Origin of the sequence: uncultured Methanospirillum sp. (genome assembly GCF_963668415.2) — an archaeon.
Lineage (GTDB): Archaea > Halobacteriota > Methanomicrobia > Methanomicrobiales > Methanospirillaceae > Methanospirillum.
Genome location: NZ_CAXXDL010000001.1, coordinates 1,324,912 through 1,440,254, shown reverse-complemented (window position 1 = coordinate 1,440,254; position 115,343 = coordinate 1,324,912). Strand labels below are relative to the sequence as shown.

Annotated in this window: 94 protein-coding genes, 1 tRNA gene and 1 pseudogene (2 of these 96 only partly in view); 53 read left to right on the top strand and 43 right to left on the bottom strand. The window is 48.7% G+C overall.

The window, feature by feature from the left end; all coding sequences use genetic code 11:
* Together rd and ACHZA2_RS06590 are read left to right on the top strand one after the other, a co-directional pair.
* Positions 1–70, top strand: partial view of a rubredoxin gene (rd, locus tag ACHZA2_RS06595; RefSeq protein ID WP_319579053.1) — the final stretch only. Its footprint begins 92 nt before the window's first position; only the last 70 of its 162 coding nucleotides appear in the window; its start codon lies off the left edge, out of view; its stop codon occupies positions 68–70.
* Between the two features lie 204 nt (positions 71–274).
* The gene (locus ACHZA2_RS06590; RefSeq protein ID WP_319579052.1) at positions 275–1,357 is read left to right on the top strand and encodes a response regulator; all 1,083 of its coding nucleotides are present in this window, start codon (positions 275–277) and stop codon (positions 1,355–1,357) included.
* On the opposite strand, the gene ACHZA2_RS06585 is transcribed toward ACHZA2_RS06590, so the two are convergent.
* The gene (locus tag ACHZA2_RS06585) at positions 1,352–2,494 is read right to left on the bottom strand and encodes a thioredoxin family protein (protein ID WP_319579051.1); all 1,143 of its coding nucleotides are present in this window, start codon (positions 2,492–2,494) and stop codon (positions 1,352–1,354) included. The two genes, ACHZA2_RS06590 and ACHZA2_RS06585, sit on opposite strands and share 6 nt — an antisense overlap.
* Positions 2,495–2,731: 237 nt before the next feature.
* Between ACHZA2_RS06585 and ACHZA2_RS06580 the strand changes: the two genes are divergently transcribed.
* Positions 2,732–3,553: an NAD(P)H-dependent oxidoreductase gene (locus ACHZA2_RS06580; protein WP_319579050.1), complete on the top strand. Its 822-nt coding sequence runs from the start codon at positions 2,732–2,734 to the stop codon at positions 3,551–3,553.
* A gap of 292 nt (positions 3,554–3,845) precedes the next feature.
* Here ACHZA2_RS06580 and ACHZA2_RS06575 read toward each other — a convergent pair whose 3' ends face one another.
* Positions 3,846–4,592, bottom strand: coding sequence for a hypothetical protein (locus ACHZA2_RS06575; protein WP_319579049.1), 747 nt, complete (start codon positions 4,590–4,592; stop codon positions 3,846–3,848).
* A 131-nt stretch (positions 4,593–4,723) separates the two neighbouring features.
* On the opposite strand from ACHZA2_RS06575, the gene ACHZA2_RS06570 reads away from it, so the two are divergent.
* The 5 genes from ACHZA2_RS06570 (at position 4,724) to ACHZA2_RS06550 (ending at position 9,809) form a co-directional block, all read left to right on the top strand.
* Positions 4,724–5,941: an S-layer protein gene (locus ACHZA2_RS06570; protein ID WP_319579048.1), complete on the top strand. Its 1,218-nt coding sequence runs from the start codon at positions 4,724–4,726 to the stop codon at positions 5,939–5,941.
* A 3-nt stretch (positions 5,942–5,944) separates the two neighbouring features.
* A complete protein-coding gene (locus ACHZA2_RS06565) occupies positions 5,945–7,156 on the top strand; it encodes an FtsX-like permease family protein (protein WP_319579047.1) in 1,212 nt (403 codons plus the stop codon).
* Complete coding sequence (locus tag ACHZA2_RS06560) at positions 7,153–7,866, top strand: ABC transporter ATP-binding protein (RefSeq protein ID WP_319579046.1); 714 nt, start codon at positions 7,153–7,155, stop codon at positions 7,864–7,866. The genes ACHZA2_RS06565 and ACHZA2_RS06560 overlap by 4 nt, the downstream gene beginning before the upstream one ends.
* Positions 7,867–7,898: 32 nt before the next feature.
* Positions 7,899–8,375, top strand: coding sequence for a pyridoxamine 5'-phosphate oxidase family protein (locus ACHZA2_RS06555; protein ID WP_319579045.1), 477 nt, complete (start codon positions 7,899–7,901; stop codon positions 8,373–8,375).
* Between the two features lie 588 nt (positions 8,376–8,963).
* The gene (locus tag ACHZA2_RS06550; RefSeq protein ID WP_319579044.1) at positions 8,964–9,809 is read left to right on the top strand and encodes a hypothetical protein; all 846 of its coding nucleotides are present in this window, start codon (positions 8,964–8,966) and stop codon (positions 9,807–9,809) included.
* Between the two features lie 187 nt (positions 9,810–9,996).
* Here the strand turns inward: ACHZA2_RS06550 and ACHZA2_RS06545 are convergent, their stop codons facing one another.
* A complete protein-coding gene (locus ACHZA2_RS06545; protein ID WP_319579043.1) occupies positions 9,997–10,614 on the bottom strand; it encodes a flavodoxin family protein in 618 nt (205 codons plus the stop codon).
* Positions 10,615–10,727: 113 nt separating this feature from the next.
* Here ACHZA2_RS06545 and ACHZA2_RS06540 point away from each other — a divergent pair, with 113 nt between their 5' ends.
* Genes ACHZA2_RS06540 through ACHZA2_RS06525 form a run of 4 tightly spaced genes read left to right on the top strand, consistent with a single transcriptional unit; the run spans position 10,728 to position 13,964 of the window.
* Positions 10,728–11,813 (top strand): radical SAM/SPASM domain-containing protein, encoded by a 1,086-nt coding sequence (locus ACHZA2_RS06540; RefSeq protein ID WP_319579042.1) that lies wholly within the window; start codon positions 10,728–10,730, stop codon positions 11,811–11,813.
* Entirely contained in the window at positions 11,810–12,307 is a 498-nt protein-coding gene (locus ACHZA2_RS06535; protein ID WP_319579041.1) for an Lrp/AsnC family transcriptional regulator, read from the top strand. The genes ACHZA2_RS06540 and ACHZA2_RS06535 overlap by 4 nt, the downstream gene beginning before the upstream one ends.
* Complete coding sequence (locus ACHZA2_RS06530; RefSeq protein ID WP_319579040.1) at positions 12,307–12,792, top strand: Lrp/AsnC family transcriptional regulator; 486 nt, start codon at positions 12,307–12,309, stop codon at positions 12,790–12,792. The genes ACHZA2_RS06535 and ACHZA2_RS06530 overlap by 1 nt, the downstream gene beginning before the upstream one ends.
* Positions 12,789–13,964: a radical SAM/SPASM domain-containing protein gene (locus tag ACHZA2_RS06525; RefSeq protein WP_319579039.1), complete on the top strand. Its 1,176-nt coding sequence runs from the start codon at positions 12,789–12,791 to the stop codon at positions 13,962–13,964. Before ACHZA2_RS06530 ends, ACHZA2_RS06525 begins: the two co-directional genes overlap by 4 nt.
* Before the next feature lie 62 nt (positions 13,965–14,026).
* Here the strand turns inward: ACHZA2_RS06525 and katG are convergent, their stop codons facing one another.
* A complete protein-coding gene (gene katG, locus ACHZA2_RS06520; protein ID WP_319579038.1) occupies positions 14,027–16,228 on the bottom strand; it encodes a catalase/peroxidase HPI in 2,202 nt (733 codons plus the stop codon).
* A gap of 244 nt (positions 16,229–16,472) precedes the next feature.
* Between katG and ACHZA2_RS06515 the strand changes: the two genes are divergently transcribed.
* Positions 16,473–17,753 carry a hypothetical protein gene (locus ACHZA2_RS06515; protein WP_319579037.1) on the top strand — a complete coding sequence of 427 codons (1,281 nt, stop codon included), beginning with the start codon at positions 16,473–16,475 and terminating at the stop codon, positions 17,751–17,753.
* A 23-nt stretch (positions 17,754–17,776) separates the two neighbouring features.
* Here ACHZA2_RS06515 and ACHZA2_RS06510 read toward each other — a convergent pair whose 3' ends face one another.
* Entirely contained in the window at positions 17,777–18,307 is a 531-nt protein-coding gene (locus tag ACHZA2_RS06510; protein WP_319579036.1) for a hypothetical protein, read from the bottom strand.
* A gap of 1 nt (position 18,308) precedes the next feature.
* Between ACHZA2_RS06510 and ACHZA2_RS06505 the strand changes: the two genes are divergently transcribed.
* The 4 genes from ACHZA2_RS06505 to ACHZA2_RS06490 all read left to right on the top strand — a co-directional run bounded on the left by ACHZA2_RS06505 (position 18,309) and on the right by ACHZA2_RS06490 (position 24,294).
* A complete protein-coding gene (locus ACHZA2_RS06505; protein ID WP_319579035.1) occupies positions 18,309–18,476 on the top strand; it encodes a hypothetical protein in 168 nt (55 codons plus the stop codon).
* Between the two features lie 51 nt (positions 18,477–18,527).
* Positions 18,528–19,853 (top strand): MFS transporter, encoded by a 1,326-nt coding sequence (locus ACHZA2_RS06500; RefSeq protein WP_319579034.1) that lies wholly within the window; start codon positions 18,528–18,530, stop codon positions 19,851–19,853.
* 197 nt (positions 19,854–20,050) lie between these two features.
* Positions 20,051–21,022, top strand: coding sequence for a hypothetical protein (locus tag ACHZA2_RS06495; protein WP_319579033.1), 972 nt, complete (start codon positions 20,051–20,053; stop codon positions 21,020–21,022).
* Positions 21,023–21,522: 500 nt separating this feature from the next.
* Positions 21,523–24,294: a NosD domain-containing protein gene (locus tag ACHZA2_RS06490; protein ID WP_319579032.1), complete on the top strand. Its 2,772-nt coding sequence runs from the start codon at positions 21,523–21,525 to the stop codon at positions 24,292–24,294.
* 150 nt (positions 24,295–24,444) lie between these two features.
* Here ACHZA2_RS06490 and ACHZA2_RS06485 read toward each other — a convergent pair whose 3' ends face one another.
* The gene (locus tag ACHZA2_RS06485) at positions 24,445–24,639 is read right to left on the bottom strand and encodes an META domain-containing protein (RefSeq protein ID WP_394698510.1); all 195 of its coding nucleotides are present in this window, start codon (positions 24,637–24,639) and stop codon (positions 24,445–24,447) included.
* A gap of 286 nt (positions 24,640–24,925) precedes the next feature.
* Here ACHZA2_RS06485 and ACHZA2_RS06480 point away from each other — a divergent pair, with 286 nt between their 5' ends.
* Together ACHZA2_RS06480 and ACHZA2_RS06475 are read left to right on the top strand one after the other, a co-directional pair.
* Positions 24,926–25,888, top strand: coding sequence for a hypothetical protein (locus tag ACHZA2_RS06480; RefSeq protein WP_394698509.1), 963 nt, complete (start codon positions 24,926–24,928; stop codon positions 25,886–25,888).
* Positions 25,889–25,890: 2 nt separating this feature from the next.
* Positions 25,891–26,781 carry a mechanosensitive ion channel domain-containing protein gene (locus ACHZA2_RS06475; protein WP_319579029.1) on the top strand — a complete coding sequence of 297 codons (891 nt, stop codon included), beginning with the start codon at positions 25,891–25,893 and terminating at the stop codon, positions 26,779–26,781.
* Between the two features lie 253 nt (positions 26,782–27,034).
* Here ACHZA2_RS06475 and ACHZA2_RS06470 read toward each other — a convergent pair whose 3' ends face one another.
* From ACHZA2_RS06470 to ACHZA2_RS06445, 6 genes and pseudogenes are all read right to left on the bottom strand, one after another.
* The gene (locus tag ACHZA2_RS06470) at positions 27,035–27,553 is read right to left on the bottom strand and encodes a YqhA family protein (RefSeq protein WP_319579028.1); all 519 of its coding nucleotides are present in this window, start codon (positions 27,551–27,553) and stop codon (positions 27,035–27,037) included.
* 116 nt (positions 27,554–27,669) lie between these two features.
* Positions 27,670–27,984 carry a hypothetical protein gene (locus tag ACHZA2_RS06465; protein WP_319579027.1) on the bottom strand — a complete coding sequence of 105 codons (315 nt, stop codon included), beginning with the start codon at positions 27,982–27,984 and terminating at the stop codon, positions 27,670–27,672.
* A gap of 77 nt (positions 27,985–28,061) precedes the next feature.
* Positions 28,062–28,328: a hypothetical protein gene (locus ACHZA2_RS06460; RefSeq protein ID WP_319579026.1), complete on the bottom strand. Its 267-nt coding sequence runs from the start codon at positions 28,326–28,328 to the stop codon at positions 28,062–28,064.
* 58 nt (positions 28,329–28,386) lie between these two features.
* Positions 28,387–30,501: a PAS domain S-box protein gene (locus ACHZA2_RS06455; protein ID WP_319579025.1), complete on the bottom strand. Its 2,115-nt coding sequence runs from the start codon at positions 30,499–30,501 to the stop codon at positions 28,387–28,389.
* Positions 30,502–31,038, bottom strand: a complete 537-nt coding sequence (locus tag ACHZA2_RS06450; protein ID WP_319579024.1) for a PAS domain-containing protein — start codon at positions 31,036–31,038, stop codon at positions 30,502–30,504.
* Positions 31,039–31,050: 12 nt separating this feature from the next.
* A pseudogene (locus ACHZA2_RS06445) lies at positions 31,051–31,749 on the bottom strand (histidine kinase N-terminal 7TM domain-containing protein); the annotation flags it as partial.
* Positions 31,750–32,169: 420 nt separating this feature from the next.
* Here ACHZA2_RS06445 and ACHZA2_RS06440 point away from each other — a divergent pair.
* Positions 32,170–34,875 (top strand): right-handed parallel beta-helix repeat-containing protein, encoded by a 2,706-nt coding sequence (locus ACHZA2_RS06440; RefSeq protein WP_319579023.1) that lies wholly within the window; start codon positions 32,170–32,172, stop codon positions 34,873–34,875.
* Positions 34,876–35,019: 144 nt separating this feature from the next.
* Here the strand turns inward: ACHZA2_RS06440 and ACHZA2_RS06435 are convergent, their stop codons facing one another.
* The gene (locus ACHZA2_RS06435) at positions 35,020–35,814 is read right to left on the bottom strand and encodes a 4'-phosphopantetheinyl transferase family protein (RefSeq protein WP_394698508.1); all 795 of its coding nucleotides are present in this window, start codon (positions 35,812–35,814) and stop codon (positions 35,020–35,022) included.
* A gap of 212 nt (positions 35,815–36,026) precedes the next feature.
* Complete coding sequence (locus ACHZA2_RS06430) at positions 36,027–36,179, bottom strand: hypothetical protein (RefSeq protein WP_319579021.1); 153 nt, start codon at positions 36,177–36,179, stop codon at positions 36,027–36,029.
* 571 nt (positions 36,180–36,750) lie between these two features.
* Between ACHZA2_RS06430 and ACHZA2_RS06425 the strand changes: the two genes are divergently transcribed.
* Complete coding sequence (locus ACHZA2_RS06425; protein ID WP_319579020.1) at positions 36,751–38,418, top strand: sulfate permease; 1,668 nt, start codon at positions 36,751–36,753, stop codon at positions 38,416–38,418.
* Between the two features lie 4 nt (positions 38,419–38,422).
* Here ACHZA2_RS06425 and ACHZA2_RS06420 read toward each other — a convergent pair whose 3' ends face one another.
* Positions 38,423–38,578 carry a hypothetical protein gene (locus ACHZA2_RS06420; protein WP_319579019.1) on the bottom strand — a complete coding sequence of 52 codons (156 nt, stop codon included), beginning with the start codon at positions 38,576–38,578 and terminating at the stop codon, positions 38,423–38,425.
* A 150-nt stretch (positions 38,579–38,728) separates the two neighbouring features.
* Between ACHZA2_RS06420 and ACHZA2_RS06415 the strand changes: the two genes are divergently transcribed.
* From ACHZA2_RS06415 to ACHZA2_RS06390, 6 genes are all read left to right on the top strand, one after another.
* A complete protein-coding gene (locus tag ACHZA2_RS06415) occupies positions 38,729–39,265 on the top strand; it encodes a hypothetical protein (protein WP_319579018.1) in 537 nt (178 codons plus the stop codon).
* A gap of 29 nt (positions 39,266–39,294) precedes the next feature.
* Positions 39,295–39,615 (top strand): hypothetical protein, encoded by a 321-nt coding sequence (locus tag ACHZA2_RS06410; RefSeq protein WP_319579017.1) that lies wholly within the window; start codon positions 39,295–39,297, stop codon positions 39,613–39,615.
* 563 nt (positions 39,616–40,178) lie between these two features.
* Positions 40,179–41,171, top strand: a complete 993-nt coding sequence (locus tag ACHZA2_RS06405; RefSeq protein WP_319579016.1) for a hypothetical protein — start codon at positions 40,179–40,181, stop codon at positions 41,169–41,171.
* A gap of 431 nt (positions 41,172–41,602) precedes the next feature.
* Entirely contained in the window at positions 41,603–43,651 is a 2,049-nt protein-coding gene (locus ACHZA2_RS06400; RefSeq protein ID WP_324292166.1) for a S8 family serine peptidase, read from the top strand.
* Between the two features lie 570 nt (positions 43,652–44,221).
* Entirely contained in the window at positions 44,222–44,782 is a 561-nt protein-coding gene (locus ACHZA2_RS06395; RefSeq protein WP_319579014.1) for a hypothetical protein, read from the top strand.
* Between the two features lie 821 nt (positions 44,783–45,603).
* On the top strand, positions 45,604–49,863 hold the full coding sequence (locus tag ACHZA2_RS06390) for a PKD domain-containing protein (RefSeq protein WP_324292165.1): 4,260 nt from the start codon (positions 45,604–45,606) through the stop codon (positions 49,861–49,863).
* Positions 49,864–50,509: 646 nt separating this feature from the next.
* Here the strand turns inward: ACHZA2_RS06390 and ACHZA2_RS06385 are convergent.
* From ACHZA2_RS06385 to ACHZA2_RS06370, 4 genes are all read right to left on the bottom strand, one after another.
* Positions 50,510–50,743 carry a DUF2164 domain-containing protein gene (locus ACHZA2_RS06385; RefSeq protein WP_319579012.1) on the bottom strand — a complete coding sequence of 78 codons (234 nt, stop codon included), beginning with the start codon at positions 50,741–50,743 and terminating at the stop codon, positions 50,510–50,512.
* A gap of 170 nt (positions 50,744–50,913) precedes the next feature.
* The gene (locus ACHZA2_RS06380) at positions 50,914–51,252 is read right to left on the bottom strand and encodes a hypothetical protein (protein WP_319579011.1); all 339 of its coding nucleotides are present in this window, start codon (positions 51,250–51,252) and stop codon (positions 50,914–50,916) included.
* Positions 51,249–54,251 carry a hypothetical protein gene (locus ACHZA2_RS06375; RefSeq protein WP_319579010.1) on the bottom strand — a complete coding sequence of 1,001 codons (3,003 nt, stop codon included), beginning with the start codon at positions 54,249–54,251 and terminating at the stop codon, positions 51,249–51,251. The genes ACHZA2_RS06380 and ACHZA2_RS06375 overlap by 4 nt, the downstream gene beginning before the upstream one ends.
* A gap of 99 nt (positions 54,252–54,350) precedes the next feature.
* On the bottom strand, positions 54,351–54,692 hold the full coding sequence (locus ACHZA2_RS06370; protein WP_319579009.1) for a hypothetical protein: 342 nt from the start codon (positions 54,690–54,692) through the stop codon (positions 54,351–54,353).
* Between the two features lie 538 nt (positions 54,693–55,230).
* Here ACHZA2_RS06370 and ACHZA2_RS06365 point away from each other — a divergent pair.
* The 3 genes from ACHZA2_RS06365 to ACHZA2_RS06355 are packed head-to-tail and all read left to right on the top strand — an operon-like array spanning position 55,231 to position 56,560.
* Positions 55,231–55,740: a hypothetical protein gene (locus ACHZA2_RS06365; protein ID WP_319579008.1), complete on the top strand. Its 510-nt coding sequence runs from the start codon at positions 55,231–55,233 to the stop codon at positions 55,738–55,740.
* Positions 55,741–55,769: 29 nt separating this feature from the next.
* On the top strand, positions 55,770–56,315 hold the full coding sequence (locus tag ACHZA2_RS06360; RefSeq protein ID WP_319579007.1) for a hypothetical protein: 546 nt from the start codon (positions 55,770–55,772) through the stop codon (positions 56,313–56,315).
* Positions 56,312–56,560, top strand: a complete 249-nt coding sequence (locus ACHZA2_RS06355) for a hypothetical protein (RefSeq protein WP_319579006.1) — start codon at positions 56,312–56,314, stop codon at positions 56,558–56,560. The genes ACHZA2_RS06360 and ACHZA2_RS06355 overlap by 4 nt, the downstream gene beginning before the upstream one ends.
* A gap of 238 nt (positions 56,561–56,798) precedes the next feature.
* Here ACHZA2_RS06355 and ACHZA2_RS06350 read toward each other — a convergent pair whose 3' ends face one another.
* The 5 genes from ACHZA2_RS06350 to ACHZA2_RS06330 are packed head-to-tail and all read right to left on the bottom strand — an operon-like array spanning position 56,799 to position 65,335.
* A complete protein-coding gene (locus tag ACHZA2_RS06350; RefSeq protein ID WP_319579005.1) occupies positions 56,799–57,005 on the bottom strand; it encodes a hypothetical protein in 207 nt (68 codons plus the stop codon).
* 18 nt (positions 57,006–57,023) lie between these two features.
* Positions 57,024–59,681 carry a PKD domain-containing protein gene (locus tag ACHZA2_RS06345; RefSeq protein ID WP_319579004.1) on the bottom strand — a complete coding sequence of 886 codons (2,658 nt, stop codon included), beginning with the start codon at positions 59,679–59,681 and terminating at the stop codon, positions 57,024–57,026.
* The gene (locus ACHZA2_RS06340; protein WP_319579003.1) at positions 59,678–61,672 is read right to left on the bottom strand and encodes a type IV pilin N-terminal domain-containing protein; all 1,995 of its coding nucleotides are present in this window, start codon (positions 61,670–61,672) and stop codon (positions 59,678–59,680) included. The genes ACHZA2_RS06345 and ACHZA2_RS06340 overlap by 4 nt, the downstream gene beginning before the upstream one ends.
* A 1-nt stretch (position 61,673) precedes the next feature.
* Positions 61,674–63,644, bottom strand: a complete 1,971-nt coding sequence (locus ACHZA2_RS06335) for a PA14 domain-containing protein (protein WP_319579002.1) — start codon at positions 63,642–63,644, stop codon at positions 61,674–61,676.
* Positions 63,644–65,335 carry a hypothetical protein gene (locus ACHZA2_RS06330; protein ID WP_319579001.1) on the bottom strand — a complete coding sequence of 564 codons (1,692 nt, stop codon included), beginning with the start codon at positions 65,333–65,335 and terminating at the stop codon, positions 63,644–63,646. The genes ACHZA2_RS06335 and ACHZA2_RS06330 overlap by 1 nt, the downstream gene beginning before the upstream one ends.
* 570 nt (positions 65,336–65,905) lie before the next feature.
* Between ACHZA2_RS06330 and ACHZA2_RS06325 the strand changes: the two genes are divergently transcribed.
* The 4 genes from ACHZA2_RS06325 to ACHZA2_RS06310 all read left to right on the top strand — a co-directional run bounded on the left by ACHZA2_RS06325 (position 65,906) and on the right by ACHZA2_RS06310 (position 68,147).
* The gene (locus ACHZA2_RS06325; RefSeq protein WP_319579000.1) at positions 65,906–66,637 is read left to right on the top strand and encodes a hypothetical protein; all 732 of its coding nucleotides are present in this window, start codon (positions 65,906–65,908) and stop codon (positions 66,635–66,637) included.
* A 104-nt stretch (positions 66,638–66,741) separates the two neighbouring features.
* Positions 66,742–66,990: a HEPN domain-containing protein gene (locus ACHZA2_RS06320; RefSeq protein WP_319578999.1), complete on the top strand. Its 249-nt coding sequence runs from the start codon at positions 66,742–66,744 to the stop codon at positions 66,988–66,990.
* Positions 66,991–67,164: 174 nt separating this feature from the next.
* The gene (locus ACHZA2_RS06315; protein ID WP_319578998.1) at positions 67,165–67,488 is read left to right on the top strand and encodes a nucleotidyltransferase domain-containing protein; all 324 of its coding nucleotides are present in this window, start codon (positions 67,165–67,167) and stop codon (positions 67,486–67,488) included.
* Positions 67,489–67,538: 50 nt separating this feature from the next.
* A complete protein-coding gene (locus tag ACHZA2_RS06310; protein WP_319578997.1) occupies positions 67,539–68,147 on the top strand; it encodes a tetratricopeptide repeat protein in 609 nt (202 codons plus the stop codon).
* Positions 68,148–68,223: 76 nt separating this feature from the next.
* On the opposite strand, the gene ACHZA2_RS06305 is transcribed toward ACHZA2_RS06310, so the two are convergent.
* On the bottom strand, positions 68,224–68,568 hold the full coding sequence (locus ACHZA2_RS06305; RefSeq protein ID WP_319578996.1) for a DUF86 domain-containing protein: 345 nt from the start codon (positions 68,566–68,568) through the stop codon (positions 68,224–68,226).
* Complete coding sequence (locus ACHZA2_RS06300) at positions 68,565–68,855, bottom strand: nucleotidyltransferase family protein (RefSeq protein WP_319578995.1); 291 nt, start codon at positions 68,853–68,855, stop codon at positions 68,565–68,567. Before ACHZA2_RS06300 ends, ACHZA2_RS06305 begins: the two co-directional genes overlap by 4 nt.
* Before the next feature lie 437 nt (positions 68,856–69,292).
* Between ACHZA2_RS06300 and ACHZA2_RS06295 the strand changes: the two genes are divergently transcribed.
* The 6 genes from ACHZA2_RS06295 (at position 69,293) to ACHZA2_RS06270 (ending at position 75,764) form a co-directional block, all read left to right on the top strand.
* Positions 69,293–69,751: a nucleotidyltransferase family protein gene (locus ACHZA2_RS06295; RefSeq protein WP_394698507.1), complete on the top strand. Its 459-nt coding sequence runs from the start codon at positions 69,293–69,295 to the stop codon at positions 69,749–69,751.
* Positions 69,752–69,987: 236 nt separating this feature from the next.
* On the top strand, positions 69,988–70,488 hold the full coding sequence (locus ACHZA2_RS06290; RefSeq protein ID WP_319578993.1) for an acylphosphatase: 501 nt from the start codon (positions 69,988–69,990) through the stop codon (positions 70,486–70,488).
* A 171-nt stretch (positions 70,489–70,659) separates the two neighbouring features.
* A complete protein-coding gene (locus tag ACHZA2_RS06285) occupies positions 70,660–72,228 on the top strand; it encodes a PKD domain-containing protein (protein WP_319578992.1) in 1,569 nt (522 codons plus the stop codon).
* A 95-nt stretch (positions 72,229–72,323) separates the two neighbouring features.
* Entirely contained in the window at positions 72,324–73,841 is a 1,518-nt protein-coding gene (locus ACHZA2_RS06280; RefSeq protein WP_319578991.1) for a PKD domain-containing protein, read from the top strand.
* A 100-nt stretch (positions 73,842–73,941) separates the two neighbouring features.
* A complete protein-coding gene (locus ACHZA2_RS06275; RefSeq protein ID WP_319578990.1) occupies positions 73,942–74,916 on the top strand; it encodes a hypothetical protein in 975 nt (324 codons plus the stop codon).
* Complete coding sequence (locus tag ACHZA2_RS06270) at positions 74,913–75,764, top strand: methanogenesis marker 8 protein (RefSeq protein ID WP_319578989.1); 852 nt, start codon at positions 74,913–74,915, stop codon at positions 75,762–75,764. The genes ACHZA2_RS06275 and ACHZA2_RS06270 overlap by 4 nt, the downstream gene beginning before the upstream one ends.
* 22 nt (positions 75,765–75,786) lie before the next feature.
* On the opposite strand, the gene ACHZA2_RS06265 is transcribed toward ACHZA2_RS06270, so the two are convergent.
* Together ACHZA2_RS06265 and ACHZA2_RS06260 are read right to left on the bottom strand one after the other, a co-directional pair.
* Positions 75,787–76,464, bottom strand: a complete 678-nt coding sequence (locus ACHZA2_RS06265; RefSeq protein WP_319578988.1) for a V-type ATP synthase subunit D — start codon at positions 76,462–76,464, stop codon at positions 75,787–75,789.
* 8 nt (positions 76,465–76,472) lie between these two features.
* Positions 76,473–77,588: a V-type ATP synthase subunit C gene (locus ACHZA2_RS06260; RefSeq protein WP_319580947.1), complete on the bottom strand. Its 1,116-nt coding sequence runs from the start codon at positions 77,586–77,588 to the stop codon at positions 76,473–76,475.
* Positions 77,589–77,629: 41 nt separating this feature from the next.
* On the opposite strand from ACHZA2_RS06260, the gene ACHZA2_RS06255 reads away from it, so the two are divergent.
* Together ACHZA2_RS06255 and ACHZA2_RS06250 are read left to right on the top strand one after the other, a co-directional pair.
* Positions 77,630–78,481, top strand: a complete 852-nt coding sequence (locus tag ACHZA2_RS06255) for a protein phosphatase 2C domain-containing protein (RefSeq protein WP_319578987.1) — start codon at positions 77,630–77,632, stop codon at positions 78,479–78,481.
* An 87-nt stretch (positions 78,482–78,568) separates the two neighbouring features.
* Positions 78,569–79,033 (top strand): OsmC family protein, encoded by a 465-nt coding sequence (locus tag ACHZA2_RS06250; RefSeq protein WP_319578986.1) that lies wholly within the window; start codon positions 78,569–78,571, stop codon positions 79,031–79,033.
* On the opposite strand, the gene ACHZA2_RS06245 is transcribed toward ACHZA2_RS06250, so the two are convergent.
* The 5 genes from ACHZA2_RS06245 to ACHZA2_RS06225 form a co-directional block, all read right to left on the bottom strand.
* Complete coding sequence (locus tag ACHZA2_RS06245; protein ID WP_319578985.1) at positions 78,999–80,405, bottom strand: SpoIIE family protein phosphatase; 1,407 nt, start codon at positions 80,403–80,405, stop codon at positions 78,999–79,001. The two genes, ACHZA2_RS06250 and ACHZA2_RS06245, sit on opposite strands and share 35 nt — an antisense overlap.
* 17 nt (positions 80,406–80,422) lie before the next feature.
* On the bottom strand, positions 80,423–82,666 hold the full coding sequence (locus ACHZA2_RS06240; RefSeq protein ID WP_319578984.1) for a PAS domain S-box protein: 2,244 nt from the start codon (positions 82,664–82,666) through the stop codon (positions 80,423–80,425).
* Between the two features lie 93 nt (positions 82,667–82,759).
* Positions 82,760–86,161, bottom strand: a complete 3,402-nt coding sequence (locus ACHZA2_RS06235; RefSeq protein WP_319578983.1) for a UvrD-helicase domain-containing protein — start codon at positions 86,159–86,161, stop codon at positions 82,760–82,762.
* Entirely contained in the window at positions 86,158–89,328 is a 3,171-nt protein-coding gene (locus ACHZA2_RS06230; RefSeq protein WP_319578982.1) for a PD-(D/E)XK nuclease family protein, read from the bottom strand. Before ACHZA2_RS06230 ends, ACHZA2_RS06235 begins: the two co-directional genes overlap by 4 nt.
* A gap of 96 nt (positions 89,329–89,424) precedes the next feature.
* Positions 89,425–89,509 (bottom strand) — tRNA-Leu (locus ACHZA2_RS06225).
* 211 nt (positions 89,510–89,720) lie between these two features.
* On the opposite strand from ACHZA2_RS06225, the gene ACHZA2_RS06220 reads away from it, so the two are divergent.
* On the top strand, positions 89,721–90,218 hold the full coding sequence (locus ACHZA2_RS06220; protein WP_319539645.1) for a regulator of amino acid metabolism, contains ACT domain protein: 498 nt from the start codon (positions 89,721–89,723) through the stop codon (positions 90,216–90,218).
* A gap of 21 nt (positions 90,219–90,239) precedes the next feature.
* Here the strand turns inward: ACHZA2_RS06220 and ACHZA2_RS06215 are convergent, their stop codons facing one another.
* From ACHZA2_RS06215 to ACHZA2_RS06195, 5 genes are read right to left on the bottom strand one after another with little or no spacing between them, the layout of a single operon-like run.
* Positions 90,240–90,764 (bottom strand): HDIG domain-containing metalloprotein, encoded by a 525-nt coding sequence (locus ACHZA2_RS06215; RefSeq protein WP_319578981.1) that lies wholly within the window; start codon positions 90,762–90,764, stop codon positions 90,240–90,242.
* Positions 90,757–91,278: a transcription factor gene (locus ACHZA2_RS06210; protein ID WP_319578980.1), complete on the bottom strand. Its 522-nt coding sequence runs from the start codon at positions 91,276–91,278 to the stop codon at positions 90,757–90,759. Before ACHZA2_RS06210 ends, ACHZA2_RS06215 begins: the two co-directional genes overlap by 8 nt.
* Entirely contained in the window at positions 91,278–92,366 is a 1,089-nt protein-coding gene (locus ACHZA2_RS06205) for an ATP-grasp domain-containing protein (RefSeq protein WP_319578979.1), read from the bottom strand. Before ACHZA2_RS06205 ends, ACHZA2_RS06210 begins: the two co-directional genes overlap by 1 nt.
* On the bottom strand, positions 92,363–92,899 hold the full coding sequence (locus ACHZA2_RS06200) for a tRNA (cytidine(56)-2'-O)-methyltransferase (RefSeq protein WP_319578978.1): 537 nt from the start codon (positions 92,897–92,899) through the stop codon (positions 92,363–92,365). Before ACHZA2_RS06200 ends, ACHZA2_RS06205 begins: the two co-directional genes overlap by 4 nt.
* The gene (locus ACHZA2_RS06195) at positions 92,896–93,213 is read right to left on the bottom strand and encodes a helix-turn-helix domain-containing protein (RefSeq protein ID WP_319578977.1); all 318 of its coding nucleotides are present in this window, start codon (positions 93,211–93,213) and stop codon (positions 92,896–92,898) included. The genes ACHZA2_RS06200 and ACHZA2_RS06195 overlap by 4 nt, the downstream gene beginning before the upstream one ends.
* Before the next feature lie 131 nt (positions 93,214–93,344).
* On the opposite strand from ACHZA2_RS06195, the gene ACHZA2_RS06190 reads away from it, so the two are divergent.
* The 6 genes from ACHZA2_RS06190 (at position 93,345) to ACHZA2_RS06165 (ending at position 102,372) form a co-directional block, all read left to right on the top strand.
* On the top strand, positions 93,345–94,115 hold the full coding sequence (locus ACHZA2_RS06190) for an SIMPL domain-containing protein (RefSeq protein ID WP_319578976.1): 771 nt from the start codon (positions 93,345–93,347) through the stop codon (positions 94,113–94,115).
* A 153-nt stretch (positions 94,116–94,268) separates the two neighbouring features.
* A complete protein-coding gene (locus ACHZA2_RS06185; RefSeq protein ID WP_319578975.1) occupies positions 94,269–94,703 on the top strand; it encodes a hypothetical protein in 435 nt (144 codons plus the stop codon).
* A 54-nt stretch (positions 94,704–94,757) separates the two neighbouring features.
* Positions 94,758–98,291: an ATP-binding protein gene (locus tag ACHZA2_RS06180; protein WP_319578974.1), complete on the top strand. Its 3,534-nt coding sequence runs from the start codon at positions 94,758–94,760 to the stop codon at positions 98,289–98,291.
* Positions 98,254–99,864: an ATP-binding protein gene (locus ACHZA2_RS06175; protein WP_319578973.1), complete on the top strand. Its 1,611-nt coding sequence runs from the start codon at positions 98,254–98,256 to the stop codon at positions 99,862–99,864. Before ACHZA2_RS06180 ends, ACHZA2_RS06175 begins: the two co-directional genes overlap by 38 nt.
* 111 nt (positions 99,865–99,975) lie before the next feature.
* Complete coding sequence (locus ACHZA2_RS06170) at positions 99,976–101,886, top strand: response regulator (protein WP_319578972.1); 1,911 nt, start codon at positions 99,976–99,978, stop codon at positions 101,884–101,886.
* 75 nt (positions 101,887–101,961) lie between these two features.
* The gene (locus tag ACHZA2_RS06165; protein WP_319578971.1) at positions 101,962–102,372 is read left to right on the top strand and encodes a hypothetical protein; all 411 of its coding nucleotides are present in this window, start codon (positions 101,962–101,964) and stop codon (positions 102,370–102,372) included.
* A gap of 22 nt (positions 102,373–102,394) precedes the next feature.
* Here ACHZA2_RS06165 and ACHZA2_RS06160 read toward each other — a convergent pair whose 3' ends face one another.
* Both ACHZA2_RS06160 and ACHZA2_RS06155 read right to left on the bottom strand, forming a co-directional pair.
* On the bottom strand, positions 102,395–104,908 hold the full coding sequence (locus ACHZA2_RS06160; RefSeq protein WP_319578970.1) for a methyl-accepting chemotaxis protein: 2,514 nt from the start codon (positions 104,906–104,908) through the stop codon (positions 102,395–102,397).
* Between the two features lie 91 nt (positions 104,909–104,999).
* On the bottom strand, positions 105,000–107,012 hold the full coding sequence (locus ACHZA2_RS06155) for a cation:proton antiporter (protein WP_319578969.1): 2,013 nt from the start codon (positions 107,010–107,012) through the stop codon (positions 105,000–105,002).
* Between the two features lie 106 nt (positions 107,013–107,118).
* On the opposite strand from ACHZA2_RS06155, the gene ACHZA2_RS06150 reads away from it, so the two are divergent.
* Entirely contained in the window at positions 107,119–108,039 is a 921-nt protein-coding gene (locus ACHZA2_RS06150; protein ID WP_319578968.1) for an ROK family protein, read from the top strand.
* 3 nt (positions 108,040–108,042) lie between these two features.
* On the top strand, positions 108,043–109,317 hold the full coding sequence (locus ACHZA2_RS06145) for a clostripain-related cysteine peptidase (RefSeq protein ID WP_319578967.1): 1,275 nt from the start codon (positions 108,043–108,045) through the stop codon (positions 109,315–109,317).
* A gap of 25 nt (positions 109,318–109,342) precedes the next feature.
* Here the strand turns inward: ACHZA2_RS06145 and ACHZA2_RS06140 are convergent, their stop codons facing one another.
* The 3 genes from ACHZA2_RS06140 to thpR are packed head-to-tail and all read right to left on the bottom strand — an operon-like array spanning position 109,343 to position 113,149.
* Positions 109,343–111,100 (bottom strand): tetratricopeptide repeat protein, encoded by a 1,758-nt coding sequence (locus tag ACHZA2_RS06140; protein ID WP_319578966.1) that lies wholly within the window; start codon positions 111,098–111,100, stop codon positions 109,343–109,345.
* 40 nt (positions 111,101–111,140) lie between these two features.
* The gene (gene cca / locus ACHZA2_RS06135) at positions 111,141–112,541 is read right to left on the bottom strand and encodes a CCA tRNA nucleotidyltransferase (RefSeq protein WP_319578965.1); all 1,401 of its coding nucleotides are present in this window, start codon (positions 112,539–112,541) and stop codon (positions 111,141–111,143) included.
* Positions 112,538–113,149 (bottom strand): RNA 2',3'-cyclic phosphodiesterase, encoded by a 612-nt coding sequence (gene thpR / locus ACHZA2_RS06130; protein ID WP_319578964.1) that lies wholly within the window; start codon positions 113,147–113,149, stop codon positions 112,538–112,540. Before thpR ends, cca begins: the two co-directional genes overlap by 4 nt.
* Positions 113,150–113,209: 60 nt before the next feature.
* On the opposite strand from thpR, the gene ACHZA2_RS06125 reads away from it, so the two are divergent.
* Together ACHZA2_RS06125 and nrdD are read left to right on the top strand one after the other, a co-directional pair.
* On the top strand, positions 113,210–113,473 hold the full coding sequence (locus ACHZA2_RS06125) for a glutaredoxin family protein (RefSeq protein ID WP_319578963.1): 264 nt from the start codon (positions 113,210–113,212) through the stop codon (positions 113,471–113,473).
* Positions 113,474–113,482: 9 nt separating this feature from the next.
* Positions 113,483–115,343: the 5' portion of an anaerobic ribonucleoside-triphosphate reductase gene (gene nrdD / locus ACHZA2_RS06120; protein ID WP_319578962.1), read on the top strand. 335 nt of this gene lie beyond the right edge of the window; only the first 1,861 of its 2,196 coding nucleotides appear in the window; its start codon is at positions 113,483–113,485; its stop codon lies off the right edge, out of view.

The window sequence follows — 115,343 nt, the reverse complement described above, 5'->3', positions numbered from 1 at the left end:
AGACCTGCCTGATGACTGGGTCTGCCCGGTCTGCGGAGTCGGCAAGGATCAGTTTGAACCGGTGGCATGAGGCGTCCAGAGATTTTAGAACCTCAAAATTTTTCCCGGTTGAGTGATTCATGGATTAAACCCCGCTTACAATCGCGAATCACATCCCTCCCTTCACCTATTTTTGCATGGCAAATCTTCATGGTTGTACATGATGATTACCAGGTACTTGTCCAGGGTATTGTTCCCATCTTGCAGATGATTTTATTCTGAGCATCAGGTCAGGGTGGTTTATCTGATTGCATCTGGTCGTCTCTCCGGCGGGGAGCATACAGGCTCCAGGCAGGCATCCATATACATTGTAGAAGACAATCCGGCCGTCTGCGATGTGATCACCCTGACTCTGCAGGATCTCGGATTCCATGTACCTGGCTGCAGTGCATCAGGTGAGGATGCGATTGAGAAGATAGGCTGTATCATGCCTGATCTCGTGCTGATGGATATCAGTCTCGCAGGGGAGATGGACGGTATCGAGGCAGCAACACGGGTCCGTGACGAGTTCTCTATTCCGGTTGTCTTTCTCACAAGCAATGATGATGAGACATTAAACCAGCGAATCACCAGGTCAGGCTCGTACGGGTATCTCACAAAACCATACAACGGGCGTGAACTCAAGCTTACGATCGATATCGCGATCCGCACACACCAGTTGGATCAGCGTCTCCGGAGGAGTGAAGAGTTCTACCGGACCCTTGCTGATGCATTTGATGACGGAATCATGCTCTTCTCTCCAGATGCAGAGATCAGGTATCTGAACCCCGGGGCCTGCCTTCTCCTTCAGACTCTTGATCCAGGCGGCTCCCCTCCCCTTCCCGGGACTTCTCTTCTGCGGTTTAACCCTGCCATCTTCAGGGACGAGATCCTGCGAAGCATGGACATGCTTCTCTCAACCGGAAAGACGGTCAGACGGGTGGTTCTCATCCCGCCACGTGATCATGATACCTGGCTTGATCTCCATCTCCTGCCAATCTCTGAAAATGGATCGAGCCCTTCAGGAATGCTTCTGATCTACCGGGATGTGACACTCCGGGTTGAGTTTGAGAACGAGGTGAAGAAGACAGGTCTTGCCAGGATCGAGGAGAACATGGAGGTGTTTCAGATCCTCAACGATCAGATCCGCAATCCGCTGCAGGTCATAGCAGGGCTGGTCGATCTTGAGGAGAGCCCGTTCAGGCCACGGTATGTCGAGCAGATCAAAGCGATCGATCAGGTCATCCAGGATTTTGATACTGCATGGGTTCAGTCAGAAAAGGTGAGGCGGTTTCTCCTCACCCATTACGGGCATGGAATCTACAAAAATAAATTATAACATCGGTATGAGGATGATGATCCCCATGAGAATCATCACAACACCGATCATGAGCCTGAGCATACTCTTCTGGTCATCACGCCATGCACTGACCTTTTCTGGTGGTATTCCAAAGAATACCAGGAGCAGGATGACAACCAGCGGGATCACAACGAGGATGTTATACAGGACCAGGTAGACGATCCCGACTGCAGGCTCTTTGTACAGCATCCCGAGGATACTGATGTATATTCCAGCTGTGCAGGCCATCCCGTAGATACCCACAAGGGCCCCGACAACGAGACCGGCAGGGACACTGGCCTTCTTCATATATGATGAGATCAGGCTCTTTTTTGAGTCAGGTATCGAGAGGAGCGGATGCTGTTTCTTTGAGAGCCCATCTTTGACCTGAATAATACCGGCAATGATCGCAACTGCCGCCGCTATCAGGGTGAAGGTCTGTGAGAGGCCGGGGAGCTGGATAACAGAGAATATGGCAAACCCTGAAAGGAGCCTCACTGCGAAGAAGGCGACGATGTATGCAAGCCCTATGGCAAGGACCGTCCTTCGTGACTGTGAAGCCATGAGCGAGACGAGGAGCAGAGCAAGAACGAGCAGTCCGCATGGGTTGAGTCCCTCTCCTATTCCTGCAACGATGAGGAATCCGGGATTGATGGATGAGGCTGATGTGTCACTGCTTCCTGATGTGAGATTTGAGAGGAGTCCACGCTTGTAGTCCCCCTTCTTCACCTCTGCAACAGTTGTATCAAGATTCTCTGAGATCGCCTCCTCTCCCATCAGGTTTGTGGTACCGAGGAAGAGGATCGGAACATGGGCATGGGAGATATTATACGCCTTCTGGTAGGCGTTGAAGAGATCGATATTTGTCTGGTTTCCTGCAAGGCTGTAGAACTCAACCTTTACATCAGAATGGTTTGCCGCGTAGGCCTCTATCACCGGGTGGATCTTCTCACATGCCCCGCATCCGGGGTTGAAGAAGAAGTGTATGATCACCGGTTCAGAAGAACCAAACCCGCCGATGAAGGGTATTGAGCCAAGGGGATTTGATGCTGCGTCGTTTCCCTGTGCTGCTGCCGGAGAGCAGATGATCGCAATGCTACAGAGCATCACGAGCATGCCTGCCAGATAGCGGTGCATATAGTGAAGATTCATACGTATCAACTGTATCCAGATCCTTTGTTGCGGTACTGGTTTAAGCGTTCCCCGACGATCAGCTACATATCGTGGTTGGTTCGAGTCAGGAGTTCCAGTAGATTTGCGATCATCTGTGTACAATCAAGAGTATTTGTGTCATTCCAGATATTCATGGAAGCAACCTCATCTGCATGAATTACAAAATATAATGCATTCGTATCCATCTTCAGGAAAAAAAACATGGCAAGTTCACTTTCCAATCAGACAACGACAGATGAAAAGATACCATGGCTATGCACGGTGTGCGGATTTCAGATAAGCGGAGTAAAACCTCCAAAAGGATGTCCCAACTGTCATAGTCCGTCAGGAGAGTTTATCCCTGCCCATAAGGAGGTCTTCTCATATAACGAAGAACCGTTTGATCTTCTTCTTATCAATGGAAGTTCCCACCGTGCCGGGAATACCGGGATGATGTCAGATATTGCTGAAGAGGTCCTCTCTGAAAAGAATGTCTCGTATAAACGATTCAACCTGAACGAGTTTTCCATCGAACATTGCTGGTGCTGTTATGCCGTGAGAGCACAGTCCTGTGATTTTCCCTGTCGGAATAAGTCAGATGATATGCATACTTTTCACCAGTTGCTCCGCATGGCAAAGGCTGTCATCGTTGTTTCACCCATAAACTGGAACAGCATGTCAGCACGGCTCAAGATCTTTTTGGACCGGACCACCTGCATGCAGAATCTCTATCACCTGAACAAACCAGGTCTGACCGATGGAAAAATACTTGGAATCCTGGTCAATGGTCATGAAGATGGGGGAATCAAGACTGCAATGGATATTTTTCTAAATTTTCAGCAGATGGGATTCATTCTTGCCCCCTTTGGCATCTCATACCGGACCCATGGTGCTGAATATTCCAGTAACGAAGACAGGGAATTCTTCAGTACCGATCAACTGCTGCGTGACCATACCCGGGGGGTCGTATCAAATGTTGTCGAGATGATGAAACTGGATCTACAGCGGCACCTGGAGGGTAAAATCACTCCGGTGTCAGAATAACAAGGATTCTTATCAGGAGAACGATTCAATCTGCATGAAAAAGAGATCTTCATCGGTCCTTCCTGTGGCCCCCACCAGGGCCCCGTTGGGGTTCTTAAAAATAAAACTCCGGGTCTGTCAACCCTGGACTCTGGTATCCATTCAATCAGAATCAATGGCTTTCTGATGACATCTGGATGAATATCGATCTTCTCACATGAAGGGGAGAACAGAAAATTCACTTGAAAAAATGGGTGTCCCGGAGATCGATACTACAATTCGTGGTTCGGTACCGATATCTCTGATACCAGTCTCATTCCCGGACTACCGCATCTTCCTTCTCTGTAAATGGGTTGGTACGTGCGGCAAGAGAGAATAAATACGGATAATTTATCTTCAGATATTCAAGATACGAGATCCAGACAGGGATCATATGTGAATACCCTCTTGTGATATCCCCGGAGAGATGGCGTATATCACTGTCTGGAAGATCACTACAATCTCCCCGATGCTTTAATTCTTCAGTCAGATGAAAAACAGCTTGTAATACATCTGTAAATGCCTCATGCTCAAGCAGAGTCGGATTCTCCAGAATTCGGACAAGAAAGTCTTCTTTCTCAATGAGAATTGCTCTGAGCTCGATCAGATCTGCACAGGAGATCTGAACCTGATACGCCGATTTTTTGGCTTCTCTCAGTTTTGATGCATAGAGGGCATGATTCCAGGTGTTGATTGAAGAATAAAAGTGCTTTTTCTCCTGATATTGCGGATCGTGGGATGAGAAGAATCTCATAAGTGGAGTCCCGAGTTCAGAGAAGAAGACTCCGATAACCATGTTGAGCTTGTTCAGTTTATTTTTGGTTGCCTGTCTTTCCAGCATCTGATGCAGGATTAGGGTCACCAGGAGCACTTCAATCGGAAGAAATGCGATATCATGCAGGGTGTATACGAGAATGTGGTGGGCATCATGAAATATCCCATAATGAAGAAGGAACAGAAGCATCGATGAACAAAGCAGGCTGACAGCAAATAGAATCAGCCAGTTTCTGTTTGAGACCATGTATGTACATATGGTCTTTGAACTATGTTGATTTCGATGTGGTTTCACTCAGAGAGTGAATATTTAAATCGACTGGCAATAGTCATATACGGGAGTAGCAGGATACTGTAATTCAGGTCGTTTTGAGGATTATGAATACAAGGTCTTTCCCCATCCTGGTAATCGCATTGCTATTTTTAATCCCTGCAATCATAGCTGATAACCCGACCGTCATGGTCACCGGGTATCAGATCAGCCCTGATGTCGTGTTGCCATCAGAAGCAGTGTCGATCACAGTTACCCTGACCAATACGGCAGACCAGGCCTCAAGAACCGCATCCTCGACCACCGGTGGTTCAGGTGGTTCGATATCTGAATCAAGTACCACACCGGTGAATGCCTATATCGAATCGGCAACACTGAAGACCAGGGACTTTCAGGTTCTGAACGGCTGGTATGAAGACATCGGAGAGATCGGTCCCAGGCAGTCAGTCAATCTTACCTTCTTCCTCACTGCCCCCGAGGCAGCCGGGGTGTATTTCCCAGAGGCATGGATCAGGATCCGTGACTCAGGAAGTGTGAAGTATCCGGTTCCGGTTAATGTGAACTCTCCGTATGCCTTGTCAAAAAAACCATCGTTCAGAATAGACCGCACCGTTCCGGAACAGATCATTCCAGGTACATCGTTTAATCTCACTGTTGATCTGACGAATGAAGGCCGGTCAAAAGCCCATGACATCACAGTACTCGTCGAGACACCTGAGCACTCGATAACCTCACTCTCCCCTGAACAGTATTATATCAAGGAGATCGGTCAGGATGAGACATATCATCTGAACCTCTCATTTGCGACAGACAAGGATATCCCGATCGGGATTCTCCAGTTCCCCCTGTCGATCACATACCTGACAACTGATAATACCAGATCTGAACAGAGATCACAGATCGGGATCAGGATACAGGGAAAAGGAGAGATCGGGATCTCAAAATACCAGATCTCACCCCAGCAGATACAAACCGGTGACACATTCTCATTGATCCTCAGGTTGGAAAACACCGGCACAGATGATGCAAAGTCAGTGCGGGCAAGCCTTGACATTCCGTTTGAAGGAATAAAAGAGGCATTTGTCGGAACCATTGAGCCTGGCAATGACGCCCCTGCAGTCTTCAACCTGAAAGCGACACGGTCTGGAGATATCTTCTACACCCTGAATGTATCCTACCTGGATGATTATGGAGTGCACTCGATATCAGAGCCTCTTTCACTTTCTGTTGAGGAAAAAGGAGGAATAACTCTGCTGATTTTCTTCCTGGCTATCCTGGGTGCTGGTGTTGTCGTCTATCTCTACAAACGCCGGATCTCTCCCTGAATTATGACCGGGCAGAAACTCCCTATCGCATTTTTTCTCGCCATCCGTTCGATACAGAACGGGAACCGCTTCACATTGTTTCTTACGATCACCATCATGGCACTGGTATTTGTAAATCTCGTCTTTCTTCCCTCGATCATTTCAGGGGTGATCGTGAATTACGACGCCCAGTCTATCGATTATTCGTTTGGTAACCTGGTGATCGAGCCGAAGGAGCAGGAGATTTACATAACGAACGTCTCATCACTGCAGCATAAGGTTGATCAGATCCCTGATGTCCTTGCAACGTCTCCACGGATCCAGACCGGAGCCACCTACAATTACCGGGGAAAGACACTCTCCGGTGTGCTGGTCGCTCTGACACCAACCGACGAGGAGCAGGTCACAAAGATTCATACGAAACTTAAGGATGGAGAGTTCCTTTCTGACGGTGATACAGACTCAATAGTGCTCGGCACAACCCTTGCCGGTAACGCAGACACAAGTAAGGACAAGTCTGAATCACTCGGAGGTCCACAGGTTGGAGATCAGGTTCTTGTTACGTTTAATAACGGAATGACCAGGAGTCTCCGGGTAAAAGGAGTTCTCTCTTCCGGCGTCTACGGTATTGATCAGTACGGATTCATCACCAGGAAGGAGATGGAAGAGGTACTGGGGATTTCAGACAAGGCTACATCTGTACTGATTAAACTGACACAGAATGGGCAGGAAGAGAGGGAAAAACTGCTTTTGATGGAGTATGGAGTTCGTGAACAGGTAAAAACGTATAACGAGAAGGCGAGCAGTGCGGTGAAGGATGCCGTCACAGCCTTTGGTATCATCAACGGGATCTCTACCGGTGTAAGCCTTGTGATCGCTATGGTGGTCACGTTCATTGTGGTGTATATTAATACAATCAATAAACGGAGGCAGATTGGGATCCTCAAAGCCATCGGGATTCACAAGGACACGATTGTCCTCTCGTACCTGTTCCAGGTTATTTTTATGGCAACCTGGGGGTGCATTCTGGGCCTGCTCCTTGCGTTCCTTCTGATAGCGTACCTGAATATTCACCCGCTTGTCTTTCCCGGAGGAGCAGTCTATCCGATGGTCGAGGCGGTTCCATTCATCAGGAGCATTATTCTGCTCTACATGGTCTCTCTCGTCTCGGGCTGTATCCCTTCATATCAGATCAGTAAAGAGCCGATCCTCGATGCAATCAGGGGATCCGCATGATTCAGGCTGATCATATCTCCCGGGTGTATACCATGGGGATGGTGGAGGTCCATGCCCTCCGGGACGTATCGTTTACCATTACTCCCGGGGAGTTTGTCGGGATAACCGGAGCGAGCGGAAGCGGGAAATCAACGCTGCTCCATATCATCGGGCTGCTTGATACCCCGACAACCGGGAGCCTGGTCATCAACGGAACAGACATCAGTACGCTGAATGAGGATGAGAAGACCGAATTCAGGCTCCAGAATCTCGGGTATATCTTTCAGGATTATGCACTGGTTCCTGAACTCTCTGTCCAGGAGAATGTGTACCTGCCTGCCAAGGCGAGGGGGATGAAGAAGGATGAGTATCTCAGAAAAAGTGAAGAGATTCTGAGAAGGGTAGGCCTTGGTCACCGGATATCGTATAAGCAGTATGAACTCTCCGGTGGTGAGCAGCAACGGGTTGCCATTGCACGTGCTCTCATCAATACACCGATGATACTGTTTGCAGATGAGCCATGTGCCAACCTTGACTCGAAGACATCACGTATGATTCTGGATCTTCTCAGACAACTCAACGAAGAGTACGGTCAGACGATCATCATGGTCACCCATGAAGAGTGGCATGAAGAGTATATGTGCCGGATGATCGTCCTCTCCGACGGTGAGGTCTCTGATCAGCGGGAATGTCACCGGGCGGTACCCAAAATCCCTGAGAGAAAAGGATAAACGTGTGATATTCTCTATGATAGCATACGAGCATGGATCCCTTAAAAATCCCGAAACAATCGAAAGAAGAGTATGATGATCTGATAAAGCGACAGTATCTCTCAAGAATCGCTTTCATTGGCCCGGACAATCCATACATTGCACCGTTCATGTATGTTTTTGACGGAAGGTTTCTCTATTTTCTCTCTACCCGATATGGCAGGAAGGTGGAGTACATGAAATCAAATCCACGGGTATCCGTTGAGATCGAAGAGTACTCCACCGATCTATCGGTATTTCGTTTCGTGAGTCTGCAGGGGTTTCTTGAGGAAGTTGTCAACCTGGAGAAAACAATCCTGATTAAAGGTATGTTCGTGGATATGGTGCGAAAGAACAATCTTTCATCCCATATTCTCATTGCATTCGGTCACTCAGCAGATGATGATGCCAATGTTATCACGAACGATGATCGATGTGCTGTCTGGATGCTGAAAGGAGTTACAGATATCGTTGCTCTCAGGAATGGGTAATGTGGTATCTCACCCGGACTCAATATTTCACGGTACGAAAACAGCGTTTTTGCATCCAACGAACAAGGTCCTTCTTCATCTGAACCGGGCATGAATTTTCTCACTGCCCATGACGAAGACCGAATAAGTTCAATATAACCCATTAATTCCTGAGAAGAGTACTGACAGAGCGTCAAAGGCACACTGTAATTGTGTTCAGGATTTTTTCCCGGTCATCCATCTCTGGCCGGGAAACTGCTGATGTATCGGCTATTAGGAGTGTTATTCAGGCTTTTCGACCCGGATTAGGAATCTACTCTGCCAATAGGTACGTGCACGTATGAGGTCTAAAGGCTTCTTCTCTCTTCATCTCACACGAACGGGTTGCTAGAAGATTAACCGGGTTTACACTGATACGACAATTATCTGATAATTAAAATATGTGATCTCATCCGGCCACACGGATCGTTTAAGAACTTTCCTCTGTGGTCTCTAATTTTAATTATGAATTCTTTACATCGGTTTTATGAGAGAAGAAACCATTTATGCATTTTTTCCAAACGTGTACCTGTTGATGGTAGTAGTACCAGTATGATTGTAGGAGAAAAAATGAGATTTTCCATTGTACCGATAGTTGCATTTGTTGCCCTTGTGGCTATGACCGGTTTAGCAGCAGCAGACCGTCTTCCCAACCAGACACCTGAGAACCAGGTCTTCTCTATTGACACCGTCATCGATGCCACTGGAGCAGTAGACGACAAGACCACCATGTCCTGGGTAATCGCAGGTCCTGGTTCAATTCCAACCGGAATTCTCGGAGCTGGTCAGACTGTCGCTGATGTAACCTACAGGGATTCCATCCTTACCAATGGTGGAAAACTTGCTGAGAACAAGAACTTCGATTTCAGTTCAAAGAACCAGGCAAGTGGCCTGTACAACATTGAGCAGCAGAAAGTCCTGACCTATGCAAGCACCGAAGGTGCACACCTGGTAGGAGAGGAAGAGTACACCCTCTCAGTTGCAGGTAACTACGCAAACGGCGATGACAACATCCGCTGTGTCTTCTCACAGTCAGACAGTGATATTCTGCCAGCATTCTGTAACATTGTCTCTGCCAAGAGCAGTCTTGTCAATGTGAACAGCGCTCAGATCTCGACGAAAGGTCAGATCCGTGCAGTTGCAGAGACCGCTGATGTTCCGGCTGGCCTGAACTACCAGATCGCAGTGACTCCTGATGCAAACTCAGGTAGTGGCTTTGCAGAGGGAACTGTCAAGACCGTCTTTGCAGGCAGTATCATGGAAGCCCGTGATGGTGGCGATGATAACTACAACTCAAACAGTGCAACCTGGAACAAGACCTCAGCAACGAACTCATGGAAAGACACTACTGAAGTGACCGGTGGTATCAAGACCTTACAAAAGGCCTTTGCATACGAGTCCGGATTCAGAGTATAACTCTGAATTACCCTTTCCAACTCTTTTTTTGAGATCCCTGATAGTTTATTCACTCCATGATCATCGGTTGATATGGAGAGCCTGGGAAAATCCCGACGGTTTCCTGTAGGGATCAGGTAGGAAAGATGAAAATGACTATTTCATGCAATAAGAATGAGTACCGTATCAGAAGAGGCTAATCCCTGCCTTAACACTTCTCCTGGTCGTGATATGCCCCGGTGAGGAGACCTCCGAGCCGGTACCCTTTCTGATACGCTGATTCCATCAGGTCAGGGAAGAGATCCAGATCTTTTTTGGTATCCATATCACGGATCAGGAGTTCATCATCATACCGGCAGTCGATGACATCACAGAATGATCTGGTTGAGAGAACAACTCCGTCAAAGTTTTCAGGAAGGTTCATCCCTGATATCGAGAGCAGAAGTGTCCGGCGTATCTTTCGTTTCTCCTTCTCCACAAGCCGATCCTTGCGAACATATTTTGCACAGAAGAAGACCTGAAACCGATCCATAAATGACTTCAGGTGACCGGGTATGCCCATCGTCATGACCGGGGTTGCGATGATAAGACTGTCCATATCTCTCAAAACGGGATATAGAGGAGTGACATCATCCTCCATCAGGCACGTTGTATTATTTTTACAGAAGTAATGCTCCCTGCAGGCAGACAACTCAAGTTCGGTGACATGAATCATCTGAACATCGCATCCTGCAGCCTCGGCTCCAGCCACGGATCTCTTCAGCAACTTTGCAGTATTTCCGTCTGCAAGCGGACTACCCAGGAGTGCAACGATACGGGGATTCATCGTTTGATATTATCATATTCAGGTACAAGAACATTTCGGCATGGGATCCATACACGATTCCCGTTGTCTTGAATACCCTCAAATAACTCTGCAGATAAACTGGGTTACTATCGATGGACAAAAGATCTGCTCCTCTCAGGATACTATCCTGGAATCTCACACTCCGCTGTCCCCTCAGCTGCCCCCACTGCTATGCCAATGCGAAGCAGACCGAGATAGCAGATCCGCTCTCAACAGAGGAAGCATTTGAGATCCTTGATCAGATCAAAGAGGTCGGGAGCCCTGTGGTCATTCTGAGCGGGGGTGAACCGATGATGAGATCCGATCTCTATGAGATTGCCACGTATGGCACCGGCCTTGGACTCAGGATGGCACTTGGAACCAGCGGGTACCTGTTCGAACGTGACACTCCCAAAAAACTCAAAGAGGCTGGCATCAGGAGTGTTGCTATTAGTATCGATTCAGCAGAGCCTGACCTTCATGATCGGATCAGAGGGAGTCCGGGTTCATGGAAGAGGGCAGTTCAGTCAATAAAAGACTGCATCAGGGAAGAGATCCAGGTTCAGATCAACATCACCATCTTCTCACCTGACAATGATGAACTTGACCGGGTGGTAGCACTTGGAAAAGAATGTGGTGTCTCACAGTTCCAGGTTTTCGTACCGGTTCCAACCGGCAGATCTGTTCATGAAAACTATGAGCGGTATGGAACGTATGAAGGGCTGCTCAGGCATATAATCACGACCTATGGTCGCAGTCCCCGGGATAACACCGGAATTTCCCTTCGCCCGACCTGCATTCCTCAGTTCAGGCGTATAGCCGATGAGATGGGAATATCAAACCCTTCCTGGGGGAAGGGATGTGTTGCCGGCATATCGTACTGCAGGATATATGCGGATGGGAAGGTCACGCCCTGCCCGTATCTGCCGGTGATTGCAGGAGATCTGAGAAGCGATTCGTTCAGCAGGATATGGTCAGAATCGGATGTGTTTGCGGCACTCCGGAATAATGAGAGGCTTTCAGGCAAATGTGGCCTCTGTGAGTACAAAGAAGTCTGTGGGGGATGCAGGGCACGGGCATTCTCTAAATCTGAAAACGTTCCACAATCCTGCGGAAGTCTGGTGAAACCACGTGATATTGATGGAGAGATCTGTGCTGAAGATCCCCTCTGCCCGTATCAGCCGGGAGGATCGAAATGACCGGACAGGTAGATATCAACCAGAACGACCTCATCATTCTCAATGCCCTTCAAAGCGACTTTCCCCTTGAGCACAACCCATGGGAAGCGATAGGAAGATCTATCGGGCTTTCAGGTGAAGAGGTGCTGAGAAGGGCCCGGCAGATGAAAAGCTTCGGAATAATCCGGAGTATTTCACCAACGCTGGAGTCTGCAAAACGAAGAAGCAGATTATCAACGTTGATAGCCCTTCAGGTTCCTGATGACCGTCTCGAAGATGCTGCAGCAGTAGTCAACGAATACATTGAGGTCTCCCACAATTTCAGGCGTGAGGATCTGTTCAACCTCTGGTTTACTCTTGCTGCGGATTCGGATGAGAGGATCGATGATCTGATAAAGGAGATCCTGAAAAAAACCGGGATCAACTCCGAACACCTGCTTGATCTGAGAACCATCAGGGCGTATAAGATAGATGTGAAATTTCCCATTCTGCAAAATGATGGAGATGGTGAGTAATGGACGCCAGTGATCTTCTGCTTCTTGAAGAGCTGGAAAAAGGGGTCCCGTTGGTTGAAAACCCGTATGCTGACATTGCAGCATCTCTGGGCATCTCTGAGGCCGATGTGATCAGCAGGATTACAGATCTCAAGGGTGAGGGCGTAATCCGGCGGGTCAGGGCTCGTATCAATCAGAGAAGCATCGGAATTCGTGCAAACGCCCTTGTTGCCTGGAACGTTCCTGAAGATGAAGCAGACCATGCAGGTCTGCAGCTTTCAGAAATGAACGGAGTCACCCATTGTTACCGAAGAAGGCCGGTTCCGGGAAGATGGGAGTATTCCATCTATACTGTCCATCATGGGTGGACCCGCAGGCAGGTCAGCGAAGAGGTTGCAGAGATATCAGAGATGACCAGATACCCTGATTACCTGATGCTTTTCAGCACCGAAGAGTACAAGAGAGTTCCCCATACCCGGGCACAGGACCTGGAGGCAGATGTATGAACAGAATAACCCAGTGTCTTCACGGAAAAGGTACCATCAGTTCCATGATGGCAGAAAAGGGCAACAACGAGGTCAGGCAGGAGTTCCTTGCCTACTCATCTGTGATACGGCCGGTTATCTTCTGGAACATCACCGGCAGGTGTAACCTCTCTTGTATGCACTGCTACAACTCGTCAGGCCCTGACCAGGAGTCAGATGCGGAACTTACAACCCGGGAGGCTCTCTCATTCATCGATGACTGTGCCGTACTCAAGGTTCCGGTGGTACTCTTCTCCGGTGGTGAGCCGCTTGTCAGATCAGATCTCTTTGAACTTGCCACCCATGCAAAGCAGTTGGGAATCAGGACCGCCCTCAGCACCAACGGGACGCTCATAACCCCTGTGATCGCTGAGAAGATCAGAGAATCGGGCATCGGGTATGTCGGGATATCACTGGATGGTGCGACACCGCAGACGCATGACCGGTTCAGAAACTGTCCGGGTGCTTTCGACCGTGCCGTGCAGGCCTTCTCGTACTGCAATGATGCGGGGGTCCGGTGCGGTGTCCGGGTAACCCTTACGAAAGAGAACTACCATGAACTCAGGGATCTTATCGACCTCTCCCTGAAGATCGGAGCCTGCAGGTTCTGCCTGTACTGGCTCGTCCCATCAGGACGAGGGACCGATTCATACGATACCCTGCAGGTTTCTGGCGATGAAGTCTTCTCAGTTCTTGATCTTCTGCAGGAGTATGCGGCAAAGACCGATCCATCGGTGATGGAATTTCTCACGGTAGACGGTCCACAGGATGCCATCCATCTGCTCTCGGTCATGGAACAGAAGAATGCTCCTGATCTGCCTGAAGCCCGTTCTCTCATTGCATCGATGAAAGGGGGATGCAGTGCAGGCATCAGGGTAGCCAATGTAACACGGCACGGGGATGTGTATCCGTGCCAGTTTGCCCAGATTCCTGAATGTCACATCGGATCAATCAGGACCAGGAAATTTTCTGAACTCTGGAATGATCAGGATAACCCGGTTCTGAAACGATTCAGAAGTAAGAAAGAACTGCTCACGGGAAGATGTGCATCATGTTCATACCTGGATCTCTGTGGGGGAGGGTGCCGTGTGAGGGCATTCTCGCAAAAAGGGGATTTTTCAGATGATGATCCCTTCTGCTTTATTCAGGGCTGACCGGTCAGCAATATCCGGTCATTTCCCTTCCTATCCTGAAAATAGGTGGTAATTCAGGGATCTTATGTATTTGCAGAAAGATCGAAGCGATCAAGGTTCATGACCTTGTTCCAGGCGGAAACAAAGTCCTGAACAAACTTCTCTTCAGAATCAGAACTTCCGTATGCCTCTGCGATAGCCCTGAGCTGGGCATTTGATCCGATGATGAGATCCACACGGGTGCCTGTCCACCTGACCTCTCCGGTCTTCCGGTCTTTCCCCTCAAATATGTCTTTGGCATCAGAGACTGGATTCCATTCTGTACTCATGTCCAGCAGATTTACAAAGAAATCATGTGTCAGAACTTCAGGCCTCTTTGTACATACACCATAAGGTGTCTGCTTGAAATTCGTGTTCAATACCCTCATACCTCCGATAAGAACCACCATTTCTGGTGCTGAAAGGGTCAGCAGTTGTGCTCTGTCTACAAGCAACGCCTCGGCATCGACTGAACAGGGTCCTTTCATGTAGTTCCTGAACCCGTCTGCAATCGGTTCGAGCACTGCAAATGAGGCCACATCGGTCTGCTCCTGCAGGGCATCCATCCGCCCGGGGATGAACGGCACAGTGATAGTGTATCCTGCATTCTTTGCTGCCTTCTCTACAGCTGCACATCCGGCCAGAACGATCAGGTCTGCAAGAGAGACCTTCTTTCCACCCGGGGCAGTGCTGTCGAACCCGCTCTTGATATCCTCAAGAACCCTGAGCACCGTTGCAAGTTCTTCAGGCTGGTTAACCTCCCAGTTTTTCTGTGGTTTCAGGCGGATTCGTGCACCGTTTGCTCCGCCACGTTTATCAGATCCACGAAATGTGGATGCTGATGCCCATGCGGTTGTTACCAGCCGGGATATTGAGAGTCCACTGGCCAGAATTCTTGATTTGAGCGAGGCAATGTCCTTCTCATCAATCAGCGGATGATTCACCGCCGGGATCGGGTCCTGCCAGATGAGATCCTCGGCAGGGACTTCAGGCCCGAGATAACGGGCTCGCGGTCCCATATCGCGATGTGTCAGTTTGAACCAGGCTCTGGCAAATGCATCTGCAAGTTCTTCCGGATGTTCGTAAAATTTCCTGGAAATATTTTCGTATGCCGGATCAAATCTCAACGCGAGATCGGTTGTCAGCATCCCCGGGGCATGACGCTTTGCTGGATCATGAGAGTCAGGAACCGTTCCTGCTCCTGCTCCGCCTTTTGGCTGCCACTGGTACGCACCTGCCGGACTTTTCATCAGCTCCCATTCAAAGCTGAACAGATTTCTGAAGAAATTGTTGGTCCATCTCGTTGGTGTAGCGGTCCATGTAACCTCAATACCACTTGAGATCGTCTCATTGCCTTTGCCTGAACCAAAGTCGCTCTTCCAGCCAAGTCCCTGCTCTTCAAGACCTGCAGCCTCCGGCTCCGGCCCTACATGAGATGCAGGACCTGCTCCATGTGTCTTTCCAAAGGTATGTCCACCTGCGATAAGAGCAACGGTCTCCTCATCGTTCATGGCCATACGCCCGAAGACGTCCCTGATATCCTGAGCAGCAGCCAGAGGATCAGGTTTTCCATTCGGACCTTCAGGGTTGACATAGATGAGCCCCATCTGAACGGCAGCAAGAGGTTTTTCCAGTTCCCGGTCACCTGAATACCGCTGGTCTCCAAGCCATGTATCTTCTGAACCCCAGTAGATGTCTTCCTGCGGTTCCCAGAAATCATCGCGTCCGCCTCCAAAGCCAAAGGTCCTGAATCCCATCGACTCAAGTGCAACATTGCCGGCAAGGATCATGAGGTCACCCCATGATATCTTCCTGCCATACTTCTGTTTTATCGGCCAGAGGAGTCGGCGTGCCTTATCGAGGTTTACGTTGTCAGGCCAGCTGTTAAGCGGGGGAAAGCGTTGCTGTCCACCGCTCCCTCCTCCCCTGCCGTCACTGGTTCGGTACGTCCCGGCACTGTGCCATGCCATTCGGATGAAGAGGGGACCGTAATGACCAAAGTCTGCCGGCCACCAGTCCTGTGAACTCTTCATCAGGTCTGCCAGATCCTTCTTTACTACAGCCAGGTCAAGGTTCTTAAATTCGCTGGCATAACAGAAGGTCTCACCCATCGGGTTTGATCGGGGAGAGTTCTGATGAAGGAGCCTGAGGTTCAGCTGGTGAGGCCACCAGTCCCTGATAGATCTACCCTGACCTGTTGCCTGCATACTCATCCTGCCGGTCACCGGGCACTTGCTGTCAGTCATACTCTTACCGTCCTGTTGATGAGTGACTTATGCTGGTGATGTGATAAATGTTCCTTACAGGGAAAAACGGATTAATGTAGTCAGGCAAAGGCCATATTATTCAGATCAAGTACAACAGATGACTATACAGAGCCAACCTCTCCAGGGCATAAAAGGCAATGAAGATAAGGAATATTAAAAAAATATGCACGGCATTGCCGGTATCATATCGGTAACACGTCAGATCCTCCGGCTATTTCATCTGATGCAGAAAAAAACAGGTTGCTGCCATCTCCTTCCGTTTTCCCCATGTGTGATCATCTATTTCATCTCATGTGAGAATACAATCGCAGAGGGGAAGGATATGGGGAGAGGGTGTTTTTATTCTGTCAAGAAGACAGTATTCATCAGCCTTCTGGTTGCATGGGTCTGTTTCAGTTGGAGTTTTGCAGACCAGTCAGAGCAGAGTACAGATAATCCGCTCTGTGGCTCCCTCTTCAGTCAGGCAGATCTCTCCCCACTGGTGATCTGGACGACCGATGGACCTGTCTGTGATATGCGAGGAAAAGAAGGAACCGCTGGTATCTATTTCGATGCATACCGGGACAAACCCGGTGGCGATATGGTTGGCAGAGTCAATACATATCTCAACTATTACTCACCCGATATTGCAGAGTTATATGAGTTTATGATAAACCCTGATGCACGGAGAGAATCAGCCAAGAATATATGGAAAAATTCGGACGTCACGGTGGAGACATATGACCCATTACCTGGTGGTGTGCTAGTAAAATATCATGACAAGGGTGAGTGGTGGTGTCATTATCAGATCTATTTTTGGAAAAGTAAAGGCGTACTCGGCGATGTTTCAGTTGAGTTCAATAAGAACCTAAAGATAAAAAAAGGGATAGATTATGAGTCATTGGCCCTTTCTGAAGTACAACGTCTTGCAAAACTCCAGTGGTCTCGACTTCCGGGGGGAGATACGGGATCATCTGGTCCTGATTCTTCTGGCAGTGTTGATCTGAAACTGGATGCTGAAGGCAGGCTTGCCACTGTTAAAGATCTCTATGAACAGTGGAATGGTAAATTTAATGACTACCTTACCGGAAACGCCCAGTCCTATGCCGGTTCGGAAGCAGAGATCGCAAAGCCTGGGAAGACCGCTGAAGTACTTCAGGCAGAGGCACATGATTTTGAGAAGAATACCATGGGTCTCTTCAAGGCAAACGCAGGACTGCAACTTTTTGAGAGTGCAGCGTCACTGATAACCAATACCCCCCAGTACATCGGGTATGAAGCAGAACTCTGGCGACGGACCAGAGAGATGATGGAATCAAAAATTGCTGCCAGGGATTATGCGGGAGCTATTGAAGTCCATAACGAGGCGGTTGCAGCTGAGCAGAAGATGAATGAAGGGTGGTTTGGAAAATCCGGCATTCACAAAGATGATGAGGTAACCCAACCGGAACTGAAGGACGACAAGACCGGGGTTGTTGTACAAAAGACAGAGACATCAAAGACCGGCAGAACATTCTCATATTGATCAGATAAGGAGAACCCTTCTCCTTATCTGATAACAATCGAGCGAAGGATCTCCTCAAAGTCGGAAAAAGCATCATCATACCGCTCTACCGGTTCGGTAAAGAGAATATGGAAGACCTGATTTGTTCCCTCGATTGTGAAGAGCTCTGCCCTAACTCCTGCTCCGGCAGCGTTATTCAGGGTAAATATTGTTGATAAGGCTGGTTTATCGTCAATAGTCCCTACTGACTCAGAGTCCAGCGTATACTGTGTCAGATCAAACTGCGTTATTGAGGTCTGAATGATATAATTCAGGTACTGGCCGTGAATCTGCGAAAGGTTTCCTTGTGCAGAGGCGATGCCGATATTTACCGAACCTGACCCGTCAGGAAGTTCAATTATGACCGAATCCTTCTCCTCCTGGACCATCCAGGAGGAGGGGATCATGAGAGTATACCCGTCTCTGCTGAACTGTTTTCCTGGAGAATCAGAGGAGAGAGCAGAAACCCCCGCCAAAACTCCAATGCAGAGAATACCAACTCCTGTAAAGATTATTAGAATCAGTCCGGTATTCATCGTGGTTCCTCCAATCAGGATGAATCAGGTGTGGCATGAGTGCAACAGTAGTCACTCTGCTGCATACACCTGGATCACACTTCATGATCCATGGCATACACTTAATAGTTCTGCTCTTCCGGTTATCATATCACGACTGGCAACCCTGGAGACAGGAGACAGTTATTGATCCGATACATCTCCATCTACTCTATTAAGGGATCTAACATACATCTCTCTGATGGGTGACCACAGTGAGGTACAGTATGATGATAAGGTTATCAGAAAGATCACTCTCCATATTCTTCCGTTTATTCTCATCCTCTACATCATCAACTACATCGATCGGGTAAACCTGGGATTTGCAGCCCTTACCATGAATCAGGATCTCGGGATCACTCCTGTGATCTTCGGTCTTGCATCAGGAGTATTTTTTATCGGGTATATCATCTGTGAATATCCCAGCAACAGGATGATGGAACGTGTCGGGGCGAAGATTTGGATTCCGAGGATCCTGATATCCTGGGGTATTGTTGTTGTACTTCTTTCTCTTGCACGGAGTGCCTATGATGTCGGAGCGTTGAGACTTCTCCTTGGTGCTGCAGAAGCTGGTTTTTACCCCGGTATTGTGCTCTATCTCTCATTCTGGTTTCCTAGCCGGGAACTCGGGAGGTCTCTGAGTTACCTGTATGCTGCCCAGATCGTTGCTCTTATCATCGGAGCTCCTCTCTCCACACTCATCCTTGATCATGTCACCTGGCTTGGACTTGCCAGCTGGCGGTGGGTCTTTATTCTGGAAGGTGTTCCTGCAATTATCCTTGGAATTATTGCCTACCGGTACATCATCAACAGACCTGAAGATGCTCCCTGGCTTTCCACTGAAGAAAAGACCAGTCTGGTCAGTACCCTTCGTGCCGAACGTGAATCCAAAGGAGTGCCAGCCCGAAGAACACTCTCATTCTTCTTCGGTCAGATCTGGTTTCATCGGATCTGGGTTGCATATTTTTTTGAGATGTGTGCCGGATACGCCATTATCTTCTGGCTTCCGCAGATCATCCGGTCATTTCACTTCAACTCGTCCAATACTGAAACGGGCTTGATCTCTTCCATTCCGTATGTCTTTGCTCTCATTGGTATGTTTCTCTGGGCAAAACATTCTGATCGGACCGGGGAGAGAAAGTATCACCTCTATATTCCCTGGATCTGTGCATCAATCGGTCTATTCGTCGATGCTTTCGTTAAAGATCCGATATCATCCCTTGTATTTCTGACAGTGGCAATGACGGGGCTGTATGCAGCCATTCCGGTCTTCTGGGCGATTGTAACAGACCGGATGAAACAGATCGATGCATCAGGTGGTATTGCACTTGTGAATGCGTTAGCAACGATTGGAGGATTTATCGGGCCTTCTCTTATGGGTTTTTTTGTCTCTTCCAGCGGAGAAATTGATGCAGTTCCTGCACTTTTTACCTTCTCAGGGTTTTTACTCCTCTCAGTGGTTCTCATGGCATGGGAATTTCATGCAATGGGGAATGCATCCATTCAAGGTGAAGAAATGAGATCCTGAATCTTCTCTGAATTGAGTGTTCAGAGATGTATTGTCTAAAAACCCCAACGGTGCCCCGTTGGGGGCCCCAGGTAGGACCTGTGAAAAGGACTTTTTCATGCAAAAAGAGAATGGATCTTAAATCGATACGCATTAATAGTGAAGGCCTAATAGGTTCAATCACCGATTAACCTCGGGTATTATGAGTAGGAGGACGAATGAACGTAATTAATACAGGAATTTTTGTAATTATTACCCTGTTTTTGATAATAGGGTTTGCAACCGCTGACCGGTTGCCAAATCAAACTCCGGAGAACCAGGTCTTTACGATTAACACGGTTGTCGATGCAACTGGGGCAATTGACTCCGGAACTGACATGCAATGGGTAATAACAACTCCTGGAGCTATCGGAACTGGTACTCTGGCATATAATTATGATGATCCTACTTGGGGTAATATGTACGGGTACCCACGGGGTAACGTTATTGCTGACACCCAATATCGGGATTCAATTCTTACCAACGGTGGGAAGCTGGCAGAAAATAAGAACTTTGATTTCAACTCTAAGGATCAGTCAAATAACTTGTACAACATTGAGTCACAGAAAGTTCTGACATATGGTAGCACCGAAGGTTCACATATGGTTGGAGAAGAAGAGTATACACTTGATGTTGCCGGAGAAGCTAAACAATCTGATGATAATATCAGATGTGTCTTCTCATCAGAACATGGAAAGTGGCTACCTCCGTTTTGTAATATAGTCTCTGCAAAAAGTGCTCTCATCAATGTCAACAGTGCACAAATATCATCAAATGGTCAAATTCGGGCAGTTGCTGCAACCGATGATATTCCTGCAGGATTGAGCTACCAGATTGCAGTCACTCCTGATGCTAACTCAGGTAGTGGCTTTGCAGAAGGAACGGTTAAGACCACCTATGCAGGCAGTGTGATGGAAGGTAGAGATACCGGTATGTATTATACCGAATATGGAGCTGAACTCTACAATAGTTATGGTGGCCACGTTGACCCAGGTGATCCTGCATTATTCAACCACTATGACGACTGGCCAGTAAATGGCTCTACCTATCTGCCGTCAGTTACCAACTCCTGGAAAGACTCTACCACAGTAACCGGTGGAATAAAAGCATTCCAGAAGGCATTCGAGTATAAATCAGGTTTCAGACTCTGATTACTTTTTGATCTCCTTTTTTTGAGTTTCGTGTATCCCTGATATCAAAATTCATTATTTCGCACCAATGAGGCGATTCCCGACGCTTGACTCCTAAAAATCATTGATATTGGTCAGCAAGGTCACCAGAGTATTGCTTCATTACCTGAATCCCTGATTTGTACCATTCCCTACTATAATAGAAATCTCATCTCGCGAATGTAATATCAGAACATTAATAATAACACAAAAATAAAACCCTCCCACTTGTACCTGGGTGGTACAGATCTGAACGGTGGGGAAACAATGGGCGTGTGTTTGAGGCTATATACATTTTTTATTCACAAAACTCTGGTAGAAAAGCCGGAGAACGGGATCGGGTTACCTGAAGTCACAGTGGTATCTGCGAAGTCTGGTAATGCCTTCCTCCATGAAAATTCAGATGATACAACTCTCATAGCAGGATCGCCGGGAGCGCTATCATATCCTGAAATAGTTATGTGGGATTGCGGGGGTGCTCTATGAAATATCCGGGCATCCTTCTCCTTGTTGCAATTCTGTTTGGTATCTTCTTTCTACCATGCAGTGCCCTCCCGGGGCCGATAGAGGAGGGTATCAGTGCGGCAGGACTCGAATTGCGGGGAGATATCATCTCGCCAATCGATCTCCAATCAGGGGGTAGTGATACTCCGGGGCCAGAGCCTGATTATGCTGAGGAGCAGATCACCGAAAGGGAGCACCGCACCGACGTGAGCGAGATTATGGCTCACGGACAAGAGGGAGTTGTCCCGCTCTCACGTCTGACTGCCGGGGAGATAAACACCGTTTCCTCCTCACAAGCAGGACTGGCAGAGACGGGAATGAAAACCCAGGGTGGCTCTGTCATACTGGTCCCGGTTACACCAAGCCCCGAGGGCTCTGGATACTCGTATCTGTATCCTGACAGCGATACCGATTACTGGATCTATGCTCCGGGAACCTATACTCCTGAATCTGATATAACGGCTATCAATCCTGCTGTGATCACGATAACTGCTCCAGCAGTACATCTTGATGGAAATGGTCATACCATCACCGGAAATGGGACCGGAACCGGGATTATGCTCACAAATTCCAGCATTACCGTCGGTAATTTCTCTCTGATATCAGGGTTTACCTCCGGCCTTACCAGTACCGGAGAAGAGTCGGTGATCAGGGACAGTGTGTTCACCGGTAATTACAACGGGGTCAATTCAACTGGTACCTCATCCATCATCAGCCGGATTACTGCCATGAACAATACTGAAGGTATCCTGGCCTCAGGATCACATACCACCATCCATGATTCGGTCACATCGTTCAACAAGGATGTCGGCATCGTAACCGTGGATGGCACGAACATCAGTATCAGAGACAACGTTGTTGAAAATAACACATATGGAGCGATGCTGCTCCTTGGATCAAAGAACGAGATCAGAAACAATACCGTCCGGTACAATGGAGATGGTATTGAATCGGTCGCGAAGGGGACGGTAATCGCAGATAATATTATCTCATCAAACCTGTATGACGGAATCTGGGCATTTGGAACGAACGCCACGATATCAGGCAACACGATGACAGGCAATGAAGATTGTGGTGTTTATTCACCCGGTGACAGAGCGGTTATCACGAACAATATATTTGATGCCAACCAGTATGGCATCGACGCACGAGGAAACGATACAGTCATAACCGGTAATATGATCCGGAACAATACTGCTTATGTTGTATATATGGCCGGGTTAAATTCAACGATATCAGGAAATGTTGTTGAAAACAATCGCAGGGGGATAGTGGTAATCAAAGACAACTCTACGATAACCGGCAATTCTATATACGCAACCAAAAAGGTAGCCATCTCTTCATACATTTTCAATGGAACGATCACAGGAAATATCATCGATAATACCTTGACCGGAATCCATTTCGTTGGTAGAAATTTCATCGTGCAGGATAATGTCATCCGGAATGCTACCTCATCAGGCATGTCATCCTGGGGTACCAATGAGATCATTTCCAACAATACCATACAGAACTCAACCAGAGGGATCTACCTGGGTAGCGAATCGGTTACCGTATCTGATAATGTTTTTGTAAATAACTCTGAATCAGGCATCTGGGCAATTTATAGAAACCAGACGATTATCCGGAATTCGATCTCCGGGAGCCAGATCGGGATCAACATGAGCATGGGTGGGAATACCGTGGCTGAGAACTATATCTCCGGCAATGAGTATTATGGGCTCCAATTTACCGGTAATGACACGGTTATCAGGGAAAATTGTGTTGTTAACACCAGGAATGTTGGAGTTATGACCTACGGAAATTCTGTTACATTCACTAGGAATGATGTACGCAACAATATGATCGGCATGTTTTCATTTGGGAATAATACGGTCATATCAGAGAACATCATGAATTCCAACCGGCTTCTGGGTCTGGGATATGGAGGAGTCAATACGACGGTGTCTCAAAACGAGATAGTCGGCAATAAAGTGGGAGGGCTCGAGGTTGACGGGTCCTACACCGTTGTATCGCAGAACAATATCAGCAGGAATGGGCACAGTGGGATCTTTATGTCAGCAGATTATGCATCTTTGGTCGATAACCGGTTCGAATCGAACAGGTACGCATTTTCCCCATACGTTGCCATGGATACCCTTCTGTTCACAGGCAATACACTTCAAAACAATACCGATGCGGGAATATACCTGGACAATACCAGCATCGGTGGGAACGGATCGGTATACAACAACTACTTTGGCAACCTGAAGAATGTTGACGGAGAGGGGGATGCATCACAGTTCAAGTGGACAAACCCTGCCGGTCCACAGCAAGGAACCAGTGTGGTTGGCGGCCCGTATCTTGCTGGCAACTTCTGGAGCAACCCGAACGGGACCGGCTGGTCTGACCTGCAGCCTGTAAACCCGAACGGGTATGTCACGACTCCGTATCCGGTCTTTTCCGGGGCGAATGACACCGCACCGCTGGTCAGGCCCGGAGTGATCCCGGTCACTCTGACAGCCAACTTCACGGCAGTCAATGTGACCGGTGTTCCGCCGCTCACGGTCCGATTTATCGATCTCTCAACCGGGTATCCGACGAAATGGAGATGGAACCTTGGGGACGGATCGTACTCGACACTGCAGAATCCGGTCCATACCTACCAGGGGATTGGGAGATACACGATAACCCTCGAGGTTGAGAACAACGATGGATCCGCAATCGTGAGAAAACCAACGTTTGTGAAGACAGTACGGCCACAGCGGTAATCCGGGAAGAATTTGTGCCATATCCGATACTCCCGGTGATTTTTTTATCGTTCGGACCTGTTTTTAATTGAGAGTAGTCACTTCTCCTGATTCATCTCCATACCGATCTGATGGGACTATAAGGAGGGATCAAAAGATGTAGAATATCCTTTAGGAATCCTTACTCTCCCTCTTCTCTGATTTTATAAAGAGAAGGGAATTCCCTTCAGTATCCGAGAGTGATACCTTCTGGTCTTCAATCTTATAGGTCCTGGCTGCTTCCAGAAGTTTTAAAAAGATCTGTTCAGTTTCCATATTGGTGGCACTCACTACCCCCATGATAAGGAGGAAGACAAGTGTGAGCACACCAACCGATAATGGATCTCATACAATCCGGTAGTTGCAATTTCATATGAAATTATCCTAATGAGCAGATTAGGAAAATGCAGTATCTGCGTTTATTTTTTAAAATATCTCCGATTTATCAGATTGGGCAGCCGTCTCCATCCACTGCCTGTACCATCTGGGGCTGCATGAGCAATCGCTAAAACCTATAAACAGTAGTATATCACCATAGAGAGTAATGGATGGATTACACTCAGCTGATTCTGGACAAATAGAAACCCAAATCTGGCCAGATGATACTGAACAATTGCTCCATGTAATCGACGAGGGATTATCTGGAAAAATTCGTAATATCGCAATTATTTCAGAATACCTTGCAGGAAGAGAAGAACTCATCTCAAAAGTTGAGCATGTTCATGCAGGACGAACGAAACGAATTACACTCGCAGAAGCACTGAGCGATCTTTCCATCCTCTCAACTGATAATGATGTTGATATCATCATTGTAGAAAACTGCAGATTTATCTTTAGCAGGATGATCAATGGATTTCATCTGCTTGATGAATTTATTGAAATATTATCGAGAAAGGAGAAGATCTGGATCACTACCTGGAATATACACACCTGGAGATATCTCGTAGCAGTAAAGGATATCGGATCTCTTTTTGGTAAACAAATTGAACTCAAACATAAGAGTGAATCTGATCTTCGAAGTATCATCCTCTCCCAACAACTCAGTTCTCTCTTCTATATTATCGATCCTCCGGTCCCTCGAAGAATGGTGCTTATCCAGAAGAAGAAGACCTTCATAATTCCCATTATCAATAAAACAATAGAATTTTCCTATTATTTTCTTCGATTCCGGTTGCTTGTTGCAATACTCAGGAATAAAAGTCAGGAACTCGAACCATCAGAACTCATTTTCGAGCGACTTCATCAGATATCAAATGGAAACCCGGGAATTGCCTTACAAATATGGCAACATGCTTGTGATGCCTGGGAGATTCGACTCAGTAGCATGAGACCTCCTGTCCTCTCAGGAATATCAGATCCAGATACGGCATATATTCTCTCACTCATTATGTCATACGAGGATGTGCTCGTATCTGACCTTAACCAAGTCATTCCATCAGAAATTAACCTGAATCTTATCATCTCAAAACTTCGGGACAAGGAGCTTGTGATACTGAAAAACGAAAGAGTTCTGATTAAACCGATAGCGTTAGCGGAAATAACCAAAGAATTGAAACGACTCCGGATGGTGTGGTAATAATGGTTGAATCGGGCGCAATTTTACAAAACATCACGAATATATCCAAAATCGCTCCTGATGGGACTCTGCCAGGGCATATGATCAGAACCATTGTTGAACCATCCTGGATAATTTCAAGTTTATTCATACTCGTTATTGGTTACCTGATTGTTTTTGGAATGGATTTTTTCCTTCGCATTCTGTCCGAACAACTTGGAACCAGACGCCATATTCTCGCAATGGTTATCCCGGTCCTCAAGATTTTAGTGTATATCTGTATGGTATATGTGATCCTATCTCCGTTGTTTGATCTCGGATTTACTGAACTTGCAGTATTCTCCGGACTCATCGGAGCTGGACTCGGGTTCGGACTTAAGGATCTTGTTGAGAATATTATTGCCGGTTTTGTCATCATTATTGAAAAACCGTATCAGATTGGAGATAAAATCGCAATAAATGAACAATATGGAGAAGTTATCGATATTGGTCTCATTCAGACTGTTATTGTCACACCAGGAGATAGCAGGGTAACTATTCCTAATTATCTGACAGTTGTTAATGCAGTCTCGAGTTCAAACTCAGGTTCTGCTGAAATGATGGTTGTCACCGATCTCTACCTCTCCTATGATGCTGATATCGATGAAGCGGTCCGGCTTCTCACCGAAGCAGTCATAACTTCCCGTTATGTGTATATCTCTGAAAAAAGGCCGTATATCATTCTTGTCGAAAATTATCCACTGTATCGAAAAATTATTGCCAAGGCATATGTGAACGATCTCAGACACGAATTTACTTTTAAAACTGATATCACAAAAAGAACATGGGAGAGTTATCAGAATGCCGGAATTAAGCCCCCTGATATTATCCGGAGTGGATATCCGATTCCCGTTGATACATTAATTACTCTCTAACTAATACTACCAGAAGAGCCTCCCCTGTCTCATTGCATCAGATATCGAGACGCCAATCCGGTTTTTTGGCGTATAAAAACCCCAACGGTGCCCCGTTGGGGGCCCCAGGTAGGTCCGGTGAAAAGGGCTTTTTCATGCAAAGAAGGACAGGGATAATGGGTTAGCCCGTCTGATCTTCTGGTAGGGGGTGCATTTCTCAACCCGGGGGATCCTTCTTCTCACAACCGGTTGAATATCAGAGTTTCCTTGAAGATTAATGTTCACTATTCCCTGCATGCATGAGATATATCGCTCCGGCGAGACAGAGGATCGAGAACGGCAGGACGATCGCTTTCCAGTCCAGATGTTCTCCGTTTACGATTGAAATCTCAAGGAATTGTACGAAGAGAATAGTTATGATGACCTGGGTGAGGTAAAGTTTCAATTGTGAGATACTTTCTATCTTAATCCATGACGGATATTGATCAGCCTGTACGAAGGCACTATTGACAAACAGCGTATATATGCCAAAGGAAAAGATAAGGAGGATGAGGGCAAACAGGAAACAGTCTATCGCATTGATAACAAGAATAACGATCCCCGATGTTACAGACTCTGGACCATGGGCTTCGATAAGGAGTTGAACGGATTTTCCACTGAGTAGCATAACACCGAGTGCACCTGCAATTTTCAGGGCACCAAGGATGAAGAGAAGAACGGCCCCGATAAAAGAAGAGATTACAGCAATGATGCTGATATACCTGAGTGAAAGAAACGCCTTGATAAGGTCCATAGATGAAAGTATGTTACGACTGCTTCTATAATAGTGTACCTGTTTGTAGTACAGATTACACTACTGGTTTACTTTGAAAAAACGATAAAAAACTATGAATGGTCTTTCAGGTACCATTACTGTGGTAGAATCCTGATAAGCGGATTGGTACTACAGCGGATGGAACCTCCGACAGAATTATGAGCTCCGAACGGGATCCGGTACACCGTAATTCCTTCCTTCTCCAACGCCTTCTGTATCACAGTTCCGGAAAAATGCTCATTATACCCAAGGATGTAATGAGTTTCATCAAGAGGAATCCCGTTTGCTGCAGGTCTGCAAGCCTGATCTATTGGTACTGTGATCTGTTTCCAGTCATGGAACCTGGATGGTATACCATCCGGAAACGCTTCAGGGGAGACAATGATACCAGCTCTTTTTGGAATTGACAACGCTCTATCGAGATGAAGGAACGTATCCGGGAGAGAGGCCTGTTCAACATCATAGCCGAGGGGCTCAGGATAAACCCTCAGCCAGCGATATCCCAGTTCGCTCGAACCGGAAAAGCGGTCTGATCAAAATCACTCTCCTTGATCATACAGGAATAATCAAGAGACGGCATGGCGATCCATTGTGCATCAGATCTCATCAGCCGGTCAAGGAAGAGATTTTTCAGGCTTAAGAGGTCACACCTGCGATACAGAGATCCCATCGAACACTCAATGACCTGGATTCCGATAACCAGAAATGATCCCGGGTAAACTGTTGCGAAATCCCCGATAGATGGATGATTCATGATACCAGAGTGAGTGATTACCATAGGAGATCACCATATGGAGAATCGATCTTTCTCACTATTCAACTGATCTGATTCTATTTGTGGATGTAAATCTCCAAATACCTGCAGGAACAACCATCTCAAATCGAACTCCGGTTCCAAAAATCCCGTTCTCGGTTATTGTTATCCCGGTAATCGAGAGAATTTCCCTGATCAGAAAAAGACCACGACCGGTATTTTTACCAAACCCTTTCTCAAACGCTTTTTCTTTCTCCTCAGGTATGATACCACCCCCATCGTCTTCATACCAGATCATCATAGTTCCTGATTCCTCATGGCTGGAAAGAGAGATCCGGGTCAGGTTTTTCCCATGCCTGACTGAGTTCTCAACCAGGTTGTAGATCACCTTTTCGAGCATATTATCTGCATAGATCTCAACGCCGCCCAGATCCAGGGTTAACCGAATCCCGGACAGTAACCCCTGAATTGCTCGGAACGAAAACAGACCTTCTAAAACCTGCCATGTAGGAGTCGTCTCGCCTAAATTCTGGTATTGTCCGGTAAATTCGATAAGAATCCTGATTTCTTCTGAAGATTGCCGGATAGCATTCAATTTACGTTGGAAGTCCGGGTCTTGTACATCTTCCAGTAACATACCAGAATACGCTGAAGTAACCATGATCCGGTTGAGAATATCATGCCTCGTAACGCTGGAGAGAATCTTCAGTTTATGGTTGACCTGTGAGATGGCCTCATGTGCTTTTCGGATCTCATCGATGTCATGAATCTGAATGATGAAACACGATTCGGTATTGATTATTATTCTGGAGATGGTTACTTCTGCAATAAATGGAGAACCTGTCCGTTTTAACAGTTCCATCTCTATGAGGGAGGCATGAGAATTGTTCTCACTCGTATTGAGAAGAAGTTCGATAGCTTCCTGGTGCAGTCTGATACCCAGATCATCAACATTTTTTCCATGGACCTCAGCATGCGAATATTCGAAGTACTTTTCAAATCCCCGGTTAACTTCAATAATTTGATATGATGAGTCCAGGATAAGGACAGGATCTGGTGTTTTTTCAAATATGGAAACAAATTTCTCCTCATTTTCTCTCAATGCCTGTTCCATCTGTCTCCGAAGGGTTATATCACTCATCAGGAGAAGAATCGCGGGATTCTGACGATACTGAATCCGGGTTCCTTTGATGATAACCGATCTTCGCTTATGATCCCGGCAGAGAATATCTGCCTCATATACCGGGGGTATCCGGCCCTCTATCCGGGACGATACTACCTCCTCACTCTTACTCCTGAATTCATCACCAATATATGAAAACACCGGCTCTGATACGAGATCTTCAAATGAGTATCCAAGAGCAGTTGTCAACGCCGGATTGACATAGAGAATTTTTTTATCATACCCATATACTGCGATGTAATCGGGAAGATTCTCAATAAGTCCACGGTTGAATGATTCACTCTCTTTAAGAGCCTCTTCAGCTCTTTTTCGTTCAGTGATATCTAAAAAGGTTCCAATTAATCCATCTACATGATTTGATATCGTAAAGATCGGAGCTTTATAAAAAATAACATCATGTACAGACCCATCATGATATCGTATTGTGGTTTCGTATTGCTGCCGATGTGGCGTTTGAAACACCTGGAGATCAGCCTGATAAAATATTTCTGCCATCGGTTCAGGCCAGAGCTCATACACTGATCTTCCGATAATCTGGTCACGAGGTTTGCCGTTATATCTCTCAAATTCGGTATTACATCCGGTATATGTCCCCTTAATATCTTTATAGAAGATAGGAATCGGCAGAGTATCCATAAGATCCTGCAAAAACCGGGACTGGTTCTGAACCTCCTCTGTTCGTACCTTCAACTCCTCATTAACATTGAAGAGTGCCCTCTCGGCCTGCTTTCTCTCAGAAATATTTCGGACAGATGCAAGAATTGCAGGATGATTCTCGAATTCGATCTTCGTCAAAAAGAATTCAGCATCAAATGTTTCTTTATCGAGCGGGCAAACGGATCTTCCCTCGAATAATGTATCTTCTCCTGAAAATACCAATTCCCAATAGGTCTGAAGCATATCGACCGGGGTATCAGGATGCGAATAATCCCTGACGTTTGGGAATTGTGCAATAACGGTTTTATCAGGTATATGATAGATGTTGAGCATCTATGCATTTACTTCAAGAATGTTCCCGTCTTTATCATGCACAAATACCGCATCGTGCATACTGTCAAGGATTGTTCGAAGGGTTGATTCTGACCGTTTCAATGCCTGTTCAAATTTTATCCGTTCGGATATTTCGTCATGGAGTTGAACATTTATTGATTTAAGTTCCTCATTCGATTCTGCAAGCAGTATCCTCGTTGATTCGAGTTCGCTGATATTATGAAAGGTGAGAACGGTACCGAGTATTTCTGTATCAGTATCAGAGATCACGGATCGTGTAATTGAATATGACTCCTTTCTTTCTCCGTTTTCAAGAGAGAATACCTGATCCTTTTTGCTCTCCCAGTCTGTATTTGTCAATATTGATACTAATTCCGGCCAGTTTGAGAATACTCTCTTCACATCTACTCCTATCGAATCGTTCGGTTCAAGATTGAAGGCCCTGGCCAGGGACGGATTCATATCAAGAATAAATGCATCGGATGAAAGGATGACAAATGGATCATTTATCTGCTCAAGAACAAGATTTCTTGCCATCGGAAGAAAATCGAGGGAATGATATCTGAAGATTGCAAGGGCGAAAAAAAACCCGATCAGAAGAAAAGGAACTGGAAGATTGAATGCCCAGGGGGGGATGAATCCAGTCAGATAAATGAGATTCCATAAGGCAAGGATGAAGATTCCTATGATGAGACATATATTCCCTTTTTGGTGCCGTTTAGGGTAGAAATAAAGTGTATTAATAAGAAGAAGGAGGCTTCCGACTTCAAAAATTGCACCGTTAATATGATGAATGTAAGCCCAGATACCGTATTGATAATCTAATGAAGGCATCAGACCCTGGGTATTGATAAAAAAATCATGCATGAGGAGATGCTGAAACTGGGGTACCCAGGTGAAAAAGAGAGTGATGGCCGGAATGATAAAGGGAAGAATGGCCCATCGGCTTTTGAAAAAGTCCTTATGATCTGTATATTGCCAGGCCAGAATGAAGCAGAAAACCGGAATTAATGTATAGGACAGATATGCAATCTGCTCAAGAACTATCCATTCCTCCAGTTTTTGAGCAAAGGAAAAAAGGGAATAGTCTAATGCCCAGATGATGAACAAAACCATAAGGGTTTTAAAAGGAAAAATGGCAGGGTTATTCCTGATCTTCTTGGTCCAGATCAGAAGCCAGCAAAAAACTGCTATTGATATGAAATAGATGAGGGAATATGTGGTCGTGAAAAAATCATGCTGGACCATACGTGTATAATTGCTCGTACTTACGCAATAATTCTAGTCATACTCCTGTTAAAATCTTAAACAAGTAAATATTCACATCTTTGTCTCCTCAAATTAGGATGCCGTGATTGGTATACGAATATCATATCAGAACATTAATAATAACTCAAAAATAAAAGCCTTCCAATTGTACCTGGTGGATGTAGATGTACAAGGTGGGGAAGAGATGGAGATATTTTTGGGGAAAAATTACTGGAAAACTGACTTGACTATCGTGAAACCGGAACGAAACCTGATCGTTTCACCCGGGTTTACCATGAACTCAACGGGATCAGACGATGCCTTCCCTGATCGGAATACCAATGATTCAGGTCTCATATCCGGATCGCCTGGAGCGCAACCTCACCCTGAATCCATAATGCCGGATTGCAGGTGTTTCTGATGAAGTTTCAGGGCACTCTCATTGTTGCTGTGTTTGTTCTTGTAATCTGTTCTCTTCCGTGTGGGGCTCTTCCCGGGCCGATAGAAGAGGGGATCAGTGCGGCAGGATTCGAGGTACGCGATGATAGTATCGCCTCAATCGTGTTACCATCGGGATCAAACGATTCCCACATGAGTAAATCAGATGTTGATGATCACCATATCACCGGAGAGGAGCATCATACCGGGATCAGCCAGGTACTGCCTTCAGGACCAGAGGAACCTGTCCCGCTCTCACGCCTGACTGCCGCTGAGATCGAACAGGTTCAATCCTCAAAGGCAGGGCTTGCAGAGACCGGAATGAAAGCCCAGGGCGATGCCGTAGTACTGGTCCCTGTCACTCCAAGCCCGACGGGCTGCGGGTACGCATACCAGTATCCTGGTACTGATACCGATTACTGGATCTATGGTCCTGGAACCTACACCCCGGGATCTGATATATCTGCGATGAATCCCTTTGTCATCACCATTACTGCTCCAGATGTCTATCTGGATGGGAACGGTCATACCATCACGGGAACCGGAACCGGAACCGGGATAATGCTCATGAACTCAAGCATTTCCATCGCTAACGTCTCCAGAATCTCCGGGTTTAACCGTGGCCTCAACAGTACCGGAGTAGATGTGACGATCAGGAACAGTTCTTTTACCAACAATGAGTTCGGGGTTCAGACGAATGGCAACTCAACGCTCATTACCGGGATCACTGCGACTGGTAATACAATTGGTGGCATATTAACATTCGGATCACACTCCTCCATACATGATTCGGCTATCTATGGCAACCAGAACACTGGAATAGTAACCTATGAATGCACGAATATCAGTATCAGGAACAATGTCGTCGAGAACAACACGTATGGATCACTGTTGATTCTCGGATCGAAGAGTGAAATCAGGAACAATACCATCCTGAATAATGGAGGGGGTATCGATACAACCGACGAAGGGGTTGTGATCGCTGACAATGTCATCTCTTCAAACAAGTACGATGGAATCTGGTCATATGGTGATGACGCCATCATATCAGGCAATACGATCTCCGGCAGTGAAAAAAGGGGCATTTACTCTCTCGGTCTGAGAACAGGTATCAGGAACAATTCACTGGATACCAATCCGGAGGGTGTTAATGCATCGGGAAATAACTCAATTATATCCGAAAACACCGTCACGAAGAGTTCAGATGTCGGTATCATTATGCGGGGTGAAAACTCCACAGTTTCATGGAATCAGGTGTCTGGAAACTACGAGGGGATAGGAGTTGTTGGCGGTAACTCAACGATAACGGGCAATACTGTACATGCAACGGAACATGTAGGCATGTACTCATTCAATTCAAATTCGAAGATTGTAGACAATACCGTAGACGATGGGCGTATTACTCTGGGCATAATGGGGGGTAATAACACCGTAACAGGTAATATCATCAGGAATGCGACCCGCACTGGAATATCTGTCTGGGGCTGGGATACTATCGTCGCTCACAATACTGTGCAGAACTCCACCACGGGAATCGATCTCTCGTATGGGTCTGCATCTGTCACCGACAATGTCCTTGTAAATAACTCAAAGTCCGGTATTTTTTCTGATGGTTTTGGCCATGAGATCAACAGAAACGTGATATCCGGGAACCAGAGAGGGATAAACATAACCGGAACTGGTGCTATCGTTGCCGAAAACCATGTATCTGACAACGTGTTTTCTGGTATCGAATCGTCCGGTACCGGGACCGTGATCAGGGGGAATACGGTGGGTACCAACATGTTCATGGGGATATATGTCACAGGGGATGCTGCTTCCATTACCGGGAACAATGCAAGCAACAACTGGGTGGGTATCCTATCAGGTGGGAACAGTTCGGTCATAACAAAAAACATCGTGAACACGAACCGGCTCCTTGGTATCGGGTATGAAGGAGGTACCACCGTGGTCTCTCAAAACGAGATTGTGGGAAATACCATCGGTGGAATTGTGGCAGACGGGTCTGATACGGTCATATCGCAGAACACCATCTCGAATACCGGGTCCGGTGGGATCTTCCTGTCAGCTGGTAACGCATCCGTCACCGGAAATACGCTTCAAAACAATACTGATGCGGGAATATACCTGGATATCACGAGCAACAGTGGGAATGGATCGGTATACAACAACTACTTCGGAAACCTGAAGAATGTTGACGGAGAGGGGGATACAGGCCAGTTTACCTGGACTAACCCTGCCGGCCCGCAGCCAGGAACCAGCGTGGTCGGCGGCCCGTATCTTGCCGGTAACTACTGGAGCAACCCGAACGGGACCGGCTGGTCTGACCTGCAGCCTGTAAACCCGAACGGGTATGTCACGACTCCGTATCCGGTCTTTTCCGGGGCGAATGACACCGCACCGCTGGTCAGGCCCGGAGTGATCCCGGTCACTCTGACAGCCAACTTCACGACAGTCAATGTGACCGGTGTTCCGCCGCTCACGGTCCGGTTTATCGATCTCTCAACCGGGTATCCGACGAAATGGAGATGGAACCTTGGGGACGGATCGTACTCGACACTGCAGAATCCGGTTCACACGTACAACGGGATCGGAAGGTACACGATCACCCTCGAGGTTGAGAACAACCATGGGTCTGCAATCGTGAGAAAACCAACGTTTGTGAAGACGGTACGGCCACAGCGGTAATCCGGGAAAAGGGGTGTGTCATTATCGGCATTCCCGGTTTTCTTTTTTACTGATGTGATCTGATCACCTTCGAATGATCCCTGAATGAGTCAACCTATTCAGAGAGTGGTGTTCATGAAGAATACCAAGAGAGGGCTAATGAATTCATATCCTGGATAGTAGTGAATCCGGAGCCTCATGTAAATCACGATTATTGATATCGCTCACGATAACACAGCACTCGTACTCACCCATCTCTGCAATCCGGAAGAGGTACCATACTCTTTCTCCGCCGAATATCACAGCACTCTCATTGAGGTTTGAAAAATCCGGATAATCCAGATAAGGCAATGAAAAGCCCATACCCACTGCCTTGGAATATGCCTCCCTTGCTGTCCAGATACGATAAAATGTTCGGAGAGAGTCATTCGTGTTCTGAATAAGGCAATCCAGGTCATTTTTTGAAAATAGCCGTTCTGCTATCTTGTTGACCTGAACAGTATCGTCAATTACCTGAATATCAACTCCAATCTCCCGGTTCATTGATATCCCGATAATAAGGCGGTCTTTTGAGTGGGAAGCATTAAAGGATACGGTATCAGGATTTTGATTATTGATATCCGGTTTTCCATAGATGTTTTCATGAAAACTGATAGATACGGGGTTGATATTCAGGTATCTTGAAAGAATCTCTCTCCTTAATCCATACGAGCAGACAGAAAACGCTCTGTTTTCTGGATTAACCATTTTTTCTGCTCTTGCATGCTCTTTCTGAGAAAGATACGGAAGAAAGTGAGATGAGTTCCTGGAGATTTGTACCATATCAATTTCATACAGGTCAACAAATCCGGGTCCGGTATCTTCAGGCCATGGAATCGTCAGCGAAGAGACATAAAAATGTCTTAATTCTGGCCATTCTGAACTATTCATCATTGATATGTTGAAATTATCCTGATTCATCGATCAACAGTAACCTGACTGTCGTGTTGTCCCTGACAATGCATGAATACCTGCGAGTGTTACGGTGGGACTCTCTACCAAACTGGTTGTGAAGTCTTCAGAGTCAATGGAATAGATGATGAGATCATCAAACGCGTTACCTTCTGCATACGCGTTTGCAGAAGTTATAGACTCCTCTCCATAGAAATCCCCCGGTCTGATCTACCTGATGGTTATTTTTCCTTCCACCGTTCGCTAAAAACGTCTTCAAAAACTGTTGTCAGGGTGGAGATGAGTTGAACAGGCTGACCTTCACCCTGCTGAATCTTGTTGGATGTACATGAACTGTGAATGATACGCGTAGAGAGAATTTCGATGATCTCCAATTTCCACCCGCTTACCCTGTAACCATCTCCCGTGTCGGATCCTATCCAACCTGAGAAATCTCATCTGATCCTTCTTTAAGACCCTTCTCAATCACTGATTTCCCTTCGTGCGGGAGGCTGGGAATCCTGTTCTCCCATACAAACGCCTCACCCGGAGCTTCCAAAACCCCAATGGGGCTCATTTGGGGCCCCAGGCGAGACCGTTGAAATGTTTTTCATGCAAAAGTTTGAGTGCTTTCAGATTGGAACAATCTTTATACATCAGCACGAGAAAAGCATTTAAAGCGTCTGCCATATTTCAGATCTCATCACCTATGATCTTCCTCATCTATGGCTCATCCATGATGTGATCAGCGACAAGAGGCAGAAACAAAAAGACAAGTGAAATATGTAAATGGAGGAGTGCCAGGATGTACCATCATTCTTTTAGTACTCGTACATCCAATGGAAAGCATTGATCCTGCTATTCTGTAAATTGATCACATGAAGGTGAATCACAATTACCCGAAAAACCAGCCCGACAGAAAGTAATACCCCGGAATTTTCTGCCCGCACTATTATTCAGTTATATATGCCCGGGCTGTATAGTCTTCTTTCCTATAACCGTGAGTGGCTTCGGTATGACCTTGTTGCCGGAGTTGTTGTATTTGCAGTTCTTATCCCGTCAAACCTGGCATATGGAGAACTAGCCGGATTTAACCCGGTTATAGGGTTATATGCTGGTTTTGTTGCAATGCTTGTGTATGCACTCTTTACCCAGTCAAAGCAGATCATTATCGGACCTGAATCAACAACTGCAATCCTTCTTGCAACAACCGTTGCACCTCTGGCACTGGGAGATTATACCAGGTATACATATCTTGCTGCCACATTAGCCCTCATTATCGGCATTATCTGTATTGTTGCAGGCCGGCTTCGACTGGGATTTGTATCTGATTTTTTTTCAAAACCCATTCTTACCGGGTATATCACCGGCACTTCCATTGTCGTAATCATCAGCCAGCTGGGCAAGATGTTTGGCCTGAGTATCTCGAGCGTGGAGATCACAGACAAATTCATGGAAGTGCTCTCTGAAATAGACCATACTCATATCCTCACCTTTGAGATTGGAATCGTCATTCTGATTATTCTCCTGCTGATGCGGCGTTTCACACCCGGACTTCCCGCCCCCCTGATTGTCGTTATTGGTTCGATCATCGTTTCAACGATATACAACCTCCAGAGTTATGGTATTAAAGTAGTGGGAGAGATCGAAACCGGCCTGCCATCTTTTCAGATTCCGATGATTACGCTCTCTGATCTTCAGATACTGGTTCCGGCAGCGATAGCAATTTCAGTAATTCTCTTTACTGATGGTACCCTGACCGGGCGGGTTTTCTCTAGAAAACATCATTACCGGCTGGATTCAAGCAAAGAACTCATCGCTTTTGGAGCAGCCAACATCTGCACCGGTCTGTTTCAGGGCTTTACCGTCGGAGCAAGCCAGACAAAAACAGCAGTAAATGATGGGTCCCGCAATAAAAGTCAATTGTCAGGGTTGATTGCAGCAGGGCTGGTAGTTGTATTTTTACTCTTTTTTACGTCAGTCTTACGTAATCTTCCCCTGGTCGCCCTGGGAGCGATTGTCATCGTTGCCGGGTACAGTCTTATTGACATCGATGAATTCCGGAGTATTTACCACACAAGGCGAAGTGAGTTTGTCCTGTCAATTCTCACCCTCGTCGGAGTGCTTGCATTCGGATTAATACAGGGTGTTGCACTTGCAGTCGGGTTCTCGCTTCTTGAGTTCATCAAGCGGATTTACCGGCCTCACACCTCAATTCTGGGTATTTGTGAAGGGGTGGACGGATTCCATGCCGTTTCCTCGGACGGGGAACAATTCTTCTTTCCCGGACTACTCATATACAGATTTGATGCACCTCTGTTTTTCGCAAACGCAGCTTTTTTTGTGTCAGATATAAACCAGGCCATTGAGCGATCAGAAGAACCGGTTACGTACCTCCTTCTTGATGCAACCGCGATTTTGGATTTTGATTCAACCGCAGCGGACGCATTCAGGGAAATGTACCTGGATCTGAAGGAGCAGGGGATTACTATCGGTATCGCCGGGGCAAACGGGGTCCTTCTGGATATGTTAGAGCGTGCCGGCCTTGATGAAATGATCGGAAAAACGCATATGTTTCCAACTATCCGGACAGGGCTTATCTCATTTGCAGAAAAATACCTCCAGGAGATGTAATTTTTCAAGTTGTGGGTGAATCAACAAGAACTGAATTTATTAGAGATGGTTTAAATGTAATATCCATTAGATCTAATCCAGATTTTACGAATATCCCTGAAACTATTGCACATACTGTGTTAATGAATACTAATGACACGAACATTTCATCTTCACACATCACCTATTCCTTTCCGATAACTGTGCAGAACCGGGTTTATGGAATGTAACAGTAACAAATTATGATGATCAGTCAGGAATCCTTGCAAACGGATTCACCGTCACTGCTGCAAACCCCGGGAACACACCGTTTGTCATCGATCCTTCAGCGATGAACACCTTTGACGGCCAGTATCTCAAATCCCGGGGATTCGGATGGTGTGACTTTGGAGGAGTCAATAACTCGTATTACAAGATTACCCTTGCCGGGACCACGCAATTCCCAACTGAATTCCACCTCAAGAAAAGTTTCACCACCAAAGCACAGTTCGGGATCCTGGTCCAGGCATCAAATGTCAGGGTCAGCGGAGTGGATCTCTCCACAACACCCAATGCTGACCAGAGACCGGTAAACAGTATCACTAACATATATGCCCCGCTCACCCTGGCAGAAACAGGAGCAGCAGGAATCAAGGTCACTTCAGGATACACCGGGGTCAAACTGGTCGATGTAAACGTAGTAGGACAGAATGTTCCTGCAGTTCACGTTGAGGGATCAAATCTCGATATCATCGGAACCAATAACCCGGATCCGTACCTGACAACGTATTCGGGAAACGGTATCAATGATAACTGGGGAACGACTCTGACCGGGAAATTAAGCTCAGGATACGGTCTTGGTCTCCTTCAACAGACCTCTTCGCAGTAGTTACCATTACCGGAGATGGCGGAGCAGGAGTGAATATTTCCGGACCGTTCAGCGGAATCGAACTGAATGGAAAGACAGCAACCCTTGCCATCAGTGGAAACACCATTCACATCAACGGGACCGGGACCGAGTCAGGAACCGGTTCTGACCGGAACAGCGGAATCAGTGCATGGGGTGGAAGCTGGGTAAATGTTACTGCCACTGATTCATCCATCACCGGCCAGGGAGGAGCGATCATCAATGTATCCTGTCCCGTATGCACCCTCGTTCCAATCGTCAGCAGCACTGCTGGCAGACCATACCGGGAACAAGCCGGAGTGCTGGTAAATCAGGCATTGTTGGTGGAGTAAATGGAACATTCCTGACTGGATAATCTATATAGGGTTTGAAAGAACGTACAAACAGAGTGATGATTGATAAGAGATCTCTCCCGGAAAGACCTTGTTGAATAAAATAATATCTAATATTATACTCATCCATTTCAATAATAATCAAAGAAGATAGGGGATAGTTCAATATCAGGGCTAACAAGAACCTGAAAATGACCAATATTATTCCAAATATGAGACTCAATAAGTTCAATCAAATGAATGATGAATTTAACCTAAACGCAATGCCAAAAAAACTATACTTGTACAATATAATAGACAATCTGAATCAAATTCGAAAGATTAATTTACTTTACAGAAAATTGCCAATTACTTAAACTAAATATTTAAGTGAACTGCAAAAAATTGTTGCTTAATTATTGATAGAGGGTATTATGAATAAAATGCGATTCGGTGTTTTAATAGGGATTTAACTTTTTATATTGAATACACCAACCAAAGTAACTCATGATGGAATTGTCATTAAGATTGTGTTAAAATGATAGAGAATGTTCACGGTATTATGGATTAAATGAGGATCTAACATGAATAATTATATTCAAACCCAACGGAAAAGACGCTTCAAAAGTAATCTAATATTTTTAATACTAGTCTTCTTCATCATTGGAAGAATGTTTAATCCGGTTGCCGCATACAACACAGATGTTTATCAGGATGGAGGTATTTTAACCGGAGAACCAGTTAAAACTCATCCAAGTTACAGCCCTGAAACTCTTAAGCAAATGAACGAAACCAGGGACTTTTTTCTTGCGATAAGACAAAACAGGTCGAATCTCACCCATGAAGAACAAAAAATATCTCCCAATATTCTTTATTTGATGTCGCTTCAAATAACCTCTAAAAATTTGTCTGATGTTTTTTTTGTACAATTTCAGATGTCTGATATTTTTAAACCTGCTACTTATCAGGAAGGGACGACTATAAAAAAGACTCCAGATATGGTTCTTTTGCAAATAAAGGTGTATTCTGGGAATTCCACCCATATCCTCGATCCCTATATATATCAGGAACATTCCAGAGATGAAGAGGGGAGAACGTTAAATGCTTGGGTAGAAGTATCAAAGATTAAAGAAATAGCAAATTTATCTGAAGTATCGATAATTGACGAATTAAGTCTTGGTTTATTTAATATAGGTTCAGTAGAAACCCAGGGGAATGCTACTCTCCATTCAAAAAATGTATTAGAACTCCCAACCGGTCCGGATGGAAAAGGAATTTCTATTGGCATCATGTCAGACGGGATGAATCATGTATCTGATGCAATACAATCTGGTGACCTGCCATCCACTCTCCCGAGTAATATATTGTCTGAAGGTCAGGGTGATGAGGGTACAGCAACGGCAGAGATCATTCATAATATCGCGCCAAATGCATCTCTTTTTTTTTATGCAGTGAATAGTACAGCGTCCATGAAAAAGCCATTAATAAATTGGTTCAGATGGGTTGTAATGTCATCTATGATGATTATACTGCTGTTGATGAGCCTTCATTTGAAGATGGGAATATCTCCCAATTAATAAATTCGTATTCAGAAAATAATAATATCATATTTGTCACCTCTGCAGGTAATTATGCAAATAAACATTATCAGGGAATGTTTGTCCCTCAAACGAATAATACCCTGCAACATAGTTTTTTAACCGGAAGTTATCCAGCATTATACACTGATCAAGACTATCCTTACATATATGTCAATTGCAGTCCAGATGGTATATTTAATGTTTATCTCCAATGGGATGATCCATGGGATCATCCAACAAACGACTATAATCTCTATCTCTTGGATATAGATGATAGTATTATAGGATATAGTCAAAACCCTCAAAACGGGGGAGATGACCAACATCCTTATGAAATGATAACCGGTCATACTCTAATAAGCAGACAAGTTCGTTTAGATATTGAAAAATTAAATCAGGATGTACAGGATAGAACCCTTAAATTATTCGTGCGGGGTGATGTTAATGCAAACGTATTAAGGAATAACCTCATTGCCAATGATTCTGTCCTTGACCATGCGAGGGCATCTGGAGAAATATCTGTTGGAGCTGCAGCGAATAATACTCCGTATACGATAGAATCCTATTCCTCGAGGGGACCGGTTACTATCCGGTATCCAACAAATGAAAATCGGAACAAACCTGATATCACCGGTGTAGACAGAATATCTGTATCAGGTGCCGGGGGGTTTACAACAAATTTCGCAGGAACGTGTGCGGCCGCCCCTCATATCGTTGGAATTGCTGCTTTGTTATGGAGTAAAGACCCATCCAAAACTGCATCCGAAATTAGAACTGCAATCCTGAACAGTGCTGATCCGAGAACAGATTATAATGCATTCGGATCTGGACTGGCAAATGCTTCAAGAGCATATTACTCCCTATATCCAGGTCCCACTATCACCAGTATCACTCCAAGTACCGGAGAAAACATCGAACCAATTACAATATCTAACCTTTTCGGCAATAATTTTGAGCCTAATGCCAGAGTTTTTCTTTCAAGAAACAGCCTGCCAGTTATCAATGCAACAAATATCACCGTGGTATCTCCAACGACAATAATCTGCACTTTGAACATTACGGATGCCGAAGCTGGATCCTGGAATCTAACCGTTCAAAACCCTGACGGTCAGACTGGAACCCTCACGAATGGGTTTATTGTTACTCCTTACATATGTAAAACATCATCAGGTCGTACCTACCTGAAGAATGGGATCCTTTATTACTACCCTGAATGCCCACCGTTTGTTACCGCCATCTCTCCAAACACCGGGGTGAACACCGGATCGGTATCTATAACCAACCTCACGGGAGCAAATTTCATCACCAGTGCAACCGTCAATCTCACCCGGACCGGACAACCAAACATAACCGCAACAAACGTGCAGGTTGTCTCTTCATCCCAGATCACCTGCACTTTTCCTCTCACCGGAAAAGCTGCCGGACAATGGAATATCGTTGTCACAAATCCTGACGGTCAGTCAGGAATCCTTGCAAACGGATTCACCGTCACTGCTGCAAACCCCGGGAACACACCGTTTGTCATCGATCCTTCAGCGATGAACACCTTTGACGGCCAGTATCTCAAATCCCGGGGATACGGATGGTGTGACTTTGGAGGAGTCAATAACTCGTATTACAAGATCACCCTTGCCGGAACATCGCAATTCCCAACTGAATTCCACCTAAAAAAGAGTTTCACCACCAAAGCCCAGTTCGGGATCTTGGTGCAGGCATCAAATGTCAGGATCAGCGGAGTGGATCTCTCCACAGCACCCAATGCTGACCAGAGACCGGTAAACAGTATCACCAACATATATGCCCCGCTCACCCTGGCAGAAACCGGAGCAGCAGGAATTAAAGTCTCTTCCGGATACACCGGGGTCAAACTGGTCGATGTAAATGTAGTAGGACAGAATGTTCCTGCAGTCCATGTCGATGGATCAAATCTCGATATCATCGGGACCAATAATCCGGACCCGTATCTGACAACGTATTCGGGAAGCGGTATCAATGACAACTGGGGAACGACCCTGACCGGAAAATTAAACTCAGGATACGGTCTTGGTCTCCTTCAGCAGACAACATCACGAAGTTCGGCAGTTACCATTACCGGAGATGGCGGAGCAGGAGTGAATATTTCCGGACCGTTCAGCGGAATCGAACTCAATGGAAAGACGGCAACCCTTGCCATTAGTGGAAACACCATCCACATCAACGGGGCCGGGACCGAATCAGGAACCGGTTCTGACCGGAACAGCGAAATCAGTGCATGGGGTGGAAGCCGGGTAAATGTTACTGCCACTGATTCATCAATCACCGGCCAGGAGTATGGAATATACGGACAGGGAGGAGCAATCATCAATGTATCCTGTCCGGGATGTACTCTTGGTCCAATCGTCAGCAGCACAGCCGGCAGGCCATACCGGGAACAAGCCCAGAGTGCTGGTAAATCAGGTATTGTTGGTGGAATAAATGGAATATTCCTGACTGGATAATCTATACAGGATTTGAGAGAAGGTACAAAACAGAGTGATGATTGATAAGAGATCTCTCCCGGAAAGACCTTTTTGAATAAAATAAGATCTAATATTATACTCATCCATTTCAACAATAATCAAAGAAGATAGGGGATAATTCAATTTAAGGGCTAATAAAAACCTGGAAATGAACCATATTTATCCCTAATATGAAGTACAATATGTTCAATCAAATTAGTGATTGATTTAACCTGAACGCGATGCCAAAAAAAACTATACTTGTACAATAAACCTTACAATCTGAATCAAATTCGAAAGATTAATTTACTTTACAGACAACCGGCAATTACTTAAATTGAATTTTTAAGTAAACCGGGAAAGATTACTGTTTGATGATAGGAGAGAGGGCACCAAGAAAAAGGTGATTATGTGTTTTAATAGGGATTTTACTTCTTGTATTGAAACATCAAACGAAGTAAATTCTTAATGGAACTCGTGAACCACATTCATGAGACCTCTTAATTATCGATTTGTTAGTGGTGGTACTATTTCGGATATTATGATCGGTTGACAGAAGGGAGGATTGAGATGAATTCGAAGATTATTTGGATAGTTTTTGGTGTTCTCATTAGTATAGCATGTTGTATTGTTACGGGTACTCAAACATTCGGGCCTGAACCACTGGACAAATTACCTTGGTTTGCTAATGTTTCTGATCTTATTGTATATGGAACATCGTCCCTAAATGAGACAAAGTGGAGTGATATTGGGATGATAACAACTAATCAGATATATGTTCAGGATATAATAAAACAAAACTCTTCTTTAAACTTTACTGTAGGATCGTATATTCCAATATACATATTAGGAGGTACGATTAACGATCCGGTCCAGGCAGCCGCACATGGTGGGGCAGGAAGAGTAGTAGCAGATTGGGAGTGGGGGATCGGTCAAAATTTGACCCTTGTGTACTTTATTAATGTAGATAAAAACGGGAGATATCATCTATTATATTCAGAAAGTGTGGATCCAAATGATGAGTCATCTCGAAGCAATCTCACCGAATTGAAATCCCAAATCTCTGAAATACTACATGCTATTTCTGTTCCTGAGAGAACTCCAAAACCAACTCAAAAAAAAACTACCTAAAAATAACACCCTTTAATTCTCTTATCACCAGCGTCTCTTCGGATACAGCAAGTGTAGGAACAAACACTGAAATAAGCATCAACGGAACAGGTTTTGGGAGTGATAAAGGGAATGTTGCTTTCTTTTATCAGAGATTAAACCCCGATTATTTAGCTTCCGGGATTCAGGCTGTCTTTAATATTGATGATATTCTTGATTGGACAGACACCTGAATCAGAGTAAGGATACCAATTGGAGGATATTGGACAGATCCACCACGAAACACAAGTTCAAAACGTGTATCTGCCAGTAGTGGATATTTTTACATAATTTCAAAAAACGGGGAAACGAGTGGAAACCATTCATTCTCAGTCCCTTTCTCATACAACAAAGAATTCTGGTATAGTAATTCACTCCCAATAAATTACGATATCAATGAGATTTCATTCAATCTCACTGGGACAGCCGACGCGATACAATCAGCAGCTCAAACCTGGAATGATGTAATCCCACAGCCTATCTTCAGGTATAATGGGACGACAAACCTCGGACCTATATCAGGTGATGGGGTAAGTGTACTCAGTATGGGACCTCCATTAGATTTTATGGATAACCCAATTGCGAACGCACATACCGTCAAAGTTTATGATCTAAATATTGGAGACCGACTCATTGAAGCAGATACCGAGTTTAATTCGAATTATTCGTATATTATATCAGGATCCCCAGGGGATCATATTTGTAATCTCCAGGCTGTGACAACTCATGAAATGGGCCATTGGTTTGGTTTGGGCGACCTTTATGGGGACCTTAACGGATTTCCTCAGGATACCGGTAAGGTCATGTGTGGAATATACGGAAATCGAACCACCCTCTCCCAGGATGACATCGATGGAGTCAACTGGATCTATAACCATCCAGCACCAAATGTCTCCCATGTTATACCTGCTTTTGGAGATAATGCATATCCAATCCAGGTCAATATTACTGGAAGAAATTTCAGAGAATCGTATGCGACAAAGATGAACGCAATCCTGTCTAAAGGTAATCAAACCCCAATAACGGCAACTGATGTTAAATTGATATCTTCCTCAGATATTTCCTGCTTCATAAATACCACCGATGCAGAATCGGGATCCTGGAATGTAACGGTGCAGAACTTTGATAACAAGACCGGAACCCTGCTAAATGGTTTCATAATATTTCCATATAACTGTTCCGTGGCCACTGCATACGGCAAAAATAGCATTATGAATACCTATATCGCCTGCCCTCCATTCGTCACCGCCATAACTCCAAACACCGGCGTGAACACCGGATCAGTATCTATAACCAACCTTTCTGGAGAGAACTTCAACACCAGTGCAACCGTCAATCTCACCCGGACTGGACAGCCAAACATAACCGCAACGAACGTGCAGGTTGTCTCTTCATCCCAGATCACCTGTACTCTTCCCCTCACCGGAAAAGCTGCCGGACAATGGAATATCATAGTTACAAATCCTGACGGTCAGTCAGGAATCCTTGCAAACGGATTCACCGTCACTGCTGCAAACCCCGGGAACACACCGTTTGTCATCGATCCTTCAGCGATGAACACCTTTGACGGCCAGTATCTCAAATCCCGGGGATACGGATGGTGTGACTTTGGAGGAGTCAATAACTCGTATTACAAGATCACCCTTGCCGGAACCACGCAATACCCGACAGAATTCCACCTAAAAAAGAGTTTCACCACCAAAGCCCAGTTCGGGATCTTGGTGCAGGCATCAAATGTCAGGATCAGCGGAGTGGATCTCTCCACAGCACCCAATGCTGACCAGAGACCGGTAAACAGTATCACCAACATATATGCCCCGCTCACCCTGGCAGAAACCGGGGCAGCAGGAATTAAAGTCACTTCAGGATACACCGGGGTCAAACTGGTCGATGTAAACGTAGTAGGACAGAATGTTCCTGCAGTCCATGTCGATGGATCAAATCTCGATATCATCGGGACCAATAATCCGGACCCGTATCTGACAACGTATTCGGGAAGCGGTATCAATGACAACTGGGGAACGACCCTGACCGGAAAATTAAACTCAGGATACGGTCTTGGTCTCCTTCAGCAGACAACATCACGAAGTTCGGCAGTTACCATTACCGGAGATGGCGGAGCAGGAGTGAATATTTCCGGACCGTTCAGCGGAATCGAACTCAATGGAAAGACAGCAACCCTTGCCATCAGTGGAAACACCATTCACATCAACGGAACCGGTACTGATTCTGGAACTGGATCTGACCGGAACAGTGGAATCAGTGCATGGGGTGGCAGCCGGGTAAATGTTACTGCCACTGATTCATCGATCACCGGCCAGGAGTATGGAATATATGGCCAGGGAGGAGCGATCATCAATGTATCCTGTCCCGGATGCACGCTTGGTCCAATCGTCAGCAGCACAGCCGGCAGGCCATACCGGGAACAAACCCGGAGTGTTGGTAAATCAGGCATTGTTGGTGGAGTAAATGGAATATTCCTGACCGGAACAAGTAGTGCAGGATATGGAGCAGTCAGCATCGCAAATACCACAGTACAGGGGAAAACCGGGTATGGAATAAACCTCAACCAGGCTTCAGGATATAGCATAACTGTTACAAATCCGGCATCAGTCATCGGAGCTCTTGGTAAATTCGGAACCTCGGATAGTTCGTCAAACCAGATCACCTCAGGAAGTACCGTGATAACAGCGACAGGCACAGGCCCGTATCCGGTACATATCTCGCTTGATAGTATCCAGGGTCCGGATCCATTCAACCTGAAGATATTCAATGAATCGGGATCGGTTGTATATGACATCACCAACTGGAACCTGCTCCCGACAGGAGTGACGTTCAATTCAACAGATAGAAACGTATGGTTCAACTCTTCAACCCTGGAGATCTACTCGGCAGAGAAGTATGCACACGAAGAATCAACACTCACCATTACCGGGATTGAACCATCTGCAGGGTATTGCGGAAAGACCACCAGGATTGAGAACCTTTCGGGGACATTTAACCTTCAGGCAGCCAATACGAGCGTGATAATCACCAATTCAGGAGTTACCATCCCGGCAACCGGTGTTTCTATGGAGTCTACAGGAACGATCACCGGAAATCTCTCAATACCGTCAGATGCACAGACTGGCCCCTGGCAGGTTGCTGTCATCCAGGATGGGAAAGTTAGTGAGGGGAACGTCACCTTTACAATATCCCGCGAAATTTCCGCTCCTACGGTCACAACACTTCAGGCAGAAAATGTTTCAACCCGGTCAGCCCTTCTCACAGGTAATCTGACCGGTACAGGCGGAGAAAACTGTTCGGTATTCTTCAGGTATGGAAAAACCCAGGAGAACCTTTCGGCATACACATCCCCGGTTACACTCAATGAAACTGGAAACTTCAGCACTCTGGTTACCGGTCTTGATCCAGGAACAACCTGGTATTATCAGTCCTCGGCAAACAACTCAGCAGGAGCAGGACAGGGCGGAATTGTATCCTTCAGGACAGACTCTGTCTTCACTAATCCGGTGATATACGCAATACAGCCTTCATCAGGAACCCAGGGAGAGGATATTGCAACAAACCTTTCAGGAATCTTCAACACTTCTGCACAAAATACCGGGATATACCTCTCACGTTCAGGCACCAACATCAGTGCATCCGATGTAACCATCAGATCCGCAGACTGTATTACCGGTAATTTCACACTTCCGCCCCTGGTACAACCCGGCCCCTGGCAGGTTATTGTTCAGCAGGATAAATGGCTGAGCAGCGAAAATGTAACATTTAGCATAAACCCTGCGATGTATACTATCAACGCCTCCTCTTCTGCAGGCGGGAACATCAGCCCATCAGGCATGATCCAGGTCCTGGCAGGATCGAACCAGACCTGTTTAATAAATCCGGACCAGGGATATCACATATCAGGTGTTTTCATCGATAACACAAGTGCAGGAGTGCTCAGCACATACACGTTCACCAATATAACATCTAATCATACCATTGTTGCAGAATTTGCTGTAAATGGTGCAGTCAACTACACCATCAATGCCACTTCTTCATCTGGTGGAACTATCAGTCCATCTGGTCTGATCCCGGTACTTGCAGGATCCAACCTGACCTGTACCATGAACCCTGACCGGGGATACCAGATATCAGGTGCCTTTGTTGATAATGTGAGCATAGGACAGATCGCAACATACACCTTCACAAACATATCCTCACATCATCAGATCCGGGCAGAGTACACACAAACCCTTCTGGGTCCGGTGGTTTTGGGAGTTACACCATCATCTGCTCCCAGAAATAGTGTGGTCACGCTCATCATTACCGGTGAGAATTTCTATGGAAATGAGCAGATTGATCTCGTAAAGAATGGAACCGGTAACCTTACCCGCATTGCAACACGTTCCGGGAACAATCTCCAGGTTACAGGGCTTGATCTGAAAAATGCCCCGGTTGGGTCATACGATGTATGGGTCACCAACCTCACGACCCGGATGTCTGGATTGAAAAAAGATGCATTTTCTGTCACGAATGATGACAAGAAATTTTACACGATCACAACCCGGTCTGATCAATACGGATTCATCACTCCTCCCGGACCTGTCAGGGTCAAATCAGGATCACAGGCTACCTTTACCATGCATACTATCATGGGGGCAGATATCGGGAATGTCACCGTTGATGGAGTTCCGGTGGTTCTTGGAGGTCATCATGACTATACATTCAAAAACATAGCCGCTGACCACACCCTGTATCTTCACACGAAATTATCCGGAACAAAAGTCCATGCTGATTTCACCGTAAACCAGACAACCGGTAAGACGCCACTGACTGTTCAATTTACTGATACCTCGACCGGATCACCCTCACAATGGGTATGGCTCTTTGGTGATGCGAAAACATCCACACTTCAGAATCCTGTTCATACCTATAAATGGCCGGGGAAATATTCAGTACGACTCACGGTCAGAAATGCGAAAAGCATTGACACCATTGAGAAAAACCGGATTATAACAGTGGCCCGGGGGAAATATTCCGGTTTGGAAACAGACAACAACGAAACTGCCGAATAGGTTTGAAGGATTATTGCTAGGAATAGCAATATAACAACTTTTTAAACCTGCTTCTGACAGAAACTGGATTCGAAACAGAAATACTATCGAGTATCTTGGAATTTGGGAACAACTCAACAACCCTGATTTTAATCCCGTGAAATTCGACGGGTTTAGGAAGTAGGCAGGTCTCAATAGTTTTACCCTGACTCCAACGCAATGGATTGAAAAAACCGGAGCAACCGGTTTAATATCCAAGGCTGGGAGATATGGAGGGACCTATGTACACAAAGATATCGCCTTTGAATTTGTAGATCTAATACCAACTCTGCTATTCGGTCATCAACCCCCCTCCTCACGTCGGATCCATTCCGACCTGAAAAATCTCCTCTATTCTCTCTTTCAGCCAATCTGCACTCTCTAATACCCCTTGGGGCGGGAGGTCGGGAGTCTGTCACTCACAGACACTCCTCTGACCCGGAACTCACAAAACCCTATGCACCTATTCTCCCGCCCTAAGAATTAGTATTCTATTTATATCTGTACAAATGAGGATTAACTCGGTATAACCCGGATTTCATAGGTCGGGACCTCCCGCCCTAACGAAGATCCTTCTCCCTTTTTCCCGCCCTCCCGACCTGAGCAGAAGAGGTCACCGGTGACCGGATTATTTCAGGATAGAGAGAAGGTCTTCAGCAGCCTCTGCAATGTACTTGTGTGAATCATATACGCCCTGATTGTAGACTTCAGGGGCCAGCTTGTCCATAAAGAAATCCAGAATCATACCTGCTGCAAGCTCCCCGATGACCTCGTCACGTTCGGTGGAATAATAATTCTTTATCTCTGATATCATGACATCCCGTCTCTCTTTGGAGAGGGTTATGGTCTGCTTGTGCTTCATCAGCGTCCTCTATACAATGTTGGTCAACGCACTATTTGCATTGTATAGCAGAACAGGGACCTTGATGTCCTGACTCTAAAAATGTCACCCGCTCTGCTCCGGGTGTCAGAACATTCATCTCGAAAGTCCTGAATGCGAAAATAGATGGATGATGATGGATGATTAACGAACTATGATCCTTCTCTCGTCTCCTTCACCCTGCTCACCGGTCCTTTTCGATGCTCTCCTGACAGCACAGCCCTGACCCGTGATGCCGGTATCGCGTATTCTGCATCACCAATGGTCATGTACAACCCTCTTCCACTCTCCGAAAGCCTTGCAACTCCTGGAACCGGCCCTGAAATACTACTCTCACCAAGCCCCATCAGGGTTGCAGCAACCATTCCCTGAGGGATGGTAAACCTCCCGATCCCGTCGATGAATATCACCAGATCCTTCTCATCACGGATGATCCTCCCGCAGAGATCAAATCCCCCTGATCGCGATATCCTCTCCACAAATTGATTCATACCACTCCTCCCCCTGCTTTTCCCGGACCGGATTTTTGCTTCTCCCGTTCATAACATGCTGTACACAGTCTCGTCCGGTCTCCTGGATCAGACCAGACTGCAGGCCTGATCCCGCAGAGATCACAGGTCCCACCATCATCCCGGTGGAGAAATGCATCAGGATCTATCACTCCCGGAAGAGCCATGACAGACGCTACCTCCCTGGATACAGCATGGCGATAGCAAGATACACAGAGCCATCTTCTTCCATGCGGACTCCGCCGTCTTGCTGCAGACCGTCGCTCCTTGTACTGCACCTGCCTCTTCCCACATACCGAGCAGGTTCTCTGTTCAGGAAACCCGTCTATTAAAACAAAGTCCTTTGGATTGATCGATGAGATGGAGCAACCAGGGTCAGCTGATTCTGATGAACAATATTCTGATGAAGCGTTTTCTGATGAAAAACCCTGATCATCTTCTGATACATCGCATTTCCGGCTCTCATGCTCTCCCGGGGATTGTGGATCGCCATCGGTTGTATCATGAGAATCATTCCCGTTATCATCCTCTGCTGCAAGCCAGACACTGCCACCTTTGAGCCAGGATTTGTACAAATCCTGGTCCCACAGGTACACCGTTGTCCGCCGCGTCGTCGTCTTTCCCTCATCTCCCTTCGTCACTGTCCGATCAAGATACGAGATGGCTGGACACTTCGCAAGAAGACCTGAATAGGTCTTACCATATGACCGGTACCCATGGAGCAGCTTCGCAACCGAACTACTTGACCAGCCTGAAACCCGCTGCATCTGTGCGATAGTAATCTCTGACTGCCCGTATGCTGAGAGGATATCGATAAGCCCTGATTCACGCCGTGTCAGTTTTGTCCCCTGACCGCCGGTCTTTCCATTAAGTGCAACAAAGAGTTCTGCTGCCTTCTCAAAGTCCCGGACTGTCGCCACCACACACGATATCCCGTTAATGAGGGTTTTCTCCCGCTGAAACTGATAGATCGCTGCATGTGTTCTGATCAAATCAAGGAGCATGTCCGGATTTCGCCTGTTCTCTGCTGACTGGAACCTGATTCGGAGTGCAAACGGGATGACAACAAAGACCTGCTCAAGTGCCTCCCATATCCGGTGACATATCCGAATATCATCACGTGTCCCGGTGATAGAGCCCGGAAGTTCTCCGGCCTGTTCAAGGGTCCGCATGAGAACCCGCTGGTCCTGCTCGTCGGTGTCATCGATCCAGCAGGTGAGCATCCGGTTGAACACCTGGTCATCACCGACCCCTTCCACCTTGGCAAGCCACCACACACACCGTTCAGGAATGATGCAGGTTAGCGGCTTTCTGTCTTTGTTTACTGTCCGGTACGGAAACGGTTTCTGAAACGAGGTGGTCACTCCTTTCAGGATCTCCTGCATCTGGTCTGAAAGGCTCACATCATCGAGCGTGATCACGGTGCCCGGGTTGAGATCCTCCATGTAAAAGAGGGCCTTGTCGCTCATCCGTCCTTCAATCCTGAACTCTGGCGGGATAAGTGATCGCATGGTATCCATTGTGTGTGACTTCCCCTTTCCTGACTCTCCGGATATCGAGACATGAAGCCCCTTGCTGTTTACCACGGTTCGAGAGATCAGCGAATGGATAAGGCACTGTGCTACCTGCTGATCGCCTTCATGCCTCCTGCCAAAGGTTTCAAGCATGTATGCGAGTGGATCACTGTTTGACAGGATCTCCTGTGCTTTGCCTCTCTCACTCTCTGCAATACTCTCTGTAATACTTTCTGTAATGCCCTCTATGATCCTTCCAATGACAACATCGCCCGTATCTCCGTCATCAAGATCTGCTTGCCCATTCTGCCGGTTCTGAACCTCAAGAGCCTCCTGAATGTCATCGTCACAGGTTCTGCCTTGGGCCTCGTTTTTGGCTCTGATCCGTTCAGATCTCCGCTGAGCATACCACCTCTCTGCATCGCGGTGAGGCGGTTCAAATCTCTTTCTTAATTCAGGCCATCGTTGCATTCCACTTCCGCATGAGTCGTGGTGACATCCGGCAAAGATCGCACCGCTCTCGAATTGAATGGCAAATGCACCGTCTGTATGTGCATCAGAGAATGGACATTTGTCAAGTACATACAGTGTACCTCCCTGGTATGACTTGGCGGTGTATGTCAGGTTGTACCTGGTGAGCCACTTTGCAAGATCAAGGACCGGTTCGCTGACCGCTGCCATAGCCTCCGGTGTCCGTGTCTTTTCCCGTTTTGTGGGCTCAGATGGCTGAACCGGGTACATACGTACGAGCTGGTTCAGGTCGTCTGCAGAGAGAACCCGCTCTTTTGGTGGCATCGAGAGGACCTGCGATCTCCGGTGAGGACGGGTGGGAAGATCATCACCTTTGCGTGATATCGTCCCGTATACCTTCCAGATCCGTGCAGCATTGAAGTTAGCGGTATCAACTTTACACCTGGCATTCGAGAATCTGATGTCAAGGAGCTCAAGGACCTTTCTGATGAGATCCCGGCTTTCGTTGGTGTTGATCAGATCCAGCTGATAGAGCAGATGGGCACCATTGCCTGAATCAGCCATGAGTGGCGCTGGCCATTCGCACGAGGAGAGGAACGCCCTGATGGTCTCAGCAAGCGAGATGGCTGCCTCATGCTCTTCATCAGATGAGGAGACGCCCGAAGGCCTCACCGGATCGATGTCTATCGGAAGCCAGCGTCTTCTCACGATGTCTGCATCTGCGGTTGATGCATCCTTTCTCTCAAGTCTGTACTTGATCCTGTTCGCCCGTCTTGCAAGAAGAGCAGGGTTCACCTCGTTGAGTGTGACATACGTGCCTGATACACGGGTATCCTTCTCCCGTTCAAGGAGATCTGCTGCTGCTTTTTTGAGATCATCATAGTATCCTGATGAGATCCCCTCGCCTGAAATAATCCGTATCTCGATGATCTGACCTGGATCAAAGAGGTACTGCAGCCCGGCAAGCACCTCATCATACTGCGAATCAGCAGCCATGGCTGCTCCGGCGCGCTATTGCACCCATTACCCTATTTAATGGCAAAAATATGCGGTTATGAGAATTCAGCGCCTGCTGCCTGATGAGACGTGAGTTCATCATACCACCGGAAGTGGAAGTGCCCCACCTGGATTGATCTGATATCGAATCCATCCGGCCTTATCCCGAATCCAGTACTGCACATCTCCGGGGAAATGGTAGTTTCTCGTGAGATTCGAGAGAGTCTGGATATCATCACTGATGGAGCCTCTCCGGCTGGATCTGGCATAGATGAAGAAGACTTTTCCGTCTTTGTCCCAGGCAACAAGGTTAATTCCTGCAGACTCGTGGGTATGACTCTGCGCAACCCTGATGACCGTGTATCCTCTTCTGATAAGGAGATCCATGGCACTGTACTCTGCCGTCCTTCTGGTCCGGTAATCCGGATTTTCAGGCCTCATTCATCCTCCAAACGTGCGTTCCTGAATGAGATTCCTGCCTTATCAAACGGGTCATCCACCTGTATTTACAACCGTGATTGATGGATATGCTTAAAATTTCAGACTGTGATACTTGATCACTCCCCTTGGTGATATGCCCCCAAGCAAATCCATCTGACGGGGAGTACATTATGCTCCAACTCCTTTTGTCGTACTATCATCCTTCTACCTGAGTTTTATCAGTGTAACCAGGTAGTGAAAGACTGTAATCTCTTCATCCTACTAAAGCTTTTGAAATTGATTTTTCTTAAATAAAAAGATTTAATTAATCATAAAGCACGGGGTCACGTTTCATTTCATAACAATCTACGTATCTGGTTTTTTTTAGATTTGTGACGTAATTTGGTTGATTTATTCCGGTGTACATTGGGGTGCTCTTATCGTACGAGATTTAGATGATTCATTCGTAAATCTTTGGATTTTTGGTATCTCTTTTGAACCTTTTATACTCAGGATACGTATGAGATAGTGTCGCACTACAGCGACGATGGGGGAACAGATGGGAGATTTTACTCAGAAGAGTGTTGTGAAGTCAGCGGTGAGAAAGCTTGTTTCACCGATTGCAGATTATACCGCGTTCAATGCTCTTGTCCAGGATGTCCTGGACAACAATCCGTGGGGATGCACAGTCTATGAGTCTGCAGGTGTTGCTAAACCTGCGGTTGAGAAGACAAAGGAGGCGTATGCAGCCACCATCGTGTATGAGAACGCAGAGGCGAAGACGGTAGGGAGCATTCCGGTTCGTGGGCCGACGATGGCAGCGGTGAACACTGCTGTCACCCAGATCACGGGCATTGCAGCGATCACTACCGGTATGGGGACCGGTGTGACCGCTTCACGTGATTCGTCAGAGGACTCGTTCAGCTGCACGCTCAAGGCTCATGCAAGCAACGGCGAGCTCTACACGGTGACATTCAAGAGGGACGGTGTCACGATCTCGAGCTATGAGGCTGATTCAATTCGTACCGGTCTTGAGGCCTGGGCTGATACGGTTGCCATCCTGGCTTGAACCTCTCTTTTTTCATATCCGGGGGGAGTATGAAGAGAGGGTACGTTCTTGGGGGGTTCATCTGCCTTATCCTTGCAGGTCTTGCTGGTGCTGAGTACCTTTCAACATCGATACATTCTGACGGGTCTGTGATGCTTGCAACATCAGGGTCTGATCAGAACGGCTCGTTTGTGTCACGGGCTCTGGGTGTGGATGCTGTCCGGCTGGTCAGGACGGTATCCGGTAATGATGAGCATGATCTGGCAATATCAGGATCAGGGCCGGTTCTGGTGTCTGATGTCGCGTCTGCAGTTCTGAAGAGCAATGAGGTACGGGATCGCTGTGTGTTTCTTGGTGCCGAAGGAGAGAGGCCTGTTGGTGAGGCCTCGGTGTACACTTCAGGAATTCTGCATGGGGGTGAGTTCGACGTTTCACGGGCTATCGGGCCTGATCTCTCGGGTGAGACCCTGGTGAACGGGTCCGGGCTGATGGCATTCGGGTCTTTTGTATCAGGGAACAGGTCTCTGAGGAGCAGGGGGTTTGTGTCCGGGAACCTGACGGTGGAGGATCTCTTCAGGTTTGGAGGAAGGATATGATCGCTGAAGTTGTAGCCGGGGTATCATCCGGATTTGCGGTGATGAACGCGGTTGCAGCGTATCATCTCTACCGGCAGTATCGTCTGCTGGCAGAGGAGTCGGGAGAGTTTGCAGGCCGGGTTTATTCTCTGATCAGGGAGGAGGATGGTGAGATCGTGACCGATCCGGTGGTGCTGGCCGGAGAGGTGATGGATCATATGAGCCGGATGTCCGGGGTTGTGACGTGGATCAAGGGAAGGGGATAGGGATGAGAGGAGATCCAGGAGAAAAGGTTCTGGATCCCTTTCCTGTTGGTTGTAATCCCGATGGACACTCGGGTTATAGTCCTTCAATGCCAGAAATTATGGGGGGATTATCGTAAAATATACTGAAATCCTGCCTGCTCAAAATGATGATCTGATGAGTACACGAGATTTATGTTATTTTCTGTCATGATTATGAAAGAAAGGCAATCAGTGAGACTCCAGTTCTTATCCAGTTATTTCAGTAATGATCGTGTTCAACAGACCAATCTGCTGGCCCTCTTACTGTACCTGCGTGTTTGAGTAGATGCTTAAACGGATCCTCATATGGGTCTTCTTCAATTACTTCAATTGTGAGGAGACAGGTAGTATTTGGCTTTAGATCAACCTGATCTGAAATATGGAAGTTTGATCCATCACATGTTGCTTTTACTGTTAGAGTTCCCATTTTTACCTCGTTATCTTTCTATCCCCGTCTAAATGATACCATAATTGTGTGATTTGCAGTCACATTGTTAATTGTATAACTATTTCCAGAAGGATAAACTCGTACTCCATCTACCCATACTCTGTTTACCCGATACCCTGATGATGGTGTGAAGGTGAATGTCTGACTATTATTACACTCCACAGAAACTGCTCCACCTGGTGATATCGTTCCTCCAGTTCCTGTTACTGATGCAGTGATTGTGTAATACAACTTCGTGAACACAGCCTGAATCGTCTGGTTGTCTGTTACACTTGTAAATGAATATGTATATGGACTCGTATTCGCTCCAAATGACGTCCCGTTAATTATTATATCTGATATATTGTAACATGAACCAGCGGTAATAACATAATCCTGATCCTGTCCGCATTTAACGGTTGTATTCCCGTTTGGTGAAATGGTTCCTCCAGACCCTGCTGAGGCGGTAATGTTGTAGTTTTTCAGTGTGAAGAGAGCCTGAATCGTCTGGTTGTTTGTCACATTTGTAAATGAATATGTATATGGACTATTTCTTGACCCAGGGGATGATACTCCGTTTATTACAATATCTGAAATATTGAAACATGAACCAGCAGTAATAACATAATCCTGATTCTGTCCACAGGTAACGGTTGTATTCCCGCTTGGTGAAATGGTCCCCCCTGACCCTGCTGAAGCAGTAATGTTGTAGTTTCTCTGTGTGAAGAGCGCTTGAATCGTCTGATTGTCAGTCACATTTGTAAATGAATAAATATATGGGCTCGGTTTTGATCCAAATGAAGTTCCATTGATTATTATATCTGAAATATTGTAGCAAGTATTTGCGTTAACGAGATATGTCTGATCCTGTCCGCAGGAAACGGTTGTATTTCCGCTTGGAGAGATAGTTCCACCTGATCCTGCTAAAGATGAAATATTGTATGTTCTTTGTGCAAACGATGCTTCAATACTCTGGTTTGTTGTAACATTTTTAAACGTATAATAAAATGGACTGGATTGAGAACCCAGGTGGTACGACCCGTTAATAATTATATCTGATATATTAAAGCAGGAATTTGCAAGGACTGTGAGCGGTTGTGAATCACCCATACATGAAACACTGATAGGACCATTTGGCGAAATAATTCCCCCAGTGTTTTGAGTTGTAAAAACAAAGTTCGGATGCACAATAAAGTTTGCAGTAATGTTCTGATCTGACTGAACATTTGTGAATGTATATATGTATGGACTAGTTTGAGTTCCGAGGTGCTGATTCTGGTTGATAATTACATCATTGATCTGGTAACAGATGTCAGTAGTTATTGTGAATGAGGAACTACCACTGCAAGAGACATTAACAGGTCCTGCTGGTGATATTACACCATTATTTGACTGAATCACTGTAATTTGATTTTCGCAGGAGGATGCCGTGATATTCTCCGAAGTAAAACTTAATCTTTCGCAACTGTTCGTGATAGATAAATTTACTACATATGTTTTTTCGTCATAAAATGTATGAGTTGGATTTTCTTCAGTAGATGTATTTCCGTCTCCAAAATCCCAGTTCCAGGATGTGATCTGCCCATGGTTTGTGCTACTTTTGTCAGTGAATAAGATGGTAAGTGGGGGTTTTCCATATGTAGTATTAGGCTCGAAACTCGCTGTTGCAACGCAATCGTCATCGTTGATTACTGAAATCTGGGTCTCAACAGTATTTTCATTCCCGCATGAATCGGTAACGGTTAAACTGGTATAATATATCCCATAGTAAAACGTATGAGTAGGATTTTGTTCAGTAGATGTGTTTCCATCTCCGAATTTCCATAATCGCGAAACGATTGAACTACCACCGGTTGTTGTAGAATTGTCTGTAAATGAGATCGTTAGGGATGGTGGAGATCCGGTTGTTGGTTTATCAGTTTTTATGCTTGCAGTGACACTGGATGAGCAGGGTGTTGAACCTGTCGTAATTGTATGAGTTACTTCATCAGTTCCACATAGGTTGTGAACCCTGAGTTTTACTGTATAACTTATCCCCGAATTAGTAAATACATGAGTTGGATTTTGTTCAGTAGATGTGTTTCCATCTCCAAAGTCCCAGATTCTACTTGTTATAGGGTACGTTGTATCTGATTTAGATTGATCGATAAATGATACTGATAATGGAGGGTCTCCTGATTGAGGAGAGCCAATGAATGCAGCATATGGCCTTGCCAGGCATGAAGAATCGGGATTATTATTATCACCAGTGCAGCTTCTCACCTGTGCCCAGCCAATTAAATTCTCAATTCCTCCACTCGACCTTGTAATGATCTGAACATATTTTATTGAACTGCTCAATGTTGGTTGCAGGCCTGTTGATATTGTTTTAATAGTTCCAATAGACCATTGTTTTTCAATTACTGGGTTGAACTGTGTAATACTTATAGGATTTTTATTAGAGTCTAAGAATTTGGCATAGAATTTAGTGTTATTTTGTGTTTCAAGGAGTGAATCCCCACCATTATGATAGAGAAAAATGTCTGTTCCATTGATACAAGCTTCAAAATTCATATGTGGAATTTCTGTAGGCACAATGTCTCTGGTGACCATCACCCCTACGATTCCCATTGCTACAGTAACAACGCTGATCAGCAGGACAACTGCAATTATATCTGATACAGCGATATTTTTCATGATTTTATTGTAAATACTCCGTTACTCACTGCTGTTGCAGGATTCCCTGCGAAATCGTATGCAGTACCCCGGATTTTACATGTAGTAGACGGATTATTTGGGACGTACCAATAAAAATATCCGATGTTATTTAGAGTTTCAGCATATGTAATCTGAGAGTACGAAGTCCCTGAGTTTATTGAATACTCAAGTTTTATGTGATCAACATTTACATTATCAGATGCAGTCCAGACGATCTGTTTCGGATTACTACTTGGATTTTGCTGCCAGATTTCTCCTCCACTTGGTGTAGTGATAGAGATTGTAGGTGCCGTGGTGTCTTTAATCTGGAAATAATTGTCACTCTTATCTGTTCCAGTGAGTCCATTATTTCCAGATGCCTTAACAATTATTCTTACCTTCTGTGATGGTACTGCAGGTACAGGCCATGAGAATAGTCCAGTGTTGGATATTCCTGATGCGATTGTTGTTGTAACAGGGCTATCTGATATAGAGTACAACAGATTTACTGAAGAAATCCCTGATCCAGATGTAGCATTCCATTTGATCTGTTGAGTAGATCCGATAGACCATATCTCTCCACCATTTGGTGATTCAACAACAACAGTCGGGGCTACCTGTTGTATAGTAAATACTCCGCTGATTCCTGAAATCAATGATCCGTCACTCATATAGGCTGTAACAGAAACCTGATATTTAGTCCCAGGAGCATCTGGAGTTGTCCAGTCATACGAACTAACACCGGAAATGCCGGTTAGGATAGGGGTCCAGGAAGATCCGTCTGTGTATTTTAGGTCAATAGAATCAACATCAAATGGTGATGAGACGCTCCAGGTAATTGGATATTTCCCTGCTCCATTGAGTACCGCCCCTGAAACAGGTGATGTCACTGTAACAGATCCGGATGACGAGGAGGTTGAGATCTGGAAAACTCCATCACTGGTGTCTGAACTACAATCTCCTGCAGAATTGCATGTGGTTACATTTATCTTTCCTAAATCTGTTTGAGAACCGGTTGGTATAGTCCATGAATATGGGCTTGATCCGGGGGATGAAGAGATCATTGACCACGAAGATCCCCCATCTTTTGATAGGAATAGTGTTGTCTGACTGATTCCGGTAAGACTTGATGCGGTCCAGACTATTGAATTTGTACTCTTTTCAGTCCACGATTCTCCACCATTTGGAGATTGAAGTGAAACAACAGGTACATCCTGTATTGAAAAAGAATTACTAGTGCCGGTTCCAACATTCCCATTCATGTCACGAACTGTGATAACAAGGGAATATCCCGAACCCGATACTGTTGGGACTGTAAAAGAGAGTGAATCATATGTAGACGATGAAAGAACTGAGTTTATTCCTGGCCCTGTTAATCTTACTTCTGCACCATAATAGGGGATTTGATCTGTTACAGTCCATGATACTGTTGCTGTTGATCCTGCCTTGAGTGGTGAAGTTGGAGAAATGGTTATTGATGAAATGACCGGTGGATCGGTATACGTTGACCAGTTTGATGGAATTCCATTGATAGACTCAGAAATATTTACTTTGGTAAGTTTTGATGTCTGGTACATCACCACACTGGATGCATTCGATCCATGAGGTTGGTAAAATATTGTTAGGTTATGGATTGGAGACTTTGTAGGCTTAAATGCAAGTGTATCTCCTGGTTTAAAATATTCTCCCTGAATGCAGAATGCTCGCTTATTTTTAGTAAAGTATGAGTCGCAAGTGGAATTGACCCCGTCTATTAATATCTTAATTTCATCATCAGAAAGTGCATCACCGCCATCATGGGCGATTTTTACAGTATGGAAGCCGGTGGTTGTATTTGTTTCATCTATAGGGACAAGTTCAGTTGATGGAATGGTATCGGTATGAATTTGACCAAGTAACATTGCCATAATGATGGTTAAACCGGCTATTACCATCACCAATATTAATAATGCGCCAATCACCTCCGATACTGCACCTTCTTTCTCTTTCATTCTAATCAACAAGATAAAACAGATCGGTGAAAAAATTCGCACTATAGGCGTCTGATGTTGTTCCAGGCAACTGGTACCGGAGTTCTGCTGCAGCCTTTCCTGCATTTTCATAGTACCAGATCGTGTATCTATGCCATCCTGGAATTACAATCGAAGGATCTGTTGTACAGGGATACCAGTCCGCTGCATCTGGAGGATACGGTTTGATCCAGGCCCTTGCGTCGATTGACTGCATCGCTCCATCAATAAACAGTTTGATGCCGTCATCGGCCCTGATCCAGAATCGGTAAGATCCAGCATTTTCGATAAACATCAGCCCACTCCAATTAACATAGAAGTAATCTTTATCGGTACCAGATCCTACTGCAATTGTTGATCCTATTACCACTCGGTTTGCACCATTTGGCCATGCAGTTTCAAGTGTTGAATATGCAGGGGTTGCAGGAATTGACATGGCCAGAGCATCGGCGAGTTGAATGTGATGGTGTAGTTGTTTATTCCAGGCGGTAGTCGATTCGATATATTTCCATGGATTACTGTTCCGAACTCCAACAGCTCTGTTATTATCTGGATCATTATAACTTCCATTAACCGTTGCACTACCCCAGTAATTTCCCCAGACTCCCTGAATTGCAAACCGTGAATGTATTGTGTGGGATTCGGTCAATGGGCTAAACGTGTATGTTTGGGTTCTTAGGGCAGGGTTGATATCTGTCCATGCAACTCCATCAACAAGGATCTCATAAGATCTATTTTCACCAGATGCTGTGATCGTGTACGTCGGTGTGGAACCTGCCGAATAGTTAGTCACACCAAGCCGGGAGATTGTGCCTCCAACTCCAGTTGTTGCTGTAATTGAGTATGATGGTGAAAATATTACGGCCAAGGATATGTCCTGTGTAACAGATGAATTCAGATAGGTAAACGTTGTGTTGTTTGCAGCATTTTCAACATTAACCCCTCCAGATATTACCGAGTTACCATCAGTTGCTGTTCCAGAAATCCATCGAAGTGTACTGATCGTCCCTGAACCTGTTGCAGTGAATAGGGCACTGAATGGATCACCGGAGGTGACTGTGAATGTGTGACTTCCTCCATCTGTAATTGATACAGAACCATTGCTTACTGTTCCCCCTCCGCCTAAGTTAAAGATGGTTATATGGGATTCTGGGAGTCCAAAACTAAAATATACGGTCTGATTTGTGTTTGTTGGGGGAGAGAATGTTGTCGTTGTTTTTCCGACCGCATTAGAAATGGTGTCCGCTTCTGTGCTGTTCATGTGGTCTGATGTCCAGAACTCCGTTCTGTTGGTTGCGAGGTTGATAATCCCGGATGTTGCAGTAGCAGTCAATGAAATCTGGGTCCCAACCGGGACCTTTACTGCTGTAAAACCATCTAATGTAGTTGTTGTTCCTCCGCTAGGTACAACCGTTCCACTCCCTGATGTTAATAATCGGATATAATAATAATCGGTTGGAGCAGTCGTTGATGTGGGTGATGAATTTGGTATTGTTTTAAGGAATTTCTTTTCATACATCAATACTTCATATAATCCACTATCGTGTTGATTACCGTTATTTCTATAGATTACCTGAACTGATGAGATGATCGGTGTCATATTGACAGAGAAACTGATGGTGTTCCCTGTTGTTAAGTTATTATTTCCTGAAGTGTTGTTTATCGTCGGTGAGTCCGAGTAAAATGTGTAGGGAGTTCCGGAGATTGGAATTGCCCTGAATAAGTATTCGTTTTCATCAACTGGATCTCCTCCTCTTGACTGAACATAAATCGTATTGTTAATTACATTTCCGTTAATGGTGGTTTCATTCCATATTTCAAGACGAGGATCTGGTATAATTGTTGGAGGATACTGAGAGGTTAAAACAACAAGGACAATAGAAGCAGCAGAGACTAAAATCACAATCAAAAGAAGAGCGGATATTAGTTCTGATAATGCCGGATTTTTTTTCATTATGACCCCTGCCATCCTACTGGTTGAAGGAGAATCTTTGCATCTACTTCTGAATAATCCAAATAAACTCCTCCAGTACTGTTTACTTGAAAGATAAGATCTCCCGTGGTTCCTGAAGGAGATAAATGAGCCCAATCGTTTTGAAACCCTGAAGATGTGTTTGCAGCATGGATGATAGAATTAAAGGCGCTTCTCCATGCTTCTTTTGAATTACTGTCTGGTAAATTTGAGATTGTAACAATTACATCCTGTGTGTTCTGTGTAACTGGTGCAAGGTAATACTGTCTTTGAGATGTCTGGTCTGTCAACACTCCTTTCCAGATTCGTGAAACCCTTGAGGATACCTGGACTGGTGTTGTTCCAGAAATGTCCTGATTGTCCTCACCTGTAATGATTAATTTCGTTATGCTAATCGAGGGTATGTCACTATTAGTAAGATTTTTTGCAACTCCTAGTGAGACGAGTGGAAGTAATTTAGATACACTACCATTCTGTGTTAAGAAGACTCCCCCGAGTTGGTAGTAATATTCCTGTGGTACCCAGTAGTAGTTTCTTCCGGTGTACGAGAATTTACCCATAGATGTTGGTCCGGATGTCACAATTTGATTTAAATACGAAGATCTTATGACAGAATCGAGAATTGTTGAGTTTATCGCGGTTGAAGTATTCACCGCTCTGCTGATGTTAACATCCCAGTTTTGTGTAATATTTGCGGCTCCAATGTACTGCTGAATTAATGTTCCATTGGACAAAATTACCATCATAGGACCCATTGTGTCAAGGCCATATGCGGGATCCTGAATGTTAATCCAATATTCAGAAGGCCTTGCTGCCGAACTATTGAGCGTAAAGTTTTGAAAAACCGGATATCTTGTATTTGTCGATTGATTTAGTTTTGTCAAACTCATTGTCAGGTCATACCGGTAGTCCACTTTCATCTGATATGGGCTTTTGGCTGAACTAAATGCTGTGGCATTAGTTTGAGGGACAGAAAATGCCGGAACTCGAAGAAGATCTATTGATGCTGTCCAGTTAGATGTGGTCTGGTATGTTGCACTATTGGTCGAGTTCGGGTAGATATCACAGAGATGATAGGAAATTGACTGGTTTGAAGAAAAATCATTTGGAGAATCTGGAATTCGACTTGTTACTATTGAATCAACCGGAACTGGAATCCGGATCATATTGACAATCTTAGATGGATACAAGGATTGGTAATAGAGTAATTGCCGGTACAAATCAGGATTTGCATAGATCTGGTTGGAAAGTTCTGAGTTGGATGTGAAGAGTGAGGTACCACCATCAGATGTATCCTTAAATAGTCCTTTAATTGCAATCTGTATCATTCCGTTCTCTGATCCAGTACCGATTTTCATCTCTCCATCAGATCCAATCGGCTGTGTCAATGGAAGAAAAACAAACTTCCCTTCAGTTTTCTGCCCTAATGTTCCCATCTCGATATTCTGGGCAAGGGATGTATTAACCTGGCTGTTGATCCATAATGAATCCATAGCCATTTTGAAATCAACGAACTGATTTTTTATATATGTCATATGTGTGATTTCTGCTTCTCTTCCTTGAGCAGGAACAACATAGGTAACATATAATGAAGCAACTACGACTAATATTGCGATAATTAAGATAAAACCGATGACTTCAGATAGCCCGGACTCTCTCTGCGTACCCACCATGACCAATGTTACCAGTATCGACTACTCAGGATTTATACCTTTCAAATTAGCCTTAAATAATTTAGGCACCTCGATTCCACTTCGGGTTTGCTGATTCCTTTGATTTTAAGCATAATCAAGGCACTCCACAGTGAATTATCCCTCTATCCCTGGAACTGGTTACTCCCTTATAGCACCTAAATTATCTCCCAATATCTGCCGTATTTCCTGGATTTAATCCCAATCTGATCCCATCATTCACCCGATATGAATTCGCTACCATTTAACCCGGCGTTCCCGGTTTCTCCGGATTTAATCATTTTACCAAGGCCCCGAGTTCCCCAGTAATAACCGTAACGATGTTTCTATCGACCCAGCCCTAGAAACTATGATAGCGACCGTCTATTGACCTCGCCATTTCTGGGACTGATCCCATATCCGGGATCAACCAACTCTTCTGGTATTCAACCCGGGATTTATCTATCCCTATCTGCCGGTTTAAGATTCTTATTATCCAGATCCCGGCCATCACTGTATGTATTTGCGGAGATCTGGAAATCTCAGATGTCATGAACCCATGATGGTGATACATTGGCAGACAGAACACTGCTCATATGTGCATGCCTCGTAGTTGTTACGGTTCTGTTATTCGCAGGAACCGGATTACTCCTCATGTACAAAGGAACACCTGACAAAAACCCAGGGGTCTCCTCACCGAAGAATGATGAAACAATGAAAGCACCTGGTCAGGGCAGTGGCCCTGCACAGATGCAGAAACCAGGAGAACAGTCCGGTCAGCAGTGTGAATCCGGTCCGGTATATTCAAAGAACCAGGGTGACCGGGAGACCGGCTCCGGGAACGAAAATCCAGGGAAGATGAGCCGTGATGGTCCAGGTTCAGGACCTCAGAGCCAGGACTGCCCGGGATCAGGATCTCAGAATAATGCTGGTGGCCACGGTGGTCGAATCCAAGGTCAGGAACAGATGAGCCAGGCCCCTGTAGGCCATGAGTCCGGCCCAAGTGATTGTGGCTGTCCATGCATGAAGAAATCAGGCAGGCAGCAGGGAACTGATAATGGCCCCTCCGGAAAGGCAGATCGCGAGTTATCAGACAAGAGTCGCTGGGCTCCTGAAGAGTCCGGGAATGGTCCACGAGGTGGAGCAATTGGCCAGGACCGGAGTTATCAGGGACCTGCAATCAAGGATAAAGAAGCGTTCCATCACCGGTTTACCAACCCCGGTAAGCATGAGCGATCCGGATGCACTGACCGTGAAGGTTCTGGTGAAAAAGAAGTCTACCTAATCGTTACAGAGAAGTGCTAGATCACCATAAAATTTAAGCAAATTCCTCTTTTTTTTGTTGGTGTTGGCAGTAATCTTTTTGTCTTTTAAATCGATAGTTCTCTGTATAACTAACCAATCTGAATATGGGTCCTCCTCAATCAAACACTGATTCATCTGACTTAAGAGAAACTGCAAGAAAGTGGATTCTTCAGTCGTTACATGATAAGAAGATGGCTGAAATGAATTACCAGCATGAAGGCTATGATGTTGCAGCATTCCTCTCTCATCAAACGGTCGAAAAGCTATTCATGGGTTTATTTGTAATAGAGGGGGATGAAAATTCCACGAACTCATCATATAGATCAACTAGCAAAAGAGTTGTCGGTTCCTGAAGAGATCCTTCCTGATATCTATAGATTGGCACCTGATTACCAGATCTCTTGATATCCGGATATCTCTGATTGTATACCCTATGAGATATATAGTATGGATATCGTATCGGTGAAATTACAGGCCCTTGACCGAATATTTACAGTTCTCAACCCACAATATAAGGAGTTTATTCCATGAGAGGTGATCCGATTCTTCATCAGTTTGAACAGGATGCTGTCCCTCTAATTAAGAATCTCTATCACCCCGAGCATCTCCTGGTTTTTGGATCAAGAGCACAAAACAGGGCACATGAGGGTTCTGATATTGATGTTATTCTTGTTTCTGAAGAGTTCAGGACAATTCCCTTTGTCATGCGGATGACTGATGTTCTTATGAAAGTCCCGTTTTTAGTTCATGTAGATTATATCTGCTATACTCCTGATGAATATACACGGCTGATCCACACTTCTTCCATTATAAGGGACGCATTGGAAGGGCCTGTTATCGCCCTGGTGTAACCTTTCTCACACGAAGGTATGATGAGTGATGAGGACAGTACCCCTCATCTATGCGGCCATTAGTACTCATCTCCTCTCTCCTTCTTCTCGCCCTTATCGTTCCTTACTCCCTGGCAGAAGACTCAACTGCCTGGTACGACAAGGGCGTGGAACTGATGAACCAGAGCAAGTACCAGGATGCAGCAGCAGCATTCCGGAACGCAACCAACCTCGATCCGAACAACACATGGGCCTGGCTCAATCTGGGAAAGGCCATGCAGGGAATGAACTGGATCACGCCGTCTTATGATGCCTTTAAAAATGCGACAACCACTGATGCGAACAACACATGGGCATGGATATTCAGGGGGAACTTCCTCCAGGACCGGGGTCAGATTTCCCAGGCCATAACCATGTATCAGAATGCGATAAAGTCAGATCCGAAGAATGCATGGGCCCGGTATCATCTCGGAACTGCAGAGCAGGCTCTTGCCCATTATGCTGAGGCCGAACAGGCATTCAGGAGCGCAATAGACATAGATCCAACAAACCAGTGGGCCTGGTACAACCTTGCCATGGTGCAGAAGTCCATGGGTGACTATGGCGGATATACCATGAACCTCAGGAAAGCGAGTGAGATTGACCCGGATCTTCCAAGAAAAGTAGGTCTGGTATCTTAACCCTTTTTTCTGGTATTGTTCTGAGTGGTATCGGTTCTGATCGTTCAAATCAATCTGATAACACTATAAGTATGTATCATCGCGATGGTGATATTTCATCAATGATCTTTACAATGGAGGCTTTCAATGTTGGTAGATCTGATATTACCGCATTCCAAACCTCATGAGGGTCAACTCCAAAATATTGGTGAACAAGCAAATTTCTCATATCAATTATCTGACGCCAGGGAATTTGTGGATATTGTAACCTGAATCCAGGTGACATTCCTGCAGAAGCTTCACCAATCTCCTGAATATAATGAATAATCCAGATTTGAACTAACTCGTTTGAGATGAGATCTTCGAAAATTGGTGGTTGATATTTTTCTATCTGATAAATCGCTTCAAGAATATCTTTGAGCCTTGAGAGATCATCTCTCATAGCGGTACTGCCTCACGAACAACCTGTTCGAGAACACGAGGCCTCAATCCCCTGTCACTTACTACATGGACCTGAACACCAAGGAGATCCTGAAGATCGTGGATGAGATCTGAGTGAGTAAATAATGAGAAATCTGGTCCGGGATGTACCAGGATATCAATGTCAGAGTTTTCATCCTGTGATCCCCGGGCAACAGATCCAAAAATCCGGATATTTGTCACCTGATATCTGGCTGTTATCGCATGGATGTCATCACGCCTGGAACGGATCATATCGAGGGTATACATGAGTGACTATTGTTCTCCTTCTGGATAATTCTGGATCTAATTTCTGCAGGTAGGATCTTTAATATGTATTCCAGCTCCTTGTTTTGTTCCTCCTTACGTGTGGATGAGCGGACTCTATCAACTCAATCATCAGATCACTTTGGATGGATTAATCGCAGGACGATCAAACCCTGAAAATACGAAAAAAACCTCTTGGGTATTCTTTATTATCCCCGTGGGATAGTATCCACCTGAGTTGACCTGAGATAATACTACCATTTACTATTCTTTTAAGGAATCGATCAGATACCTGGCTTCCCTGATTACATCTTGGTATCTGGCAATCAATCGGACAAGTATCATGAGTGACACTCTTCAACATGGGCTCTCTTTTGCATGAAAAAGTCCTTTTCACCGGTCCTACCTGGGGCCCCCAACGGGGCACCGTTGGGGTTTTTATGGGTCTCATATCTGTAAGCCAAGGCCCATCATCTGCATCTGAAAAACCTGATTTCAGAAAAGACTCAATATCTGATATGCACTGGGTTGATTCCTTTGAAGAGGTAAAAGAGGTAATCAATCACCATAGGGCTGATCTGGAACTAAAGTACCAGATCTCAAAAATCGTTGTATTTGAATCAGCTGCCAGAAACCGACTGACCGAATCGAGTGACATAGAGATCCTGATAGAATTCAACAGGTCTGTCGGATTTTTCACTCTCACACACCTGCAGAGTGAGTTGCGTTCTCTCCTTGGTCGGGATGTTGACCTTACAACCCCCGGGGCACTTCACCCTCTTCTTAAAGAATCAATACTTCAGGATCTTGTGTATGTCCGAATCCCTGGAAATAGGAATGATGGTGAGGTTTTTCTGAGCAATGAGTTATTCCACCGTTCTTTCAGATGGAGATTATAACCCCTTTACTGCAATTATCAAGCAGGATGGCACATGGTGGATCGGATGGATTGAAGAGTTCCATGGGTGAACTGCCAGGAAAAACCTATGAGGGGTTGATCATTAGTCTAAAGGAAACCCTTGCTGAAGCACTCCGTTTCAATCGTGAAGTAACTATTTAACCAGTGTTGGGCAGGTTTTTGTAAGAGCACTTCCTGGATGAAAAAAAATGTATTATTACTATACCTATACTGCTCATGAAGATCCGTGCCGTGATATCTGGTAAGTCAGTTCATGATGAGGGATATCGCGTTTTCCTTCTTAACAAAGCTATTTCAGAGGGTATTGAAGGATTTTCTGCAACGAATGGGGTGGGTCCTGGCAACTACGGCCAGGTCATTGTCCTTGCAGAAAGGGACGAGGAGGCAATAACTGGCCTTTCCCGGTTTTTGAAAGAGTCCTTTCCCCCGCATGCTCATATAGAATCTGTTGTGATCGAACCCTACGATCGTCGTGTTGTATCAATAATTGATTTCATGCATCTCCTGCAGGTTGAACTGTTGGATAAGGGTATCCCCGCTATACTGAGCATCAAAAAAACGCAAGAGGAGATGCTTGAGAAGCAGGAACAAACAATCGGTGAGATCCGTGGAATGAGAACAGACCTGAAAACCCAGATGGATGATCGGTTCAACAAAATTGAGCATGAGCTGCAGATGGTGAAAGATGCCCTTCACCGTTCTGGGATTCTGGCATAACCTCTCCCAAACTATCAATTATAATACGAATCTGAAGGGCTCTCTTAATCCAATCATCGGTACACTCTCTTTTACGTGCCATATTTTATATAATATCTTTAATATAGGTAACATACAGATATCTTACCTGTTTATCTGCCTGCCGCCCGGGGATGTGTTTGGAGGTATTCCATGAACGAAGAAGAAGATGATATGCTCGAACTGCTTGATGATGATGAGCTGATAGCAGAATCAGCCCATAATGAAGCACTCGGGCATGCGGAAGAGTCATCTGACGACTCGCCTGACGATGAGTTAGAACTGGAAGAGTCTGAAGAGGAAGAAGAGTTAGCCTTGGAAGACAGTGGAGAGGAGCAGCTTGGACAACCTGAACCGGAGCCTGAACCTGCAACAGAGAAGGAAGGCCTTGAGGTTGACGTACGATATCTTATCGTTGCAGCGGTTGCCATAGCAGCAATCCTTGTCGGTGCTGTCCTCTTTGTGCTTCCGATGTTCTCAGACAAAGCACCGGATGTCTCTTTCAACCCGAGTCAGACCGGGGAAGATCTCTTCCTGTACCATGCCGGAGGAGCCCAACTCTCAAAAGAGTTCCTGACCGTTCAGATAAATGGGGCACCGGCATCACCTGACAAATATATGCTCATGGGTGGGGGAAACTGGCCATGGTCTTCAGGTACTGTGCTCAGGGTGGATACCTCGGGATACACCAAACCTGCAGTGGTAACCCTGTTCTATAAACCGAAGTCAACCGAGTACACCGTGTATACAACCACGGTTCAGCCCTCCCAGACTCAGACCCCTGAGCCGGTGACAACTCCTGAGCAGCCTGAACAACAGGCACCTGCACAGAATGTCACACCCGGGGCACCTCCGGCCGGTCCACAGCCGGTAGCCCCGGAAGTAACACCACAGCAAGTCCCGCCAACACCTCTGGCAACATCGGTACCGGTTGCTGCACCTGTATCAGCCGGTGGAGTGGTAATGGATGTCCAGCCTGCAGCAGGTTCTGCACCGCTCACCGTCCAGTGTAATGACCTCTCAACCGGTTGCATCAGGAACCGGGTCTGGAGCTTCGGCGATGGTATGACCACCATGAAACGCAGCCCGACCCATGTCTTCCCATTCCCGGGAACCTACAATATCTCACTCGATGTCAGGTTCTGTGATCCTGAAGACGACCAGGTACCTCCGACCAGGCAGGTTGTTGTGGCCCCGTCAAACCGGCAGGACACGATCATCCAGGGAACCGGGAAGGCAGAGATCAGTGTTGACGCAAAGATCTTCTTCACCGTCAAGGGTCCGGGGACCACCGTCAGAATTGGCGGGCGTGATCACACCCTGAAGTCAGGTGACCATGTCGAACTGATCCTCGGAAGCGGTGGAAGCGGCGACCTTTCAGTAGTCTCTAAGGCCATTCTGAAATGTGACTACAGCAATGTCACTATGGTAGTAAACGGCGAAGAAGTGGAGAATGGAACCGTATCAGCCATCAATATCGATCAGTACCTCCAGTTTGAGACTGCAGATCTTACTATCAAAGTCCAGGCAGGCAGAGATGGTGCAAAGGGTCTCGTTGGAGGCCAGCCGGTGATCAACGCAGCCAAAGGTCAGCAGATCACCTTCAGCAATGTCGGCACTGATTCACTCGGCAAACTCCTCTTCAGTGTCCAGGATTCGGCAGGATTTACCTTCAGGGGCGGGGTCGGGTCGTACGACGTCTCCACTCCCCCTCCCCTCTGAATAGATTCCTATCAAACAAATAGAAGCAGGTTCAACACTAACGAAACGATTGCGTATGGTCGCTGAAAATGGGGCAGCGGCCTTTGTTTATCCGGATGGGTGGTACAATAATGCGATATGACCAGGCGATGTCTCAAATGCAGACGATCATAGCACTGTCGGTGGTGATGATCGTCCTCTTTGTTCTCGGGCTCTCTCTAGTTTTATGGAACCCGATCACCGAGAAGATCCCGAAAGCATCCATCTCAATCGAGGGTGAAGGTGACTCGATCGTGATGCACCATGTGAGCGGGGATCCGCTTCCGTCAGACCGTCTGGTAATCAGGGTCAATGGCGATGTGGTGAACAACCAGAACCTCAACTTCATGAACGGGGCATGGCCCTGGTCTGAAGGGGAGAATGTCCAGCTCTTCTACCCGGCACCGGAGTCACCACGGGTTGTCGAGCTCTATTACATGACCGACAAGGGCGAGAGCGTTCTCATCGACAAGGCACGGATAGAACCCCCGCCAAAGGTGAGTGCAACCCCGATCCCGGTAGAGATTGTTGCAAATGCAACTCCGATGCCAGGAGCGACAATAATCCCGGTGCAGGTCAGGGATGCTGATCCATACCAGCCACCGGCTGCCGACTTCTCTGCTGATCCACTGGTCGGCGATCCGCCGTTGACGGTCTCATTCCGTGACATGAGTTATGGAAAGATCGGCAACTGGCTCTGGAGCTTTGGTGACGGTACGACCTCGACACTGCAGAACCCGGTTCACACATACTTCGTGCCCAACACCTACACGGTCAGCCTGCTGGTCTCCAACTCGTATGGATCAAACCGGAAGACCGCTGAGAACTACGTCACCATAGGCTCGCCACCGATGGCAAACTACCTTGCAGAGCCAAAGAGCGGCCAGTCCCCGCTGACGGTCCAGTTCACCGACCTCTCAACCGGAAGCCCGAAACAGTATGAATGGTCGTTTGGCGACGGGTACCAGTCGACTGAAAAGAACCCGGTTCACATCTTCCAGAACGGCGGGGACTACAATGTCACCCTGACTGTCACTAACGCGTATGGCACCCACAAATACTCGGCTCCTGAAGGGATCAACGTCACAGCACCGACCAAGATGGATGTCTACATGACAGAGAGCCTTGCCGGAAACCTTGAACCTGACGGATACATCAGGATGAGGATCACAGACCCGGTCAGTTCCATCAAGATAGCAGGCAAGATCTACCAGTTCACGCCCGGTGACATCATCCAGCTCATCTATGGCGGGGGCTCATCAGATGGGACCATCTCATCTGATAAGAACCAGTTTGTGGCCTTCGACTTCAACGATGTGACGCTGGTAAAGAACGAGGAGATCCTCGCCCGTGGACCGGTGAACAGTGTTAAGATCGGCGGGTTTGACAGTTTCTCCTCGACCCTGAACCTCACGATTCCGGCCGGGGATGTGTATGATAAACTCTTCATCGACCAGGAAGAGTACAAGTACGTCAAGACCCCGAAGCTCGGGTTTGTCGGGCTCGGTCCGGGAAGCGACCAGAAGTTCTTCTACCAGAAGTCAAGCCGGGCTATGAGCTTCCAGGGCGGCATCTCCGAGTTCAAACGGGGATAACCCGTCTTCTTTTTTTCTGGCCAGATCCACTGACCAGCTTCTGATCACTCCTGCCGACGAGCAGATATTCAACCTTGCAGTCAGAATAGATCTGAGTATCATGCACCTGCATATCCCCCCACTGCTCCTTGCGTTCCTGCTGCTCTGTCTGGCAGGAGCATTTTTCCCCTCTTCTGCCGCCTCCGCAGGAGATGGTTCGGTTCTGTATTCGACTGACTTCTCAACTGCAGATGGCTGGATAACCAACAGTAAAGACCGCTTCTACCCTGATGTCGGGGGCGGGAGGTATCACTACCTTCTCGAAGGTGGCACTGGCGGGTACGCTGCCTATGCCCTGCCCCAGAAGGTGAACGGCCAGTTCGTTCTTGAGTTTGACGTCACCCCGATGAAGACCGATGACGGTTCGACCTTCAGATTCGGGATCGGCACAGAGAAGAAAGACAGTCAGAGAGGTCCCCTGCTCATGACTGAACTGGCAAACAAGAAGGATGGCAGGCTCTTCTACCTGAAGACGGTCTCAAAGGAGAACTCCCTGAATCAGATCGGTTCGAGTCAGTCAACCGGCAGTCCGGGTGCCACGGTCAGGTTTGAGGACAACACAACCTACCATGTGAAGATGACCTACTATGCAGCAGACAACCGGGCCAGCATCGTCGTACAGCAGCAGGGCTCCCCTGATGTGATCTTCACAGCCTCTGCACCGGTATCAGGAAAGATGGAGGATCTGACCTACCTGTATACAACCGCGATCGGTGATGGAACATCGGGGCCACAAGCCGAGGGCTACATCGACAACATCAAACTCACGCTTCCTGCCTCACAGGCAGCGGTGAACCCGGCCGGAACCACATCTGTGCAGACTACCGGAGAGACTCCTGCTCCGGCCAGCACAAAGGTAGCCGCCAAGCCGACCGAGGAACCAACGAAGGTCTTCACACCCGGTCCAACCCGAACCCCGTATCCTCTCCCGCCGACACCGGCAGCAACCCCGACCCAGAAGTCAGGCTTTGGTTTTATGACCCTTCTCCCTGCCCTTACAGCAGGAGCAGTCCTCGCTATCAGGAGATATCGATGACTGACGAACACATCATCGAAGCAATAGGCCGTTCGCGGGTCGTGGTTCGTGACGGAAAAGTTGTCGAGGTCGGTGAAGCAGTCATCAAAGACTGCCCACTTGCAAAACGGTTTGCATGCCCGGTAGAGGAGTTCACTCCCGCTGCAGTGAAGAAGAATATCGAGAACAGGATCGCATCGTTCGGGATGTGTACGCCTGACCGCTCACTCACCTCTGATGATGACTTTGTCGGGTTCGGTGCATCAGAACTCACCCGGACCGGTCTTGCACGTGGTATCATCGACGCAGCAGTTCTGGCCTGTGACGGTGCGGGCACCGTGGTAGTGACCGATCCCGCCATGGCACAGGGCATCGGAGGCAGGATGTCAGGGCTTGTCTCGACATCTCCGATACGGTCGGTCATTGAGCGGATCGAGGCAGGCGGCGGTATCGTGCCTGATCCCGTCCATGCCTCCATGGACCCGCTTACCGGTGTTGCTGCAGCACACAAGGCAGGGCACTCACGTCTGCTTGTGACTGTTCCAGGTGCTGACGCTGCTGAAGCAGTCAGAAGAGCTGACCCTGATGCCCTCATCATGGCGGTGCATGTCACCGGCACATCACAGGAAGATGCAATCAGGATCGCAGCGGTTGCTGACATCACAACCGGCTGTGCCTCCCGGTACATCAGGGAAGTCTGTGGGAAAAAAGCCCTGATGCAGGCAGGGACCGCGGTTCCGATCTTCATCCTGACACAGCGGGGAAAGGAACTTCTCCTGGCCCGGCTTGCCGTCATTCCGAATCAGATCCTGGTCAGCCATACCGCTCTTCCGGTGAGCGGCGGGAAGACACCTGATCCACTGGTCTGAATGCAGACCGCTGAAGAACAGGTCACCCTTCAGTTCTCGTTTTCCGCTCCTGATCAATCAGTTCAGCAGCTGCCTCTTTTCTCCGCTTCACATGGAAGAGCCGGCTTGTATCCTCACGCTCGATCTCATCCCGCATCCGTGAGATGTAGAGTTCGGTCTCTTCAAGGGTAGGGATCACCTGGTGCTCAAGTGCCCGAACCCTCCTGCCAATCCGTTCAATCTCGGCCAGAAGGTGTTTGAGTGTCGCTTCGCTCCCTGCGTAGGCGACGATAGCGGCAAGCAGATCTTCGTATGAGTCTGCGAGATCGTCGATGACAAGGGTTGTCCCGAGCAGTCCGTATCCCCGTTCGATCACATCTGTCTTGATGTCCTTCCCGGTGATGACCGGGACTTTAACACCAAAGACATTACGCTTTGTGAGTTCGATCTCGGGCTTCACCTCTACCGAGTAAGCAGCAACGGTCATACCGACCGTGCCTTCCATCATGTACGCTGCTGCGATCAGGAATTTTGTACGGGTGTATCTGGTGATCAGGAGATCATACTCCTTCTTCACCTCCGGAGCAAGACGGGTCACCTCGAGTATGAGCCCGTCGAGTTTCATGCTGAGGATCTTGTATGCCTTGCGTGCCATCCTGAGCCTGCTCCTAAGAGCAAGAAGGCCGGCACGTGTTGGTTTTACATCAGTCTGGTATGCCATGACTCCTCCTACATGATCAGGTATCGTTTGATCTGATCAGAATCAAGCCCAAACTGTTTTCCCCTTGCAATGGCCCGCAGGTTTGCAACCTCGTGCCTCTTGTGCTCAAGGTACGAGAGGATCGGCAGAACAGAGAAGGGGTATCTCTTTGCTATCAGTTCGAGACGGCGGAGCCGAAGCCTGGTGACCGCCATCATCATCGCAAAGAGGGGTGTCTTTCGTTCTGCCCAGAGTTTCCAGATGAGATCTGCAGCATCCGCCTCGCATACTGATTCATTGCACCTGACATCCTGCAGTGCCTCCATGAGGATAGGCAGGATCCTCATCTGCTGCATTCCTGAAACGAACTGCTGCTTATCCTCAATAGAATACATCTGCTGGTAGAAATCAGGCCGCAGGTTTCCTCCCGGTATCATGTACGGCTTGATATCGCTGACCTTGCTCCCTGCCCTGAGCCTGAAGAGGTTCCTGATGTTGATGATGTCAATCTCGAACCGCAGGTAGGGAAGCATGGCATCGCCTCCCCTGATTCCTGACCTTGCATCCCGGTAGAGATTTTTGTAAAAGGACATGTACAGGGAGTTTTCCACCTCTCCAAAGAGCCCTTTTCTGTATCCTGAGGCAAACCCGTCTTTAAGAACCGGGTAATGTTCCCACCCTTCGAGCCCTTCTACCACGTCATTGAGTGTCCGTTGCGAGAGCAGGCTCTCAATTCTGGGTTGGGATATTCCTCCGGCCGGGATCAGAACCTGGCGTATCTGGTCGGCCGGGATGCCGAACTGCCTGCTCCGCAGCACGAGCATCACATTCCATACGTCCCACCTTGCAAGGTATCGCTCGGTGAGTTCATGCAGTGCCCCCGGTGTTATCGCAACCACGCTCTGGTAGGTCTCGGCAAGGTTTCTGGTGAGAGCCCCTTCGATCAGGTCAATACCTGAGCGGCTGCCGGCAAGTTCGTTGACCTCGTTCTGGTACTCGGTCTCACCGATAAACCGGCTGATCTGGTTGAGATCCATGTTCAGAAGCCGCATGTACTGATCTCTGCTGATCAGTCTGGCTTTCCTGACGGTAAGTCTTGTACAGATATAGATGTACCCGGTTGGGGTAACAGGAAAGTGATGCAGACTTCTCCTCCTCTCTGTTGGTTTCGCCGTGAACCTTATAGATGCACGGTCATTTCTCTCTGACCGGTGAATGCTGTATCCGGAGGATCAGAATACTCATCAGGATGTGGGTAGCAGGTACACCTGATCTGATGAACTCACCACGCTGCTCGTACCTCACCCACCCCGGCTACCTCCGGTCAGGTAACGAGGACAGCATCCTGGTTCCGGGAACGGTGATCAATGTGACCGGTATGGAGAGAGCGGAACTGATGGAAGTTTCTGCTCTTCCTGCCCTCTTCATGGTGGCTGACGGGATAGGAGGTGCGGTTCATGGCGAGGTGGCAAGCCGGACTGTTCTTGAGTACTGCTCACAGGTTCAGGTTCCCGCCACTCCTGAAGCAGTAACCACGATGATAGCAGGGGCCAAGGAGGCTCTTGACAGGTTTGTCCGTGCAGACCCCTCGTATACCGGTTTTGGGACCACGGTTGCAGGGGTGGTCCTCTTTTCTGATCATGCCCTCATCTTCAACTGCGGGGACTCGCGGGTGTATCGTATCAATGAAGGAGATGCCGAGCGACTCTCCCATGATCACTCCCTGGTCCAGGAACTCTGTGACAGCGGGGCCATAACCAGCGACCAGATGTACACACACCAGTACCGCAACATCATCACGGCATCAGTATCCGGCGATCCGACCAGACCAACCCCGCCGGTTCTGGTGAGCAGGGTCTCGCGTCAGGAGAACAGCCGGTTCCTGATCTGCACCGACGGTGTCTGGGAGGTTATAAGGGACGATACTATCTTTTCCCTCTGCTCGACAGGGGATCTCCGGTCTGCCGCAGATGCTGTATTGAAGGCCTGTCTTGCCGGTGGCGGGCCTGATAACATCAGCCTTATCCTCATCGGGTGATTCCCGGCTGTTCCAGTAGGGAGCTTTCGTAACCCGTAGTCAGGATTTTTTGCAAATGTTTAGGTCTCCCGGTACTGTATCAGTACCATGGAAAATGATATGCCCTGGGACAAGGCACGGATGGAGTTTAAACCGGTCTCAATGACCGTCTCACATACCGGCGGCATGACATTCACCGCTGAAACCTCTTCAGGGTTAAAAATCCCGATAGACGCTCATGTCCACCTTGGTGGTGGTGGCACAACCCCGAATCCCATCGAGTATCTCATCGCTTCACTGGGGGGTTGTATCGGGATCAAGATCCTGCTCTCACTCAGTGATGCGGGTGTCACTCCCGGTCTGCTCACTATCGGGATCCAGGCAGAACGAAGGCAGGAACTCCCTGCGGTCTTTGAGAAGGTACATCTTGTCGTGACCGTGTCAGGGTTTGTAAATCGTCATCAGGTATCTGATATTATGACCCGGACACTCTCGCACCTCTGTCCGATCGCTGCGATGTTTGCGAGCGTCGGCACAGTCACGTTCGAGCACCACATTGTGGATGAGCAATAGGTGATGAGCTTCTGTCAGCCTCGTGATCTCTCCCTATCACAAGGACGGTCACGTCATCTCCGGGAACTCCGGTTCCGGCATGTCGAAACACGAGATCCGTGATCGTCTTCACGATGGTTTCAGGATCTGTTGGATCGCTATCCGGCAGACCTGATCCGGAAAATGCCTGCAGCACCGGTTCAATCCCGAGCATCCCTTCAGCATTCTCACACTCGGTGACCCCGTCGGTGTAGAGCACGAGGTGTTCACCTGTGTTCAGCCTGAACTCTTCCTGCTTGTACTGGTAGTCTTCCCAGGTTCCGACCGGGATGTCAGGATCCATCGGGATCAGTGAAGCATTGGTATCATTGATGATAAACGGCGGGTTATGACCTGCGTTAGCATAGATGATCACACCTGTCTCAAGATCCATAACCCCGGCAAGCAGGGTGACAAACAGGCTGTCATTACTGCTCCTGATAAGCCCCTGGTTAACTTGAGAGAGGATCTCGGCAGGCTGGTCAGAGTAGATGAGTGCATTGCGCAAAAGGGTCAGGGTTGATGCCATCACGAATGCTGCCGAGACCCCTTTTCCCGCGACATCCCCGATGCAGAAGAAGCATCTAGTGGGGGTAATCTGCTGAAAATCGTAAAAGTCACCGCCAACCTCATGCATCGGGATGAGTCTGGCTGCAACCCTGATCCCGCTCATCTCCGGAATCTTTGCAGGCAGGTATCCCAGCTGTATCTCCCGTGCTGCAAGAACCTGTCCTTCAAGACGTGAGGCTGTCCAGCTCCTCTCTTTCTCCCGTGCCACGTTGTGCATCAACATAGTGAAGAGGCCCATGCCGGTTGCGATCACCAGGATCTCAATAGATGCGATGTTTACGAGGAGGAGCCTTGAGATATCGATCCCCTGGTAAAGGAAGAGGGTGATGATGGAGTCTGCCGTGGTGAGCGCTGCTCCGAGCAGAGCCGCCTGCCAGACATGAATCAGTCTTCTTCCGTTCAGCAGGAAGACGATCCCACAGACCAGTCCGTTCAGAACTTCGGTGATCAGGACATCCGGACGTATCGCCCCGGTCCCTGCAGCCTGGAGCAGAAGCCCGAAGAGGGCGGCCCCGACTCCCCCGAACGGCCCTGCGATCAACCCTGCCATATTCGGGCCGATCTTGCTGGTGCTCAGGAAGTCTGTTGCTGTCCCGCTTCCTGCATAATATCCAAAGGCGTAGAATATTCCGAATATGAACGAGATGATGGCGATGTAGCGCCATGACCGCTCTCTGCCAACGAGGAAGTCCACACCCTTTACCCTTGTCAGCAGGTATGCGGCAAAACAGACGGTGGCCATCTTTTCGAGGAGATCTCCGACCACCAGTGACTCAATAAACATGAACTACCTGCAATCTCCTATTTCTGTTCACCGGTGATCGGAGAATCGATACGCCACATTCCTTTTGGAACTTTGATCTCAAACCGTGCTCCTTCTCCAGGCACCCCGTTCTCCTCAATGGTGATGCCTGTTATCGTGAGGATCTCACGCGATAAGAAGAGGCCGAATCCGGTATGGGTTCCATATCCTCGATCAAAGATCTTTGATTTTTCTTCGGCAGGTATTCCTCCGCCATCATCTGTCCAGGTGATGGAGAGCGTATCCCCTCCCGGTTCAGCCTTCACCATGATGGAATGCACGTTAATCCCGTGGCTTACCGAGTCGTCGAGCAGGTTAAAAAAGACCTTCTTAAGCATCAGGTCAGCAAGTACCAGGGCACCTCTTGTCTCTGAAGTAAGCGTGACAGGTTCTGGAACCTGGAGATTTTTCAGGATCTCATCAAGTGACTGCCACTGCGGTTCCTGGGTACCGAGATCCTCGTACACCCTGGTAAACTCGATCTGTGCCCTGATTGTGTTGATGGCTTCATAGATCTTGCTCAGGTATGACTCAGCCTCCTGGCTCGTTGCCATCTCCCTGACAAGCACCATAAGGCCCGTGATGACCGAGATCTTGTTCAGGATATCATGCCTCGTAATTCCTGAAAGGAGGGAGAGTTGTCTGTTTGCCTGTTTTAATCCATCACCGAGCCGTCTCTTATCAGTGACATCACGCCCGATCCCGATGACTGACTTTACTACGCCGGTGGCGTCACGAATCGGTGCGTTGTTTGAGATATGCCATCTCCATGATCCGTCACGATGACGTATCCGGTACTCAACACCACCCCTTCCGGCTCCTGTTGCGATGAGAGAGGCCAGGGCTTCATTGCATCTGGCAACATCATCGGGATGGACAAACTGGCTAAAATTTTTCCCAATGACTTCTTCTGCAGGGTGACCGAGGATAGTTGTCCAGTTCGGCGAGACATAGGTGAATACCCCGTCCAGGGTCATATCATACACGATGTCGTTGGCGTTCTCGACAAATGACCTGAACTTCTCCTCGCTCTGTCTGAGTGCTTCAAGATCTGAAACCCGCTGGGTGTTGTCAAAGAACGTCTCAAGCAGCCTTTTTCTCCCCTGGAACTGGAACGGGACGACGTTCTTGATGATCGGAACTGCTCTGCCGTCTGGATTCAGCAGGACCCGCTCTGAGTTGTCAACAGTCTGATTGAGATCGGTGATCGGGCACCTTCCATCTTCATCAGGACAGATGAATTTGTGGCAGACCTTCCCCAGGATCTCTCTCCGTTCTGCCCCAATCAGGGTTGCAGCTGCCGGGTTGAGATCCACGATTGTATGGGTCTCGGCATCAACGATCACGATGCCCTCTTTCACTGATGAGAAGATCTGGTTGAGATAGTCCCTGCTCTCAACCAGAACCTCTTCTGCTTTTTTCCTGTCAGATATATCCCTGACAGACTCGATGGCCCCGACCATCATTCCATCACTGTCATAGAGCGGCCCTGCCTTTGCCCAGACCCACCTGGGTTCTTTACCGGCCCCTTTGATCTCTGTCTCGGTGAAGATGACGTCACCCTCTCTTTTGATGAACCGGGTATAGAGTGCCTCTGTCTCTGCATCAGGAGAGAAGACAAGATCAATCAAAATTTTTCTCCGCTCCCCATAGAACGGAATTGCATACTCGTGATCAGATCTCCCCAGAATCTCCCTGGCAGCAACACCGGTCATCTCCTCAATCGCCTTGTTCCAGACGATGACCCTTCCTTCTCTGTCTATCGCAAACGTTGCATCCGGCAGGAAGTTGATGATGTCAGACATCCGGTGTTCAGACTCTTCTTTCGCGAGAACTGCCCTCTTCTCGCCAACTGCCCTCTGGATCTTGTTCTGAAGTTCGGCGAACTGTGACTTTGGCTCGCCTCCCTTCTGGATGTAGAAGTCGGCACCGTTGTCAAGTGCCTGGATAACAATCTCTTCACGTCCTCTTCCTGTGAAGAGAATGAATGGAATAGCTCCATACCGTTCCCTGACGTACTTGAGGAGATCGATCCCGTTCATACCCGGCATCTGGTAGTCAGAGAGGATGGCATCGTACCTCCCTGTGATAAGTTTCTCCTGTGCTTCAGGCCCCGATCCTGCAGTATCGAGCCTGAACCTGCCGGTCCGTTCAAGAAATATTTTGGCGAGGGCAAGAAGATCAGGCTCGTCATCTACGTACAGCACCGATAATGGTTCAGTCGTCTGTGATGCCTGATTCATACTCCTTCTCCGCCGGTCGTCATAATGGGGCCGGTGTCAGGTTTTTTGCAATCTGAACCGGCCCGGCCGGGTAAATTCTCTGTCTGCGATCTATTATGTGTTTCTGTCACCGCTTTGCCTCTCATTCCATGCTTTGCGTATGATTTCGCTGACAGCATCCTTCTCTAAGGGCTCCATGGAGAGGAGTCTTCCTTCTGGAACGCTATATAATGTAGCGGTTGCAGGCTTCATTCCAAGGATCTCTGCCGCCCGCCTGTAGATCTCGGTCTGAACCCGGTATGCCATCTTTGTGATCAGATCAGAGCCGGAGAGGGCATCACTCTTGTAGTCGATCACCAGCCACGACCCGTCCTCTTTCTGAACGATGCAATCGATACGCCCGGTCACAGGTGTTTCATCGATGGTGACCGTGAAGGCGAGTTCACGCTTCACCTCTCCTGCATTCATGATCTCAGGAAGAGAATTGAAACGTTCTTTCACCTCCATGAGTTCCTGGTGAAGATCCTGACCTATCTCCCACTCCCTGATGACTGCTGCCGGGTCCCTTCCTCTGAGCACCTCATGGACCGCGGTTCCATAAACTGCTCCCCGGGCTTCATGCTGTCCGTCCTGCTGTTCACCATGGTCATCAGCCTCATCGATGGCTATTGCTTTCACAATCTCTGTGACAAGCAGGGGTGAACCGGAACGGTCTCCTGCAATCTGCTGCAGGACAAATCTTCCCTGCTCATCACGCAGTTCGTCAGGGATGATGAAGGGCGGTGTGGTCCTATCTGCCTGGATATGTCCCTGAGCGGGCTCGCAGATCCTCATTGTGATCTCTGTCCCGTCTTGTGACCTGAGCGGCATCTCTCCTGCTGATATCACATTCCCGGTAATCCCGAGTTCTTTGATGATCCAGTCAAGTCTGGTATCTTTGCTTCCATCAGGGAGTTCATCACCTATCTCCCCGCTCATGATCAGGTGGTCTGCAGACCGGGTCAGGGCAACGTAGAGGAGCCGCTTCTTCTCGGCAAGAAGTCTCTCCTCCTGCCTGTACCTGAGCAGCGAGTAAACCGGTGTTTCTGTTGTCTCAAAGTTATCTTCAGGATCCGGAATCCTCACTCCCATGAGCGGGCCGGGACTCTCCATAAGGACCGGGGGCTGGACAAGGTTTGGTCTCTGCCCCATTCCGGGAACAAAGACGATCGGAAACTCAAGCCCTTTTGCGGCATGGACCGTCATGATCCGTACGGCATCAAGCCCCGGGTCATCGATCATCGCCTCCCCCTCCTGGTCGCCGGTCTGCACCGCCTCGCTGAGATCGGTGACAAGATCTGCGAGCTGGTACCTCCCTTTCTCTTCCCGCTCTCTCACCATCTCCTGGAGTTTTCTGATGTTTGAGAGGATCTGCTGACCCTGCTCAAGTCCTCCATACACGGCGAGAACTCCTGACTCATCAAGAACCGACTGGATCAGGTGTGAAACACGCCATCTTCCTGCACGTCCTCTCCAGGTTGCCAGAAGGTCATGGGCCCGGGCTGCACCATCGCACCCCTTCCCGTACCTGTTCAGTCTCTCAAAGAACGTGTCTGCTCCTGATCTGCGGATATGAAGGAGATCGGTATCCTCAAGACCGATGTATGGGGATCTGAGCAAGCCGATGAGGGCGATATCATCGTAAGGACGCTGAAGGAAGGTGAGCAGGCTTATGAGATCGAGGATCTCCTGTCTCTGGTAAAATCCTGTTCCTTTGTGGACATAATACGGAATGCTCCTCTGCCCGAGTGCATGAAGATACTCGCCAAGGTTGGTCCTCCGTTCCAGGAGAATGGCAACATCCCGCCATGATGCCGGTCTTGTGCTGAACGTCCGCCGTCCCTCAACGTCCCGTTCTCCCTCCTCATAGACTTCAGACCCGCCTCGTACCATGGCTGCGATCTCGTCAGCGACCGCTTCTGGTTCTGATACCTCTCCGTCCTTGTGGGTGAGGAGGAGCGTGACCGTCCCGGTATGCCCCGCCCGTTCATCAGAGACCATCGCCTGTTCGTATGGGAACTCCCACGGTTTTTCTGCGGTGCTGAAGAGGCCTGAAAAGAGAATATTGACTAAGGTGATGACTGCAGGTGAACTTCTGAAGCAGACATCAAGAGGGATCTCCCTGCCGCTGCACTCTGCGGTGATCAACGATGCAGCATCACGGAACCGGGTGACATCAGCCTCCCTGAAGAGGTATATCGACTGTTTTGGGTCACCGACGATGAAGAGACTCTGCAGATCAGGACCCGGGGTTCCTGCAATGGCGGTCACGATCTCAAACTGGGCAGGATCGGTGTCCTGGAACTCGTCGACAAGGATGTATCTGAACTGCTTGTTGTAATGTTCAGCCACCAGGTCGTGATGATCCCTGAAGAGCTCTCTGCAGCTCCTGATGAGATCTGCAAAATCGATCCCTCCTGCTGCTGCCTTCTCCTCCTCGACGAGTTCACAGAACCGGGTGAATGAGGTCCCAAGTGCAATCAGGAATCTGATGGTGCGGATGCTGAACTTTTCGCCGGGATCAAACCTCATCGCTGCAGCGGATTCGGCCCTGGCATCTTCAAGAATCGCGTTCAGATTTTTGTACGTATCTCTCAGTTCTGCCAGCAGTTCTTCGGTCCAGATCTTTTTTGATCCCCCGGAACCGAGTTTCACCTTCAGGTACCTGGTGACTGCCTCAAGGAACTCATCAGCAGTCCCAGTAGATCCGTCCCCGTCCATGACCTCTAGGAATGGCCGTACCTTCTGAAGGTACACCATTGCCTTGTCATCGGACGGGATATCCATCAGCCCAAATGCGATGAGGGATCTGACCGCTCGCCTGAATGTTGGATCACTCCTGATCTCTCCTGCTTTCGCCTTTCTGAAGGCTTGTATCTCATGCTTCCAGAAGGAGATCACAGCCTCCTGATCACCACTGAGCCGTGCGAAGAACTTCTCTGCCTCATCCCTGCGTGAGTAGAGGGTTCTGATCATCTGCTCAAGGTTGTACGGTCCGACGGTTGCAAGGGCGTACACAACAGCATCCCCTTCCGTCGGGGTGTGAATCAGATCCTGAAAGCAGGAGGTGAGGATACGGGAGGACTCCTGCTCATCAAGGACCACGAACGAGGGCTCGACGTGTGCCTCAAATGCAAACTCCCTGAGCACCTGGGCACAGAACGAATGAAAGGTCTGGACCGGTGCGATCAGGAACTCTTCCCGGGTCCGTTCCCAGTAAACACCCTGTTTTGCCTCAAGGCTCTTTCTGATCCGCTCCTTCATCTCGGCTGCTGCCTTGTCAGTGAAGGTGAGGGCAAGGATGTTTCTGACCGATATCGGGTTCTCGTGCCACTCTTTTCCCTCCCCGAATGTCTCAAGCAGGTTCAGGTATTTGTTCACGAGCACATGGGTCTTCCCGGTTCCTGCCCCTGCGGTGACGATGAGTGAGCGGTCATGGGTGGTGATCGCCTCTATCTGGCGTGGTGTTCCGTTCATGACTCCTCCCCGCTGTCGCTGATCCTGAACCTGTTAAACCTGCAGATCCCGGTATATTCGCAGTATGGGACCTGGCAGGTTTCAGGCAGAGGGAATCTTCCACTCCTGATATGACTGATACAGGTCCGGGCAGCATCAAGCGAGTTCATGAGAATATCCCTGAACCCGGTGGTTGCCCTGCCGTTACCTGCCCCGACCAGGCTCTTGTGATCCGGGTTCAGCAGCGGCCAGCTCTGCCTGACCTTTCTGCTGATCTCGCAGTACGACCCTGCAATACCGGTGAGCGGGGTTTCGTCATCCTCGTGCATCTTCTCAAGTGCCAGCAGGTAGAGAGGGAGCTGGAGAGCGGTCCCCTCTCTGATCCCCTTGGCATTCGGATAGGAACTCCCGGTCTTGTAGTCGATGATTGCAAAGTACCCGTCCCTGGAGAGATCAACCCTGTCTATCCTGCCCGAGATCCTGACCGGCTCCTCATCTCCCTGATCAAGCAGGACCCAGGATCTCTCTTCTGCTCTCCGGTCTTCTCCTGATATTTCACCGGTACTGGATTCTTCTTCCTGTACTGTGCCCGCATTTTCTCCGTTTCTGTTTCCGCTATCGTCTCCAGCTTTCTCCGCCCCGATCTCGCATTCAAAGTATCCGGGGAGAAGTGTGGTCTCCTCACGTGCCGCTTCACACGCAAGAAACCGGTCAAACAGGCCTGGCTGATCCCGGTCTCCAAAGAGCGAGAGGAGTGTTGCATGCCAGGCCGGAGTTGTGAACGTGTATCTCCGGCTCTTCTCGATCCCGATCTCCTTGAGAAGATCGGTTGCACCAGCGAGGTACTGCCTGGTGATCTGCCTGGGACCGTCCTGTGACCATTGCCTGAAGAAGTCACAGAGTGTGTCATGGATAAAGTTCCCCCGCTGGGCAGGAGTCAGGGCGGGATCCACATCGGGGAGAGGAGAGAGGCGGAGTACCTGCTGAAGGAAGAATCTGAACGGGCAGGTGGCATATGTCTCAAGCCTCGTCGGTGCCCAGACCTTCGCAGGGCCGAACCGTTCTGTCAGCCATGCGGTTGCATCCTGATCATCTGAAAGGACTCCGTCGTATGGTGAGTCTGGTACACCGGTACGGTACCAGTCCTCCATCAGAATCCGGTCGGCCACAGAACCATACGTCTGATCAGCAGAAAGGAGATCCAGGATCTTCTCTGTAGTCCTGTCCAAAGCCTCGTCTGTATCCGTGGTCATATCTGATGAGGCTTCAGTTCCCTTCGCGATCAGCCTCCCGGCTGACATAGCGGCATGACTCTTTGATCTGGTAATTACCCGGCCCCATTCAGGAGGATTGAGCCGGTGTCTCACTTCTTCCAGAAACGGGGAGGTGAGTTGGATCTTCTCGCCCCGGCTCCGTGGTGCAGAGAGATACACCTGATCACCGGCAGAGATGGCACTGATGAACGAGTACTGCTCACCGCTGATCACCTCGGAGAGGCTCCGGCCTCCGAGGAGGTCTGACTCTGCAGCGGTGAGGAGCGGAAGCCGTGTTGAAGGCCTGGGAATGTCCCCTTCAACAAGCCCGGCAAGGAAGAGGTATGGAAGGTGCAGGTAAGCTGTCTCTGAAAGCCGCATCACCGTCACCCCGCCCTGATCCTCACTGATGGTCACCAGTTCCTCGAGAAGGTAGTTTAGGTACCTGGAGAATGAACCTACCCCGATCTTCCTGCCTGGCTCCGAGAGAGCAGAAAGCCTGGTGAGACAGAGATCAAACCGCTCCCATGCCCTCTTCTCCCGTTGTGATACCCTGACTGTGTCAGGCTTTCCGATAAACCCGGGCCTCACCCAATGGTCAAGGATCTGACGAAAGACAGTCACATGTTCTGACAGGGTCTGCTCGACCCTTAACGTGAGGAGGTCGGTCTGGAACCTCTCAATCCATCCCCGCACTGCGGCAAGGTCGGTGGGATTAATCGCCTCTCCGGTTTCTCCATTGCTTCCGCCTTCAGAGCCCTCTGCAAGTGCCTCAAGGTTCCTGTCCCAGGATGGGCCTTCCATGATTCTGGCCCTCCTGAGTATCATATCAACAACCCCGATCCCAGGCAGTCTGATATCAGGCTGGTCGGATCTGAAGAACGGACTTGCCATCAGGCTCATCAGATCTTCACGTGGAAAATTATCAGCGACCAGAGAGGGGAAGAGGGTGAAGAAACCAACCAGAGGCTCCCTGTTCAATGCCTCGCCGGCAGAGATCTGCGAGGAGATACCAAAGTCCTGAAAGATTCCGGTTATCAGAGCATGAGAAGAGATGTCAGGAGTTACAACCGTGATATCATGAAGTGAAACCCCGCTCTCATGGAGGTAGCAGATCTCTTCAGCAATGGATTCGAGCTCCTCACGCGGACTCTGGAAGATCCCGATGCTGATCCCCTCGTCGCTCCTGATCTCCTCTCCGGTGAAGAGCTTGGACAGGGGCGGCTCATCCATGGGGGTAATACCATCACCGAACCAGTCCGGGATATCATAGATACTCTGGTCCCTGCCGGTCGGATACTGATACACACAGTGTTCTGCATGATCCCTGATCGCCCTGATCAGTTCCTTCTCCCTCGGGAGGGGCTTGTGAAACCCCCTGAATCTGACAGTTCCGAAGGTATTGGGCAGCCCGGTATCGATAGCAGAGATGGTCCACTCGATAAGGCCGGTTGCATCTGTCAGACCCCTCTGTTCAAGGGCCCTGCTGTATGCTTCGAGTGCCAGATTGATCTGCCTGCACTTCTCTGAATTTCTGATCTGCTCTGATTCAAAAAATGCTATTCTTCGCTGTGAGAGGATGTCCCGCAGTGCCAGGAGATCCTTGAGAGTCGTGGGGGCAGGGTTGTGTCGTGAAAAGAAGAACGGGATATCCTCGCGGATCGTTTCAAGTGTCTCTGAGAGGAGCTGGAGTGACTGACCGTCAGAGATCAGCGTTGTTTGTGAGTTTGAGTTCTCGTGGTGCCGTCTGCAGAACTCCCGAAGTGTTGTGATCTGATCAGGGAGTATCGGAGTCCCCGTTCTGACATATGCATCCTGAATCGCTCTGACAAGGTGGTTTGTCTGAACAAACAGAAAGTTCCGATCAGATGAAGGGGAAAAATCTGCAAGGTCTGCGAGCAGGGGGTGTATTGATTCATCAGAGCCGGGTGTCATCGGAGGGGATCACTGATGTACCGTTTATCTGCAGACCATGTGATACCGATGCATCGGTAAAAAAGAGCACAGACTGATGCGTTTGTGTTAGAAGAATGTGGGAGAAGGGATTTGAACCCTCGAACGCCTTCGCGACAGGGCCCTCAACCCTGCTCCTTTGACCTGGCTCGGATACTCCCACACAGAATAATTAATGTCACTGAATTACTTCAGTCATCATGAACAAAGAACACCCGGTTGTGTACAGAATCTGTCGGGCCCCTTTCACTGCGTGCCTGAATAGGTGGGCGCATGAGCACTTATACTTTTTGACTTGAGATCCCCTGATCCCTTCTCATGAGTTCCCGGACATGTCCGTTATTTATCCCAGTCAGATCAAATCTCTGCATCATATGTGGTCGGCTATTCTCTCCGGGTTTTCAGATTCCCCGTCCCAGGGCAGGGTTGTCAGGTTTCTCCTTGAGAACGGATTCGGGGTGAACGAGGAGGGAAGGATCTGCTGTAACTCTATCCCGATTGCATCGACGCAGATCGGCCAGCAGGTAGGCGTTGATCGGAGAGTGGTGGACACAACCGCAAAGCGCATCCTCGACTCCCGCTACCGGGATATCTTCCTCTCGATGCGGGCGACCCCTGACCTGACTCTTATTGCTGACAAACTCTCCCTCTCTGTCATCACCATCCTTCCTGATGATGCAACCAAGCCCGGGATCGTGGACGCCTGCATCCATGTCCTCTCCTCTCATGGGATCGCAATCAGGCAGCTCTTTGTCACTGATCCGCACCTCTCCGAGGATCCGAGGCTTGTCATCATCACCGAGAGTGTGATCCCTGCGCAGGTCATCGAGGATCTCAGGGCGCTTCCCTTTGTCAGGCGCCTGATCCTCTGATTGAGCAGGCCAAAAAAGTTTTCAGGGGAGACTTCTGCCCGCAAATGCTTCGAGTTCGTCCGCTAGCGCAGTAAACCGCTCCTGAACCTCCTGTGGAAACTTCAGGATCGAGAGATTGAGATCGCTTCTGTTGATGATCCTCGATCCCTTCACCAGGTTGTCGGCATGAGCCACGATCTTCTCTTCTATCGTCTCTGGGATCCTGTCCACATCTGAAAGTCCGAATCCGATCCGGTCACTCCCGGTAAGACCAGCACCGATATGCCGTTCAACAATCAGGCAGACCTCCTCGGGAAACCCTTTCGTTCTGCAGATCCTGCCCCCGGCATCGGCATGATCCATGCCATGAGTCTCTGATCTGCCGATATCATGAAGAACAGCGCCGGCAGCGACAAGGTCCCGGTTAAGTTGGGCTGTGCCGGCAGAAAGGATTAGGTCTGCAATCCTGACCGCGACCTCACGCACCGTCAGGCAATGTGAGATCACTCCTGGATCGCATCCTGCTTCTTTGAGATAACTGATGTACTCGTCCCCGGGTTCAGGCATACCCGAGCGTTTCCTTCATCCGTGCAATCCGGCGTGCCAGCGCATCTACAAGAGGATCGTTGTCAAAGTGTGACATCTGGGTCTCGCATGCGGGACAAGCGAACTGGCTGTCCATTGCATCATAAAAGGTGGAGACGCACCCGCACTCCTTGCAGATGTAAAAGTCGTTCTGCTCCTCGTAATAGTGACGCTTCTTCAGTTTCGTAAGGATCACTTCCATGTCCTTTCCAACTGCGTCATAGATATTGGAGAGTTGCAGATGCCACAGATACGTCAGCCAGCCTGTCTCGTTATTCTTGATCCTCCGGTATCGTGCCAGCCGGTGCTCATACAGAGTATAGAGCGTGTTCCTGACTGAGTTCAGGTTAATCTCGGTCAGTTCGGCCAGTTCCTCGTCGCTGTACTCTTTTCCCTCGGGAAACCGGCGGATAAGGTCCATCCCCTCGTCCCCGATCATCCGGTGCAGGTACGCTACGATCGCCGGCTCCTGGAGCAGCTCTTCTACGGTGACCATTACCCTATATATTGGGATACTCTTCTGATAGTTTTATCCAGTGCGAGGCGGGCTGATGATTCGTTTTCTCCTTCTCCGTACACACTGATGACGGCATCTCCTTTCTCAAACGAGGCAGGAGGAACCGGAATGTCTGCAACATCAGGGATGAGGTGAGAGAGATCAGACGTGATGGTCAGATCCTGTGGTGCAAAGAGGATCTGCCTGATACAGGTGCGTCTTATCTCCGGGATTACTTCAGGGAGTACACCGTGACAGGCATCGATGTGCAGTCTCACGAGGTTGCAGCCTGTCGCCCGTTCGATGGTGTCAAGGGTGGCAACGAATCTGGGGTTGACTTCAATCGCAGTGATGCTGGTATCAGTTACAAGAAAGTCAATCCCGAGCACACCGCAGCACCCGGTAGCGGCCGCTATCCTCTCAGCCATCATGCGCATCTGGTCTGCCATCTGATGCCTGAATGGTGTCAGCGATCCGCAGAATCCGTATCGTGCCTCCCTGCTTCCTCGCAGGATCTGAAGGTTGACTGCCACTGCCTTTGCCCGGTTGCCGTCAGCAACACAGCATACCGAGGCCGGGATACCTGGTGCCAGTTCCTGGAGCAGGTATGGCTCACCGGGAAAGATACTCTCCCAGGCTCTGATATCCTCTTCACTGGTGACAAGGGCATTTCTCCAGCCTCCTGATCCCCGGCAGGGCTTGAGCATGGCTGGAAAAACGCCGGGCAGGGCCCGGGCAGGAACCGGAAAACCGTGCTCCTCAAAGAACCGTTGTGTCAGTTCTTTATCAAGGAACTGTGATGCTATGGCAGGATCAGTCCCGAGTATCGGTACCGGAAGATTCACAAGATCTTCAGCGCCAGAAGTGGTGATGACCGCATCAACCTTCTGCTCACTGCAGAACCTGCGGATCAGGTCAGGAAGCTCTGCAAGTTCTTCGAAGCGCTCGTATGCAAAAACCAGGTTTCGGAGGTCCTGGTCGCAGAAGTTGTCGATGGCACAGACCTCAAGCCCGGCCCTGACCGCCGAAGAGACAACATGCCGTGTTGAGAATCCCGCGACAAGGATCCTCTGAATCGCTCCGTTCATTCGTCAGGTCTGATCTCTTCGACCAGTTTGCCTTCCTTACAGGGAACAACCCTTACCTTGGCGCCCGGGAACTTCTGGACAAGGGCATCTTTTCCCATGAGGTGATCAAGGAAGATCGCCATGCTTGATATCTCTGAGTGCGGCTGGTTGCTGACCGCGACGTTGAAGTCGGCAAGGTGGTATACCTCACCTGGGACCTTCTCGGCCCCGACGACAACAAGGATCTTGTCACGTGAGAGGATCTCCTCTTCGACATCAGGCAGGTTGAGCCCGAACATGGTAAGATGCACAACCGTTCCGCCTGCCTCTTTCCATCGGCGAATGCACGAGTGCCAGCCGACGTCGTTCTCAACAAAGAAATCTCCACCCCACCGGTCGCCGACATCAAGGATACTCTTCATGATACCGGTATCGTTGGAGGCCAGGTACATCCCGGTAGCACCAAGAGCCCGTGCTGTGAGCCCTACATGGGTGGTCACCCGCTGATCACGCTGCGGGCGATGACCAAGCCTGAGGATGGCAACCTCCTTCATTCCTGTCCCCTCACATCAAGACTCTTATCCGCTGATTCTATAGTGGGGCTTTTCACCTTTACAACTCCGTTCTCGATGATAATATCTGAAAAAGGATCCTGGTTCATCTGGCTTGTGATCAGGAACTCCTCAAGAGAGCATGCACGATACTGGTCTCCCCTGCACTCCACAAGATGGGTCTTCATGAGTCTTGCAAGTGATTCTTCAACCTGTTCACGGGAAAAACCGCTGTTCTCGCAGATATCATCTGCGGTACAGTTTTTCCCTCTGGTTATGACGTGGTAGATAGTCCAGTCATATTCCTCTGCTCTCACGCTGGGTGAAGGTTGGCATGAATGGTAATTATAGTAAATGCAGAACGTTCCAAAACCTGAGATCTTCACACGCTGTTGCATTTGAGCGGTGTGGTCTGTCTGTAGAGTGTGTCCGGTACATGAGAAAGGGTATGAGTCCAGGAACCAGAGATCAGAGCATGCAGTTCGTACAGGTATGTATTGTGCTGGTGCTGGCCCTCTTGTTTGCCGGCATCGCCTGTGCAGAAGAGACCAGTGAGACAAAGGAGAACCTGATTCACGTGTCAGGGAGCGGGACCATCAAGACGACTCCTGACCGGTGTGAGATATCATTCTCGGTTGTGACCAAGAACCCTGATGTGAAAGCAGCCCAGAAAGAGAATGCCCGTAAAATGGATGCCGTAATGGCGGCTTTGAAGGATCCCGGGAAAGGGAATCTGACCCCCGCAGAGATCAGTACAAGTTCGTACTCGATATCAGAGGTCTACAGCCCTGATGACACTCTCAAGGCAAAGTTCGGAGATAATGTCACCATCTACGAGGTTTCAAACACCGTCACGGTTGAGACATCGCAGCTGGATGCAGTCGGGGATCTCATCGATGTGGTGGTTGCAAGCGGTGCGAACGGTGTCAGTTCACTCAAGTTCACCCTGAGCAAACCGAAGACCGCCGAGCTCCGTAGTGAAGCACTCAAAATTGCAGTTGATAAAGCACGGGCTGATGCTGATGCCACCCTTTCTGCTCTCGGTACCGGTGTTGGTGCAGTTCACGAGGTGACGGTCGAGGACAGTTACAATCCGCCGGTGTACTACAACCAGGATATGAGGAGTGAGAAACTGGCAGCAGCAGGGCCATCAACCCCGATAGAGCCAGGCAGTGTTGATGTTTCTGCACGGGTCTCGATCACCTACGAGATTGCCTGAGGAGTAACGGATCATCACTTCCTTTTTGAGTGAAAAGGTCCTGTTGACCTGTCCTGCCCGGGGGCCCCAACGGGGTACCGTTGGGGTTTTTAGGAGAGAGGGAGATTCTGTATTATCAAGCCCGGACAGAGTCCGGTACTCATGAGTAACATTATGAAACACCAATCTGCCATGCTCATCCTGTTTCTCATCGCAGTTGGATCTCTCACTGGGATACCATCAGGCAGCTCTGCAACTACAGATCTTCAGATCACAAACGGCTCCGGTTCAGGCTTTGGTGATCTGAAGGAAGATGGACTTGTAGGTACGTTGATTCTTTTCCTTGGAGAAGCGGGCCTCGACCTCTCGTATGGGGAGAATAACGAGACTATCTTCACCATGGTCGATACATCCCTGACAACGATCATCTCTGACCTCTCATCCGGAAACACCGAGGGATTTACGAATATACCGCTCATCAACGAGACCCTTGCGTATCTGGATATCACTCCTGCAGATATCGTCGTGAATCCGGAAGATGTTGAGGGCACGATGCCTGCCATCGACACGTATAACTCCCGGTCTGATGGCAGTAATGCCCATTTCTGATCATCAAAGGATAAGTTCATTGATGCATACTGCGAACCTTTTCCTGGGCACTTGGTGATTCATTCGCTGATCTCATTTCTCTTTCCTGATTACGAGCCTGAAAGCAGGACCTGCTCGCTTTTGATGAGGAGAAAACTTGTTCTGCCGATCCTTTTCCTGATACTGGTACTGGCCATCCTCTTCATCCAGTATAACTCCCAGATGATGCTGAACTCGTATAACGAGGTGGAAGAAGGAGGCACGAACTTCTCTCTCCTGGCAATAAAAAATGTGATTTTGGTCCATGCTGAAACGCTCGAGAAAACCACTCTTGATTATGCAACATGGGATGATACAGCCGGGTATATCAAAGAGCCCACTGACCTATACATATCTAAGAACCTGCAGGTCAGATCCCTGAAAAACCTAGGGATCACCTACGTTGGGATCTCTGATCCTGAAGGGAAGACCCTCTACCTCAGGCAGTACGACCCTGATACATACACAGAGATCAACCCCGTGATCCTTCCTGTTGAACTCTCATCCTCATTTAATACCTCTGATAACTCCCGGACATCGCTTGTTTATGCAAATGAGACTCTTCTGCTCGTCTCACAGGTTGGGATCAGCAACTCTGAGGCAACCCTTCCCAGTTCAGGAACATTCATCTTTGGAACACCTCTTGAGCGGGACATAACCAAAAAAGTTCACGAACTCACGCTGGATGAGTCAGTCATACACATCATATCCCCCGTCTCTACCGGGGGGGTGACTCCGGTATTTGATATCGCTGATGGATCAACAGCCACTCTCGGAGAACAGAATGAGTCCTGGAAGTCAGGAACCCTCTCGTTCACTGATCCCTCCTCCTCCTCGATCCTGCAGATCTCCATATCTGGGGACAAATACCTCCTCTCCCAGGGAAGAACATTTGTCTCTGCCTATTTCCTCCGTTCTATTCTGTTCTGTCTTGTCGCCATAACCCTCGGAATCCTGATCATATTTCTTCTCTTCCGAAGGCATGACCTGGCCCGTTCGCAGATCATCGCTCAGAATAATGAACTGGCAGCACTCAAGGAGAGGCGGGAGATCCTTGACAAGTTCCACCAGGTTCTTGATCAGTACCTGTATGCCGGTCTTGAGAGTGAACAGAACATACCCCTGATCACAAAGACGGCCGGAAGTATGCTGAAGACAGAGGCTGCCTTCTATACCCGGTTTGAGGATGGGAGTTACTCCCTGGTCAGTTCCTGGCCTGAGGCCGGTGGCAGGGTCCACCCTTGGCTGGCAGCGTTTTTCCTTTCGCAGCCTGAACTTCCTGACTCTGCGTTCTGTTCAGGCGGGGACATTGTGATCTCTGTTGATGACCTGCCTGAAGAGGGGAGGAACCTGCTGAAAACTGTGTACCCGAGAGTCCGGATGATCGTGTCGAGAGGGATCAGCGTCTCCGGGAATCAGGCCGGTGACCTCTCTCTCCTGTTATCAGGCGAAGAGCCCGAGAGCGAGGTGAACCAGATCATGCTTGATCTGATCGTTCATGCCCTGAGCGGGGAAGAGAACCGGAGAAGAACGAAGGCTGCTCTGAAAAGACGCGATATACTGCTGGAAGCTATCGGGTACTCGGCTGCGCAGGTTATCGGCGACCTGAGCGCATCCTCGATCATCGAGATCCTGCATAAGATCGTCATGAAGATGGGCGTCAGCGAGGCTCATTATTTTGCATGGCACACCCCGACAGGAGATCCGGTTCTGACCCATGATTATGTCTGGGTGGAGGAGGCAGCAGACTTCACCGAGGATCAACTGGCATGGACAGAGCTGCTTGAGAGTCCCTTCAGTCCAATGATTTTTGAGATGCATGATGCCGTTGCGGGTCCTTCAGAGAAGTTTCCTGCTCAACAGAAGTTTCTTGCCGATCATGGCATCAGATCCATCTCCCTGATCCCGTTCATCTCCCGGAAGGAGACACGAGGGATTTTGATTCTGGCAGATCGAGCCAGAGAGCGTTCCTGGCATACCTCTGAGCTTGATGCCCTTCGCATTGCTGCCGATCTGCTGATGGCTGCCCTGGTGCGGATCGATTCAGAAGAAGAGCATAAGAGGAGGGATGAGAACTTTCAGCAGTTCTTCAACCACCTGAACGACTTTGTCTTCATCCTTGATTCTGACGGCAGGATCATCACGGCAAATCTCTTTGCCCAGCAGGAGACCGGGATCAGGGCGTCTGATATGAGAGGAATGCGGCTCTCGGGCCTCTTTACCTCACGCTGGATGGATACACCCCTTTCACCGGAAGGGGGAAGGATACCTGCCCAGGAACGGACAGCCGTTCTGCTGACGATCGAAGGGCGTGAGATCCCGGTCGAGATCCGGTACCTTGCAGGCATATGGAACGGGAACCAGGCGGTCTTCTGCATCTGCAAGGATATATCCCATCTCAAGCGGTCTGAACATAAATTTGCGACTGCTTTTCGATCCAGCCAGGTGCTCCATGCGATATGGAGCCTGCGTGAAGAACGCCTCATTGATGCGAACGAGACCTTCTTTGAGACAACCGGTTACATCGCGAAGGAGATTCTGAGATCAACACACTGGTCAGAGTACGGGATCATCGATCCTGGTCTGTTCAGACATATCAGGGAGACTATCCTGACTGAAGGTTCTGTTCGCGACCTTGAGCTTGCCCTGAGAACCAAAAACGGGGAAATGAGACAGGGTTCTCTGTTTGGTGCCCTCATTGAGATAGATGCAGATCCCTGTATCCTCTTCTCGATCGTTGACATAACAGAACGCAAGCGTGCCGAGCAGAAGGTACAGGATCTACTGAAAGAACTATCAGCCTCGAACAAGGGGCTACATGATTTTGCCCACATTGTAGCCCATGATCTCAAGGATCCCCTCAGGGGAATCTTCTCGCTTGCATCCTGGATTGGCGAGGATTACCAGGAGCAGATAGGTCCTGACGGGGTGCGGTTTGTTGGTATGATCACCGAACAGGTCCAGCGGATGTACCAACTGATTGATGGAATTCTGGCATACTCACAGGCAGGAATTGTCAGAGAGGATCGTATCCCGGTGAGCATCAGCCTCGTCATAGCAGAGGTTCTGCAGATCCTCTCCCCTCCCCCATCAGTTCAGATCATAATCGGGGATGATATGCCGGTCATTACCGCAGAAAGGACAAAGATCCAGCAGGTGTTTCAGAACCTCATTGGAAACTCCCTCACTCACCTGAACCGTGATGACGGAGAGATACGCATCAGCGCCCGTCCAGCTTCGGATAAGGATGGCACTCCACTGGAATCAGGAGCCTGTGGTTCAGAGAGCAGCCCTGAGTTCTGGGAGTTTGAGATCGGCGATAACGGTCCTGGTATTGATCCCTCTCTCCATGAGTCCATCTTCGAGATCTTCACATCATATCCCTCTCATGACGGGAAGAAGAGTTCAGGCATCGGCCTCTCAATAGTGAAGCGTATTGTTGAAACGTCTGGCGGATCAATATGGGTTAAGTCAGTTCCTGGTGGGGGGGCTACATTCTGTTTTACGATCAAAAACATGACGGGGTCATCGCATGATGCCGGTATGTACGGCGGAGAAGCCGGCTATTAAGATTCACTATATTGAAGATAATCTGATAGACCAGCATGCACTCACGAGAGAGGTCCAGAAACAGTCACTTCCGTACCGGATAGACTTCTCCTCATCTCTTGCCGAGGCTCGTTCCCGCAGCGAGACCTATGACCTGGTGATCTGCGACTATTTCCTCTCTGACGGGACCATCCTTGATCTTCTTCCATTCATGAACGATCAGATTCCGGTTATCGTGGTGACCGGTCAGGCAGATCTGAACAACGCAGTCACTGCGTTAAAACTCGGTGCTAAGGATTACCTGGTAAAAGATCCCGAACGCCACTACTTAAGCCTCCTCCCTATCCAGATCGAGAACCTGCTCAGACAGCAGCAGATCGAACGTGAACGTAAAAGACTCTCATCCTTGTTCTTCTCTGTTGGAGGAGCAATCCCGTTCGGTGTGTACCTGTATGAGCCTGGAACCGGCAGGGTGCTGTATGCTAATAAGGCCTTTTACTCGATCTGGGAATTTTCTGATGACATAATCGCAACGCCTCTGCTTACTCACGAGATAATCTCCCGGCATATCAGTTCCCTGCTTAAGACAGAGACCGATCCTCCTGTCTTCTCCCCTGACTCCGGAAGTCTGGATAAAGCCACTTCAGGCGAGGTGCAGGTACATGGATCGAGGACGATACGGTACTACACCGACAGGATTCCGGTGGAAACTGGTGACCCTGTCTGTTATGTGAGTATCTTCACAGATACTACCGAGCTGAGCCAGGCCCAGGATGCAGTCAGTGAGTACTCCCGTATGCTTGAGCTTCTGAATGCAACCCTTGATCAGCGGGTACAGGAGCGGACAGAACAGATTGAGGACCTGATGAAGAAGCAACGGGACCTGATCATTCACATCGGCCACGACCTTCGCACCCCTCTCACTCCGCTTGTTGCCCTGCTCCCATACCTCCAGCAGAACGAGCAGGATCACGAGAAGAAAAGGTCTCTGGGAGTTCTCTGTGAGAGTACGATGAAGATGAGATCCCTTGTTGAAGAGATCCTGATGATGGAGAACCTAGAAGAGGAAAAAGCCTCATGCCGCCTGTGGAATGTAAACCCCTGCGATCTTGGCTGTATGGTTGATGATATCATCAGTGCCTCACATTCGGTCATCAGCACAAAGCAACTATCAGTCCGGAACACAATTCAGCCAGGGATGCTGATCATGATTAAGCAGGTTCACCTGCATCTCATCCTTGAGAAACTGATCAATAATGCACTACAGTTCACTGGCCCTGACGGGACGATCACCCTCCATGGAGGAAAAGACCGGCATTGTACCTGGTTCTGTGTATCTGACACAGGCATCGGCCTGACTCATGAGGACTCTTCCCGAATCTTTGACGACTTTTACAAGGCTGATCCTTCACGAAGTAATCTGCAGTCACACGGGCTTGGCCTCTCGGTGGTCAGAAAACTGGTCCTTCTCAACCATGGGCATATCACCGTGAAGAGCGATGGCCTTGGCATGGGCACCCGGTTCTGTGTCTCTCTTCCTGATACTGTTAAGCGAAATCTTCATCAAAGGTGGGACTGCATCGAGACCTCATAGTCCATGATTAAACCTGAACCTGAAACTGCCTGATAGCGCCTTTCCCCCGGAAATCACCAGACCTCCGTAATATCGACTTCATTAAATACTCCGTGTGAGAATTATTCATTGATGCAGGTATTGTATATTGAGGACAGTTCACTCGACCGCATGGCGTTCGAGCGTGAGGTCCGCAAGAGTTACCTGCCAATCCAATACACCTGTGCCGAAACCCTGAGCGAAGGGCTGAGTCAGATCAGATCAGGAAGGTTTGATGTCATCATAGCCGACCTCAGACTTCCGGATGGTTCTGCCCTGGATCTTCTCAGCCAGATAGGTGACTCGGGTCTCACCGTTATCATCCTCACCGGAGTGTCTGATGTGCAGACCGCCGTTCAGGCGATCAAGAACGGGGCCTCTGATTATATCGTGAAGGATCCGTCACGTGAGTATCTCACCAATCTTCCCGGCCACCTTGAGACGATCATCAGGGCACGAATCGATGCGACCCGTGAAAGGCTTATCGGGAGCATGTGCCGGTACTCAACCGAATCCTCACCGGTCGGTGTTTATGTACGGGATTATCTCACCGGCGATCCGCTCTTCTTCAACTCCTGCTTCGCCTCCCGCTTCGGACTTCCGCCGTATGCGGAGTTTGTCAGAACCTCTGCCGATCATGCAGGGCTCTGGGATACACTCTGTGTGAAGCACGGCATTCCTGTAGACCAGATCAACCGAGCCAGGTACGAGCCCGGAGAGATAGCCAGGCATGACATGATCCTCCCTGATGGAAAGGTCGTTCCACTCTACTCCACAATATCAGGATCTGAAAATAACACTGCTATCAGGCAGTTTATCTTCTTCTTTGACGGGGGGTATGATCTCACCCCGGTTCCCGTGCAGGAGGCCGGGATAGCAGAGTCCCTTCCGGTTCTTGCAGGCGGGATCGCCCATGAGATGAACAACATCTTCACATCCCTCATCTGCGATCTCTCGCTGGCAAAAGAACTTGCCTCCCGTGAGAGTGAGCTGCAGGTGTCATGTTTTGATCGTGCAGAGCGTGCAATTCATCAGGGCAGGGATGTGGCTTCACGTCTTCTCACTTATGCAGACGGGGGCTACCCGCTGATAACAACGATCCCGTTTCAGGAACTAATGGCAGAGGTGCTCTCGCTTCATCACCAGAATGATGCCGGAATTTCGCTCATGATCCCTCATGATCTTGATATGCTTGAGGTGGACCCTGACCTGATGAGGACTGCTCTGCGTGCAATCGTCATGAATGCAGTTGAGGCATCTCCTGATCACCCGGTGGAGATCATTGCTGCCAATGCAGGAGAGTACCCGTGCAACGATCATCAGGATCAGAGATCGTTTGTCAGTGTTGAGATAAGGGACAAGGGTGCAGGCATCAGTTCACAGGAGGAATCACAGGTGTTTGATCCCTTCTTCACCACCAAGGAAGGGCATCTCGGCCTCGGCCTGACGTCGGCACGATCGATCATCGAGCGTCACGGGGGAACTATCGAACTCTCTTCTTCACCTGGGAATGGAACCACGGTAAGGGTTCTGCTCCCTTCGATCTCAGGTCTCTCACCCATTGCAGGCTCTGACACTCTATCGCAGAAAGGGGGTTCTTCAGGCGTCAGGATCCTGGTGATGGATGACGAGCCCGGGATCAGGGAAGTGCTCCATCTCATCCTCAAAAAGGAAGGCTTCAATGTGGATGTGGCCAGCAGGGGTGAGGATGCGGTAGCCGCGGTTGCAAAGGCCTATGATGAACTGAATCCCTATCAGGTGGTCGTTCTCGACCTGATCGTTCCGGGAGGAATGGGAGGAAAGGATGCTATACAGGAGATCAGAAAGATATCCCCTTCAGTCCTTGCAGTCGTCTCGAGCGGGTACTCCGATGATCCGATAAGTTCCCGGTACCGCGATTATGGGTTTGACGCCTCTCTTCCTAAACCGTATCACCCGAAGGATATGATCTCGCTCCTCTTCTCTCTGCTCGATGAGCATTATAGCAGCAAAAGTAGTAACTAGCCATCTCTGTCAGGGTCACTCAGTCTCTCACTCATGACCGAAGAGCGGTTATACCTGAAGTGATTATGGATATCCATGCTTTTCGGAGATGACGGGGGACGATTCGCAGATCTCGCTGATCTCGTGGAAGGAATCCTTGATCGCTGCGATGATGATCCTGCCTGTATTGCTGCAGAACTGAACACCCTTGAGCAGGGAAAGAGGGCCGAGATCCTCTCATCGGATCTTCTGAATGCATGGCAGGTCTTCTGGTACTTCTTTGAGGTATACCCCGGTGATGAACAGGTTGAGTTTCTGGTCTTCCATTCAGCAGGTGAACTTGCCGGAGGGGTGCCGATGGGGCAAGCAGGTATCTTCAAGCTTACATTCTTTGTCCAAGGCGGTGAGCCAGGTATCATAATCGAGGACGATGTGGCCGAGGTTGCGAGGTTCAGCGGCCGGACATCGTGGAATGATGCAAAAAAATATCTGGAAAATGAAGGCTAGAAGAATCTGAATCGTTTTTCGTTCAGATTCTGAACCTGTCTATCTCGTTCTGAAGATCGGTGATGACCACATTCACCTCTTCAAGAACCTGCCTGATCTGATCAACCGCAGCTGATGACTCTTCGCTGATCGCCGCACTTGAGACAGCGTTCTCTGCTGTCTGTCTGATCATCCTTGAGACCTCATGCACACTGGACGTAATCTCTTCAACCGACGCGGCCTGTTCCTCTGACGATGCCGCGACTTCAGCCGTATTCTGCGCAATCTGTGCCAGTTTCTCCACGATCTTGTTGAATATCCCAAGGGTACTGCTTACCGCTTCGTATCCGGACCTGACCTGCTCGCTTGCCCGTGTCATCAGGTGATCTGCTCTGGCTGACTCACCTTGCAGCCCCCTGATCATCTCTTCAATCTTTTCTGCACTCTCGTGGCTCTCTGTTGCAAGCTCTTTGACCTCATCTGCGACGACTGCAAATCCTCGTCCTGCTTCCCCTGCCCGGGCAGCCTCAATTGCAGCATTCAGGGCCAGAAGGTTGGTTTCGTCAGATATCGAGGTGATGATCCCAACCACCTTATTGATCTGCTCCATCTGCTCCCTGATCGCTGTGATCATCGTATTCAGGTCTGCAGTGGCTGTCCTGATCCCTTCCATACCCTCTTCTGCAACGCGTGCCAGTTTCTGCCCTTCCACGCTGAGAGAGTTGCCCTCATCAGCAAGGCGTGAGGCCTGTTCAGTCCTGCTTGAGACTCCGGATACCGTGACTGACAGATCCTCCATCTCTTTAAGAACCTGATCAACCCCGCTGCTGCCCTGATCGGCATGGTGCGAGACTGCCTCAGCATTGGTAGCCACCTCGTTTGCCCCGTTTGCAACCTCGTCAACCGAGGCCTGTGCTTCTTCTGCCCCTCCTGCAAGGTCAGCCATCTTGTTGATGATAACCCGGATTGTCGCAGAGACCTGAACACCGATCCCGTCCATGGACTCCTTCAGCTGGACAAAGTCACCCGATACCCTTATTTCCGGATTAAACCGGGCAGAAAAGTTGTTCTGTGAAAACTCGTTTGCCAGACGAATACCCTCATTAACCGGTTCGATCACATGGTCAAGAGTCTGGTTCACTCCTGAGATGATCTTTTTGTACTCCCCTGAAAACCGGTCTGCATCACCACGGTATCTGAGATTTCCTGCTGCCGCCTCGTTTGCCAGGTGTGACATGGTGTCAGTCATTGCAATGAGTTCGGTCTTCATCTGGATCATGGATTCACCGAGCTGGTCCTGATCGCTGGTTTTGGGTACTCTGAATGAAAGATTTCCTTCTGCAATATTCTTAGCAGCATCAGCCTTTTCCAGGAGGTTTGATGTCATCGTTCTGAATGCGTCAGCGAGCCTTCCCACCTCGTCTCTCTGTCTGATTGAAACCTCTGTTGAGAGATCCCCCTCGGCAACCCGTAGTGCCACACCGGTAATCTCCTCGATTGGATGTGCTATCGAGCGTGCCACCAGGTACAGAAGGCCAAGACCGAGAAGGGATATCAGGATTCCGATGATGATGAGGGCAACGGTCTGTGATGTCGCCTCGGCAGTGACCACATCCCTGGGAGCAAATGCAATAACTCCCCAGGGTGTCTCTGCATTGCCGACCTGCACCGGTACAAATGTTCCGATGTATCCACCGCTGTCAAAGGATGTGATCTCTCCCCTGGAGAGTGCCCCGGTTATCATCGAAGGGTCAAGGTGGAGGAGTGGTGCAACCTCGCTGATCGGTTTCCCGGCTGCATCGAGATCTCCCGTCACTCCCGCGACCATGCCCTGATTGCTCAGGATAAGGACCTTTCCCTTTCCTCCATAGATGTCCATCTTGTCAGCAAGGGTGTCGAGTTCACTCAGCGTGACATCGATCCCTACTATTCCGCTGAATTTCCCGCCAGAAAGGACCGGTGTGGCTATGGACGTCAGCAAAACCGGTGAGCCCTGCATGGTCTCGATATATGGTTCAGTTATTGAACCCTTGAGGGTCTTCTTGGGAATCTCGTAATAATCGGTTGGATCACGGGCCTGAGCATCGTAGATCTTTCGCACCAGTGTTCCGCTTGCATCGCGGTACCAGTAAATCCGAAGACGTCCGGTCTTATCATATCCGTCTTTCAGACTGTATTCAGCATCCCGCCCGTCGAAGAATCCGGGCTCCCAGATGGTGTATACTCCGTTGTAGAGGGGGCGTGCATCCAGGACCCCTTCTATCATCGGTACAACATCATTCCTTGGGAATTTTGCATTTTCACTGCGGATACCGGACAGGAGAGCCGCAACTCCTGATGCAGTGTTATACGGCTCTTCAAGAATGGTGTCAACCTTTCCAGCCTCTCTCTCAGCGATACTGTTCAGTCCTTCTGTGGCGCTTTTTACAGCAGCTCCATTCAGGGAAAAGGCTGCGTACGCGATGATCCCGACCGCTACAAGGAGTAATGCAATCCCGCCAAAAAAGAGGATCTTCTGTTTGATCGATCTGAAATCAGACCAGTTCTGACGATTCATGATACAGATTCCCTTCCCAGATGATCACCGGACATCATGTGGGAATTCAGATTGTGGAGTCTCTGTATCACAAGGATATAAGGAGCATGATTTACTCTGCAGGATCACAGACATCAGGTTCATTTCCACATGGATGAAACGCCATCCTGATCTCATCAGGCCTGCCGATGATCATCAGGATGTCTGATCCTCTGATAACATCCTCCCCTCCCGGGTTGATGATCATCCGGTTACCGCGTCGTATCGCTACAACCGATACATGAAACCTGCTCCGCAAATGGCTCTCTGCAAGGTTCTTTCCAGCCAACGGTGACGAATCAGAGATCCGGATCGTCTTCATATCGATATCAGGAACCAACCCTCTGAGATCGTCAAATGTGGCAGGAGTCGTGGAGACGCTCCTCAGCATCTGGTATCCTCCTGCCCTGATCTCGGTGATGAGTCGTTCTATCTCGTCCTCAGGGATCAGGTATTTGTTCAGGATCCTGGTGAATATCTCGATTGAGGTCTCAAACTCCTCAGGGATCACATCGTCTGCTCCGAGGTCTACGAGGGTGGCGACCTCCCCCATAAACCTGGTTCTGACGATGATGTACACTCCCGGGCTCAGTTCTCTTGCTATCCGGACGGTCTGCTGGGTCGCAAAGGGATCATTGACCACCACCACCAGGACACGTGCCTGCTCGATCCCCGCCTTTATGAGGACGCCCGGCTGGGCGGCATCGCCGTAGAGGATAGACTCACCCTTCTTCCTCTCTTTCCTGACAGTATCCGGGTTCATCTCGATGATCCGGTATGGTACACCTGCAGCCTTAGCTGACCTGGCAACGTTCATTCCGTTCAGTCCGAATCCCACGATGATGATATGATCCTTCATCACCTGGGCTGGTTCCTTGTCTTGCGGTGCTGCATGATCAGGAACAATTCTTGTGAGCGGTGCAGCCAGTCTCGGAGACACCCGGGATGACAATGAGATGAGGAGGGGAGCGAGCCCCATTGTTACAACCGACACATCAAGAAAGAGCTGATACTGTTCTGCGACCAGAATTCCTGCTGAAACACCGGTGGTTGCGAGGATGAACGAGAACTCCCCAATCTGGCTGAGGGAGATTCCTGTGAGTACCGATGATCGGGCAGGGAGGCCTGATGCAATTGCTGCGAGTGTTCCGGTTGCATATTTTATCAGAATTATGACGATGACCAGTTCTATCACGATAGCGGGATGGGAGAGGAGGTACGAGAGATCGAAGATCATACCGATTGAGATGAAGAAGAATGCCGCAAAGATGTCCCTGAATGGGATCATGTTGTACATGGCATGCATCGAGTACTCCGACTCCGAGATGATCAGCCCTGCAAGGAATGCCCCAAGTGCCATCGAGAGGCCAATCTCAGAGGTCAGATATGCGATAAGGAGGCAGGTTCCGATCACGATAAAGAGAAACATCTCCCGGTTGCGGAGCCGTGCAGCGTAATGGAGCAGGTATGGGATCACGTACCGGGATGAGATGTACACAACCGCAACGATCAGGATCCCGCCAAGCAGAAGTTTCAGTGCAGAAGGGCTGTCTGTAGTATCACCTCCAAGAATCGGGGTGATCATCATCATCGGGATGACGATAAGATCCTGGAAGATGAGGATACCAAGGGCAGCTTTTCCATGCGGGCTGCCGACCTCCTGCCGGTCTGCAAGGACCTTCATCACAATTGCAGTAGATGAGAGAGAAACGAGCATCCCGACAAACATGGCATGTTTCAGGTCAAGCCCTGCAAGATTCATGAAGGCTGATGTGAGCAGTATTGTTGAGAAGACCTGAACCGCTCCCCCGATCAGAACAAAATGTCTGCTCTTTAGAATATGGCTGATCGAGAATTCAAGGCCTATCGTAAAGAGAAGAAAGATCACACCGAACTCAGCGAAGAACTCGATCGAATCCTGGTTATGAATAAGCCCGAGACCTGCAGGTCCGACGATGATCCCGGTGAGGAGAAATCCGACAACTGATGGGATTTTGATCCGGTACAGGGCGAGCAGCAGGAACACCGAGAGGAGAAAGATGATCACAATGTCAGTGAAAAATGTTGCATATATACCCTCCATCATGTTCTCCTGATAATCTGTTCAGTTTTGTGGCTCATAATATAGGTCATTTCTCCCGTCCGGGTCTTGGAGACGCTTTTATCCCTGCAACGCTGAGGCTGTTGTACGAATGAGGGTTGCAGGAGTCGCAGACATCGGGGGGACAAACACAAGGGTGGCCCTGGTCAGGGAGGACGGGATGATCCTCTCGGTGGAACGGTTTAAGACGCCGGCAGGAACCGATCCTGGTGAGGTCGCTGCACGGGTCGGTGCATCACTTTCAGATCTTGCAGGAGGATCAGGTACGGATTTGTGCGGTATCGGTGTCTCGGTTGCAGGCCCGGTTGATCTGAAGACCGGCTGTATCAGCAATCCTCCCAATATGCCCTTTGATCAAGTTTCGGTTGTTACTCCTCTTATTGAACTGTTCGGTCTGCCTGTCACCCTGATGAACGACTGCCGTGCAGCCGTGCTCGGTGAGGTGTTTGCCGGAGCCGGGAGGGGGTATCGGCACGTCGTGTACATCACCATCTCCACTGGAATCGGAGGAGGTGTCTTTACTGATGGAAAGGTCCTGCTCGGCAGAGGTGGAAATGCCGGGGAGATCGGGCACTTTACGGTCGAGTCTGCATATTCGCAACCCTGCTCATGCGGCTGTTTTGGACACTGGGAAGGCTGTGCATCAGGGCGGGGAATCCCTTCATTCTTCCGGACCTGGTGCAGAGTTCATGGACATACCCCCCATAAATCCCTCACAACAGTTGAAGAGATCCTGAATGCTGCCTCACAGGGAGAACAACTAGCCCTTGAGTTCTCCGGGGTTCTGGCTATGGTCAACAGCCGTGGCCTCTCAACCGTTATCGTCGCGTATGACCCTGAAATCATCATCCTCGACGGTCCTATCGTGACTGCTCACCGTGAAACAATCGTTGATTCTGCAGTCCGGTGCCTCGATACGTACCTTGAAACACCTGTAATTGTCGTAAGTCCACTTGGAGGAAATGCCCCCCTGCTCGGGGTTGCGGCGGCTGTATTCTCACGAGAGGTCTGAATCATGCTTCCTGGCATGGCATCTCTGATGCAGATTGCAGGATCTGTGACAGTAGTCGCTCTTTTCATCCTCCTCCTCACATCTGCAGCTGCAGCCGAGGAGCAGACCGGAAAGGTTCTGGTCGCGGTGTACGCGGCCGGAGGAAGTCTTGAGACCGATTATGGGCTGATCACCGAAGATATCACCCAGATGGTTACAGGAGCAGCGAACACGACTCCGCAAACCCTCGAACTCCTGGTAGCCTACGGGGGGTCGGCAAGACCGGGCTGGCAGGGGATGACGATTGCGAACAGGTCAGGCCTTGCTCATGACCTTGCAGACGGCAGACTTGGGAACCGGACTGATGCGGTCGCCTGGTATCCTGATGCGAGCATGGGAAATGCCAGCACGGTCGGTACATTCTTACGCACGATTCGTGCTGGATACAGGTATGACCGGGTCTTTCTGATCCTGATCGGTCATGGTGAGGCCTACACCGGGATGCTCTTTGATCAGAATCACAAGGAAGATCCGCTCACGACGGCGGAACTTGTCAAAGGGCTGGAGATAGGGGGATTCAATGTGGAGGTCATCGGACTTGATACCTGCCTGATGAGCACCCTCGAGGTTGCATCCCGTCTGTCCGGGTATTCCAGGTACATGATCGCGAGCGAGGAGTCTGAACCTGCAGAAGGCTGGCGATACGATTCATTCATCTCCGGCCTGGTGAAAAATCCTGACGCACCTGTTTCAGATATCGGTCGTTCACTCCTTGAGACGTATCTTGCAAATCCTGCACAGGGCAAGACACTCTCTGTCCTTGACCTGGATGAGGCCGGGGTGGTGACTGCAAGCCTCGACCGTCTCTCAAAACTGCTTCTTCCTCTGCTTGACACCCCTGAAGGGTACCGTTCCCTGGCAGATGCATTCAATAAAACACAGCAGTTCGGCCTGACATCCGAGGGAGTGCTCGACCCTGCAACCATGGATCTCATCGGATTTGCTGAGGAGATCAATAGAATAGATCCAGGTCTGGAGGGTCCATCAGACGATCTGATCAACGCAACCAAAGCGATGGTCATCCTTTCAGGGCATGATGACCGTGTTCCCGGGGCAAAAGGGCTAGCCATCCTTTCGCCGGTTCAGATCAACCCGGGATTTTATCAGTATTACCATGACGAGGCGTTCATCACCCCGTCATGGGACCGGCTCCTTGCGAGGTACCTGGAGATCACCGATCAGGTGGACCCTGCACATCTCCGCTCAGAAAAGAATGAGACCCGGGAGATGCCACAATAATCCCTCCCCACACCAGGGTCAGGTGTTATCTTCGTTTTCTTGCCAGAATGTATGCAATTGGCACTGCCCCGGTTATCACGATCAGGGGTAGTGGTGTCTTCTTTGGCTGCTGATCCAGGGCATCCAGTTTTGCCGTGACCGAGGTCATGTTAGCATTGATCGCAAGTGCTTCTCTGTATGCACGTTCGGCACTGCCCTTCTGACCTGCTGCCCCGAAGACATCGCCCATGTGCTCAAGCACCCGTGAGTCATCGCTCGTTCCGTTCAGGATTGGCTTGTATGCGAGCTCTGCATCTGCACTCCTTCCGTCCCTGATAAGAATGCGTGCCTTTTCATCGATGATCGGCAGTGAACCGCTCACATTTGCAAGAGATCTGTCAAGGAACTCCAGTGCCTCACTGCTGCGGCCTACTCCTGAAAGTGTCTTTGCCTTCTGGATGATCAGTCTCTGATCCTCGGGACTTGCCAGAAGGGCAAGATCGAGTGACTGCAGGGCTCCTGATGTATCACCCATCTCTGCCTGGTTTCTGCTCTTTCCTGCCCATACACCAGTGACCTTCGGGTCAAGTTGCAGTGCAACCTCGTATGCGGTATCAGCTTCGCTGGTGCGGTTCAGGCTTGAGAGTGAGTCTGCTTTCCCAACCCAGGCTGTGGCTGCCTGTGGCCTGAGTGAGATCGCGATCTCGTAGGATGCGAGTGCCTCACTGTCCCTGCCCAGGGCATGAAGTGCCTTGCCCTTCCCTGTCCATGTGGCAGGATCAGACCCTGCAAGACCAACAGCCTGTTCATATGCTGCCAGAGCCTCATCGAACCTGCGTTCCTCCATCCAGACATCACCGATGCTGGTCCAGGTATCAGGATCAGTCTTCTCGAGGCGCAATGCCTGCTGGTATGCCTGGACGGCATCATCGTACCTCTTCTGGCTGACATAGACATGACCAAGACTCTTCCATGCCTTCAGGTCCGTGTTGTTGAGTGCTATGGCGCCCTTATAGGCATCGATCGCCTCATCGTATCTTTCGAGATCTGCAAGTGTAAGCCCTTTGTTTGTGAATGCCACCCCGTCTTTTGGATTGAAAGCAAGTGCCATCTCGTAACTCTTCAGGGCGTCATCGAGCTGACCGAGATTGTACTGGGCGTTGCCTTTGTTGTACCACGCCTTGCTGTCCTTACTGTCATGCTGCAGTGCAACCTCATATGACTTGATAGCGTCAGCGTACGCACCTTTGCTGTACTGGGCGTTCCCCTTTGCAAAGATGGCCTCTGCATTCTCAGGGTCCATCTGAATTGCGGCCTCGAACGCCCTGATCGCCTCGTCGTACTGCTGGAGATCAGAGAGCACGTTCCCCTTTGCCATCCATGCCTGAACATCAGACGGATCAAGTTGGATGGCCACATCATACGCCGTGAATGCAGAGGTCAGCAAATTTTTGTTGTACAGCGCATTGCCTTTATTATACCAGTAATCTGGGTTCCGTGGATCTATGCCGATGGCGACCTCGTATGCAGCGATCGCATCGTCAGGTTCCCCGAGTTTGAAGAGTGCAACCCCCTTGTTGTACCAGGCCGCTGCATTTCCGGGGTCAGCCTCAATGGCATGAGTGAATGCATCGATCGCCTCCGAGTATCTCTGCTGGCTATAGAGTGCGTTCCCGCTTGTGAACCACTCCTGCGCCGTTGTCGCCTGAAGGGGCTGGACGAGGATCAGCAGGATCAGCAGCACAGCTGGGATTACCTTCAGGGAGGAGGCGGTCATATCTTGGACGAGATTAGGGCCTGACATGTAAATAGTTTCCAATCGCAGGATTTGTGTATTCAGGAGTTCAGGTATTCTTCTGTTGCGTCTCCATCCTTCGAATCCTGACAAGCGGAGAACGCTTCATCAGAAAATCGCTCATAAAGATCTCAAACCCTGGCGCCCAGCATTCCATACCTGACAGGATCGCATACTCCTCTTCCATCATGATCTTTACATGTTTTCCAAGAGCAGTCTGAAAGACCTCCTTTGAGGAGAAGAGTTCACGGACCGTTCTGAACTTTCGCTCGAGCTCAACCCCGTACCTTCCGTCCTTGATAAAGGGGCCCGCAAAGATCGGGGTATTGTTCATGTATTTATCCAGAAACTTTCTGGTATTGGATGAAGAGTTTGCCGGAGGGCCGGCATGGTACCTGACAGCAGGCAGGGCGTCTACCAGGAGTTCAAAGAGGATCATCGACCGGTCGGGTAGCATCGTTGCATCTGCCCTGGCAACAACGAACTCGTGCCGTTCAAGGAGTTCGGTCAGGGTCTGCATGCTCTTTCTGAGCTGGGGAACCACGATATCCTCGATAAGCGGCGGGGTGGGGAGCGAGATCGCGTAGAAAAAGGATCCCCGCCGTGAGAGTTCGTTTTCTACCTCTTCCCTGGTCATGATGCATACCGGTGGGCGATAGAAGAACCATCGGGATGGCGACTCAAGGTACCCTCTGCAGAGCTCGCTGAACTCAAGCAGTTTTGTGAGTGAGACCGATGCTGATACATTACGCCTGGGGTCTACCGGGTCGATGACCACAAGCGGATCCTCAAACTCCTTTGCCTGATGCTCTTCGATATCGATCACAAGCCCGGGACGCCAGTCTGCACCCGCGGTGATGAGGTTCTTAAATCCGCCATAATGGAGCGTGAGGAGCTCGCAGAGGTATCCTGCAAACCCCTCCGTCATCTGGTCTGATCCGTACACTCCCCCGGCCTTGACAAACTGTTTGAGGAGGAGAACATCGTCGGTGAACTGCCCGATCCGTGCAGAGATATAGCGGTTGTGAAACGGTGTCCGGTCGACGGCACTCTGAATCCCGGTGGCAGAGGTTACCCTGTAGCAGGGGACGAGATCCACGTCCATCCCGTGTATCGTGGCATTCACGTACGGGTGCTCGGCGTACTTCTCTACGACCTGCTCGGCATGTCGGGCAGCGATCGAGTGGGCGAGAGAGAGTCCTTCGCGTTCGAGTTCCTCACGCGGGAGCTCAGGGTCAAAGAGCATGAAGATGTCGAGATCCCTATCACCCCTGACACAGGTTCTTCGTGCAACTGAACCGACCAGCATCCCGGTTGCCATCCCCCTGGCATTTATCTCCCCGATGAGGAGATCTGCAAGGGCATACATCTGTTCCAGTTCCTCAGTGGTCGGGCGGATCTCTTTCAACACCTCCTCCTCGAGTGAACTCCGTTTCTCTTCCTCGCTCACAGCCTGACCTCCAGAAGATCAGTATATATCGGTCCCTGGGGCGTCAGTTCACTCTTCTTGAGAACAAACCTGTCCACAGGAAACGACCCTGAACATGAGTTGCTGATTCCGGCAACCTCTTCGAAGATATCCGGGTGAGACTGTCTGACCCGGGCCAGCGTGATATGCGGTCTGAATCTCCGACCTTCTGCAGGAATGCCGAGTGGCACCAGGGCTTTTTCTATCGCTGCTGCAAGGGTGTTACAGTCCCCGGGATCATGAACATCCCCCCAGATGACACGGGGCGATCGCGGACTGTTCAGGGTTATCGATCCCAGGTCAAGGGTGAATGGCGCACCTTTCACAGCCTGAAGGGCAGCAGTGATCGAAGGCAGGCGTGACCCCTCCACCTCCCCGATGAACCTGATGGTGATGTGCATGTCCGGAGGATGTACCATCGTGAGTCGTGCACGGCTAGAGCGAATCATCTCCTGGGCCTCTGCGTACTGGCTCCTGATCTCTTCAGGGATCTCTATCGCGATAAACAGCCGCACCATTATGGTTAAAAATCTGAGTGCATCGGGCATAAAGAGAATGGGGCAGCCTGGTTGTACTGTTTGATCTGTCACACCCTCTGCCTAGCAACAAAATATACGGTTGCTGATTCTATCATAAGATACAGGGGTCACATGAAAGACGGGGCAGGCTTCATCGTTTATACCCTCGAATTTTGTCCGCGATGTGAGATTCTCAAGGAATATCTGGCGTCGCACAAAATTCAGTTTAGTATAGCAGACATGTCATCAGCCGCTTCACTGACTGAGCTTCGGGTGAATGGCGTCTTTGTTCAGGAGGCACCGGTCCTTCAGATGGGGAAGAAGTTCCTTACCAGTAAGGAACTTTTCGGGGGATCCGATTCCGTGAACGAGAGTGCCATCGCAGCTCTTCAGTAGGAAGGCGGCATGGGACGAATAACAAAGCAGATTACACTTGATGGTCTGTCGATCCCGGCTATGCCGTCCGTCAGGACAAGTGACGGGCATATCCTTGAATGGGACCGGGAGAAGATAGCGAAGCAGATCGTCAAGGAGACCCGGCTTGTTGAGACTTTTTACGGGTATGAAGGGGCAGACGAAGAGGGGGCCCGTGAGATCGCCCGTGAGGTAGAGGACCGTATCCGTAAACTTGGTCTCAAGAGTCTTTCCGGGCCGCTGATCAGGGAGATCATGAACATGGTCCTCCTTGAGCACGGGATGGTTCAGTACCGCAATGTCTGCACCAGGGTAGGAACCCCGGTGTACGACGCCCACCTGATCGATGTCGGCAGGGGGTTTGAGGCAAAGGACAACGCGAACCTGCAGGAGAATGCAGAGACATCGCATAAGAAGAAGGCAGACAAGATCAGCAAGGAGCAGTACCTGCTCCAGTTGCCGCCGCATCTCGCAGACCGGCATCTCTGTGGCGATCTTCATATCCATGATCTTGAGTACTTCGGGAGCAGACCGTTCTGTCAGGACTGGGATCTCAGATACTTCCTGTACTACGGGCTGATGCCTGACGGAAACGGGACCAAGGCATCTGTGGCAGGGCCGGCAAAGCGTGCTGAGGTCGCTGTGCTCCATGCGGTGAAGGCTCTCGGGTCTGCACAGACGAACTTTGCAGGCGGTCAGGGATACTACAACTTCCTCACGTTTCTGGCTCCGTTCTTTGAACGGATGCCGTTCGAAGAGATGAAGCAGCTGATGCAGATGTTTGTATACGAGATGACCCAGATGATGGTCGCCCGTGGCGGCCAGCTCGTCTTCTCATCAGTGCAACTCTCTCCCGGTGTTCCAAAACTCTGGAAGGACAAGCCCTGCGTATACAACGGAAGGGTCTGGAATGGCAAGCAGGCTCCTCTTAAAACCTACGGGGAGTTTGAACGTGAGGTGCGTCTCCTCTTCAAGGCACTCATAGAGGTGATGCTGGAGGGAGATTACTGGGGCAAACCCTTCAACTTCCCAAAGCCTGAGATCAGTATCGAGCCTGACTTCATGCAGGAGGATGAGCAGTATAACCGTGCTCACCCTGATCTCCCGACCTACACCGATCTCTATCTCCTCACCTTCGAGCTCGCATCCAAGTTCGGCACTCCGTACTATGACAACCAGCTCCCTGCATACCGGGGGGCCGGAGAGGGGATCTCATGCTACCAATGCTGTGCATATCAGTTCTCAACTGTTGCGGATCAGGACAAGGACTTTGATCGCAAGCTCTACTTCGAGGACGGGATGCACTTCTCAATGGGATCGTGGGGTGTTGTCTCGCTCAACTGCCCACGTGCATCGTACAAGGCAGGTGGAGACGAGGAGCGGCTCTTTGCCGAACTGAAGGCACTCATGGATGTGGCGGTCGAGGTCTTCAGGATCAAAGTCAGGTGGATGGACCTCATTGGCAGGAATGGACGGATGCCCTTTGCCATGCAGCGTCCCCGTGACCCGGTCACCGGTGAGCGGGGCGCTATGGCTGTTGATTTTGACGGCCTGGTCTTCACCATCGGGGTTGTTGGTCTGAACGAGATGGTGCAGCACTTCACCGGCTCACAGCTCCATGAGAGTGACGATGCGTTCAGGCTTGCAGTCAGGGCAATGACCGAGATGGAACTCTATGCCCGCGAGATAACAGCAAAGCACGGGATGACCATCGCTCTCGCCCGGACCCCGGCAGAAACAACCGGCCAGCGTTTTGCGGTTGCCGATCTTCTCAGCAGAGAGTACGAGGAGCATGCAATGCGGGTGATCAAAGGGAACCTCGGGTATGCCCTGGATCATCTGGGTGAGACAC

Bases quoted from the DNA above. Each gene is read 5' to 3' on its own strand.
- ACHZA2_RS06585 (WP_319579051.1), bottom strand. From the start codon at position 2,494: ATGCACCGCTATCTGGCAGGCATGCTCGTGATGCTCTGTAGCATTGCG.
- ACHZA2_RS06580 (WP_319579050.1), top strand. From the start codon at position 2,732: ATGGCAAGTTCACTTTCCAATCAGACAACGACAGATGAAAAGATACCA.
- ACHZA2_RS06575 (WP_319579049.1), bottom strand. From the start codon at position 4,592: ATGGTCTCAAACAGAAACTGGCTGATTCTATTTGCTGTCAGCCTGCTT.
- ACHZA2_RS06570 (WP_319579048.1), top strand. From the start codon at position 4,724: ATGAATACAAGGTCTTTCCCCATCCTGGTAATCGCATTGCTATTTTTA.
- ACHZA2_RS06565 (WP_319579047.1), top strand. From the start codon at position 5,945: ATGACCGGGCAGAAACTCCCTATCGCATTTTTTCTCGCCATCCGTTCG.
- ACHZA2_RS06560 (WP_319579046.1), top strand. From the start codon at position 7,153: ATGATTCAGGCTGATCATATCTCCCGGGTGTATACCATGGGGATGGTG.
- ACHZA2_RS06555 (WP_319579045.1), top strand. From the start codon at position 7,899: ATGGATCCCTTAAAAATCCCGAAACAATCGAAAGAAGAGTATGATGAT.
- ACHZA2_RS06550 (WP_319579044.1), top strand. From the start codon at position 8,964: ATGAGATTTTCCATTGTACCGATAGTTGCATTTGTTGCCCTTGTGGCT.
- ACHZA2_RS06545 (WP_319579043.1), bottom strand. From the start codon at position 10,614: ATGAATCCCCGTATCGTTGCACTCCTGGGTAGTCCGCTTGCAGACGGA.
- ACHZA2_RS06540 (WP_319579042.1), top strand. From the start codon at position 10,728: ATGGACAAAAGATCTGCTCCTCTCAGGATACTATCCTGGAATCTCACA.
- ACHZA2_RS06535 (WP_319579041.1), top strand. From the start codon at position 11,810: ATGACCGGACAGGTAGATATCAACCAGAACGACCTCATCATTCTCAAT.
- ACHZA2_RS06530 (WP_319579040.1), top strand. From the start codon at position 12,307: ATGGACGCCAGTGATCTTCTGCTTCTTGAAGAGCTGGAAAAAGGGGTC.
- ACHZA2_RS06525 (WP_319579039.1), top strand. From the start codon at position 12,789: ATGAACAGAATAACCCAGTGTCTTCACGGAAAAGGTACCATCAGTTCC.
- katG (WP_319579038.1), bottom strand. From the start codon at position 16,228: ATGACTGACAGCAAGTGCCCGGTGACCGGCAGGATGAGTATGCAGGCA.
- ACHZA2_RS06515 (WP_319579037.1), top strand. From the start codon at position 16,473: ATGCAGAAAAAAACAGGTTGCTGCCATCTCCTTCCGTTTTCCCCATGT.
- ACHZA2_RS06510 (WP_319579036.1), bottom strand. From the start codon at position 18,307: ATGAATACCGGACTGATTCTAATAATCTTTACAGGAGTTGGTATTCTC.
- ACHZA2_RS06500 (WP_319579034.1), top strand. From the start codon at position 18,528: ATGGGTGACCACAGTGAGGTACAGTATGATGATAAGGTTATCAGAAAG.
- ACHZA2_RS06495 (WP_319579033.1), top strand. From the start codon at position 20,051: ATGAACGTAATTAATACAGGAATTTTTGTAATTATTACCCTGTTTTTG.
- ACHZA2_RS06490 (WP_319579032.1), top strand. From the start codon at position 21,523: ATGAAATATCCGGGCATCCTTCTCCTTGTTGCAATTCTGTTTGGTATC.
- ACHZA2_RS06475 (WP_319579029.1), top strand. From the start codon at position 25,891: ATGGTTGAATCGGGCGCAATTTTACAAAACATCACGAATATATCCAAA.
- ACHZA2_RS06470 (WP_319579028.1), bottom strand. From the start codon at position 27,553: ATGGACCTTATCAAGGCGTTTCTTTCACTCAGGTATATCAGCATCATT.
- ACHZA2_RS06460 (WP_319579026.1), bottom strand. From the start codon at position 28,328: ATGAATCATCCATCTATCGGGGATTTCGCAACAGTTTACCCGGGATCA.
- ACHZA2_RS06455 (WP_319579025.1), bottom strand. From the start codon at position 30,501: ATGCTCAACATCTATCATATACCTGATAAAACCGTTATTGCACAATTC.
- ACHZA2_RS06450 (WP_319579024.1), bottom strand. From the start codon at position 31,038: ATGGCAAGAAATCTTGTTCTTGAGCAGATAAATGATCCATTTGTCATC.
- ACHZA2_RS06440 (WP_319579023.1), top strand. From the start codon at position 32,170: ATGAAGTTTCAGGGCACTCTCATTGTTGCTGTGTTTGTTCTTGTAATC.
- ACHZA2_RS06435 (WP_394698508.1), bottom strand. From the start codon at position 35,814: ATGAATCAGGATAATTTCAACATATCAATGATGAATAGTTCAGAATGG.
- ACHZA2_RS06425 (WP_319579020.1), top strand. From the start codon at position 36,751: ATGCCCGGGCTGTATAGTCTTCTTTCCTATAACCGTGAGTGGCTTCGG.
- ACHZA2_RS06420 (WP_319579019.1), bottom strand. From the start codon at position 38,578: ATGTGTGAAGATGAAATGTTCGTGTCATTAGTATTCATTAACACAGTA.
- ACHZA2_RS06415 (WP_319579018.1), top strand. From the start codon at position 38,729: ATGAACACCTTTGACGGCCAGTATCTCAAATCCCGGGGATTCGGATGG.
- ACHZA2_RS06405 (WP_319579016.1), top strand. From the start codon at position 40,179: ATGAATAATTATATTCAAACCCAACGGAAAAGACGCTTCAAAAGTAAT.
- ACHZA2_RS06395 (WP_319579014.1), top strand. From the start codon at position 44,222: ATGAATTCGAAGATTATTTGGATAGTTTTTGGTGTTCTCATTAGTATA.
- ACHZA2_RS06390 (WP_324292165.1), top strand. From the start codon at position 45,604: ATGTGTGGAATATACGGAAATCGAACCACCCTCTCCCAGGATGACATC.
- ACHZA2_RS06385 (WP_319579012.1), bottom strand. From the start codon at position 50,743: ATGAAGCACAAGCAGACCATAACCCTCTCCAAAGAGAGACGGGATGTC.
- ACHZA2_RS06380 (WP_319579011.1), bottom strand. From the start codon at position 51,252: ATGAATCAATTTGTGGAGAGGATATCGCGATCAGGGGGATTTGATCTC.
- ACHZA2_RS06375 (WP_319579010.1), bottom strand. From the start codon at position 54,251: ATGGCTGCTGATTCGCAGTATGATGAGGTGCTTGCCGGGCTGCAGTAC.
- ACHZA2_RS06370 (WP_319579009.1), bottom strand. From the start codon at position 54,692: ATGAGGCCTGAAAATCCGGATTACCGGACCAGAAGGACGGCAGAGTAC.
- ACHZA2_RS06365 (WP_319579008.1), top strand. From the start codon at position 55,231: ATGGGAGATTTTACTCAGAAGAGTGTTGTGAAGTCAGCGGTGAGAAAG.
- ACHZA2_RS06360 (WP_319579007.1), top strand. From the start codon at position 55,770: ATGAAGAGAGGGTACGTTCTTGGGGGGTTCATCTGCCTTATCCTTGCA.
- ACHZA2_RS06355 (WP_319579006.1), top strand. From the start codon at position 56,312: ATGATCGCTGAAGTTGTAGCCGGGGTATCATCCGGATTTGCGGTGATG.
- ACHZA2_RS06350 (WP_319579005.1), bottom strand. From the start codon at position 57,005: ATGGGAACTCTAACAGTAAAAGCAACATGTGATGGATCAAACTTCCAT.
- ACHZA2_RS06345 (WP_319579004.1), bottom strand. From the start codon at position 59,681: ATGAAAAATATCGCTGTATCAGATATAATTGCAGTTGTCCTGCTGATC.
- ACHZA2_RS06340 (WP_319579003.1), bottom strand. From the start codon at position 61,672: ATGAAAGAGAAAGAAGGTGCAGTATCGGAGGTGATTGGCGCATTATTA.
- ACHZA2_RS06335 (WP_319579002.1), bottom strand. From the start codon at position 63,644: ATGAAAAAAAATCCGGCATTATCAGAACTAATATCCGCTCTTCTTTTG.
- ACHZA2_RS06330 (WP_319579001.1), bottom strand. From the start codon at position 65,335: ATGGTGGGTACGCAGAGAGAGTCCGGGCTATCTGAAGTCATCGGTTTT.
- ACHZA2_RS06320 (WP_319578999.1), top strand. From the start codon at position 66,742: ATGGGTCCTCCTCAATCAAACACTGATTCATCTGACTTAAGAGAAACT.
- ACHZA2_RS06315 (WP_319578998.1), top strand. From the start codon at position 67,165: ATGAGAGGTGATCCGATTCTTCATCAGTTTGAACAGGATGCTGTCCCT.
- ACHZA2_RS06310 (WP_319578997.1), top strand. From the start codon at position 67,539: ATGCGGCCATTAGTACTCATCTCCTCTCTCCTTCTTCTCGCCCTTATC.
- ACHZA2_RS06305 (WP_319578996.1), bottom strand. From the start codon at position 68,568: ATGAGAGATGATCTCTCAAGGCTCAAAGATATTCTTGAAGCGATTTAT.
- ACHZA2_RS06300 (WP_319578995.1), bottom strand. From the start codon at position 68,855: ATGTATACCCTCGATATGATCCGTTCCAGGCGTGATGACATCCATGCG.
- ACHZA2_RS06295 (WP_394698507.1), top strand. From the start codon at position 69,293: ATGGGTCTCATATCTGTAAGCCAAGGCCCATCATCTGCATCTGAAAAA.
- ACHZA2_RS06290 (WP_319578993.1), top strand. From the start codon at position 69,988: ATGAAGATCCGTGCCGTGATATCTGGTAAGTCAGTTCATGATGAGGGA.
- ACHZA2_RS06285 (WP_319578992.1), top strand. From the start codon at position 70,660: ATGAACGAAGAAGAAGATGATATGCTCGAACTGCTTGATGATGATGAG.
- ACHZA2_RS06280 (WP_319578991.1), top strand. From the start codon at position 72,324: ATGGGTGGTACAATAATGCGATATGACCAGGCGATGTCTCAAATGCAG.
- ACHZA2_RS06275 (WP_319578990.1), top strand. From the start codon at position 73,942: ATGCACCTGCATATCCCCCCACTGCTCCTTGCGTTCCTGCTGCTCTGT.
- ACHZA2_RS06270 (WP_319578989.1), top strand. From the start codon at position 74,913: ATGACTGACGAACACATCATCGAAGCAATAGGCCGTTCGCGGGTCGTG.
- ACHZA2_RS06265 (WP_319578988.1), bottom strand. From the start codon at position 76,464: ATGGCATACCAGACTGATGTAAAACCAACACGTGCCGGCCTTCTTGCT.
- ACHZA2_RS06255 (WP_319578987.1), top strand. From the start codon at position 77,630: ATGCACGGTCATTTCTCTCTGACCGGTGAATGCTGTATCCGGAGGATC.
- ACHZA2_RS06250 (WP_319578986.1), top strand. From the start codon at position 78,569: ATGGAAAATGATATGCCCTGGGACAAGGCACGGATGGAGTTTAAACCG.
- ACHZA2_RS06245 (WP_319578985.1), bottom strand. From the start codon at position 80,405: ATGTTTATTGAGTCACTGGTGGTCGGAGATCTCCTCGAAAAGATGGCC.
- ACHZA2_RS06240 (WP_319578984.1), bottom strand. From the start codon at position 82,666: ATGAATCAGGCATCACAGACGACTGAACCATTATCGGTGCTGTACGTA.
- ACHZA2_RS06235 (WP_319578983.1), bottom strand. From the start codon at position 86,161: ATGAACGGAACACCACGCCAGATAGAGGCGATCACCACCCATGACCGC.
- ACHZA2_RS06230 (WP_319578982.1), bottom strand. From the start codon at position 89,328: ATGACACCCGGCTCTGATGAATCAATACACCCCCTGCTCGCAGACCTT.
- ACHZA2_RS06220 (WP_319539645.1), top strand. From the start codon at position 89,721: ATGTGGTCGGCTATTCTCTCCGGGTTTTCAGATTCCCCGTCCCAGGGC.
- ACHZA2_RS06215 (WP_319578981.1), bottom strand. From the start codon at position 90,764: ATGCCTGAACCCGGGGACGAGTACATCAGTTATCTCAAAGAAGCAGGA.
- ACHZA2_RS06210 (WP_319578980.1), bottom strand. From the start codon at position 91,278: ATGGTCACCGTAGAAGAGCTGCTCCAGGAGCCGGCGATCGTAGCGTAC.
- ACHZA2_RS06205 (WP_319578979.1), bottom strand. From the start codon at position 92,366: ATGAACGGAGCGATTCAGAGGATCCTTGTCGCGGGATTCTCAACACGG.
- ACHZA2_RS06200 (WP_319578978.1), bottom strand. From the start codon at position 92,899: ATGAAGGAGGTTGCCATCCTCAGGCTTGGTCATCGCCCGCAGCGTGAT.
- ACHZA2_RS06190 (WP_319578976.1), top strand. From the start codon at position 93,345: ATGAGTCCAGGAACCAGAGATCAGAGCATGCAGTTCGTACAGGTATGT.
- ACHZA2_RS06185 (WP_319578975.1), top strand. From the start codon at position 94,269: ATGAAACACCAATCTGCCATGCTCATCCTGTTTCTCATCGCAGTTGGA.
- ACHZA2_RS06175 (WP_319578973.1), top strand. From the start codon at position 98,254: ATGATGCCGGTATGTACGGCGGAGAAGCCGGCTATTAAGATTCACTAT.
- ACHZA2_RS06170 (WP_319578972.1), top strand. From the start codon at position 99,976: ATGCAGGTATTGTATATTGAGGACAGTTCACTCGACCGCATGGCGTTC.
- ACHZA2_RS06165 (WP_319578971.1), top strand. From the start codon at position 101,962: ATGCTTTTCGGAGATGACGGGGGACGATTCGCAGATCTCGCTGATCTC.
- ACHZA2_RS06160 (WP_319578970.1), bottom strand. From the start codon at position 104,908: ATGAATCGTCAGAACTGGTCTGATTTCAGATCGATCAAACAGAAGATC.
- ACHZA2_RS06155 (WP_319578969.1), bottom strand. From the start codon at position 107,012: ATGATGGAGGGTATATATGCAACATTTTTCACTGACATTGTGATCATC.
- ACHZA2_RS06150 (WP_319578968.1), top strand. From the start codon at position 107,119: ATGAGGGTTGCAGGAGTCGCAGACATCGGGGGGACAAACACAAGGGTG.
- ACHZA2_RS06145 (WP_319578967.1), top strand. From the start codon at position 108,043: ATGCTTCCTGGCATGGCATCTCTGATGCAGATTGCAGGATCTGTGACA.
- ACHZA2_RS06140 (WP_319578966.1), bottom strand. From the start codon at position 111,100: ATGTCAGGCCCTAATCTCGTCCAAGATATGACCGCCTCCTCCCTGAAG.
- ACHZA2_RS06125 (WP_319578963.1), top strand. From the start codon at position 113,210: ATGAAAGACGGGGCAGGCTTCATCGTTTATACCCTCGAATTTTGTCCG.